General features: G+C 66.1%; 108 protein-coding genes, 1 tRNA gene, 1 pseudogene and 2 riboswitches (1 of these 112 only partly in view). Of the genes and pseudogenes, 42 read left to right on the top strand and 68 right to left on the bottom strand.

Annotated features, from left to right (window positions below):
* Positions 1–159 precede the first annotated feature (159 nt).
* Positions 160–324, top strand: coding sequence for a hypothetical protein (locus tag QX010_RS22380; RefSeq protein ID WP_315801523.1), 165 nt, complete (start codon positions 160–162; stop codon positions 322–324).
* A 76-nt stretch (positions 325–400) separates the two neighbouring features.
* Here QX010_RS22380 and QX010_RS22385 read toward each other — a convergent pair whose 3' ends face one another.
* The gene (locus QX010_RS22385; RefSeq protein ID WP_316181924.1) at positions 401–1,075 is read right to left on the bottom strand and encodes a response regulator transcription factor; all 675 of its coding nucleotides are present in this window, start codon (positions 1,073–1,075) and stop codon (positions 401–403) included.
* Between the two features lie 353 nt (positions 1,076–1,428).
* Between QX010_RS22385 and QX010_RS22390 the strand changes: the two genes are divergently transcribed.
* On the top strand, positions 1,429–3,099 hold the full coding sequence (locus QX010_RS22390; RefSeq protein ID WP_316181926.1) for an MFS transporter: 1,671 nt from the start codon (positions 1,429–1,431) through the stop codon (positions 3,097–3,099).
* 106 nt (positions 3,100–3,205) lie between these two features.
* Here QX010_RS22390 and QX010_RS22395 read toward each other — a convergent pair whose 3' ends face one another.
* The 3 genes from QX010_RS22395 to QX010_RS22405 all read right to left on the bottom strand — a co-directional run bounded on the left by QX010_RS22395 (position 3,206) and on the right by QX010_RS22405 (position 4,978).
* Positions 3,206–3,673: a secondary thiamine-phosphate synthase enzyme YjbQ gene (locus QX010_RS22395; protein WP_316181928.1), complete on the bottom strand. Its 468-nt coding sequence runs from the start codon at positions 3,671–3,673 to the stop codon at positions 3,206–3,208.
* A 24-nt stretch (positions 3,674–3,697) separates the two neighbouring features.
* Positions 3,698–4,252, bottom strand: coding sequence for a hypothetical protein (locus tag QX010_RS22400; RefSeq protein WP_316181930.1), 555 nt, complete (start codon positions 4,250–4,252; stop codon positions 3,698–3,700).
* 102 nt (positions 4,253–4,354) lie between these two features.
* Positions 4,355–4,978, bottom strand: coding sequence for a 2-hydroxychromene-2-carboxylate isomerase (locus tag QX010_RS22405; RefSeq protein ID WP_316181932.1), 624 nt, complete (start codon positions 4,976–4,978; stop codon positions 4,355–4,357).
* A gap of 287 nt (positions 4,979–5,265) precedes the next feature.
* Between QX010_RS22405 and QX010_RS22410 the strand changes: the two genes are divergently transcribed.
* The 5 genes from QX010_RS22410 (at position 5,266) to QX010_RS22430 (ending at position 7,838) form a co-directional block, all read left to right on the top strand.
* A complete protein-coding gene (locus tag QX010_RS22410; protein WP_316182054.1) occupies positions 5,266–5,643 on the top strand; it encodes an AtpZ/AtpI family protein in 378 nt (125 codons plus the stop codon).
* Between the two features lie 88 nt (positions 5,644–5,731).
* Entirely contained in the window at positions 5,732–6,475 is a 744-nt protein-coding gene (locus tag QX010_RS22415; protein ID WP_316181934.1) for a F0F1 ATP synthase subunit A, read from the top strand.
* Positions 6,476–6,515: 40 nt separating this feature from the next.
* Positions 6,516–6,743, top strand: coding sequence for a F0F1 ATP synthase subunit C (locus tag QX010_RS22420; RefSeq protein ID WP_006615622.1), 228 nt, complete (start codon positions 6,516–6,518; stop codon positions 6,741–6,743).
* Positions 6,744–6,771: 28 nt separating this feature from the next.
* The gene (locus QX010_RS22425) at positions 6,772–7,347 is read left to right on the top strand and encodes a F0F1 ATP synthase subunit B' (protein WP_315801531.1); all 576 of its coding nucleotides are present in this window, start codon (positions 6,772–6,774) and stop codon (positions 7,345–7,347) included.
* Positions 7,347–7,838, top strand: a complete 492-nt coding sequence (locus QX010_RS22430; protein ID WP_315801532.1) for an ATP F0F1 synthase subunit B — start codon at positions 7,347–7,349, stop codon at positions 7,836–7,838. The genes QX010_RS22425 and QX010_RS22430 overlap by 1 nt, the downstream gene beginning before the upstream one ends.
* A 106-nt stretch (positions 7,839–7,944) precedes the next feature.
* Here the strand turns inward: QX010_RS22430 and QX010_RS22435 are convergent, their stop codons facing one another.
* The 14 genes from QX010_RS22435 to coxB all read right to left on the bottom strand — a co-directional run bounded on the left by QX010_RS22435 (position 7,945) and on the right by coxB (position 21,221).
* Positions 7,945–8,562, bottom strand: coding sequence for a hypothetical protein (locus tag QX010_RS22435; protein WP_316182056.1), 618 nt, complete (start codon positions 8,560–8,562; stop codon positions 7,945–7,947).
* A 142-nt stretch (positions 8,563–8,704) separates the two neighbouring features.
* Positions 8,705–9,292, bottom strand: a complete 588-nt coding sequence (locus QX010_RS22440; RefSeq protein ID WP_316181937.1) for a GNAT family protein — start codon at positions 9,290–9,292, stop codon at positions 8,705–8,707.
* A 131-nt stretch (positions 9,293–9,423) separates the two neighbouring features.
* Entirely contained in the window at positions 9,424–10,713 is a 1,290-nt protein-coding gene (locus tag QX010_RS22445) for a pitrilysin family protein (RefSeq protein ID WP_315801761.1), read from the bottom strand.
* Positions 10,713–12,128 carry a threonine synthase gene (gene thrC / locus QX010_RS22450; protein ID WP_316181939.1) on the bottom strand — a complete coding sequence of 472 codons (1,416 nt, stop codon included), beginning with the start codon at positions 12,126–12,128 and terminating at the stop codon, positions 10,713–10,715. Before thrC ends, QX010_RS22445 begins: the two co-directional genes overlap by 1 nt.
* Positions 12,129–13,270: 1,142 nt before the next feature.
* Positions 13,271–13,702 (bottom strand): carboxymuconolactone decarboxylase family protein, encoded by a 432-nt coding sequence (locus QX010_RS22455; RefSeq protein ID WP_316181941.1) that lies wholly within the window; start codon positions 13,700–13,702, stop codon positions 13,271–13,273.
* The gene (locus QX010_RS22460; protein ID WP_316181943.1) at positions 13,629–14,108 is read right to left on the bottom strand and encodes a MerR family transcriptional regulator; all 480 of its coding nucleotides are present in this window, start codon (positions 14,106–14,108) and stop codon (positions 13,629–13,631) included. Before QX010_RS22460 ends, QX010_RS22455 begins: the two co-directional genes overlap by 74 nt.
* A gap of 146 nt (positions 14,109–14,254) precedes the next feature.
* Positions 14,255–15,013: an SURF1 family protein gene (locus tag QX010_RS22465; RefSeq protein ID WP_316181945.1), complete on the bottom strand. Its 759-nt coding sequence runs from the start codon at positions 15,011–15,013 to the stop codon at positions 14,255–14,257.
* Positions 15,014–15,257: 244 nt separating this feature from the next.
* Positions 15,258–15,647, bottom strand: a complete 390-nt coding sequence (locus QX010_RS22470) for a DUF983 domain-containing protein (RefSeq protein WP_315717920.1) — start codon at positions 15,645–15,647, stop codon at positions 15,258–15,260.
* Positions 15,648–15,811: 164 nt separating this feature from the next.
* The gene (locus tag QX010_RS22475) at positions 15,812–16,669 is read right to left on the bottom strand and encodes a cytochrome c oxidase subunit 3 (protein ID WP_315801538.1); all 858 of its coding nucleotides are present in this window, start codon (positions 16,667–16,669) and stop codon (positions 15,812–15,814) included.
* Between the two features lie 87 nt (positions 16,670–16,756).
* Entirely contained in the window at positions 16,757–17,416 is a 660-nt protein-coding gene (locus QX010_RS22480) for a cytochrome c oxidase assembly protein (RefSeq protein WP_410051974.1), read from the bottom strand.
* A gap of 7 nt (positions 17,417–17,423) precedes the next feature.
* The gene (locus QX010_RS22485; RefSeq protein ID WP_315801539.1) at positions 17,424–17,600 is read right to left on the bottom strand and encodes a CoxF protein; all 177 of its coding nucleotides are present in this window, start codon (positions 17,598–17,600) and stop codon (positions 17,424–17,426) included.
* Positions 17,601–17,620: 20 nt separating this feature from the next.
* Positions 17,621–18,559, bottom strand: a complete 939-nt coding sequence (locus QX010_RS22490; RefSeq protein WP_316181947.1) for a heme o synthase — start codon at positions 18,557–18,559, stop codon at positions 17,621–17,623.
* A 143-nt stretch (positions 18,560–18,702) separates the two neighbouring features.
* A complete protein-coding gene (gene ctaD, locus QX010_RS22495) occupies positions 18,703–20,316 on the bottom strand; it encodes a cytochrome c oxidase subunit I (protein ID WP_315801541.1) in 1,614 nt (537 codons plus the stop codon).
* A gap of 68 nt (positions 20,317–20,384) precedes the next feature.
* Positions 20,385–21,221, bottom strand: a complete 837-nt coding sequence (gene coxB / locus QX010_RS22500) for a cytochrome c oxidase subunit II (protein ID WP_316181949.1) — start codon at positions 21,219–21,221, stop codon at positions 20,385–20,387.
* A gap of 480 nt (positions 21,222–21,701) precedes the next feature.
* Here coxB and QX010_RS22505 point away from each other — a divergent pair, with 480 nt between their 5' ends.
* Positions 21,702–22,331 (top strand): invasion associated locus B family protein, encoded by a 630-nt coding sequence (locus tag QX010_RS22505; RefSeq protein WP_315801543.1) that lies wholly within the window; start codon positions 21,702–21,704, stop codon positions 22,329–22,331.
* 66 nt (positions 22,332–22,397) lie between these two features.
* On the opposite strand, the gene QX010_RS22510 is transcribed toward QX010_RS22505, so the two are convergent.
* The gene (locus QX010_RS22510) at positions 22,398–22,898 is read right to left on the bottom strand and encodes a GNAT family N-acetyltransferase (RefSeq protein WP_315801763.1); all 501 of its coding nucleotides are present in this window, start codon (positions 22,896–22,898) and stop codon (positions 22,398–22,400) included.
* A gap of 84 nt (positions 22,899–22,982) precedes the next feature.
* Here QX010_RS22510 and tldD point away from each other — a divergent pair, with 84 nt between their 5' ends.
* From tldD to QX010_RS22530, 4 genes are all read left to right on the top strand, one after another.
* A complete protein-coding gene (tldD, locus tag QX010_RS22515; RefSeq protein WP_315801544.1) occupies positions 22,983–24,407 on the top strand; it encodes a metalloprotease TldD in 1,425 nt (474 codons plus the stop codon).
* Positions 24,404–25,210 carry a signal peptidase I gene (gene lepB / locus QX010_RS22520; RefSeq protein ID WP_410051975.1) on the top strand — a complete coding sequence of 269 codons (807 nt, stop codon included), beginning with the start codon at positions 24,404–24,406 and terminating at the stop codon, positions 25,208–25,210. The genes tldD and lepB overlap by 4 nt, the downstream gene beginning before the upstream one ends.
* A 10-nt stretch (positions 25,211–25,220) precedes the next feature.
* On the top strand, positions 25,221–25,559 hold the full coding sequence (locus tag QX010_RS22525) for an MmcQ/YjbR family DNA-binding protein (protein WP_316181951.1): 339 nt from the start codon (positions 25,221–25,223) through the stop codon (positions 25,557–25,559).
* A gap of 83 nt (positions 25,560–25,642) precedes the next feature.
* Positions 25,643–26,212 carry a nucleotidyltransferase family protein gene (locus QX010_RS22530; protein WP_316182062.1) on the top strand — a complete coding sequence of 190 codons (570 nt, stop codon included), beginning with the start codon at positions 25,643–25,645 and terminating at the stop codon, positions 26,210–26,212.
* Between the two features lie 91 nt (positions 26,213–26,303).
* Here QX010_RS22530 and QX010_RS22535 read toward each other — a convergent pair whose 3' ends face one another.
* From QX010_RS22535 to QX010_RS22555, 5 genes are all read right to left on the bottom strand, one after another.
* Entirely contained in the window at positions 26,304–27,020 is a 717-nt protein-coding gene (locus QX010_RS22535; protein ID WP_316181952.1) for a cytochrome c biogenesis CcdA family protein, read from the bottom strand.
* Between the two features lie 6 nt (positions 27,021–27,026).
* Complete coding sequence (locus tag QX010_RS22540; protein ID WP_315801547.1) at positions 27,027–27,425, bottom strand: thioredoxin family protein; 399 nt, start codon at positions 27,423–27,425, stop codon at positions 27,027–27,029.
* A gap of 132 nt (positions 27,426–27,557) precedes the next feature.
* Positions 27,558–28,220 carry a PAN domain-containing protein gene (locus QX010_RS22545; RefSeq protein ID WP_316182063.1) on the bottom strand — a complete coding sequence of 221 codons (663 nt, stop codon included), beginning with the start codon at positions 28,218–28,220 and terminating at the stop codon, positions 27,558–27,560.
* Between the two features lie 249 nt (positions 28,221–28,469).
* A complete protein-coding gene (locus tag QX010_RS22550; RefSeq protein ID WP_316181954.1) occupies positions 28,470–29,840 on the bottom strand; it encodes a glutamate--cysteine ligase in 1,371 nt (456 codons plus the stop codon).
* 96 nt (positions 29,841–29,936) lie between these two features.
* On the bottom strand, positions 29,937–30,425 hold the full coding sequence (locus tag QX010_RS22555) for a helix-turn-helix domain-containing protein (protein ID WP_315801549.1): 489 nt from the start codon (positions 30,423–30,425) through the stop codon (positions 29,937–29,939).
* 145 nt (positions 30,426–30,570) lie between these two features.
* Here QX010_RS22555 and gstA point away from each other — a divergent pair, with 145 nt between their 5' ends.
* Positions 30,571–31,185, top strand: a complete 615-nt coding sequence (gene gstA, locus QX010_RS22560) for a glutathione transferase GstA (RefSeq protein WP_315801550.1) — start codon at positions 30,571–30,573, stop codon at positions 31,183–31,185.
* Between the two features lie 191 nt (positions 31,186–31,376).
* Here the strand turns inward: gstA and QX010_RS22565 are convergent, their stop codons facing one another.
* The 4 genes from QX010_RS22565 to QX010_RS22580 form a co-directional block, all read right to left on the bottom strand.
* Positions 31,377–33,590, bottom strand: a complete 2,214-nt coding sequence (locus tag QX010_RS22565; protein ID WP_316181956.1) for a 3-hydroxyacyl-CoA dehydrogenase NAD-binding domain-containing protein — start codon at positions 33,588–33,590, stop codon at positions 31,377–31,379.
* 140 nt (positions 33,591–33,730) lie between these two features.
* Positions 33,731–34,939: an acetyl-CoA C-acetyltransferase gene (locus QX010_RS22570; RefSeq protein ID WP_315801552.1), complete on the bottom strand. Its 1,209-nt coding sequence runs from the start codon at positions 34,937–34,939 to the stop codon at positions 33,731–33,733.
* An 85-nt stretch (positions 34,940–35,024) separates the two neighbouring features.
* A complete protein-coding gene (locus QX010_RS22575; protein ID WP_316181958.1) occupies positions 35,025–36,815 on the bottom strand; it encodes an acyl-CoA dehydrogenase C-terminal domain-containing protein in 1,791 nt (596 codons plus the stop codon).
* 128 nt (positions 36,816–36,943) lie between these two features.
* Entirely contained in the window at positions 36,944–37,342 is a 399-nt protein-coding gene (locus QX010_RS22580; protein WP_315717936.1) for a nuclear transport factor 2 family protein, read from the bottom strand.
* Positions 37,343–37,479: 137 nt separating this feature from the next.
* Between QX010_RS22580 and QX010_RS22585 the strand changes: the two genes are divergently transcribed.
* The 5 genes from QX010_RS22585 to QX010_RS22605 all read left to right on the top strand — a co-directional run bounded on the left by QX010_RS22585 (position 37,480) and on the right by QX010_RS22605 (position 44,622).
* The gene (locus QX010_RS22585) at positions 37,480–38,067 is read left to right on the top strand and encodes a PadR family transcriptional regulator (RefSeq protein WP_315801554.1); all 588 of its coding nucleotides are present in this window, start codon (positions 37,480–37,482) and stop codon (positions 38,065–38,067) included.
* Between the two features lie 188 nt (positions 38,068–38,255).
* Positions 38,256–41,777: a hypothetical protein gene (locus QX010_RS22590; protein WP_316181960.1), complete on the top strand. Its 3,522-nt coding sequence runs from the start codon at positions 38,256–38,258 to the stop codon at positions 41,775–41,777.
* A gap of 155 nt (positions 41,778–41,932) precedes the next feature.
* The gene (locus QX010_RS22595) at positions 41,933–42,766 is read left to right on the top strand and encodes a hypothetical protein (protein ID WP_316181962.1); all 834 of its coding nucleotides are present in this window, start codon (positions 41,933–41,935) and stop codon (positions 42,764–42,766) included.
* A 153-nt stretch (positions 42,767–42,919) separates the two neighbouring features.
* Entirely contained in the window at positions 42,920–43,846 is a 927-nt protein-coding gene (locus tag QX010_RS22600; protein ID WP_316181963.1) for a sulfite exporter TauE/SafE family protein, read from the top strand.
* A complete protein-coding gene (locus QX010_RS22605) occupies positions 43,843–44,622 on the top strand; it encodes a TIGR02186 family protein (protein WP_315801558.1) in 780 nt (259 codons plus the stop codon). The genes QX010_RS22600 and QX010_RS22605 overlap by 4 nt, the downstream gene beginning before the upstream one ends.
* A gap of 13 nt (positions 44,623–44,635) precedes the next feature.
* Here the strand turns inward: QX010_RS22605 and QX010_RS22610 are convergent, their stop codons facing one another.
* Entirely contained in the window at positions 44,636–45,397 is a 762-nt protein-coding gene (locus QX010_RS22610) for an MBL fold metallo-hydrolase (RefSeq protein ID WP_315801559.1), read from the bottom strand.
* Positions 45,394–46,314 (bottom strand): DMT family transporter, encoded by a 921-nt coding sequence (locus QX010_RS22615; protein ID WP_316181965.1) that lies wholly within the window; start codon positions 46,312–46,314, stop codon positions 45,394–45,396. The genes QX010_RS22610 and QX010_RS22615 overlap by 4 nt, the downstream gene beginning before the upstream one ends.
* Positions 46,315–46,411: 97 nt before the next feature.
* Here QX010_RS22615 and QX010_RS22620 point away from each other — a divergent pair, with 97 nt between their 5' ends.
* Complete coding sequence (locus QX010_RS22620; RefSeq protein WP_316181966.1) at positions 46,412–47,278, top strand: LysR family transcriptional regulator; 867 nt, start codon at positions 46,412–46,414, stop codon at positions 47,276–47,278.
* A 219-nt stretch (positions 47,279–47,497) separates the two neighbouring features.
* Here QX010_RS22620 and pdeM read toward each other — a convergent pair whose 3' ends face one another.
* The 4 genes from pdeM to QX010_RS22640 form a co-directional block, all read right to left on the bottom strand.
* Entirely contained in the window at positions 47,498–48,145 is a 648-nt protein-coding gene (pdeM, locus tag QX010_RS22625) for a ligase-associated DNA damage response endonuclease PdeM (RefSeq protein ID WP_316182065.1), read from the bottom strand.
* Between the two features lie 181 nt (positions 48,146–48,326).
* A complete protein-coding gene (locus QX010_RS22630; RefSeq protein ID WP_316182067.1) occupies positions 48,327–51,089 on the bottom strand; it encodes a ligase-associated DNA damage response DEXH box helicase in 2,763 nt (920 codons plus the stop codon).
* A gap of 293 nt (positions 51,090–51,382) precedes the next feature.
* Positions 51,383–52,612: an ABC transporter substrate-binding protein gene (locus QX010_RS22635; RefSeq protein ID WP_316181968.1), complete on the bottom strand. Its 1,230-nt coding sequence runs from the start codon at positions 52,610–52,612 to the stop codon at positions 51,383–51,385.
* Between the two features lie 108 nt (positions 52,613–52,720).
* Positions 52,721–53,647, bottom strand: a complete 927-nt coding sequence (locus QX010_RS22640) for a class I SAM-dependent DNA methyltransferase (RefSeq protein ID WP_315801563.1) — start codon at positions 53,645–53,647, stop codon at positions 52,721–52,723.
* Positions 53,648–53,768: 121 nt separating this feature from the next.
* Here QX010_RS22640 and QX010_RS22645 point away from each other — a divergent pair, with 121 nt between their 5' ends.
* The 5 genes from QX010_RS22645 to QX010_RS22665 all read left to right on the top strand — a co-directional run bounded on the left by QX010_RS22645 (position 53,769) and on the right by QX010_RS22665 (position 59,458).
* Entirely contained in the window at positions 53,769–54,806 is a 1,038-nt protein-coding gene (locus QX010_RS22645; RefSeq protein ID WP_410051977.1) for a ligase-associated DNA damage response exonuclease, read from the top strand.
* Positions 54,803–56,689, top strand: a complete 1,887-nt coding sequence (locus QX010_RS22650) for an ATP-dependent DNA ligase (RefSeq protein ID WP_316181972.1) — start codon at positions 54,803–54,805, stop codon at positions 56,687–56,689. The genes QX010_RS22645 and QX010_RS22650 overlap by 4 nt, the downstream gene beginning before the upstream one ends.
* A 318-nt stretch (positions 56,690–57,007) precedes the next feature.
* Positions 57,008–57,316 (top strand): DUF6460 domain-containing protein, encoded by a 309-nt coding sequence (locus tag QX010_RS22655; protein ID WP_315801566.1) that lies wholly within the window; start codon positions 57,008–57,010, stop codon positions 57,314–57,316.
* 13 nt (positions 57,317–57,329) lie between these two features.
* Positions 57,330–58,064 carry an MBL fold metallo-hydrolase gene (locus tag QX010_RS22660; protein WP_315801567.1) on the top strand — a complete coding sequence of 245 codons (735 nt, stop codon included), beginning with the start codon at positions 57,330–57,332 and terminating at the stop codon, positions 58,062–58,064.
* Positions 58,065–58,171: 107 nt separating this feature from the next.
* A complete protein-coding gene (locus QX010_RS22665; RefSeq protein WP_316182068.1) occupies positions 58,172–59,458 on the top strand; it encodes an MATE family efflux transporter in 1,287 nt (428 codons plus the stop codon).
* A 110-nt stretch (positions 59,459–59,568) separates the two neighbouring features.
* Here the strand turns inward: QX010_RS22665 and QX010_RS22670 are convergent, their stop codons facing one another.
* Positions 59,569–60,663 carry a quinone-dependent dihydroorotate dehydrogenase gene (locus tag QX010_RS22670; protein ID WP_316181974.1) on the bottom strand — a complete coding sequence of 365 codons (1,095 nt, stop codon included), beginning with the start codon at positions 60,661–60,663 and terminating at the stop codon, positions 59,569–59,571.
* Entirely contained in the window at positions 60,660–61,004 is a 345-nt protein-coding gene (locus tag QX010_RS22675) for a DUF952 domain-containing protein (protein ID WP_315801569.1), read from the bottom strand. Before QX010_RS22675 ends, QX010_RS22670 begins: the two co-directional genes overlap by 4 nt.
* Positions 61,005–61,258: 254 nt before the next feature.
* Here QX010_RS22675 and QX010_RS22680 point away from each other — a divergent pair, with 254 nt between their 5' ends.
* The gene (locus QX010_RS22680; RefSeq protein ID WP_315801570.1) at positions 61,259–62,020 is read left to right on the top strand and encodes a carbonic anhydrase family protein; all 762 of its coding nucleotides are present in this window, start codon (positions 61,259–61,261) and stop codon (positions 62,018–62,020) included.
* A 191-nt stretch (positions 62,021–62,211) separates the two neighbouring features.
* Here QX010_RS22680 and QX010_RS22685 read toward each other — a convergent pair whose 3' ends face one another.
* The 6 genes from QX010_RS22685 to QX010_RS22710 form a co-directional block, all read right to left on the bottom strand.
* Complete coding sequence (locus tag QX010_RS22685) at positions 62,212–63,858, bottom strand: lysine--tRNA ligase (protein ID WP_316181976.1); 1,647 nt, start codon at positions 63,856–63,858, stop codon at positions 62,212–62,214.
* Between the two features lie 184 nt (positions 63,859–64,042).
* The gene (locus QX010_RS22690; protein WP_316181978.1) at positions 64,043–64,948 is read right to left on the bottom strand and encodes a transporter substrate-binding domain-containing protein; all 906 of its coding nucleotides are present in this window, start codon (positions 64,946–64,948) and stop codon (positions 64,043–64,045) included.
* A gap of 98 nt (positions 64,949–65,046) precedes the next feature.
* The gene (locus QX010_RS22695; RefSeq protein ID WP_315801573.1) at positions 65,047–65,640 is read right to left on the bottom strand and encodes an SCO family protein; all 594 of its coding nucleotides are present in this window, start codon (positions 65,638–65,640) and stop codon (positions 65,047–65,049) included.
* Positions 65,641–65,661: 21 nt separating this feature from the next.
* Positions 65,662–65,814, bottom strand: coding sequence for a hypothetical protein (locus QX010_RS22700; protein ID WP_315801574.1), 153 nt, complete (start codon positions 65,812–65,814; stop codon positions 65,662–65,664).
* Positions 65,815–65,973: 159 nt separating this feature from the next.
* Complete coding sequence (locus QX010_RS22705; RefSeq protein ID WP_316181980.1) at positions 65,974–66,498, bottom strand: hypothetical protein; 525 nt, start codon at positions 66,496–66,498, stop codon at positions 65,974–65,976.
* A 706-nt stretch (positions 66,499–67,204) separates the two neighbouring features.
* Positions 67,205–67,564, bottom strand: coding sequence for a hypothetical protein (locus QX010_RS22710; RefSeq protein WP_315801576.1), 360 nt, complete (start codon positions 67,562–67,564; stop codon positions 67,205–67,207).
* Between the two features lie 165 nt (positions 67,565–67,729).
* Between QX010_RS22710 and QX010_RS22715 the strand changes: the two genes are divergently transcribed.
* Positions 67,730–68,095 (top strand): nuclear transport factor 2 family protein, encoded by a 366-nt coding sequence (locus QX010_RS22715; RefSeq protein ID WP_316181981.1) that lies wholly within the window; start codon positions 67,730–67,732, stop codon positions 68,093–68,095.
* 174 nt (positions 68,096–68,269) lie between these two features.
* Positions 68,270–70,138 (top strand): AMP-dependent synthetase/ligase, encoded by a 1,869-nt coding sequence (locus QX010_RS22720; RefSeq protein ID WP_316181983.1) that lies wholly within the window; start codon positions 68,270–68,272, stop codon positions 70,136–70,138.
* 111 nt (positions 70,139–70,249) lie between these two features.
* On the opposite strand, the gene QX010_RS22725 is transcribed toward QX010_RS22720, so the two are convergent.
* Both QX010_RS22725 and QX010_RS22730 read right to left on the bottom strand, forming a co-directional pair.
* Entirely contained in the window at positions 70,250–73,630 is a 3,381-nt protein-coding gene (locus QX010_RS22725) for a hypothetical protein (RefSeq protein WP_316181984.1), read from the bottom strand.
* A 617-nt stretch (positions 73,631–74,247) separates the two neighbouring features.
* Positions 74,248–74,321 (bottom strand) — tRNA-Gly (locus QX010_RS22730).
* A gap of 215 nt (positions 74,322–74,536) precedes the next feature.
* Here QX010_RS22730 and QX010_RS22735 point away from each other — a divergent pair.
* The 5 genes from QX010_RS22735 to QX010_RS22755 all read left to right on the top strand — a co-directional run bounded on the left by QX010_RS22735 (position 74,537) and on the right by QX010_RS22755 (position 77,448).
* Positions 74,537–74,965 (top strand): SPW repeat protein, encoded by a 429-nt coding sequence (locus QX010_RS22735; protein WP_316182070.1) that lies wholly within the window; start codon positions 74,537–74,539, stop codon positions 74,963–74,965.
* A 170-nt stretch (positions 74,966–75,135) separates the two neighbouring features.
* The gene (locus QX010_RS22740; protein ID WP_316181985.1) at positions 75,136–75,708 is read left to right on the top strand and encodes a methylated-DNA--[protein]-cysteine S-methyltransferase; all 573 of its coding nucleotides are present in this window, start codon (positions 75,136–75,138) and stop codon (positions 75,706–75,708) included.
* A 76-nt stretch (positions 75,709–75,784) separates the two neighbouring features.
* The gene (locus QX010_RS22745) at positions 75,785–76,624 is read left to right on the top strand and encodes an AraC family transcriptional regulator (RefSeq protein WP_315801582.1); all 840 of its coding nucleotides are present in this window, start codon (positions 75,785–75,787) and stop codon (positions 76,622–76,624) included.
* Positions 76,625–76,676: 52 nt separating this feature from the next.
* Positions 76,677–77,036 (top strand): VOC family protein, encoded by a 360-nt coding sequence (locus tag QX010_RS22750; RefSeq protein ID WP_316181987.1) that lies wholly within the window; start codon positions 76,677–76,679, stop codon positions 77,034–77,036.
* Between the two features lie 10 nt (positions 77,037–77,046).
* Positions 77,047–77,448, top strand: coding sequence for an SRPBCC family protein (locus QX010_RS22755; RefSeq protein ID WP_316181989.1), 402 nt, complete (start codon positions 77,047–77,049; stop codon positions 77,446–77,448).
* 4 nt (positions 77,449–77,452) lie between these two features.
* Here the strand turns inward: QX010_RS22755 and QX010_RS22760 are convergent, their stop codons facing one another.
* Both QX010_RS22760 and QX010_RS22765 read right to left on the bottom strand, forming a co-directional pair.
* Positions 77,453–78,931 (bottom strand): MATE family efflux transporter, encoded by a 1,479-nt coding sequence (locus tag QX010_RS22760; protein WP_316181990.1) that lies wholly within the window; start codon positions 78,929–78,931, stop codon positions 77,453–77,455.
* Positions 78,932–79,059: 128 nt separating this feature from the next.
* The gene (locus QX010_RS22765) at positions 79,060–80,166 is read right to left on the bottom strand and encodes a 2'-deoxycytidine 5'-triphosphate deaminase (RefSeq protein ID WP_316181992.1); all 1,107 of its coding nucleotides are present in this window, start codon (positions 80,164–80,166) and stop codon (positions 79,060–79,062) included.
* A 112-nt stretch (positions 80,167–80,278) separates the two neighbouring features.
* A riboswitch (SAM riboswitch) is annotated at positions 80,279–80,358 on the top strand.
* A gap of 78 nt (positions 80,359–80,436) precedes the next feature.
* On the opposite strand from QX010_RS22765, the gene QX010_RS22770 reads away from it, so the two are divergent.
* Positions 80,437–81,645 carry an O-succinylhomoserine sulfhydrylase gene (locus QX010_RS22770; RefSeq protein ID WP_316181993.1) on the top strand — a complete coding sequence of 403 codons (1,209 nt, stop codon included), beginning with the start codon at positions 80,437–80,439 and terminating at the stop codon, positions 81,643–81,645.
* Positions 81,646–81,772: 127 nt separating this feature from the next.
* Here QX010_RS22770 and QX010_RS22775 read toward each other — a convergent pair whose 3' ends face one another.
* The 3 genes from QX010_RS22775 to QX010_RS22785 are packed head-to-tail and all read right to left on the bottom strand — an operon-like array spanning position 81,773 to position 85,045.
* Positions 81,773–82,933 carry a GDSL-type esterase/lipase family protein gene (locus QX010_RS22775; protein ID WP_316181995.1) on the bottom strand — a complete coding sequence of 387 codons (1,161 nt, stop codon included), beginning with the start codon at positions 82,931–82,933 and terminating at the stop codon, positions 81,773–81,775.
* A 13-nt stretch (positions 82,934–82,946) separates the two neighbouring features.
* Complete coding sequence (locus QX010_RS22780) at positions 82,947–83,705, bottom strand: SGNH/GDSL hydrolase family protein (RefSeq protein ID WP_315801590.1); 759 nt, start codon at positions 83,703–83,705, stop codon at positions 82,947–82,949.
* Positions 83,705–85,045, bottom strand: a complete 1,341-nt coding sequence (locus QX010_RS22785) for an OpgC domain-containing protein (RefSeq protein WP_315801591.1) — start codon at positions 85,043–85,045, stop codon at positions 83,705–83,707. The genes QX010_RS22780 and QX010_RS22785 overlap by 1 nt, the downstream gene beginning before the upstream one ends.
* Before the next feature lie 323 nt (positions 85,046–85,368).
* Here QX010_RS22785 and apaG point away from each other — a divergent pair, with 323 nt between their 5' ends.
* Positions 85,369–85,764 (top strand): Co2+/Mg2+ efflux protein ApaG, encoded by a 396-nt coding sequence (apaG, locus tag QX010_RS22790; RefSeq protein WP_315801592.1) that lies wholly within the window; start codon positions 85,369–85,371, stop codon positions 85,762–85,764.
* Positions 85,765–86,813: 1,049 nt separating this feature from the next.
* Here apaG and QX010_RS22795 read toward each other — a convergent pair.
* A complete protein-coding gene (locus tag QX010_RS22795) occupies positions 86,814–87,782 on the bottom strand; it encodes an NAD-dependent epimerase/dehydratase family protein (protein ID WP_316181996.1) in 969 nt (322 codons plus the stop codon).
* A gap of 75 nt (positions 87,783–87,857) precedes the next feature.
* On the opposite strand from QX010_RS22795, the gene QX010_RS22800 reads away from it, so the two are divergent.
* Positions 87,858–88,403 carry a helix-turn-helix domain-containing protein gene (locus tag QX010_RS22800; protein ID WP_316181998.1) on the top strand — a complete coding sequence of 182 codons (546 nt, stop codon included), beginning with the start codon at positions 87,858–87,860 and terminating at the stop codon, positions 88,401–88,403.
* 127 nt (positions 88,404–88,530) lie between these two features.
* Here QX010_RS22800 and QX010_RS22805 read toward each other — a convergent pair whose 3' ends face one another.
* The 3 genes from QX010_RS22805 to QX010_RS22815 all read right to left on the bottom strand — a co-directional run bounded on the left by QX010_RS22805 (position 88,531) and on the right by QX010_RS22815 (position 91,937).
* Positions 88,531–89,526, bottom strand: a complete 996-nt coding sequence (locus QX010_RS22805) for an Hsp33 family molecular chaperone (protein WP_316181999.1) — start codon at positions 89,524–89,526, stop codon at positions 88,531–88,533.
* 264 nt (positions 89,527–89,790) lie between these two features.
* Positions 89,791–90,717, bottom strand: coding sequence for an ornithine carbamoyltransferase (gene argF, locus QX010_RS22810; protein ID WP_315801770.1), 927 nt, complete (start codon positions 90,715–90,717; stop codon positions 89,791–89,793).
* An 8-nt stretch (positions 90,718–90,725) separates the two neighbouring features.
* A complete protein-coding gene (locus QX010_RS22815) occupies positions 90,726–91,937 on the bottom strand; it encodes an aspartate aminotransferase family protein (protein ID WP_316182001.1) in 1,212 nt (403 codons plus the stop codon).
* 478 nt (positions 91,938–92,415) lie between these two features.
* Between QX010_RS22815 and QX010_RS22820 the strand changes: the two genes are divergently transcribed.
* Positions 92,416–92,931 carry a GcrA family cell cycle regulator gene (locus QX010_RS22820; protein WP_315717142.1) on the top strand — a complete coding sequence of 172 codons (516 nt, stop codon included), beginning with the start codon at positions 92,416–92,418 and terminating at the stop codon, positions 92,929–92,931.
* A gap of 121 nt (positions 92,932–93,052) precedes the next feature.
* Here the strand turns inward: QX010_RS22820 and QX010_RS22825 are convergent, their stop codons facing one another.
* From QX010_RS22825 to QX010_RS22840, 4 genes are all read right to left on the bottom strand, one after another.
* Positions 93,053–94,360, bottom strand: coding sequence for an ATP-binding protein (locus tag QX010_RS22825; protein ID WP_316182003.1), 1,308 nt, complete (start codon positions 94,358–94,360; stop codon positions 93,053–93,055).
* Positions 94,361–94,388: 28 nt separating this feature from the next.
* Entirely contained in the window at positions 94,389–95,444 is a 1,056-nt protein-coding gene (locus tag QX010_RS22830; RefSeq protein WP_315751236.1) for a lysylphosphatidylglycerol synthase domain-containing protein, read from the bottom strand.
* A gap of 503 nt (positions 95,445–95,947) precedes the next feature.
* A complete protein-coding gene (locus QX010_RS22835) occupies positions 95,948–96,253 on the bottom strand; it encodes a hypothetical protein (RefSeq protein ID WP_315801599.1) in 306 nt (101 codons plus the stop codon).
* A gap of 4 nt (positions 96,254–96,257) precedes the next feature.
* Positions 96,258–97,652 (bottom strand): OmpA family protein, encoded by a 1,395-nt coding sequence (locus QX010_RS22840; protein ID WP_316182005.1) that lies wholly within the window; start codon positions 97,650–97,652, stop codon positions 96,258–96,260.
* Positions 97,653–97,816: 164 nt separating this feature from the next.
* On the opposite strand from QX010_RS22840, the gene QX010_RS22845 reads away from it, so the two are divergent.
* A complete protein-coding gene (locus QX010_RS22845; RefSeq protein WP_316182007.1) occupies positions 97,817–98,875 on the top strand; it encodes a polysaccharide deacetylase family protein in 1,059 nt (352 codons plus the stop codon).
* A gap of 115 nt (positions 98,876–98,990) precedes the next feature.
* Complete coding sequence (locus QX010_RS22850) at positions 98,991–99,800, top strand: SDR family oxidoreductase (RefSeq protein WP_316182009.1); 810 nt, start codon at positions 98,991–98,993, stop codon at positions 99,798–99,800.
* 145 nt (positions 99,801–99,945) lie between these two features.
* Here QX010_RS22850 and boxB read toward each other — a convergent pair whose 3' ends face one another.
* The 4 genes from boxB to QX010_RS22870 form a co-directional block, all read right to left on the bottom strand.
* Positions 99,946–101,397 (bottom strand): benzoyl-CoA 2,3-epoxidase subunit BoxB, encoded by a 1,452-nt coding sequence (gene boxB, locus QX010_RS22855; protein WP_316182011.1) that lies wholly within the window; start codon positions 101,395–101,397, stop codon positions 99,946–99,948.
* Between the two features lie 118 nt (positions 101,398–101,515).
* Positions 101,516–103,204, bottom strand: coding sequence for a 2,3-epoxybenzoyl-CoA dihydrolase (boxC, locus tag QX010_RS22860; protein WP_315801604.1), 1,689 nt, complete (start codon positions 103,202–103,204; stop codon positions 101,516–101,518).
* 95 nt (positions 103,205–103,299) lie between these two features.
* Complete coding sequence (locus QX010_RS22865; RefSeq protein WP_316182013.1) at positions 103,300–104,103, bottom strand: alpha/beta hydrolase; 804 nt, start codon at positions 104,101–104,103, stop codon at positions 103,300–103,302.
* A gap of 178 nt (positions 104,104–104,281) precedes the next feature.
* Positions 104,282–105,820: a benzoate-CoA ligase family protein gene (locus QX010_RS22870; protein ID WP_316182014.1), complete on the bottom strand. Its 1,539-nt coding sequence runs from the start codon at positions 105,818–105,820 to the stop codon at positions 104,282–104,284.
* A 109-nt stretch (positions 105,821–105,929) separates the two neighbouring features.
* Here QX010_RS22870 and QX010_RS22875 point away from each other — a divergent pair, with 109 nt between their 5' ends.
* From QX010_RS22875 to QX010_RS22885, 3 genes are all read left to right on the top strand, one after another.
* A complete protein-coding gene (locus QX010_RS22875; protein WP_316182016.1) occupies positions 105,930–106,850 on the top strand; it encodes a helix-turn-helix transcriptional regulator in 921 nt (306 codons plus the stop codon).
* A 127-nt stretch (positions 106,851–106,977) separates the two neighbouring features.
* Complete coding sequence (locus QX010_RS22880) at positions 106,978–107,328, top strand: PilZ domain-containing protein (RefSeq protein WP_316182018.1); 351 nt, start codon at positions 106,978–106,980, stop codon at positions 107,326–107,328.
* Between the two features lie 4 nt (positions 107,329–107,332).
* Positions 107,333–107,590 (top strand): hypothetical protein, encoded by a 258-nt coding sequence (locus tag QX010_RS22885; RefSeq protein WP_316182020.1) that lies wholly within the window; start codon positions 107,333–107,335, stop codon positions 107,588–107,590.
* A 2-nt stretch (positions 107,591–107,592) separates the two neighbouring features.
* On the opposite strand, the pseudogene QX010_RS22890 reads toward QX010_RS22885, so the two are convergent.
* From QX010_RS22890 to QX010_RS22910, 5 genes and pseudogenes are all read right to left on the bottom strand, one after another.
* Positions 107,593–107,961 (bottom strand): annotated as a pseudogene (locus QX010_RS22890) (hypothetical protein); the annotation flags it as partial.
* 143 nt (positions 107,962–108,104) lie between these two features.
* Complete coding sequence (locus QX010_RS22895; RefSeq protein ID WP_316182021.1) at positions 108,105–109,310, bottom strand: arginase family protein; 1,206 nt, start codon at positions 109,308–109,310, stop codon at positions 108,105–108,107.
* A 40-nt stretch (positions 109,311–109,350) separates the two neighbouring features.
* Positions 109,351–110,124: an ABC transporter ATP-binding protein gene (locus tag QX010_RS22900; RefSeq protein ID WP_315801611.1), complete on the bottom strand. Its 774-nt coding sequence runs from the start codon at positions 110,122–110,124 to the stop codon at positions 109,351–109,353.
* Positions 110,124–110,945, bottom strand: a complete 822-nt coding sequence (locus QX010_RS22905; protein WP_315801612.1) for an ABC transporter permease — start codon at positions 110,943–110,945, stop codon at positions 110,124–110,126. The genes QX010_RS22900 and QX010_RS22905 overlap by 1 nt, the downstream gene beginning before the upstream one ends.
* A gap of 146 nt (positions 110,946–111,091) precedes the next feature.
* On the bottom strand, positions 111,092–112,162 hold the full coding sequence (locus tag QX010_RS22910; RefSeq protein ID WP_316182023.1) for a putative urea ABC transporter substrate-binding protein: 1,071 nt from the start codon (positions 112,160–112,162) through the stop codon (positions 111,092–111,094).
* Positions 112,163–112,236: 74 nt separating this feature from the next.
* A riboswitch (guanidine-I (ykkC/yxkD leader) is annotated at positions 112,237–112,338 on the bottom strand.
* A 218-nt stretch (positions 112,339–112,556) separates the two neighbouring features.
* Between QX010_RS22910 and QX010_RS22915 the strand changes: the two genes are divergently transcribed.
* The gene (locus QX010_RS22915; RefSeq protein ID WP_316182025.1) at positions 112,557–112,919 is read left to right on the top strand and encodes a hypothetical protein; all 363 of its coding nucleotides are present in this window, start codon (positions 112,557–112,559) and stop codon (positions 112,917–112,919) included.
* 33 nt (positions 112,920–112,952) lie between these two features.
* Here the strand turns inward: QX010_RS22915 and QX010_RS22920 are convergent, their stop codons facing one another.
* The gene (locus QX010_RS22920; protein WP_315801615.1) at positions 112,953–113,252 is read right to left on the bottom strand and encodes a hypothetical protein; all 300 of its coding nucleotides are present in this window, start codon (positions 113,250–113,252) and stop codon (positions 112,953–112,955) included.
* A gap of 38 nt (positions 113,253–113,290) precedes the next feature.
* On the bottom strand, positions 113,291–113,412 hold the 3' portion of the coding sequence (locus tag QX010_RS22925) for an ABC transporter ATP-binding protein (RefSeq protein ID WP_316182027.1). Its footprint extends 583 nt past the window's final position; the window shows 122 of its 705 coding nt (coding positions 584–705); its start codon lies off the right edge, out of view; its stop codon occupies positions 113,291–113,293.

Consider the following 113,412-nt stretch of genomic DNA (forward strand, 5'->3'; position numbering starts at 1 on the left):
GCCACGGGCGCGGCCAGCGCCCGGCCTTCCCTGCGCCCTCTGCTTTCGAGAGGGCGAAAGATCAGCAAAGCTCGGACGCCGATGGCGCCGCGAGGCTGAGAAGGTGTGTCGCGAAAGGAGATCCGAAGTTGAACGCAGTCGTTCAATGCGTGACCACGGATGGTCCGACACGATCGGCCGACGCTGCGCACCGAGCCGGAGCGCAATCGTACAATCCTCATTGTCGTCATGGCCGGGCTTGTCCCGGCCATCCACGCATTTCGGCGCACGATGCGCGACGTGGATGCGCGGGACAAGCCCGCGCATGACGAGCAAACCAATTGAAAGCTCGTTTGGCAATCACACGTGGCCGCCGCACAGCAGCCTGCCCGGGGTGACGCTACCTAGCGCGATGCGACCGTCACTTCCCCGTCGGCGTATCCTGCCGCCAGGCGCTGCCCGCGATCTTCGCGGCCGCGATCACCGCCTGGGTCCGGCTCTCGACGCCGAGCTTCTGCAGAATGGCCGAGACGTGCGCCTTGATGGTCGCCTCGGAGACGCCGAGCTCGTAGGCGATCTGCTTGTTGAGCAGGCCCTGCGACAGCATCATCAGCACGCGCACCTGCTGCGGGGTCAAGGTGACCAGGCGGTCGCGCAGCCTGGTCATTTCAGGATCGGCGCCGGCGGCCAGGTCGGTGTCGGGCGGCACCCAGACCTCGCCGTCCATCACCTTCTTGATGGCATCGCGCAAGGTGTCGACGCCGAACCGCTTCGGGATGAAGCCGGAGGCGCCGAAATCGAGCGAGCGGCGGATCGTCGCGCCGTCGTCGCTCGCCGACACGATGACGACCGGGATCGCCGGATATTGCGCGCGCAGATAGATCAGGCCCGAGAAGCCGGAGATGCCGGGCATGGTGAGGTCGAGCAGCACCAGATCGACCTCGGAATCCTTTTCCAGCAAAGCGGTGAGGTCCTCGAACGAGCCGGCCTCGTCGACCACGGCCTCCGCGAGCACGCTCGCGACCGCCTGCCGCAAGGCGTTGCGGAACAACGGGTGATCATCGGCAATGACGAGATGAGTGCTGGCAGCCGCCATGAATCCAGACTTGACCTTGCGAGACCGACGACATGCTGCAACTGCACGCGCCCGGTTTTCCGTAAAATACTCGCCCGGCCACCGGTTGCATGCAAGCGTGCAATTCCACTTGCAGGGAAGGCGGTTAATCCGAACCTTGTGCAACGCAACATCGATAGCGCGACGGCCGCTCACCGAACTTGATCCGCCGCAATGTCCCCATCTTTCCCGCGCGCCGCAGAGGGCAGAGCCGAAAGTCGTATTGGGGCGGGTTTCACTGCAATGTTACTGAAGAGCAAGGTCTCCGCGACCTGCGCCGTCCAAGTCCGGCATGCGGAGGCGAAAGCCATCATCACAACAATCATGGGGAGCGAATGCCGATGTCAACAATGGTAGCCACACAAGCGAGATCGGGAGGCATGACGAAGGACGAACGCTTCGTCATTCTGGCCTCCTCTCTCGGCACCGTCTTCGAGTGGTACGACTTCTATCTCTACGGGTCGCTGGCCTCGATCATCGGCGCGCAGTTCTTCAGCGACTATCCGCCGGCCACCCGCGACATTTTCGCACTGCTCGCCTTCGCCGCCGGCTTCCTGGTGCGTCCGTTCGGCGCCATCGTGTTCGGCCGCATCGGCGACATCGTCGGCCGCAAATACACCTTCCTGGTCACGATCCTGATCATGGGCCTGTCGACCTTCATCGTCGGCCTGCTGCCGAACGCCGCGACCATCGGCTTCGCGGCGCCGGTGATCCTGATCGGCCTGCGCCTGCTGCAGGGCCTCGCGCTCGGCGGCGAGTATGGCGGTGCCGCGACCTATGTCGCCGAGCACGCCCCGATGGGCAAGCGCGGCTACTACACCTCCTTCATCCAGACGACGGCGACGATGGGCCTGTTCCTGTCGCTGCTGGTCATCCTGTTCACCCGCACCATCATCGGCGAGGCCGACTTCGCCAAATGGGGCTGGCGCATTCCGTTCCTGGTCTCGGTGCTGCTGCTTGGCGTCTCCGTCTGGATCCGTCTGCGCCTGAACGAATCGCCCGTGTTCCAGAAGATGAAGGACGAAGGCAAGAGCTCGAAGGCGCCGCTGACGGAAGCGTTCGCGAACTGGGGCAACGCCAAGATCGTGTTGCTGGCGCTGATCGGCGCCACGATGGGCCAGGGCGTGGTCTGGTACACCGGCCAGTTCTACGCGCTGTTCTTCCTGCAATCGATCCTGAAGGTCGACGGGTACACCGCCAACCTGCTGATCGCCTGGTCGCTGCTGCTCGGCACCGGCTTCTTCATCGTGTTCGGCATGCTGTCCGACAAGATCGGCCGCAAGCCGATCATCATGGGCGGCTGTCTGATCGCGGCGCTGACCTTCTTCCCGATCTTCAAGATGATCACCACCAACGCCAACCCGGCGCTGGAGAAGGCGATCGAGGCGACGAAGGTGGAAGTGGTGGCTGATCCCGCCGGCTGCGGCGATCTGTTCAACCCGGTCGGCACCCGCGTCTTCACCGCGCCTTGCGACACCGCCCGCGCCTTCCTGGCCCAGTCCTCGGTCAAGTACTCGACCGTTTATGGTCCGGCCGGCTCCGGCGTGAAGGTCACCTTCAACGGCAAGGAAGTGCCCTACACCGATGCGAAGACCAGCAACCCGGCGCTGACGGCCGCGATCGGCCAGGCCGGCTATCCGAAGGCGGGTGATCCGTCGATCGTGAAGATGGCGCATCCGTTCGACGTCTTCCGTCCGCAGGTCGCCGCGATCATCGGCCTGCTGTTCATCCTGGTGATCTTCGTCACCATGGTGTACGGCCCGATCGCCGCGATGCTGGTCGAGCTGTTCCCGACCAAGATCCGCTACACCTCGATGTCGCTGCCCTACCACATCGGCAACGGCTGGTTCGGCGGCCTGCTGCCGGCAACCGCCTTCGCGATCGTGGCCTCGACCGGCGACATCTATGCCGGCCTGTGGTACCCGATCTTCTTCGCGGTGATCACGGCGGTCGTCGGCTTCCTGTTCCTGCCGGAGACCAAGGACGTCGACATCCAGCAGCACTGATCAGGACGCGGGCAGCACCTCCGCCCGCATCTCCTCCGAGCGAACGGCCGCGGATCACTCCGCGGCCGTTCCGCATTTCAGACCCACGGATTTTCTCTTTATGGCCTCAGGCCGCGCCGATGAACTGCAACACCAGCTCGCGCCGATGCGGACGCGCGCGATGCTCGATCAGATAGAGCGCCTGCCAGGTGCCGAGTATCATGCGGCCGTCCTGCACCGGCACCTGCAGCGAGACCGAGCTCAGCATGGTCTTGATGTGCGCCGGCATGTCGTCGGGCCCCTCGGTGTCGTGCACCCAGCCGGCATCCTCCGGCGCCAGCCGCGCCAGCGCCGTGGTGAGATCGTGCAGCACGGTGGGATCGGCATTCTCCTGGATCGTCAGCGACGCCGAGGTGTGGCGAACGAACAGGGTCACCGCGCCTTCCCTGGCGGAGACTTCACGCAGGAATGCCTCGACCTCGCGCGTGAGATCGGTGAAGCCGCGGCCCGAAGTCTGCACCGTCAGAATCGACGTCACCACCGTATCGATCGCAACAACCGAAGGTGCCGTGCGCGAGGCCGATCGTGCCGACATGGATGCAGCCTCCTCGAAGCGGTCTCAGATCCTGCCCGAGACGTCCTTCTGCACCCGCGTCGCCATGTCGAGCAGCCGCCGCCACGCCTGCTCGAGGAACCCCATCATGCGGTCCATGTCCTGGTCGCTGGGCAGCGGGATCTCGAGCTTTCGCGTTCCGTCAGCAGACTTCGACTCTCCGGCTCGAGGCTCCGCCTTCTTCAATTGATCGGACTTGGGCAGCGCCTGGTCCTTCGGCAGCGGCTCGTCGATCTTGCCGGAGATGCTCTGGTCGCGCGACGCGAGCTGGCCCTTGAGCTTTTCATTCTCCGCCTGCAGACGGCCGATCTCGGCGTCCAGCGCGGCGCGCTCATCAGGCACCGCGTAACAGGCAAAGCCCGATCCACTGCTGTTGTTGCACATCGAGACCGCACCGGTCTTGGTATCGAGCCGAATCACGCCGTCCGATGTCGTCGACATCGTGTAGCGTCCCTTGTCGCCGTCAGGCGTTGTGTCCTCGACCGCAAACGCCTCTCCGCCCAGGCAGCTCAACGCCAGCAGCGCGAGGAGGGGCGGCCGGTAGGGCTTCGTGAGACTCATGGCTGGCTCTCCCAGGCGCATTCGCAACCGCCGCCATGCACGCCGACATTGTGTCGCGGCCATGACGTTGCCTCAGGTGCGATCCGCTGCCACAGGCCGCACCTATGTTTCGGACGTATAGGCGGAGCGACCGGATTTCAACGCGTCCGCCAGCAGCTCGAGGCGGTCCTGCCCCCAGAAGATCTCGCCGTCCAGCACATAGGCCGGCGAGCCGAACACGTCGGCCGCGATCGCGTCCTGCCGGTTCTGCTCGTAGGCCGCCCCGACCACGTCCGTCGCCGCCTGCGTCACGAGATCGCGGCCCGGCAGTCCGGCTGCATCGGCCAGGCCGGCGATCACCTCGGCATCCGCAAGATTGAGCTGCTGCTCCCAGATGGCCGGGAAGGCGCGCTGCAGATAGGGCTCCGGATCGAGGCCGGCCTGCTGCGCCGCAATGACGACGCCGTCGGCGAGCCGGGCATTGAACGGCCAGTTGCTCGGCTGGATGTGGAAATCGAGACCGCGCTTGTCGCGCCACCGCTTCAGCTCGACGATGCGATAGCGCTGCCGCGCCGGATGGCGCTTGGCCAGCGGAAGCCCGCCGGTCTCGGCGAACAGATCCACCAGCATGACCGGCTTGAGGTTGACGCTCGCGCCGTGGCTCGCGGCGATGTCGCGGAACAGCCGGTGGCCGATATAGGCCCATGGCGACTGCAGCGAGAAATAGTAATCGATCTGGCGCGACATGCGGGTTCCCGTGCTGGTTGGAGTTCAGCGACATCGGATCAGAGGGCCCTGACAGGGGCAAGATCGCAGTTGCACAGAACACTGTTGATGCGGCGCGGTGACACGCGCGACCGATCTGACGAAAAAGCCGAGAAGACGAGCAGAATCAGGCATCTAACAGTTCAACACGCAATCTTGACTTGGGGGGATGCGGTCAGTATGGTCCGCGCGGCTTCAAAGGGCGATGGGGCGCTATTTCCTGACACTCGCGGCAACGGATCGGGTCTCCACACATGGCGGATAAGCACATGGCGGATGGCACGAACGAGAGCGGCGGACACGGGGATCGCGACAAGTCGCCCGATGAGGCTGCGCTTTCCGCAAGGCTCGGAAGTCTCGACCATCGGTTGTCCGAATTTCGCGACGGCCGAAAGATCGGGGCTGATCAACCTGGAAACGGCGGCGGTGACACTGCAGCCCGGGCTTCGGCCATGGCGCGTGGCCTGCGACTGTCCTCCGAGTTGATCGCCGGTGTCCTCGTCGGTGCGGTGCTTGGCTGGGGCTTCGACCGCTTGCTGTCGACATCGCCCTTTGGATTCATCCTGTTTTTCCTGCTCGGCTTCGCGGCCGGCGTGTTGAACGTGGTGAGATCCGCAGGCATAGCTCCCGACAGGCCCCGCCAGTGAGACATGCGCGGAAGACCTCGGCGCGGAAGACCAACGAGTGAATTGCAAAGCGCCGGCGTGGCCGGTGAACAACTGAGACGCCACGCGGATGATCGATCCGATCCATCAATTCCACCTCAACAAGATCTTCACGATCGGCCACATCGGCAATCAGGAGATCGCCTTCACCAATTCGTCCGCGTACATGCTGCTCGCGGTCGTGCTGATCGCCGTCATGATGATGGCCGCAGGGCGCGCGCTCGTGCCGGGCCGGTTCCAGTCGGTGGTCGAGCTGTCCTACGAATTCGTCGCCAACACCATCAGAACCAGCGCCGGCTCGCACGGCATGACGTTCTTCCCGCTGGTGTTCTCGCTGTTCATGTTCATCTTCGTCTCGAACATCGTCGGCATCATCCCCTACACCTTCACCGTCTCCAGCCACATCATCGTCACCTTCGCGCTGGCGCTGCTGGTGTTCCTGACGGTCATCATCTACGGCTTCTACAAGAACGGCCTGAAGTTCTTTAAGCTGTTCGTCCCCTCCGGCATCCCCGCGGTGATCCTGCCGCTGGTGGTCGTGATCGAAATCATCTCCTTCTTCTCCCGTCCGATCTCGCACAGCGTCCGTCTGTTCGCCAACATGCTGGCCGGCCACGTCACCCTGAAGGTGTTCGCGAGCTTCGTGACCATGCTCGGTGCGCTCGGCTTCGTCGGCAAGGTCGGTGCGCTGTTGCCGCTCGGCCTCACGGTCGCGCTGACCGGCCTCGAGCTGATGGTCGCGTTCCTCCAGGCCTACGTCTTCACGATCCTCACCTGCATCTATCTCAACGATGCTATCCATCCGGGCCACTGATCCGGCCCTCTCTACCAAACCCCTCAAAGGAGTTCGTTTCATGGATCCGGTTGCAGCGAAGTACATTGGCGCGGGCATTGCCTGCATCGGCATGGGTGGCGCGGGTGCCGGCATCGGCATCATCTTCGGCAACTACCTGTCGGCCGCTCTGCGCAATCCGTCGGCCGCCCAGGGCCAGTTCGGCAACCTGATTTTCGGCTTCGCGGTGACCGAAGCGCTCGGCATCTTCTCGCTGCTGATCGCGCTGCTCCTGCTGTACGCCGTCTAAGACGGCCTGAGCCGGACAGGAGAAGCCCGTGGCTGAAAGTCATGGCGAAGCCAAGGGCGGCGAGGCCAAGGGCACCGCAAGCGCCCATACGGAGGCCGATGGCGGGCATGGTTTCCCTCCGTTCTCGAAGGAAACCTTTCCGTCCCAGATCGTCTCCCTGGTGATCGCCTTCGTGGCGCTGTACGTGATCGTCTCGCGTGTGGCGCTGCCGAAGGTCGGGGCCGTCATCGACGCCCGCCAGAAGTCAATCGACGGCGATCTGGCTGAAGCGCAGCGGCTGAAGGATGAATCCGAAGCCGCGATGAAGGCATATGAGAGCGAGCTGGCGACGGCTCGTGCCCGTGCCCAGGCGATCGGAGCCGAGACTCGCGAGAAGCTCGCGGCCTCTTCGGACGCCGAGCGCAAGGCGCTGGAAGACAGCCTCGCAGCCAAGCTCGCGGCGGCTGAGGCATCCATCGCCACCACGCGCACGACCGCAATGAGCAATGTCCGCGGCATCGCCGCAGATGCAGCCAGCGCGATCGTGAAGCAGCTCACCGGCAAGGCCCCCGCAGCCAAGACGGTCGAGGCTGCGGTGGATGCATCGTTGAAGGGAACAGCCTGATGCATTTGCTTGCTGATCCAGAAACCTGGGTTGCGATCGCCTTCGTGATCCTGATGGGCCTGTTCGCCTATCTCGGTGTCCACCGCATGGTCCTGACGGCGCTCGACCACCGCGCCGAGCGCATCAGGAACGAGCTCGCGGAGGCCAAGCGGCTCAAGGAAGAGGCGGCCAAGGTGCTCGCCGATTACAAGACCCGCCGCGCCAGCGCCGAGCGTGAGGCCGAGGAGATCGTCACCAGCGCAAAGGCGGAAGCCGAGCGCATCGCGGCGGAGGCCAAGGCCAAGATGGAAGACTTCGTCGCCCGTCGCACCAAGGCCGCCGAGGGCAAGATCGCCCTCGCCGAAGCCCAGGCTCTCGCCGACGTCAGGTCCGCTGCGGCAGAGGCCGCCGTCCAGGCGGCAGCGACCGTGCTGTCGCAGTCGGTCAAGGGCGCTCTTGGCGAAGACCTCGTCGCCAAGGGCATCGCCGAAGTCGGCCGCAAGCTGAACTGAGCGGCAGCCCATCTCATCCATCATCTTCAAAAGGCCGGTGCGATCCCATCGCACCGGCCTTTTGCTATTCACACTCTCCGGCGACCGCTTCGCGCGACGGCAATCGTCACCTCCGCTTCTTGCCGTGCGGCCGCTCCGGGGTCAGGGCCTGCGGGTCGAAGCCGATGTAGAAGACGTAATTGTCGGCATTGGCGCCGGGCGGCGGCACCGGATAGACCATGTCCTCGGCGACGATCGTGAACGGCACGCTGCCGTCCTCGGTCATCTGCACCGTGGTGCGATACGACTTGGTCGCGATCACCTTCTCGCCGATGCCGCCCTGGACCACCGCAATGCGCATCGGAATGTCGACGCTCGCCGGCGCGCCCGCGGGGCCGGCGACGATGCGCCCCTGAATGCCGATCTTGGCGGTGATCTCGGCCCCGTTGAGATTGCATTCCCGCGCGGTCTTGGTGATCGACGCCTGGAACCGGACGTCGTTGCCGACCGCCTGCTTGCCGGGCGCGGCCACGGCGTAGGTCGAGGCGCCGGCGCGAATATTGACCGGCGGACAGGTCAGGCCATCGGTCGGATCGACCGGCGGTCCGCCGCTGGCGGGCAGGTTCTCCTGCCCCTTGTCGTCGGAGCCGCCGCCGAACAGGCTCTTGAAGCGGTCGGTCAGCGATTGGGCGGCGGCCGGCGGCGCCGCGCTCGCGGCTCCCAAGGCCAGCAGCACGGCTGCCAACGTCCCAGCCCTGATCACGCTCGTCTCTCGCATCGTCTGATATCCCCGGCAACTCGGTCGCCCAGCCAAGGCGTCTATACCCATTTCAGAGCCCGGAACCAGCCCCGATTGGCCTCTCCCGCGGCGATCACGATCACGATTGCTACCCCCGGAAATCCTCGTGCAGCAGGCCGTAGAGATAATGGTCCTGCCAGACCCCGTTGATGCAGAGGTAGCGACGCGCCAGGCCCTCGCGGGTGAAGCCGCATTTCTCCAGCACGCGAATCGACGGCATATTGGTCGGGATGCAGGCCGCCTCGACCCGGTGCAGATTGAGCTCGCCGAAAAGGGTCGGCAGCAGCAGCCGCAGCGCCGCCGTCATGTAGCCATGATGCGCGAACGGCTGCCCCATCCAGTAGCCGATGGTGCCGGCCTGAACGATGCCGCGGCGGACATTGGCGAGCGTGATGCCGCCGAGCATGGCGCCATCCTGCTCGCGGAAGACGATGAACGGATAGGACCGGTCGGCCGAGATGTCCTCGGCATAGCGGCGCAGCCGGCGGCGGAAGCCGGAGCGCGTCAGGTCGTCGGACGGCCAGATCGGCTCCCAGGGCGTGAGATAGTCGCGGCTGATCTCGCGCAGCCGCGCCCATTGCGCGTAATCGGCCATCTGCGGCGCACGCAGCAGCAGGCCCTGGCCGCGCGGAGCCAACGCAGCCGGTCCGTTGGATGGCAAGCGAAACAGGGCCATCTGTGATGCTCCCCCTGCTCTTTCCGGGTCGAAGCCTGCTCCGACCCACCCCAGATCTCCAATGCCGAGATCTCCAAGGCCAAGATCTGGCGAGATTCAATGCGCGCGGACCGCACCGAGCCGAACCACGCTCAGTGCAGTTGGGCCTTCGATCGCGAACCGGTCAGACCTTCGGCGAAAGTGACCGCCGTGTCCAGACCCCTGCCGGTGCCGAGCGCGACCACCGCCGGCTTGCTGCGTGCGAGCAGCGCCCGCGCCGCATCGCGCGTGCTCTCGACGCTGACCGCCTCGATCTTGGCGACCATCTCCTGCAAGGTCTGCGGCCGGCCATAGGCCAGGATATGCCGCGCCAATTGCTCGGCACGGGCGCTGCAGCTCTCAAGCGCCATCAAGAGCCCGGCCTTCATCTGCGCCTTGGCGCGGGCGACCTCGGCCTCGCTCAGGGTCTCCACCGCATTGCCGATGATGTCGACCACGACCTCCATCATCTCGGGGGCGTCGGCCGGATCGGTCCCGGTGTAGAGGCCGAAGAACCCCGTGTCGCTGTAGGGCGCGTGGAACGTGTAGACGGAGTAGCAGAGCCCCCGGTTCTCGCGCACCTCCTGGAACAGCCGGGACGACATGCCGCCGCCGAGGATGTTGGTGAACACCTGCAGCGAGAACAGCGACGGGTCGGCCTGCGGCACGCCCTCGAGCGCAAGCGTCAGATGCGCCTGCTCGAGATCGCGATGCACGACCCGCGAGCCGCCCTTGCCGAACGCCGCCGGCAGCGGCTTCGGCCCCTCGCCGCCATTGAAGCTCGCAAAGCGCTTCGTCACGTCCTCGACCACCCGCTGATGGTCGACGGCACCGGCGGCGGCGACCACCATGTCGGGGCCGCGGTAATGCGTCGACAGATAGCCGTGCAGCTTGTCGCGATCGAACGCCTCCAGCGTCTTGGCGGTGCCGAGCAGCGAGCGGCCCATCGGCTGGTCCGGAAAGCACAGCTCGTTGAGATGCTCGAACACGACGTCGTCAGGCGTATCCTGTGCCGCGCCGATCTCCTGCACGATCACGTTCTTCTCGCGCTCCAGCTCCTCCGGCACGAACGACGGATTGGCGAGAATGTCGGAGAGCACGTCGAGCGCCATCGGCACGTCGGCCTTCAGCACGCGGGCGTAATAGGCCGTGGTCTCGGTCGAGGTCCCAGCATTCAGATCGCCGCCGACGGCCTCAACCGTCTCGACGATCTCGCGGGCGCTGCGCGTCGTCGTGCCCTTGAATGCCATGTGCTCGAGCAGATGCGAGATGCCGTGCTCATCCGGCTTTTCGTCGCGGCCGCCGACGCCGGCCCAGACCCCGAGCGCGGCCGTCTCCAGATGCGGCATCGTGTCGGTGACGACCGTCAGCCCCGTCGGCAGCTTGGTGACTTCCACACCCATCATGCAATTCCCTGCTTGGCGGCCCGGCTGACCGAGCGGATGAACTTCTCCACCTCGGCCTGGTCGTTCCGCATGATCCTGATGTCCTCGCGCCTGCTCATCAGCCCTTCGAGCCACGCCGGCAGATGCGGCCGCATCCCGCAGGCGGCCTCGACCGCGTCGGGGAATTTGGCGGGATGCGCGGTCGACAGCACGATGTTCGGCACCGACAGATCCGTTCCGTCGCGATCGGCCACCGCCAGCGCCACCGCCGTGTGCGGATCGACGAGATCGCCGGCCTCGCGGAAGGCGGCGCGGATCGCAGCGGCGGTCTCGGTCTCGTCGGCGCGTCCGGCGTCGAAATCCGCGCGGATCGCGGCCAGCATAGCATCCGGCAGCACGAAGCGGCCGGACTGCTTGAGGCCGTCCATCAGCCGCCGCACGGTGCCGGCGTCGCGGCCGCCGGCTTCGAACAGCAGCCGCTCGAAATTCGACGACACCTGGATGTCCATCGAGGGCGAAGCCGTCGCATGCACTTCGCGCACCTCGTAGATGCCGGTCGTCAGCGTCCGGGCGAGGATGTCGTTGACGTTGGTCGCGACGCGCAAGGTGCGCACCGGCAGACCCATGCGCTTGGCGACATAGCCGGCGAAGATGTCGCCGAAATTGCCGGTGGGCACGGTGAAGTCGACGGCGCGGTGGGGCGCCCCGATCGCGACCGCCGAAGTGAAGTAGTAGACCACCTGGGCGACGACGCGGGCCCAGTTGATCGAGTTGACGCCCGACAGCCTGACCGAATCGCGGAAGCCGTGATGGTTGAACAGGCCCTTCACGATCGCCTGGCAGTCATCGAAATGACCTTCGATCGCCAGCGCATGGACGTTGGCCGCGCCCGACGTCGTCATCATCCGCCGCTGCACCTCGGAGATGCGGCCATGCGGGAACAGCACGATGAGGTCGGCATTGTCGCGGCCGGCGAAGGCCTCGACCGCCGCGCCACCCGTATCGCCTGATGTCGCCACGACGATGGTGGTGCGCTCGCCGCGCTTGGCCAGCACGTGGTCCATCAGCCGCGAGATCAGCTGCATCGCCACATCCTTGAACGCCAAGGTCGGGCCGTGGAACAGCTCCAGCACGAACTGATGCGGTGCGATCTGGTCGAGCGGCACCACGGCGGGGTGACGGAACGTCGCATAGGCCTCGTTGGCCATGCGGCCGAGCTCTTCGTCGGAAATCTCGCCGGCGACGAACGGCTTGATGACCTCGACGGCGACCTCCCAATAGGGCCGGCCGAAGAACGAGGCGATCGTCTCGGGTGTCAGCTGCGGCCAGGTCTCGGGCACGTACAGGCCGCCGTCGCGGGCGAGCCCGGTCAGCATCACATCGCAGAAGGTGAGCGCGGGGGCTTCCCCGCGGGTCGAAACATAGCGCGTCAAACCGCTCTCCTGACCTGCGTCACCAGGCCATAACCCGTTGATTGAATTCGAAATCGGAACCGCCTGGCGGCAACATGGTCCGGCACCATAATGGTTTTGGTCCGCGCGCGAAACCGGTTGTTGCCGCAGCGATGGTCACAGCGAGGGGTTACGGCGGCGTTACGGGGCGGGTCCTGGACAGGTGGCAGCAGGTAGCGACCGATGCCCTTCCCCACCCCGCTGTCATCGCCCGATTCAACCGGGCGATCCAGGACGCACGACGGCCGTGGTCGACCGCGCCGCCGCGGCGGACTGGATCCCCGGCTGCGCGGGGACGACGGCGGTGGAAGCGTACGCGCATCGCCGCCTTTGAAGCTGCTCCGCCAAAAGCACAGGTCTCCCCTCCGTCATTGCGAGCGCCAGCCAAGCAATCCAGGGCCGTGGACGGGATTCTGGATTGCTTCGTCGCTGACGCTCCTCGCAATGACGCGCGGTGACATTCGAACGCACATGGCAAGGCTCTCCAGTCAGAAGGCGCAGCTTCGCGTTCTCGCGGCGCGATCGGCGCCCGAGCTGTAACGGAAATTCCTCCCTCCTCAGACGGAGGGCGCAGGGAAGACCGGATGCCGGCTGGCACCCGCGGCCCCCGTGCGAACAAGAATGCACGGGGCAGGAACCACAGGTTCAGCCAGAGCGACCCGGCCTTCCCTGCGCGATGGCTTACGACTTATACGCGATCTCCTCGGTGCACCGGGCCTTTTGGCCACCGTCATCGACGCGATGCATCGGCACCAGCGCCAACTTGATACCAGCGTCGGGGTATCAGGACCACGCGACTTCGCCGTCCGCGCCGGCCGCACTCGTCAGTTGCAGCCGACCCGTCCATCGCATCCCACCTCACGTCCGTGACGACGCGTACGCCCCTCGCAACGAGGCGGGATGGCCATAGACAACCACGATTTCGGAAAAAATGAAAGCGAAAAAGTGCCGCCGGTCGATGCTGAACTCATCAGCGCGTTGAACATGCTTACATAATCAGTTTTCTGGCGCGGCCGAATTCTTGATATCGGATGCCAGCCCATGCCGTTGCAAATAGCCCGTCGGGCGACTCGGGGCAGAATCGCAGCGATCGCGGCGGCGAGGCGCGGTGCGTCGCCCGCCGCTCAAACCGAGGCGGCCTCACCGGCCTTCGCGTCGGCCTCGGCAAACACCGCCTTGGCTGCGAACAATCCATTGAGCGCGGCGGGAAAGCCGGCATAGACCGCCATCTGCATGATCACCTCGATGATCTCGTCGCGGTTGAGGCCGACATTGAGGCCGGCCTGAATGTGGACTTTCAGCTGCGGGCCGGCATTGCCGAGCGCGGTCAGCGCTGCGATGGTCGCGATCTCGCGGCTGCGCAGATCGAGGCCGGGGCGTGAATAGATGTCGCCGAACGGAAACTCGATCACGTAGGTGGCGAAGTCCGGCGCGATGTCGGCGAGCGCCGCGATCACATTGTGGCCGGCCTCGCCGTCGATGCTATCGAGCGCGCGCCGGCCGCGCGCCAGCCGATCCTGATCGGTGTTGGCGCCGGATGGCGTGCCGCCCGGCATCGGGCTCGTCGTCGTGGCTTGGCTGGGCGTTGATCGCGTCATCGTCGTTCGTCCTCTCGCTGCTGCCGGCATAGCCGGCGATCTTGCCGTCGAGAACGAGAAGGCAATCCTGCAGGCTGGCGACGCGCGCCCGGACCGCGTCGCGATGCCGCTCCAGCAGCCGGCGTCGTTCCGGCTCCGTGGCAGCGCCGCCCGCGCGCAGCTCGGCGTAGCGCAGCATGTCCCGGATCGGCATTCCCGTGGCCTTGAGGCGGCCGAGGAATTCGATCCAGGTCAGGATCGATGCGTCGTAGTCCCGCTGGCGGGCATGATCGCGATCGGCCCTGGGCAGCAGCCCGATCCGCTCGTAGTAGCGGATCGTATGGGGCGTCAGCCCCGACTGCCTCGCCAGCTCGCCGATCTTCATGCGCGCTTTATCTCCATTCACGACGCCAGGCAGGCTACGGGTTCGAGCGCGCTCTAAGTCAAGCGCCGTTTTGCCAGCAACGTGGCCAAGGTACATGCGGGTCGGCACCGGTCCCGCATGTCGCTTGCGCTCATGCGGGCTACGGGTCATCGGTTCGCCGCGCGTCGTCCCCTCGCCCATACCGCGAAGGCGGCGATCAGCGCCGCGGCCAGTGAGAACCACGTGACCGCGTATTGCATGTGCTCGTCGCGCAGATGCGGCGACAGCGGACCGGGTTTTGGGATGCCGTTGTCCGGCACCGGCGTTTCAAGGTCGATGTAGAATGGCGCGACCTCGCCCCAGCCGAGCGTCCTGGCCATCGCGCGATGGTCGCGCGTGAACCACAGCCGCTTGTCGCGGCTCTCGGCCGCGGTGAGCAGGCCGGCGGCCTCGGGGAAGCGCAGATAGCCGGTGAGAATCACGGGCTCGCCGGTGACGAGCTTGCCGACCTGGCGATCCTGGATGCTGCGCTCCTGCATGGTGTTGGCGACGAAGCCGGCGTCGATCACGATGGTCTCGCCAGACGGCAGGCGCGCGGGGAGGAACGCCCAGGTGCCCGGCCCAGAGACGTCCTCGCGCACGGCCGAGCCGGCGCTGTAGACCATCGCATCCGGCAGCTTTGCATAGGTCGCGGTGAAGCTGACGCGGCGGAATTCGTCGCGCTCCGGCGTCAGCGTGCGCCAGTCGCTTGGCGGAGGCAGCGGCGCGGGTGCTGCGGCGACACGATCGGTGAGCGCGGCGATCAGCGCATGCTTCTCGGCACGGCGCTGCAATTGCCAGACGCCGAGGCCGATGAACAGTGCGACCATGACGAAGGTGAAGGCGGCGAAGGCGCGGGAGGAGGTGGTGGGACGGGCGGAGGTCATGCGGCGACTCCGACGCTGCGCGCCGGCTTGAGTTCGATGGTGTCCACACGCGTGAGATAGCCTCCCGCTTTCACCGCGCGGACAGTGCGCTCCCCTCCCCCTTGCGGGGAGGGGTTGGGGGTGGGGGTGCCCCAGCAAAGACTGCCGCTGGGGCTACCCCCCTCCCCGGCCCTCCCCCACAAGGGGGGAGGGAGCACACCTTCGGCGCCGCTCAGATGTGCGACTCGCACGCGCAGGCGCCAGCTCATCGCGGCGTCTTGTCCACCAAACGGCCGGGGGCGGCCTTGTGGTGGAATTGCAGGGCGATCAGCAGCGATTTCATCGCGCGCAGCGGCAGCAGCGTCGTCACCAGGATCAGCGGCCCCCAGAGCGCGGCATGGACCCAGAACGGCGGCTGATACTTCACCTCGACGATCAGGGCGGCGCCGACCACGATGGCGCCGGCGAGCATCATGATGAAGATCGCCGGACCGTCGCCGGTGTCGATGAAGGCATAGTCGAGATCGCAGGCTTCGCAACGCTTGCGCAGGTTGAGGAAGCCGTCGAACAGCTTGCCCTGGCCGCAGCGCGGGCAGCGGCAGGCGAGCCCGCGCAGGACGGTCTGGGCCAAAGTGACGGGCGGATGCGTGGTCATGGTGTCTTGCCCCCTGGGCGACCGGGCGACGCCCCCTGATACAACCGGAGGCGACGAGAGCGGATCACATTTCGATCAACCGCCGGGCGCCGCCGCAAACGAGAAAGGGCGGCCCGACGGCCGCCCCTTCTTAGCACGTTCGACGGAACCGGTGCGCGCCGGCTTCAGTGCGCGCCGTGGGCCATCGCCTCGGCGCCGTGGCCCCAGACGTAGATGCAGATGAACAGGAACAGCCAGACCACGTCGACGAAGTGCCAGTACCAGGCGGCGAACTCGAAGCCGAGATGCTGCTTGGGCGTGAAGTGGCCGGCATAGGCGCGCGCCAGGCAGACGATCAGGAAGATCGTGCCGACCAGGACGTGGAAGCCGTGGAAGCCCGTCGCCATGAAGAAGGTCGAGCCGTAGACGTGGCCGGCGAACGAGAACGTCGCGTGGCTGTACTCGTAGGCCTGCACGCAGGTGAAGGTCGCACCGAGGAGGATGGTGAGGATCAGGCCGTATTTCAGGCCCTTGCGGTCGCCCTCGAGCAGCGCGTGGTGCGCCCAGGTCACCGTGGTGCCCGAGGTCAGCAGGATCAGCGTGTTGAGCAGAGGCAGATGCCAGGGATCGAAGGTCTCGATGCCCTTCGGCGGCCAGACGCCGCCGAACAGGGCGTCGCGGGTCGCCTGCACCTCGTAGTTCGGATACAGCGCGGCATTGAAATAGGCCCAGAACCAGGCGACGAAGAACATCACCTCGGAGGCGATGAACAGGATCATGCCGTAGCGGTGATGCAGCTGCACCACGCGGGTGTGGTCGCCCTTGTACTGCGCTTCCTTGATGACGTCGCCCCACCAGCTCGCCATGGTGTAGAGCACGCCGATGGTGCCGATGCCGAACACGATCGGCGCGGCGCCGTACATCTTGTGCATCCAGCCGATCGCGCCGAACGCCATGATGAAGGCCGAGACCGAGCCGACGAACGGCCAAGGGCTCGGATCGACGAGATGGTAGTCGTGATGCTTGGCGTGCGCCTCAGCCATGGCAAGTCTCTCCCCAGATCGATGCCGGTCGCGCCGGCACGGTGTCGTTCAACAGCGATGGTCCCCGGATATCGGACGTCCGCGCAGTCATAGGCTGCCCCGCGGTTTGTCCGGCTCGCCCGCAGCGACCGGCTTCGGTGTGTCGCGGACGGGATAGAAGGTGTAGGACAGCGTGATCGTCTTCAAGCTGTCGTTCTCGTGGTCGGCCGTGATCGCCGGATCGACGTAGAACACCACCGGCATCTCGCGGGTCTCGCCCGGCGCCATGGTCTGCTCGGTAAAGCAGAAGCAGTTGATCTTCTGGAAGTAGGCGCCCGATGTCAGCGGCGACACGTTGTAGGCCGCCTGCGCCATGGTGGTGCGCGCCGCCTCGTTGGTGACCTTGTAGTAGACCGTGACCACCTCGCCGATCGCGACATCGATCTCGGTCTTCTCCGGCTCGAACTTCCAGGGCAGACCGCCGGCAACATTGGAGTCGAAGCGCACGGAGATCCGGCGCGCCAGCGGCGCCGCGGATGGCGCTGATGTCGCCACCTGCGTGGTGCCGTTGAAGCCGGTGGCGCGGCAGAACCAGTTGTAGAACGGCACGGCGGCATAGGCCGCGCCCACCATCAGCACCGCGACGGCGCCGCAGATGCCGCCGACCAGCGCATCGCGGCTGAGGCCGCGGCGCGGCGCGGCCGGCGCGGTCGCCGGAACGTTCTGGTCGGTTGTCTCCATCGCGGTCTGCTTCGTCCCGTCCTGCATCGCGTCTCTACATCGGCCGATTCAGCACCGCGGGACCCTTCACCATGGTCACCGCGAAGAACAGCACCACCAGCACGCCGAGCGCGAGCGCGATCGCGATCGAGCGGCGGCGCCGGCTGCGCAGCTGCGCCTCGGTGAGGACGATGCCCTCTGACTCGTTTCGATCCGCCATCGTGGTCGCCATGTTTTCCAGTCTCGCGCCCCTTACCAGATCAGCGGCGCGATCATGCGCGCGACCGCTTCGAGTCCGAGCGTCGCGAACAGCACGAACAGATAAAGGATCGAGAAGGCGAACAGCTTGCGGTTGGCGCGAAGCGAGGCGCTGCGCTCGCGCTTGCGGAACACCTCGACCGCGAGCCACAGCATGCCAGCCCCAAGAGCCAGCGAGACGACGCCGTAGACGGCATCGAAATAGCCGAGCGGCCACGGCGCAGCCGCGATCGCCACCAGGACGATGGTGTAGAGCAGGATCTGCAGCCGGGTCGCGTCCGGGCCGGCGACCACCGGCAGCATCGGCACGCCGGCGCGGGCGTAGTCATCGCTGCGGAACAGCGCCAGCGCCCAGAAATGCGGCGGGGTCCAGAAGAAGATGATCAGGAACAGCCAGAGCGGCTCCGGCGCGATCGATCCGGTGGACGACACCCAGGCGACCACCGGCGGCAGGGCGCCGGCGGCGCCGCCGATGACGATGTTCTGCGCGGTCCAGCGCTTCAGCCACAGCGTGTAGATGACGACGTAGAAAAAGATTGTGAAGGCGAGCAGCGCGCCGGCGAACCAGTTGACGAGGATGCCGAGCGTCAGCACCGAGAAGAACGACAGCGTGATGCCGAAGGCCAGCGCCTCCGGGCGGGTGATGCGGCCGCGCGGGATCGGACGGTTGGCGGTGCGCGACATCAGCGAGTCGATGTCGCCTTCCAGCGCCATGTTCAGCGCCCCGGAAGCACCGGCGCCGACGGCGATGCACAGCAAGGAGGTGATGGCGAGCACGGGGTGGAAATGGCCCGGAGCGATCAGCAGGCCGATCAGCGCCGTGAAGATCACGAGCGACATCACCCGCGGCTTGAGGAGCGCGAGATAATCGCCGACATCGGCCTCGGAAATCCGCGGGCCGACGGCAATGGCGTTCTGATCAATGACCGACACGACGAATCCAGACTTCAATTCAAACGGCCCCGACGCATGTCGCGTCAGCACCTCGCCTCAAGGATTCCGACGGCGCGCCCTCAAGCGCGCTGCCGGCGGATATCGATGCGGCGCCGGATCGGCGCCGCATCGCGAGAGCAGGGTTACTGCACTTTCGGCAGCACCTCGAACTGGTGGAACGGCGGCGGCGAGGACAGGGTCCACTCCAGGGTCGTGGCGCCCGGTCCCCACGGATTGTTCGCCGCCTGCTGCTTGCGCATGAAGGCGTCGACGATCCCGTAGATGAAGATCAGCACGCCGAATCCGGAGATATAGGAGCCGATCGACGAGACCAGGTTCCAGCCGGCATAGGCGTCGGGATAGTCGATGTAGCGGCGCGGCATGCCCGACAGGCCGAGGAAGTGCTGCGGGAAGAACACGAGGTTGACGCCGATGAAGGTCACCCAGAAGTGCGCCTTGGCGATGGTCTCGTTGTACATGTAGCCGAACATCTTCGGGAACCAGTAGTACCAGCCCGCGAAGATCGCGAACACGGCGCCGAGCGACAACACGTAGTGGAAGTGCGCGACGACGTAGTAGGTGTCCTGCAGCACGCGGTCGACGCCGGCGTTCGCCAGCACGACGCCGGTGACGCCACCGACCGTGAACAGGAAGATGAAGCCCACCGCCCACAGCATCGGCGCGCGGAACTCGATCGAGCCGCCCCACATCGTGGCGATCCAGGAGAAGATCTTCACGCCGGTGGGCACCGCGATCACCATGGTGGCGGCGACGAAATAGGCCTGCGTCGCCGAGGACATGCCGACCGTGTACATGTGGTGCGCCCACACCACGAAGCCGATGCCGCCGATCGCGACCATGGCGTAGGCCATGCCGAGATAGCCGAACACGGGCTTGCGCGAGAAGGTCGACACGATCTGGCTGATCATGCCGAAGCCGGGCAGGATCAGAATGTACACTTCCGGATGGCCGAAGAACCAGAACAGGTGCTGGAACAGCACCGGATCACCGCCGCCGGCCGGATCGAAGAAGGTGGTGCCGAAATTGCGATCGGTCAGCATCATGGTGATGGCGCCGGCGAGCACCGGCAGCGACAGCAGCAGCAGGAACACCGTCACCAGGATCGACCACACGAACAGCGGCATCTTGTGCAGGGTCATGCCCGGCGCGCGCATGTTGAAGATAGTGGTGATGAAGTTGATCGAGCCGAGGATCGACGACGCACCGGCAAGGTGCAGCGACAGGATCGCGAAATCCACCGCCGGTCCGGGATGGCCCGAGGTCGACAGCGGCACATACATGGTCCAGCCGGCGCCGACGCCGTTGGCGCCGGGCTCGCCCTCGACGAAGGTCGAAGTCAGGAGCAGCGCGAACGAGGCGGGCAGCAGCCAGAATGAGATGTTGTTCATGCGCGGGAACGCCATGTCCGGCGCGCCGATCATGAGCGGCACCATCCAGTTGCCGAAACCGCCGATCATCGCCGGCATGACCATGAAGAAGATCATGATCAGGCCGTGCGAGGTCACGAACACGTTGTAGGTGTGGTTCTCGTGGAAGAGCTGCACGCCCGGATACATCAGCTCGATGCGGATCGCGATCGACATGGCGGCGCCGATGATGCCGGCGCAGACCGCGAAGATCAGATACATCGTGCCGATGTCTTTGTGGTTGGTCGAATAGATCCAGCGCCGCCATCCGGTCGGATGGTCGTGCGCGTGATCGTCATGGCCTGCATGGGTCGCTACGTTCGTCGCCATTGTCCAATCCTCAGTGTCCCCGTGGACCGCCAAGGCGGCCCTCAATCTTAGCGTTCATCCGCGCTCGGCTACTGCGACACGCCCGCAGCCGAGGCATAGGTGCTCGTGGGCGCGCTGGCGTACTTCTTCTTGGCGTCCTCGACCCAGGCGGTGAAGTCCTGGTCGCTCACGACGCGCACCGCGATCGGCATGTAGGCGTGATCCTTGCCGCACAACTCGGAGCACTGGCCGTAATACATGCCGACCTTGGTCGCCTTGAACCAGGTCTCGTTGAGGCGGCCGGGAATGGCGTCGATCTTGACGCCGAACGACGGGATCGCCCAGGAGTGGATCACGTCGGCGCCCGTGGTCTGGACGCGAATCACCTTGTTGACCGGCACGACCATCTCGTTGTCGACGGCGAGCAGGCGCGGCTGCTTGTCCTGCGCCAGCAGCGAGTCGAACTCGAACTTGCCGTTGTCGGGATAGGCGTAGCTCCAGTACCACTGCTTGCCCGTGGCCTTGATGGTCATATCGGCCTTCGGCACGTCCAGCTCGAGGAACAGCAGCCGGAACGACGGCACCGCGATCATGACCAGGATCAGCACCGGGATCAGCGTCCAGGCCACCTCGATCAGCGTGTTGTGGGTCGTCCGCGACGGCACCGGGTTGGCGCGCGCGTTGAACTTGACCACCACGGCGATCAGCAGCGCCAGCACGAACAGCGTGATGATGGTGATGATCGTCAGCAGCAGCCCGTGGAACCAGGTGATGTTCTCCATCACCGGCGTCGCGGCCTCCTGCAGCTTGACTTCCCATGGCGCCGGCTGGCCCGTTTCAGCAAACGCCGCTCCACCCGACACGAGCGTCATGCCCGTTACGGCCAACCCCAGCAAGGCGCCCAATTGGCCTTTCGACATCTTCATGCCGTCGCGCTCCCTTCAGAACTTTCCCCCTCGGCGCACCGCCCGCTTCACGCAGCGGCGCGCCGTTCGATCCGCTCTCCTGACAAATGGCCTTCGGGCGGATGCATAGAAAAGCACCTGGGCCAGTTCACTGGAATGACGAAATCTTTCTTCTCAAACCATAATTCTTGATCTATCGCAATGCAGTCTTGCGACTGATATCGCGCGCCGCGCCGTTCGTCGCGACATGCGTATTTTCCGGGAGATTGCCGCATGCCGTGATTTCGCGGACAACGGGCGCTTGACAGGCGTGCGGCGCGATGTAGGCAAACGGGACACGGCCGTTTGCGAGGCTGATTCGGCGGGGCGCAGCGGCAGCGCCCACCAGGGTGCGGCCATATTTGGTATCGTTTCGTGCCGTACGCCGATGACGCTGTCCTCAAGACGCCATCATTGCCGTATCATGGCGTCGGACGCGCGGATCACCCACAGGAAATTGTCATGGCACCGACCCGGATCAGGGTTTCAACGGACAGGACAGCTGACATGTCGACCCCAGCTGCGAATGACTCGCGCCGTTTGTACCGATTCAGCGCGGTGCGTGCGCGACTCACGCGTGTTGCCGCGATGACCTCCGCCGCAGCGACCGCGGTCGCGATGATCGCTGCGACGGTCGTCGGCGTGCCGCATGCGGCGTGGGCGCAGGGCGCGGTGCGCTCGGTGCATGGCGACTGGCAGATCCGCTGCGACACGCCGCCCGGCGCGCAGGCCGAGCAGTGCGCGCTGATCCAGAGCGTCGTGGCCGAGGACCGCTCCAATGCCGGCCTCACCGTGATCATGCTGAAGACCGCCGACCAGAAGAGCCGGCTGATGCGTGTGGTGGCGCCGCTCGGCGTGCTGCTGCCGTCCGGCCTCGGCCTGAAGCTCGACAACCAGGACGTCGGCCGCGCCGGCTTCGTGCGCTGTCTGCCCAATGGCTGCGTCGCCGAGGTGGTGCTGGAGGACAAGCTGCTCGGCCAGCTCAAGACGGCGAAGACCGCGACCTTCATCATCTTCGAGACGCCGGAGGAAGGCATCGGCTTCCCGCTGAGCCTCAACGGCCTCGCCGAGGGCTTCGACAAGCTGCCCTGACGTTGGCTGCGATTGACGGGATTCGCACGATGCCGTGATCGGGCCGTGAGACGGTGTGACGCGATCTCAGCGTGGTGCGTCGAGCGCCAGCGCCATCACCAGCAGGGTCTTGTCGAACCCGTCATCGCCGGGCTCCCGCGGCTGCACCGCCTTGAGCAGGAATCCGGCCTGCTGGTACAGCCTGATGGCGTTGGTGTTGCTGCGGTAGACCGTGAGCTCGACGCGCGAGAAGCCGGCCACCCGCGCCGCCTCGAGCGCCGCCGCCATCAGTCGTCGGCCCAGGCCCTGGTGCCGGAACTGCGGCATTAGGCCCATGCCGAGCACCCCGATCCGGGCATCGATTGGCCCTGATTTGGGCGTCACATCGCACCAGCCCACCACCTCCCCGGCCGAGAGAGCGACGAATTGCGGATATCCCTCGTGGATGTTGTTCAGAATGAAGGCGCGCGTGGACTCGAGCGGCGGCGCCTGCACGAACGACAGATAGCGCCGTTCGCGCGCGACGTAATCGAGCGTGCGGTGGAAGCTCTCGATGTGAGCGGACGTGATGGGAACGATCTCAACCATGTCAGTTCGGTAATCATCCAGCCCCTCGCGCCCCGGCGTCAAAACAACTATCTTGGAATGAACGCTCCGACAACGGATTGACACATGACTGCTCCCACCACCTCCCTGCTCGAGCGCGCCAACCTGGACCGTGATGCGGTCCGGAGCGAGGTCGGGCGTGGCCTGGCCGGCGCCGATGACGGCGAATTGTTCTTCGAATACAGCCAGACCGAGGCGCTGACCTTCGACAATGGCCGGCTGAAGCAGGCGACCTACGACACCAGCCAGGGTTTTGGCCTGCGCGCGGTGAAGGACGATGCAGTCGGCTATGCCCATTCCTCCGACGTCTCGCTGCCGGCCCTGATGCGCGCGGCCGATGCCGTCAGCGCCGTGCGCGGCGGCTATTCCGGCACGTTCGCGAGCGCGCCGCCGCACACCAACGTCCGGCTCTATGGCGACGACAATCCGCTGGACGCCCCGGGGTTCGAAAGCAAGGTCAAGCTGCTCGGTGAGATCGATGCCTACTTGCGCGACAAGGATCCGCGCGTGCGCCAGGTGACCGTGAGCCTCGGCGCGACTTGGCAGGTGGTCGAGATCCTCAGGCCCGACGGCGAGAGCTATCGCGACATCCGCCCGCTGGTGCGCGTCAATGTTTCCGTCGTCGCCGGCCAGGGCGACCGCCAGGAGAGCGGCAGCAAGGGCTATGGCGGCCGCGAGGCCTATGCCCGCTTCATCGAGACCAAGGCCTGGCGCGAGGCCGCCGACGGCGCGCTGCGCGAGGCGCTGGTCAACCTCGAATCCGTGCCCGCCCCCGCCGGCGAGATGGACGTCGTGCTCGGCGCCGGCTGGCCCGGCGTGATGCTGCACGAGGCGGTCGGCCACGGCCTCGAGGGCGACTTCAACCGCAAGAAGACCTCCGCCTTCGCCGGGCTGCTGGGCAAGCCGGTCGCCGCCAAGGGCGTCACCGTGGTCGATGACGGCACCATGGCCTCGCGCCGCGGCTCGCTGTCGATCGACGACGAGGGCACGCCGACCAGCCGCACCGTGCTGATCGAGGACGGCATCCTGGTCGGCTACATGCAGGACCGCCAGAACGCCCGGCTGATGAACATGGCGCCGACCGGCAACGGCCGCCGCCAGGGCTATGCACACGTGCCGATGCCGCGCATGACCAACACCTACATGCTGGCCGGCGAGCGCGATCCGGCCGAGATCATCGCCTCCGTCAAGAACGGCATTTACGCCGTCAATTTCGGCGGCGGCCAGGTCGACATCACCTCGGGCAAATATGTCTTCCAGTGCACCGAGGCCTACAGGATCGAGAACGGCAAGGTCGGCGCGCCGGTGAAGGGCGCGATGCTGATCGGCAACGGTCCGACCGACCTCAACCGCATCAGCATGATCGGCAACGATCTGTCGCTGGACACCGGCATCGGCACCTGCGGCAAGAACGGCCAGGGCGTGCCGGTCGGCGTCGGCCAGCCGACGCTTCGCATGGATCGCATTACGGTCGGAGGCACGGGCCGATGAGCCTTGAGAAGATGTCCACGGACAAGACCAGCACCAAGGCCCCGCGCACGGGCGCCGTCCGCAAGGAAAGCACCTGGGGCGGCCAGCTCGCGCAGCTCGTCGCGGTCGTCATGGTGGTGTTCGTCGCCAAGGGCGCGATCGCCGAGCCGTTCTACGTGCCGTCGGGCTCGATGGAGCCGACCCTGATGATCGGCGACGCCCTGCTCGCCTCCAAATTCCCCTACGGCTACGGCACCTCGTCGCTGCCGATGCAGATCACGCTGCCGGAGACCGGCCGCCTGTTCGGCGAGACGCCGAAGCGCGGCGACGTCGTCGTGTTCCGCTGGCCGGGCGACACCTCGCAGGCCTGGGTCAAGCGCGTCGTCGGCCTGCCCGGCGACCGCATCCAGATGCGCCAGGGTCAGCTCTACATCAACGACCAGGCGGCCGCGCTGAAGCCGGACGGCATCGGCGATGCCGAGGACGACACCGGCCGCAACGATCCGGCCTATCGCTACGTCGAGACGCTGCCGAACGGCGTCTCGCACCTGATCTTCAAGATGCGCGACAACGGGCGTCTCGACAACACGCCGGAGGTGACGGTGCCGCCCGGCAAGCTGTTCGTGCTCGGCGATAACCGCGACAACTCCGCCGACAGCCGCGTGGCCTTGCGCGATGGCGGCGTCGGCCTGCTGCCGATCGACAATCTCGTCGGCCGCGCCGATGCCGTGGTCGGCTCCTGGGACCTTGGCTACAAGAACCAGCCGGTCTGGGCCTGGCTGTCCGGCTTCCGGCTGGATCGCTTCTTCACCGCGGTGCGTTGAACGAACGCCGATGACCTTCGACGATGTCAGGGCGCTCGCGCTGGCATGGCCGGAGGTCGAGGACGGCACGTCCTATGGGACGTCAGCGCTGAAGGTGCGCAACAAGATGCTGGCGCGCCTGAAGGAGGACGGGGACAGTCTCGTCCTTCCGGGCGTGCCGCCGGACGAACGCGCGATGCTGGTGGAAAGCCGGCCGAAGCCGTTCTATTTCACTGATCACTACCGCGATTATTCAATCGTGCTGCTGCGGCTGTCCGAGGCGAGAGCCGCTGACGTCGCGCCGCTGCTGCGGCGGCAGTGGCGGGCACTGGCGTCCCGGAAAGCCGTCGCCGCGTTCGATTGCGGTTGAGCGCTCGGCTTTTTCCCGCATCCGGTGCGGCGGGTGCAGCAATGTCCGCATGATCGGATGCCATTTGCATGCTATCCACGGGCATGACCGAAGAGGACTTCGTCGCGTCAGCGCTCCGCAATCCCGTCAACACGGCGATCCTGGATATGCTGCGCGTGACGACGCTGCCTGATGCGTGGATCGTCGCCGGCTGCCTGACCCAGACGGTCTGGAACGTGCGCACCGGCCGCCCGGTCGATCACGGCATCAACGACTACGATATCTTCTACTTCGATCCCGACACGTCGTGGGATGCCGAGGATGCCGTGATCCGGCGCATGGCATCCTGTCTCGATCGGGTCGATGCCAAAGTCGAAGTCCGCAATCAGGCGCGCGTGCATCTCTGGTATCCGACCAAGCACGGCCGGCCCTACCCTGCCGTGACACGGTCCACCGACGGCATCGATCGCTTCCTCACCGTGAACACGCAGGTCGGCATCCGACCGGCTTCTGGCGGCTACGAGCTCTATGCCCCCAAGGGCCTCGACGACATCGCCCAGATGATCGTGCGTCCGAACTATACGGCCAATTTCTCGGTGACGAACTACACGGCCAAGGCGGCGCGCTGGAAGGCACTGTGGCCGGAGATCACGTTGATCGCTCCTGAGGAATGATCCACGCGGATAGCAACAGCTCATTCCGGGGCGCGCGGAGCCTCGCCCCGGAATGACACTGAGTTGTGGGTCCGCCTATGCAGCTCGGGCGTTAGATCGACGTCGTCAGCTCCGTCAGCCACGCCGGCGAGACGGCGACCAGCCACGCCTCGAGCTGCTTGTCGACGCCGCTGAGGATCGCGACCGCGACGACGACGAAGGCCGCCCCCATCAGCATCTTGCCGAGCTTGCCGGCCGACAGCAACCGCGCGCGCAGGCGTACCATGGTCGTTCGCGACAGCACCCCGAGCACGACCAGCGGCAGGCCGGCGCCGAGGCCGAAGGCCAGCATGGTCAGGCTCACCATCACGAGGTCGCGTCCCTGCGAGGCCAGCAGCGACGCCGCGCCCAAGGTCGGACCGACACAGGGCGACCACACCGCGCCGAGCAGCAGCCCGATCATGAACTGGCCGCCGGCGCCCGACGTTGCGAAGCCCTGGGAATGCCAGTCGGCCCAGCGCTGCACCGGTCCACCTGCGACGGCGAGTTGCGCCTGCCAGGACGGCACCAGCAGCACGACGCCGATCGCCAGCATGATGATCGCTGCGACAAGACGGAACGCGCCGGCATCGAGGCCGATGGAGTTGCCCGCGAGGGCGATGAACAGGCCGATACCGGTGAAGGACAGCGCAAGGCCGGCCGCGAGCGCCAGCGCACCGCGCGGATGCGCGGAGGCCGCCGCGCCGAGCACGATCGGCACCAGCGGCAGCACGCAGGGCGACAGGATCGAGAGCAGGCCGGCCACGAAGGCCAGCAGCAGCGCGAGCATGATGCGCTACAGGCTCTTGTCGAGCAGGGCCGCGATCGAGGCTTCCTTGGTATCGCCGACCGAACGTCCGGTCTCGGTCGTTCCCTTGAAGGTGATCAGGGTCGACTGCATCTGCGCGCCGAACGCTTTCACCACCGGCTTCATGTCGTCGAAGTCGACGCGGAAAATCTTGAGGTCCTTGAATTTGGGTTCTGCCGCGAGCTTGTCGATGATCGGCTTCTGCGCCTTGCAGGTCGGGCACCATCCGGCATGGATCTCGATCAGGATCGGCTGCCCAGCCGCTTGAGCAGCCTTGAAGGCGGCGTCCGAATAGGCGGTCTCGATGGCGGAGGCCGCCTTCAGCCCCGCGAAAGCAAACGTGGCAGCGACTGCTGCGGTGACGAAGAACCTGCGCGAAAACGTCATGACACACCCGATCTCTGCGTTGCGACAGGCAGCCGGCGGCGAAAGCCGTCCGGTGCCGTCGTTCAATACGCAGGAGACGGATGCAATGTTACCCGACGATGCAGAAAATCTGCGGGCCGGACGTTTGCCAGGTCAGCGAACGACGCCCGACGTGAAGCCCGCCTTGCGCCGCGGCGGCTTGATTTCCTTCTTCAGGAAGCAATGCGCCTCCTTGCCGGCATAGCCGGGTCGGGCGAAGGTCCAGGCGCGGCACTTGTTGTCGCCGGTGCAGGCGGCCTTGCAGATCTCCTCGGCGTCGGCGGCCTTTTCTTCCTTCTTGTCCGCCGCCTTGTCGCCGCTGCTCTTGTCGCCCTTGTCGGCGGCCTTCTCGGCCTTGTCGCCGCCCTTCAGATCAGTGGTCTTGATGTCGAAGCTGCGGTAGTCGCCGCCGGGACGGTCGATCGACGTCTCGACCGCATCGTTGCGGATCTCGACGACACCAGCGCCGCGCACGCCGGAAACGCAGCAATTGTCCGGCACCCGCGACGGCACGCTGTTCTTCAGCCAGCACACCGCACCCGCTTCCATCACGGTCGGATAACTGAAGCTCCAGGCGCGGCAGCGCCGGTCGTGCTCGCACAGCAGCGCGCAATCGGCCGGGTCGCCGGAGGCGATCGGCGCGCTCATGTAGTCGCCGCCGGGGCGATCGGAATAGGTCTGGGCTGAAGCCGGCGTCAGGCAGGCAGCCACGAACAGGCACGCCAGTGCCCTCAGCCATGCCCCGATGAAGCGCCCCACGCGCCGCCGCTGAACCATCCGACCCATTGTTAATGTTCGAGTTTTCTTGCGAGTTTTTAGGCAGTCATTTGATCGCCACGAACCTGTATGGCGGATGAACGGCCCGGACCGGGGGAGCTGCGGAAGGCAAAGCAGCGGCGCCCAGGCGCTGAATCGATCCTGAGACACAAATCGCAACAGAGAACAGGGGACCCGAGCCGCCAACCGCCTCAACGTGGAACAGGCGACGCAGCGAACCTGCGACGGCTGCAGGGACGGCCGTTCCGATCAGAACGCATATTCGTCGTAGGCCGGCTCGACCGAGCCGCCCCACGGGCCGTCGAACTTCTCCAGCATCTCCTCCGCCGGCGAGCGGCCGCAATCGATGATCTGATCGAGCGGCTCGAGATAGCGGCTCTCGTCGCGGCCATTCTGATCGACGCGGTTGCGGCGGCGCAGGCCGTGATGGGCGAGCGTCAGGCACTCCTTCGCCACCTCGAACACGTAGCGATTGCGGATGCGCGTCTTGAAGCCGAGGCGCGGCACGTCGTCGCGCAGGTTCTGGCGCTCGAACGCGGTCCAGTCCTTGACGAGGTCCCAGGCCGCATCGAGGCTGACATCGTCGTAGAGCAGGCCGACCCAGAACGCCGGCAGCGCCGGCAGCCGGCCCCATGGCACACCGTCGGCACCGCGCATTTCCAGGTAGCGCTTCAGACGCACCTCGGGGAAGATCGTCGAGAGGTGATTGGCCCAATCCGACAGCGTCGGCCGCTCGCCCGGCATCGCTGGGTTCTTGCCTGCGAAGAAGTCGCGGAACGAGGTGCCGGAGACGTCGATATAGGTCTCCTCGCGTTTCACGAAATACATCGGAACATCGAGCGCGTAGTCGACCCAGCGCTCGAAGCCCATACCGTCCTCGAACGCCCACGGGATCATGCCCGAGCGCTGATTGTCGGTGTCGCGCCAGATCTCGGAACGGAACGACAGGAAGCCGTTCGGCTTGCCCTCGGTGAACGGCGAATTGGCGAACAGCGCGGTTGCGATCGGCTGCAACGCCACCGAGACCCTGAGCTTCTTGACCATGTCGGCTTCGGAGGAGAAGTCGAGATTGGTCTGTACGGTGCAGGTCCGGTACATCATGTCCAACCCGTAGCTGCCGACCTTCGGCATGTAGCTGGTCATGATCTTGTAGCGGCCCTTGGGCATCATCGGAATTTCGGCGCGCGACCAGGACGGCGTCATGCCCAGGCCGAGAAAGCCGATGCCGAGCGGGGTCGCGATCTCGCGCACCTGCGCCAGATGCGCCATCAGCTCCGCATGCGTCTGGTGCACGGTCTCGACCGGCGCGCCGGACAGCTCGAACTGGCCGCCGGGCTCCAGCGAGATGGCGCCGCCGCCGGTGACGTCATAGAGCCCGATGATGTTGCCGCGCTCCATGATCGGCTCCCAGCCGAGCAAGAGCTTCATGCCTTCGAGCAGCGCGCCGATGCCGCGCGCACCCTCGTAGGGGACCGGGCGGTGACCGTCGAGCGTGAACGGCGTCTTCTCGTGCTCGGTGCCGATGCGGAAGGCGGACGGCGGCTTCACGCCGGCGGCCAGCCAGGCCACGAGCTCGTCGCGCGACTGCAGCGGGGTCATATCGATCTGGTCACGCGCCATGGGAGTCTCGGTTCAGAAGCGCTTCGAGGGTCGCGCGTGGTGACAGGAAGGGCCGCGGACCCCAGGGGGCCGCGGATGTGAATGGGAACGGATGCTTCATCGGATCGCTGCGCCCTCTCCGGCCGCCAACGGAGCGGCCTGACCACAGGAGCAGCCGAGGCGATCCAGCAGCATGCAGAGCTTTGCGGCGTCGGTATCCGACAGCTTGGAGCCGACATGCTTCTCGATCGCGGCCGAATAGGCCGACCACATCCGCTTCTGCAGCTCGCGCCCGGCCTCGGTGATCTCGACGAACTGGCCGCGCTTGTCCATCTTGCATTCGCGCCGGACGACCAGACCTTCGTCGACCAGACGGTCGATCAGCCGGGAGGTGGAATATTGCGGGATCAGCATCTGCCGCTCCAGCTCGACCGGACGCAGCTCGCCGGAGGGCGCGCGCGACAGTTCGAGAAGCGCATCATACCATGCGAGCGGCGGGAACCCGGCCTTCTTCAGCTCCTGCTCGACGCAGTCCAGCACCCGGCTCTGGACCCGCATCAGGCGAATCCAGGCGGCGGTCGCCTCGGTCGATGGTTTGCGTTTCATGGGCCGGCTCGTATCCTCAGATGCGCAGTCTAGCGCATTCGATGCAGCTGCATCAATCTTGACTATTCCATGCATCTGCATGTAAAGGCGGATGTGGCGCCCCGACCGGTTCCACGAAGAAAAGGTCTCACGGAGGGAATACAAGATGAAGCTTTATTATTCACCCGGCGCCTGCTCGCTCTCGCCCCATATCGCCCTGCTCGAGGCCGGCCTGCCCTATGATCTGGTCAAGGTCGATCTGCGCGCCAAGACCCTGGAAAATGGCGACGATTATCTCAAGGTCAATCCGAAGGGCCAGGTGCCGGCCCTGGGGCTGCCGAGCGGCGAAATCGTGACCGAGGGACCGGTCATCGTCCAGATGATCGCCGACCAGGCCAAGGACAAGGGATTGGCGCCGGCGCGCGACAGCGGCGAGCGCTACAAGCTGCTGGAGTGGCTGAACTTCATCACCTCCGAGCTGCACAAGAACTTCGGCCCGATGTTCTCTCCCGTGCTCGCCGACGAGGCCAAGGCGTTCTTCAAGGACCGGGTGATGGGCAAGTTCAAGTACATCGACGGCCAGCTCGCCGGCCGCGACTACCTGATGGGCAGCCAGTTCACGGTGGCCGACGGCTATCTGTTCACCATCCTGACCTGGGCCGACCGGATGAAGTTCGACCTGTCGGCGATGCCGAATCTCGTGGCCTACAAGAACCGCGTCGCGGCGCGTCCCAAGGTGCAGGAAGCGCTGACCAAGGAAGGGCTGATGAAGGCGGGGTGAGTTCTACGTTGAAAGAACTCACGACTGCACCTCGGGCGGTCTGTTCTCTCCCCCCTTGTGGGGGAGAGATAGAGAGGGGGGTAGCCACACGGACCGGCGCCTGTGGCTACCCCCCTCCCTAACCCTCCCCCACAAGGGGGGAGGGAACGTATAGCGAGCGCGGCTCGCTTCCGTGTTAGCTAACCCGAGTGCTAAGCCGCCGCCTTCTTCGGCGGGAAGCGGCCGTAGAAGGTTTCGCCCTTGGCGGCCATCTCCTCCAGGAGCTTCGGCGGCGCGAAGCGCGAGCCGTACTTCGCCGTGAAGGTGTGGCACAGCTCGACGAACTTCTGGGTGCCCATGAAGTCGATGTAGGACAGCGTGCCGCCGGTGAACGGCGCGAAGCCGAAGCCGAGGATCGAGCCGACATCGGCCTCGCGCACGTCGGTGATGACGTGATCCTCGACCGTGCGCGCGGCTTCGACCGCCTGCACCACCAGGAAGCGCTGCTTCAGCTCCTCGACATCCAGCGTATCCGGATCGAGATGCTTCGGCTGCAACTTGGCCAGATCCGGCCACAGGCTCTTCTGACCCTTGCCCTTCTCGGGATAGTCATAGAAGCCCTTGGCGTTCTTGCGGCCGAAGCGGCCCTGCTTCTCGACCAGCTCGACCATCAGCTTCTTGTGGTCCTGGTTGATCGCGTTGGGGCCGAGATCGTGCTCGGTCGCCTTCATGATCTTCAGGCCGAGATCGAGCGCGACCTCGTCCGACAGCGACAGCGGGCCGACCGGCATGCCGGCCATCTTGGCCGCGTTCTCGATCATCGCCGGCGGCACGCCTTCGAGGAACATCTCGTTGCCCTCGGCGATGTAGCGCATCACGCAGCGGTTGGCGAAGAAGCCGCGGGAGTCGTTGACGACGATCGGGGTCTTGCCGATGGTGCGGACATAGTCCAGCGCGGTCGCCAGCGCTACGTCGCCGGTGGCCTTGCCCATGATGATCTCGACCAGCATCATCTTCTCGACCGGCGAGAAGAAGTGGATGCCGATGAAGCGGCCCTGGTCCTTGAACTCCTCGGCCAGCGAGGTGATCGGCAAAGTCGAGGTGTTCGACGCGAAGATCGCGCCGTCCTTCAGGTGCTGTTGCGCCTTGGCATAGGTCTCGGCCTTGACCTTGCGGTCCTCGAATACGGCCTCGATGACGAGATCGCAATCCTTCAGCGCGGCGTAGTCGGCGGTGGCGGTGATGCGGCCCATGATCGCCTCGGCCTCGCCCGGCTTGGCGCGGCCCTTCTTGACGAGGCCATCGATCACGCTCTGCGCGTGGGCCTTGCCCTTGTCGGCACTCTCCTGGTCGCGATCGATCAGCACCACCTCGAGGCCGCCGCGCGCCGAGACATAGCCGACGGACGCGCCCATGAAGCCGGCGCCGATGACGGCGATCTTCTTCAGCTTGGTCGCGGGCACGTCGGCCGGACGACGCGCGCCCTTGTTCAATTCCTGCATCGACAGGAACAGGCTGCGGATCATCGCCGCCGCTTCCTTGGAGCGCAGGATCTTGGTGAAGTAGCGCGACTCGACCCGCAACGCGGCGTCGATCGGCAACTGCAGGCCCTCATACACGCAGCTCATGATGGCGCGCGCGGCCGGATAGTTGTCGTAGGTCTCGCGGCGATAGATGGCGTTGCCGGCCGGGAACATCATCATGCCGTTCTTCGAGAACACCGGGCCGCCGGGCAGCTTGAAGCCCTTCTCGTCCCACGGCTGAACCGCCTTGCCGCCACCCTTGATCCAGTCCTTGGCCGCCTTGATGAGATCCGCGGCCGGCACGATCGCATCGACCAGCTTGAGCGCCTTGGCTTTGTCCAGCGTCAGCGCTTCGCCCTTCAGCAGCAGGTTCATGGCGTCCTGCGGCTGCACGATGCGCGGCACGCGCTGGGTGCCGCCGGCGCCGGGGAACAGGCCGACCTTGATCTCGGGCAGGCCGAGGCGGGTCTTCGGGTTCTCGGCCGCGACGCGGTAGTGGCACGACAGGGTGATCTCGAAGCCGCCGCCGAGCGCGAGGCCGTTGATCGCGGCGACCCACGGCTTGCCCGAGGTCTCCATCGAGCGGTTGATCTGCGAGAAGCGCCGGCTGGTGTCGAACAGCATCTGGTTGGCGGCTTCCTCACCCTTGCTCTTCAGCACATCCGCATAGATGCGGTTCATGCCTTCGAGCATGGACAGATCGGCGCCGGCGCAGAACGCCTCCTTGGCCGAGGTGATGACGACGCCCTTGATGGCGGCGTCGGCGGTGGTCTGCTTGACGATGGCCTCGAGCTCGTTGGTCGAGGTCTCGTCCAGCACGTTCATCGAACGGCCCGGGATGTCCCAGGTGATCAGCGCAATGCCGTCGGCATCGGTTTCGAGCTTGAAGTTCTTGAAGGCCATATGGATCTCCCTCGGTGCCAGCAGCCGGTCGGCGCGGCGTTGTCCTGTATTCGTCGATCGTAGGGTGGGTTAGCGCAGCGTAACCCACCGCCTCTCGCAACACGGCGGGTTACGCCTCCGGCTAACCCGCCCTACGGTTGTCACACCCGCTCGATGATGGTCGCGGTGCCCATGCCGCCGCCGATGCACAGCGTCACCAGCGCGGTCGCCTTGCCGGTGCGCTCGAGCTCGTCGAGCACGGTGCCGAGGATCATCGCGCCGGTGGCGCCCAGGGGATGGCCGAGCGCAATCGCGCCGCCATTGACGTTGATCTTGTCCTTGTCGATCTCGAACGCCTGCATGTAGCGCAGCACAACCGAGGCGAACGCCTCGTTGAGCTCGAACAGGTCGATGTCCGACTTCTTCATGCCGGAGCGCTCGAACAGCTTCTCGGTGACATCGACCGGGCCCGTCAGCATCATCGCGGGCTCCGAGCCGATATTGGCGAAGGCGCGGATTTTCGCGCGCGGCTTCATGCCATACTTCGCGCCTGCCTCCTTGCTGCCGAGCAGCACCGCACCGGCGCCGTCGACGATGCCCGACGAATTGCCGGCGTGATGCACGTAGTTGACGCGCTCGATCTCCGGATGCGACTGGATCGCCACTGCGTCGAAGCCGCCCATCTGCGCCATCTGCACGAACGACGGCTGCAACTGCGCCAGCGACTGCATCGTCGTCGACGGACGCATGTGCTCGTCCTTGGCGAGGATGGTCAGGCCGTTGATGTCCTTGACCGGCACAACCGACTTGTCGAAGCGGCCTTCCTCCCAGGACTTCGCGGCGCGCTGCTGGCTCTGGACCGCATAGGCGTCGACGTCGTCGCGCGAGAAGCCGTATTTGGTCGCGATCAGGTCCGCCGAGACGCCCTGCGGCATGAAGTAGGCGGGCACCGCCATCGACGGATCCATCGGCCAGGCACCGCCGGAAGCACCGATGCCGACGCGGCTCATCGATTCCGCACCGCCGCCGATGACCAGCTCATGCTGGCCGCTCATGATCTGCGCCGCGGCGAAGTTCACGGCGTCAAGGCCGGAGGCGCAGAAGCGGCTGATCTGAATGCCCGGAACGGCATCGCCGAGACCCGCATTCAGCGCGGCGAAGCGCGCGATGTCGGAGCCGGCCTCGCCGACCGGATCGACCACGCCGAGCACGACGTCGTCGACCGCGTCCTCAGGGATGTTGTTGCGGTCCTTCAGCGCCTTCAGCGGCACGGTGGCGAGCGCGAGCGCGGTCACCTCATGCAGGCTGCCGTCGGCCTTGCCGCGGCCGCGGGGAGTCCGTACGTGGTCGTAGATAAAGGCCTCAGGCATCACGCCCTCCTCATCTGGTCCAATTTGTCGTTGTCAGCATGGAACGATAGCCGGCACGCGGTGCGCACCGGCCTTTGCTCCGAAATCAGAAGGCTTCCGCCGGCAGTTCCATCACGGTCGCGCAGCCGGCCTGCAGGCGGGCGAGATGCGCCGCCGTCTCTGGCAGCACGCGCTCCATGAAGAAGCGCCCCGTCACCAGCTTGGTGGTGAGATAGGTCGAGCTGTCACCGGCCGCAATCTTGTCCTGCGCGACCTTCGCCATCTTCGCCCACATGTAGCCGAAGGTGACCAGCGCAAAGAGATGCATGTAGTCGGTCGCGGCGGCGCCGGCATTGTCCGGCTTGGTCATCGCGTTCTGCATCAGCCAGGTCGTGGCCTGCTGCAGATGGCCGAGCGCGGTCGACAAGGGAGCTACGAACGGCTTCATCGCGTCATTGCCGCCCTGCTCCTTGGCGAAGGTCCCGACCTCGTTGAAGAACGCCATCACCGCACGGCCGCCGTCGCGCGGCAGCTTGCGGCCGACGAGGTCCAGCGCCTGGATGCCGTTGGCGCCCTCGTAGATCATGGCGATACGCGCATCGCGCACGAACTGCTCCATGCCGTGCTCGGCGATGTAGCCGTGGCCGCCATACATCTGCTGCGCCTGGACGGCGTTGGCGAAGCCCATGTCGGTCATGTAGCCCTTCATGACCGGCGTCATCAGGCCCATGTGGTCGTCGGCCGCCTGGCGGTCCTTCGGGTCAGCCGAGCGGTGCGCGACGTCGCTCTTCAGCGAGGTCCACACCACCATCGCGCGCGCGGCCTCGTTGAAGGCGCGGATCGACAGCAGGGTGCGGCGCACGTCGGGATGCACGATGATCGGATCGGCGGCCTTGTCCGGCGCCTTGGCGCCGGTCAGCGAGCGGCCCTGGATGCGCTCGCGCGCATAGGCCACCGCGTTCTGATAGGCGACCTCGGATTGCGCGAGACCCTGCACGGCGACGCCGAGCCGGGCCTCGTTCATCATCACGAACATGCCCTGCATGCCCTTGTTCTCTTCGCCAATCAGCCAGCCGGTGGCGTTGTCGTAGTTCATCACACAGGTCGAGTTGCCGTGGATGCCCATCTTGTGCTCGATCGAGCCGCAGCTGACGCCATTGCGCGCACCGACCGAGCCGTCGGCGTTGACCATGAACTTCGGCACCACGAACAGCGACACGCCCTTGATGCCGGCCGGCGCACCCTCGATGCGGGCGAGCACGAGGTGGATGATGTTGTCCGCGAGGTCATGCTCGCCCGCGGAGATGAAAATCTTGGTGCCGGAGATCTTGAAGCTGCCGTCGGCCTGGCGCACCGCCTTGGTGCGCAAGAGACCGAGATCGGTGCCGCAATGCGGCTCGGTCAGGTTCATGGTGCCGGTCCATTCGCCGGCGACCATCTTCGGCACGTAGGTCTTCTTCTGCTCCTCATTGCCGTGCACGATGAGCGCCGCGGTGGCGCCCATGGTGAGGCCGCCATACATGGAGAACGCCATATTGGCCGAGCACTGGAATTCGTTGACGGTCTGGCTGAGCGTCACCGGCAGGCCCTGGCCGCCATATTCGGTCGGCGCCGACAGGCCGAGCCAGCCGCCTTCCTTGATCTGCTTGTAGGCTTCCTTGAAGCCCTTTGGCGTGGTCACGCTGCCGTCGTCGTGGCGCTTGCAGCCTTCGAGGTCGCCCACGCGATTCAGCGGGTGCAGCACCTCCTCGGCGAGCTTGGCGGCTTCGCCGAGGATCGCCTCGCGGACATCGGCCGAGGCATCGGAGAAGCCCGGCAGATTGTCGTAGCGGTCGATCTGGAACACGTCGTTGAGCAGGAAGGTGACATCTTCCACGGGGGCTTTGTAGATCGGCATCGGCGTCTCCGGCAGGAAGGCTGAAGTTTCAGACGGGAATTCCACGGACGCGGCAGGCAATGCAGGCCGCGGACTTTAGCGGGTTTGAGGCACTTGCGGCAGCCGTCACGTTGCGGCCGTCGGTCACGTCACGACGGCTTGCTCATCGCGGCGAGCTGTTCGCCCATCAGGCGGTGCAGCAGGTTGATCGCCTTGAGCGGGCGCACCATGACCTTGAAATGGGTGATCAGACCGGCGTCGTCGAAGCTGATGATGTCGACGCCGTTGAGCTTGATGCCTTCGATCTCGTTCTCGAATTCGAGCACGGCGCCCGTGGCGTTACGCCACTCCCCGACATACTTGAATCCGGGACCGCCCAGGACTTTCTCAGCACTTGCGAGGTATTTGAAGGTGATGTCGCGGCCGCGCTGCGGCGTATGCACGACGGGACTTTCGAATACGGCGTCCGGGTGCAGCAGCTCCCGCAAAGCGCCGAGATCGTGAGACCTCATATAGCCGTACCATCCATCGAGGCCGGTCATTGTCATTGGGCGTCTCCTCGGGGCGGAACAGGCCAGCACCACAACCACCCCATATGCACATTGACGCATATGCGCCAGTGTGCATAATGTCAAGCGTGGAGCGGGGCAGAACACGATCAGAAAAACGGGAGCAGTTTCCGGCCATGGCCCTCGGCGACGCCATCCTCGCCTGCCTCACCGAACATCCGATGACGGGCTACGAGCTCGCCAAGACGTTCGACTCCTCGATCGGCTTCTTCTGGAAGACGGACCACCAGCAGATCTATCGCGAGCTGTCGCGGCTGCGCGACCGCGGCTACATCCAAGGTCGCGAGGTGGTGCAGACCGGCAAGCCCAACAAGCTGGTCTACACGTTGACCCCCGAGGGCCGCGCGGCGTTCCGCAGCTGGGCGGCGCGGCCGAGCACACCGGCCTCGACGAAGGACGATCTTCTCGTCCGGCTCTATGCACTGGGCGCCGCCGACATCGGGCCGATCCGGGCCGACCTGATGGCGCGGCTGGAACATCATCGCGACCGCGCCGAGCGCTACGACCGCATCCTCAAGAAGCATTACGCTGATGGCAGCGTCGCCCCGGCCGATATGGGCAAGCTCCTCAACCTGCGTCTCGGCCTGCGCCACGAGCGCATGGTGGCGGAATGGTGCGAAGAGGCGATCACCGCGCTGTCGACGATATCCGGCGCGAGCAGCGTGCGGCCGCTCGATCCATCATCACGCGAAAATGCCGGCTGATACGCGCCGTTTGACAGCGCAAAACTTCTGACCGCGCCGGCGGTAAACTTAACGCGTTATTTACCGTAAAAGTCAAAAGTCGGGACCTGGAGCAGACGATCTGCGCGGACCCGTTCATGTTCATGTCCGGGACGCGTGGGGAGGCTGGAGGCGCTTGGTGGAGCGCTGGAAGCGGAACCGGACGAGACATGAATTCGCGCGTACCGTGGAGTAATGAAGGCATCGACCCGTCCGTCCGTGAAAGGGCCGAGGCCGCGGCGCAACGCGCCGGCATGACGCTGAACGACTGGATCAACTCCACGCTCGGCGCATCGGCCCCGCCCGATTTCCGCGGCAGCCCCGCGCCACGCAGCACGCCGACCGTCAGCCGCGATGCCCGCGAGGTGACCGACATCCATCAGCGGCTCGACTCCATCGCACGGCAGATCGAGCAGATGTCGCGCCCCGTCGCGCGCAAGGATGCGCCGCGCGACGAGCAGGGCGTCGCGCGCCAGCTCAACGACGCGATCTCGCGGCTCGACGCCCGCCTGTCACAGATCTCGACGCCGCTGCGCAAGCCGGACACCGAGGACCGCTATCGTGGTCCTGACGGCGTCGAGCGCGCCGCCGCACAGCTCTACCGGCCGGCCCAGGCGCTCAGCGCGGGCTCGTTCGACGTGGCCGTCGCCGAAATCAGCGCCCGCCAGAGCGAGCTCGACAATGCGCGCCCGCTGCCGCCGCACCAGGCGCCGCCGACCGCGCCTGCCATGGCATCCGCAGCAGCGCCGCTGATGACCCCGATCAGCGCGCCGCTGACGCCGCCGCAACCGGCGGCACCCACTCCCGATTTCTCGCTGCTCGAACGCCATCTGCTGAAGATCACGAGCCAGATCGAGGCGCTGCATCGCCCCGAGGACGGCATCGAGCAGTCGATCGCCGGCTTCCGCAACGAGCTCTCCGAGATCCGTCACGCCATTACCGAGGCGATGCCGCGCCGCGCGATCGAGTCGATCGAGAACGAGATCCGCTCGCTGTCGCGCCGCATCGACGAGAACCGCAACACCGGCGTCGACGGCCAGGCTCTGGCCGGCATCGAGCGCGCGCTGACCGACATCCGCGAGGTCGTCGGCTCGCTGAAACCTGCCGAGCAGCTCGCCGTCTATGACGAGGCGATCCGCAATCTCGGCGCCAAGCTCGACCTGATCCTGCGCGCCAATGACGACCCCGGCACCGTGCAGCAGCTCGAAAGCGCCATCGCGGCGCTGCGTGCGATCGTCGCCAATGTCGCCTCCAACGACGCGCTGGAACGGCTGTCGGACGATCTCCGCCAGCTGTCGTCGAAGGTCGACCAGGTCACGCAGGCGCGCGACAATCACGACTCGTTCCACGAGTCGTTTGCGGCGCTCGAACAGCGCATCGCCGCGCTGACCTCGACCCTGGAGAGCCGCGAGCCGCCGGCGGCCGCGCCCGACAACACCGCCCAGATCGAGGACGCGCTGCGCGGCCTGTCCGACCGGATCGACCGCCTGCAGGTCGGCAGCGACGGCTCATCGGCGATCACGCATCTCGAACAGCGGATCAGCTACCTGCTGGAACGGCTCGAAGCCGCCAACGACCCGCGCGGCGGCAACATGACCCGGGTCGAGGATGGCCTGCAGGACATCCTGCGCTATCTCGAACGGCAGCAGGCGACCTTCGCAGCGCTGGCGGAGAGCCGGTCGCAGCGCGAAACGTCGCATGACGGCGGCCTGATCGACATGGTCAAGCGCGAGCTGTCCGACATCCGCTTCAGCCAGACCGAGACCGACCGCAACACCCAGGACTCGCTCGAGGCCGTCCACAACACGCTGGGGCACGTCGTCGACCGCCTCGCCATGATCGAAGGCGACCTGCGCAATGTGCGCGCCACCGCGAGCCCGCCGGCCGCGCTGCCGCCGCTGGCGCCGCCAATCGAGTCGCCGATGCCGGCCGCACGCGCGACGGCGCCCCAGGCCTATGCCGAGCCGGCCAGGCCAGAGCCTGCCTACCGCCCGGAGCTGCCCAATCCGGCGGCCGAGGAGCCAGCGGGACAGATTGTCGCTCCGGCCGCGGGTCAACAGGCGTTCGCAGCGGCCTCGCGCGACTTCCACGCCGCGCAGGCGCCATCGGCTGCCATGCCGCCGCCGATTCCGCCGAAGGCGATCGCCGACATCCTGGAGCCGCACGCAGCGCAGGCGCCCCGCCCGACCGTCATCGTCCCCGAGCTGCCACCGGATCATCCGCTCGAACCCGGCACCCGTCCGCCTGGCCGGACCGCATCGCCCGCCGAGCGGATCGCCGCGTCCGAGGATGCCCTGAGCGAGCTTCCCGCCGGCAAGCGGGAGCCGGTGTCGACATCGAGCTTCATCGCGGCTGCGCGCCGCGCGGCGCAGGCCGCGGCGGCCGCACAGCCTGTAGACGCCAAGAAGGCGAAGAAGGACAAGCCGAAGGACAAGGCCAAGGAGCCGCCGAAAGACCTCCCCAAGGACGTCGCCAGCGACGCTGTCAAGCCCAAGGCCAAACCCAAGGACAAGCCGACGTTCGCTCTCACCGCCGAGGGCGACGAAGAGGTCTCGACCATCGGGTCGAAGATCCGTTCGCTCCTGGTCGGTGCAAGCGTCGTGGTGATCGTGCTCGGCACCTTCAAATTCGCGATGTCGCTGCTCGACAGCGGCAGCACGCCGCCGCCGATCTCTCCGATGGAGACTCAGGGCGAGGCGCCGCGCGCGCAGATGCCGTCGGCCTCGCCGAGCCTGTCGCCGCGGCCGACGACGCCCGACCAGAGCGCGCCGTCGTTGACCTCGCCGACGCCGCTCGACCGTCAGTCCTACAATCGGGCCATGCCGAGCGAAGCGGAGACGATCGCGATGCTCGCGATCCCGCAGGACGTCGAAAAGCCAGCCACCTTACCCGCTGCCGTCCCTACTGACGTCACCGGCACGATCCCCACCGCTGCCAACGGCCAGAAGCTCGGTTTGGTGCAGGTGCCCGCCTCCGAGAAGCTGCCCGATGCCATCGGCGGACTGGCGCTGCGCAATGCCGCACTGAAGGGTGATCCGACCGCCGCCTACGAAGTCGGCGTGCGCTTTGCCGAGGGCAAGGGTGTCGCGGCGAACTATGAGGAAGCCGCGAAGTGGTATGACCGCGCGGCGCAGGCCGGGCTGATCCCGGCGGTCTTCCGTCTCGGCACCTTCTACGAGAAGGGCCTCGGCGTGAAGAAGGACGCCGACATCGCCCGCCGCTACTACGTGGTCGCCGCCGAGCGCGGCAATGCCAAGGCGATGCACAATCTCGCCGTGCTGGACGCCGACGGCGGCGGCAAGGGCGCGAACTACAAGAGCGCCTCGCAATGGTTCCGCAAGGCCGCCGAGCGCGGTGTCGCCGATAGCCAGTTCAACCTCGGCATTCTCTATGCCCGTGGCATCGGCGTCGAACAGAACCTCGCCGAATCCTACAAATGGTTCACCCTGGCCGCAGCGCAGGGTGACGTCGACGCAGGGCGCAAGCGCGACGATGTCGCCAAGCGGCTCGATGTCCAGTCGCTCGCCGCGGCCAAGCTCGCGATCCAGACCTTCACGGTCGAACCGCAGCCCGACGACGCCGTGAACGTGCCGGCGCCCGCCGGCGGCTGGGATGGCACGCAGGCGATCGCGAAGGCTGCCGCCGCCAAGGCGGCCCTGGCGAAGCGCGCGGCGGCGACGGCGCCGCGCTGACACGGGTATAGCGCCCCCTCTCGACATGGACGAGCGCTCGCGCGCAGCCCAAAAAAATCCTCCCGGCTTGCGATCGCGCCGCCATAGTGTCGCGCGGTCGATCGATATAGGTTGTCGCGGCGGATCATCACGAGCGCCGCGAGGAGCATCGACAGGTGTCAGCGGGGAACGAACAACAGGACGGCGCGCACTTCCTGCAGTCGCCGACGGGGCCCCGCGTGCCGCCGCGGACCACGGCGAACGTCGTCGCTGCTCCGCCTCCTCGCCAACGAATGCAGCAAGTGACCGACGGCTATCCTGCGGCGTTCCGATGGCGCCGGCTGGCTTCCGTCATCTTCTTCGTTGCAATCGTGCTCGGCGGGGGCATTCGCGCCTACCGCGACCTGTCGCGGCCTGACGCCTGGTCGTTCTGGAAGGATCAGTACATTTCGCCAAGTCTGTCGGCGGCGCTGGTCGCCGACCCCGTCCTTGCCGGGCTGGGCGACAGGCGCGCCGTGCTCGCCGTCAGCGGCCCCATCGGACCAGCGGCGGCCGGCTGGCTGCGTGAGCGGATCAGCGAGGCCCGTCTCAAGCCGGGTGACGTGATCCTGCTGTCCTCGCCCGGCGGCAACCTCGACCAGGGGGTGCTGATGGGCGAGATCATCCGCGCCCACGGACTCGCGACCGCCGTCGGCGTGGCCGACAATGGCGGCCGCATCCGTCCGGGATTCTGCGCCAGCGCCTGCGTGTTCGCCTTTGCCGGCGGGCAGACCCGCTACGGCCTCGATGGTTCGGCGCTCGGCGTGCACCGCTTCACGTCGGAGGCCCGCGGCGCCGACGCGGTCGCCGACACCCAGCGCGTCACCGGTGCCATCCTCGGCTACATGACGCGCATGGGCGTATCGTCGCAGGTCATCGAGGCGATGTCGCAGACCCGCGACATCCGCTGGCTCGATCCGAGCGATGCCGAGGCCATGAGGCTGGTGACCGCGCAGCTCAAGGCCCTTTGACCGAGCCCTCAGAACCCCACGCTCGGCGTCGGCGGATGTGACTTCGGGCGGGAATGACTGATCCCTTCGCTGCGATTTTCGGTTATGCAGGAGCTTGGCGTCCTGCATGGCATGCGCGGGATGCTCGCTCGAAGGATGGCAGAGGCCGCGCGGATGCAGATTTATCTTCCGATCGCCGACATCCCGGTCAACATCTTCCTGTTGCTGGCGATGGGCGCGGCCGTCGGCTTCGTCTCCGGCATGTTCGGCATCGGCGGCGGGTTCCTGATGACGCCGCTCCTGATCTTCGTCGGCATCACCCCAGCAGTTGCGGTCGCCTCGGTCTCCAGCCACATCGCCGCCTCGTCGTTCTCCGGCGCGCTGTCCTATTGGCGGCGGCGCGCCATCGATCCCTCGCTGGCCTCGGTGTTGATGATCGGCGGCGCGCTCGGCACGGGGCTCGGCGTCGCCACCTTCACCCTGCTGCGGTCGCTCGGCCAGCTCGATCTGATGATCGCGCTGTCCTATGTCGCGCTGCTGACGAGCGTCGGCGGCACGATGTTCTGGGAAGGCCTGCGCGCGATGATGCGCGCGCGCCAGGGCGCGGTCGCGACCGTGCGGCGTCCGGGCAGCCATGTCTGGATTCATGGCCTGCCGCTGAAGATGCGCTTCAAGCGCTCGAAGATCTACGTCTCCGTCATTCCGGTGATCGCCATCGGTCTGATCATCGGCTTCCTCGGCGCCGTGATGGGCATCGGCGGCGGCTTCATTCTGGTGCCCCTGCTGATCTACCTGCTGCGTGTGCCGACCTCGACCGTCATCGGCACCTCGATGGTCCTGACGCTCGCGACCATGATGATCGCGACCATGCTGCACGCGATGAGCAATCATCTGGTCGACGCCGTGCTGGCGCTGATCCTGATGGTCGGCGGCGTCACGGGCGCGCAGTTCGGGGCTCGCGCCGGCCAGATGATCCGCGGCGAGCAGTTGCGGCTGCTGCTCGGCCTGCTGATTCTCGCCGTCGGCATCCGGTTCGCGATCGAGCTCGTGATCAAGCCCGACGACCTGTTCACGATCCGCGAGACCGAGATCAGCCAATGACGCCGCTCCGCCTCGCCAGCCTTATCGTCATGCTGCTGCTGGCCGGCGCCGCATCCGCACGCGCCGAGCGCCTGATCGTCTCGGTCTCCAACCATCGCGTGACGGTGACGCCGAACTATTCCGGCGAGGAGCTGGTGCTGTTCGGCTCGGTCGAGAAGGACATCCAGACGCCGCCGGGCCGCACCGCCTATGACCTCGTCGTCACCGTCCGCGGACCGCGGGCCGACATGGTGACGCGACGCAAGGAACGAAAGTTCGGCATCTGGATCAACACCGACTCCCGCCAGTTCCTGAAAGTGCCCGGCTATCTGGCGCTGTTCGCCAACCGCCCCTTCGATGCGATGGCCGCGCCCGAGGTGCTGCGCCGGCAGCAGCTCGGACTCAACAACGTGCTGCTCACGCAGCGCGTCGGTCCCGACTATGCCGATGTCGTCCCGAACGACGCGTTCCGCAGCGCCTTCGTGCGGCTGCAGTCGCAGCACGGCCTGTACCGCGAGGATACGTCCGCGGTGACCTTCCTCACGCCGACGCTGTTCCGCACCGGAATCCCGTTGCCCGCCGCGGTCCCGATCGGCACCTACGAGGTCGAGATCAAGCTGCTCGCCGACGGCGCACTGGTCACCAAGACCGAGACTGCGTTCGAGATCGTCAAGGTCGGCTTCGAGCAGTTCGTCGCGGCCTCCGCCAAGCAGAACGGCTTCGTCTATGGCCTAGTCACCGCCGCGATGGCGCTGATGACGGGATGGATGGCGTCGATCGTGTTCCGAAGGGACTAGTCGCTGTGCGAGGTCAGCGTTCGATCACCGTCCGCACACCTGGCTCCAGCAGCTTCAGCCGCGCCCCGAAGCCGAGTACGTCGAACGTGTTGCGCAGGTCCTGCGCGCTCTGCCGGAAATGTGCCCAGCCATCGGTGTGGACGGGAACGATCAGCGCGTCAGAAAACACCCGGGCCGTCTCGATCGTGTCGTTGGTGTCCATGGTCAGGTGGAACGGCCCGCGCGTCTGCGCCGCGCCAGCAAACGGCAGCACGATTCCCGCACGAAAGCGCCGCGCCACCTCGGCGACGCCGTCGTAGAACACGGTGTCGCCGCTGACATAGATCGGCGCAGACCCTTTCGACTGCAGCACGAATCCGATGACATCGCCCGCGACCGGCTCGATGCCGGCCGGACCGTGGCGCGCCGGGGTTGCCACAACCTTCAACGACCTGCCATTCTTCGTCAGCTCGGTTTCGCTCCAGGGCGCGAGCCCTTCGGCTGACGCACCGAGCCGTATTGCACCGATCTCGGTGGTCAGCACGCGCCGCGCACGGGACAGGAAGGCCCGTCCGCCATGATCGAGATTGTCGGAATGCTGATCATGGCTGAGCAGCACCGCGTCGACGTCGCCGACCGCATCTGCCGTCAGCGCCGGTCGCGAGAGCTTCTCCAGGGTGACGTGCGGCAGCTGATATGTGCCGGGATCGTCGAAGGTCGGATCGGTCAGCAGGCGGAAGCCGTCGATTTCGATCAGGGCGGTCGGGCCGCCGATCAGCGTAATCGCAACGCTCATGCTTGTGCTCCCACCGTGCGGGCCGGAGCCCGCGTGACCAGATAGATCCCGAGCGCGACGGGTATGACGCCGAGCAGATCCTGCAGCGCCACGTGCTCGCCGAGCACCACGAAGGCGAAGATCATCGCCAGCGGCGGCATCACGAAGTGATAGGCGCTGGCGGCGGTCGCACCGCAGACCTTCAGGAGGTGAAACCAGAGCACGTAGGCGAGGATCGAGCCGCCGAGCACCAGGAAGGCGAACGCACCGATCAGTTGCGCATTCAGCACGATCTCGCCCACGTGCGACACGCCCAGCGCCACCGGCCAGAGCACCAGCCCGGCGGAGAGATTCTGGATTCCGTTGCCGACCCACAGGCTGCCCTTCGGCGCGAGCTGCTTGAAGAGGATGGTGCCGGTGACGATCGAGGCCAGCGCCGCCAGCGTATAGAGGATGCCTTCGAGGTGGTCGGTGCCGACGGACATGCGGTGCCAGACGATCATGGCGACGCCGATGGTGCCGAGCGCGAGGCCCGCGACCTTGCGCAGGGTCAGCGGCTCGCCAAGCAGCAGGGCGGCGAACACCGCGGTGAACACCGGATTGGCCGAGACGATCAGGCCGCCGAGCCCCGCCGACACCGTCTGCAAGCCGGTGTAGCCGAGGCCGAGATAGAGCGCGTTGTTTGCGATGCCGATGATCGCGAACACGGCCGCATCGCGCCAGCTCATGCGCAATTCGCCCCGGACCGCGGGCATCGCGAGAATGAGCACGCCGGCGAGCGAGAACCGCGCGGCGAGCAGCAGCAGCGGCGGACAATAGGTGACGCCGATCTTGCCGGCGACGAAGGCGAAGCTCCACAGCAGGCAGAACAGGCCGATCTCGAGCGGCAGCAGGTTCGATTTCACGGGGCTCACCGCAACGGAGGATACGGACGACATCGGGGATCTCCTTCGTCGTCGGTGTAGGGCCGTTCTTTCCCATCTGGAAATTAAATGATAGACTGAAACTCAGTGGTTTTCCAAATGGAGGCCAGGAATGCTCGATCTGGACCTGTTGCGCAGCTTCGTCTCGGTGGTCGAGGCGGGCGGCTTCACCCGCGCGGGCGAGCGTGTCCATCGCACGCAGTCGACGATCAGCCAGCAGATCCGGCGGCTCGAGGACGATCTCGGCCAGACGCTACTCAACCGCGACGGCCGCGAGGTCACGCCGACCGAGGCCGGCGAACGGCTGTTGTCCTATGCCCGCCGCCTGCTCGCGCTTGCGGAGGAGGCCCGCGACGTCGTGGCACGTCCGGGTCCGGCCGGCGCGGTGAAGCTCGGCATTCCCGAGGACTTCGCCGCCTATCGGCTCGCCAAGCTGCTGGCTGCATTCTCGCGCGCCCACCCCGATCTGCGGCTCGACGTGCGCGCCGACCAGAGCCTCAACCTCAAGCGCGACATTGAGCGCGGCGACCTCGACCTGGCGCTACTCAAGCGCGGCGTCGACGACAGCACGGCGGCGATCGCAGCATGGCCGGAGCAGGTCTATTGGGTGACCAGCAAGAGCCATCCGGTCAGCCTCGAGGCCCGCTCGCTGCCGCTGATCGGCTTCCCGCTCGGCTGCATCTATCGCACCCGCGCGATCCATGCGCTGGAGAGCGAGGGACGCGCCTGGCACATGGCCTACACATCGTCGAGCCTCGCCGGCATCCAGGCCGCGGTCGCCGCCGGCATGGGACTGAGCATCCTGTCCGAGATGTCGGTGCAGGCGGAGCACCGCGTGCTGACGGCCCGCGAAGGCTTTGCGCCGATCGACCGCACCGAGGTCGCGCTGGTCGCCTCGCCCGACGCCAGCCCGGCGACGCTGCGGCTCGCGGACCGGCTGGCCGAGTTCTGCGAGAAGGTGCAGACGAAGGCGGCGTGACGAGTATCTTGTCTACGGCTCCTGCCACCCTGCCGCCACGATGGCGGTGCGTCCCCTCTCCCGCTTGCGGGGGAGGGCTAGGGAGGGGGCCGCTCCAACGGTGGTGCGCTTGGCGCCCCTCTCCAACTCTCCCCCGCACGCGGGGGAGAGAGCGCGGCGGAGTTCGTCGCCGGCATGGTCAGTCCAACTCCGAATTTCGACTCCCGACCATCCACTGAACTAATAGCACCTCGCCGCGGCGATGCTGTGCAGCCGGGTATCTCCCAGCACATGGGCGATGAAGGCACGCTTCGGGAACAGCCTGGCGAAGGCTGCGTCGCGCACGCTCAGGCCGCCGGCATAGGCGCCGAACGCCGGCATCACCGCGCGCTCGCCGTCGGAGACGAAGCAGCGGCGCTCCAAAGTGCGCGCCCGCGTCGCCACCCGCGCCTTGGGATGCAGATGGCCGGCGATCTCGCCGCGCGCGCCGGTCGGCTCGTGGCGGAACGTCACCGCGCCCAACGTGATCTCGTCCGCAACCTCGCCGCCGATACCGCGCGGCGCCGGATCGTGGTTGCCCGTGATCCAGACCCAGTCGCGGCCGACCTGGAGATTTGCGATCGCAGCGCGGTCGTCGCCGGTCAGGCGCGTATGCGCATCGCGATCATGAAAGCTGTCGCCGAGCGCGATCACGGTGCGCGGATTGTAGTGTGCGATCACCGAGGCAAGGCGCTGGAGCGTCGCGATTGTGTCGAACGGCGGCAGCAGCGTGCCGCGCGAGGCGTAGCTCGAGCCCTTCTCCAGATGCAGGTCGGAGACAACGAGCAACTGCTGCGCGTCCCATACCAGCGCGCCGGAGAGATCGACGCGCAGCGACAGGCCGGCGATATCGAGCGCGGCGGAGCGGCCGCGCTGCGCACCACCGTGCTGATCGGGATGAGCCGAGGCGATGGCGATCGGAAGACTCACGACGGCCGCTCCTCGGGGCTGCCCCCCCTCCCCGGCCCTCCTCCACAAGGGGGGAGGGAGTAGACCTGCTGCGCCGCGCATTGCGTGCCCCAACTATCAACTACCCCATCGCTTCCTTCACGAGCTCCTCGGCAGCCTCGGCCAGGAGCTCGTCGGCGGCCTCGCCATAGACGGATTCGCGGCCGATTTCCAGCATCACTGGCACCGCCAGCGGCGAGACGCGATCGAGTTCCCGATGGGTGATTCGTCCCTCGATGCGCTGGAGCATATCACCGAGCCGCTTCAGATCGAGCAGGCCGGTGGCGGCATCGGCGCGCGCCGCGCGTAACAGCATGTGATCGGGCTGATGCCGACGCAGCACGTCGTAGACCAGATCGGTCGAGAACAGCACCTGGCGGCGCGTCTTCTCCTCGGTCGTCGACCGCCGCGCGATCAGGCCGGAGATGATGGCGCAGGAGCGGAACGTGCGCTTCATCAGCGCGGATTCGGCGAGCCATGCCTCGAGATCGTCGCCGAGCATATCTGGGTCGAACAAAGCTGCGAGGTCGAGCCGCCCCTGCTTGACCATCAGCGACATGTCGCCGAGCCCCCACACCGCAAGCGCATATTCATTGGCGACGAAGCCGAGCGGCCGGGCGCGCGCCCGCTCGAGCCGGCGCGTCAGCAGCATGCCGAGCGTCTGATGCGCGAGCCGGCCTTCGAACGGATAGCAGACGATGTAGTGCTTGTTGGAGCGCGGAAAGCTCTCGACGAGCAGCTCGCGCCGGGCCGGGATGCGCGACACGTCCTTCTGCAACGACAGCCAGTCGCGCACCTGCTCCGGCAACGCGCTCCAGGCCGTGCGGTCGTCGAGCAGGCCGCGCACGCGCTCGGCGAGATAGGTCGACAGCGGAAACTTGCCGCCCATATAGGACGGCACCTTCGGATCGGAGTCGTTGGCCCTGCTGACATAGACCTGGTCCTCGGCCAGCGCCTCGTAGCGCACGATCTCGCCGCTGAACACGAAAGTGTCGCCGAGCGTGAGGCCTTCGATGAACGCCTCCTCGATCTCGCCGAGCAGCCGGCCGCCGCGCGCGATCGCGCCGGTCGCTCCCGTGCCGCCGCCGCGCGCGCGCACCAGCCGCACCTTCAGCATCGCTTCTTCCACGATGGTGCCGACGTTCAAGCGATAGCTCTGCCGCACCTTGGGATTGGCGACGCGCCAGCGGCCCTTCGCATCCTGCTTGATGCGCGCGAACCGCTCATAGGTCTTCAGCGCGTAGCCGCCGGTGGCGACGAAGTCGACGACGTCGTCGAAATCGGCCCGCGACAGCGACGCATAGGGCGCGGTGGTGATCACCTCCGCATAGAGTTCGTCGCTGAGAAACGGCTCGGCGCAGGCGCAGCCGAGCACGTGCTGAGCCAGCACGTCGAGCGCGCCGATGCGCAGCGGCGGCGTGTCCTGAGCATTGTCGGCGATGGCGTCGATCGCCACCGAGCATTCCAGCACCTCGAAGCGGTTGGCCGGCACCAGCACCGCGCGCGAGGCCTCGTCGAGCCGGTGATTGGCGCGGCCGATCCGCTGCATCAGCCGCGAGCAGCCCTTGGGCGCGCCGACATTGATGACGAGGTCGACGTCGCCCCAGTCCACACCGAGATCGAGCGAGGAGGTGCAGACGACGCCGCGCAGCCGGCCGGCCGACATCGCGTCCTCGACCTTGCGGCGCTGCGCGACGTCGAGCGAGCCGTGATGCAGGGCGATGGCGAGGTTGTCGTCGTTGATGCGCCAGAATTCCTGGAACAGCATCTCGGCCTGACTGCGGGTGTTGACGAACACGAGCGTGGTCTTGTTCTTCTTGATCAGCTCGTACATCTCGGCCAGCGCGTGGCGCGCGCTGTGGCCGGCCCAGGGCAACCGCTCCTGGGTGTCGAGCATCTCGACGACCGGCGGTGCGGCGCCGCCGGCGACCACGACATCGGCCGCAGCGATGCCGCCGCGCGGCTGCGGCACCAGGAAGCGCGCGAGCTGCTCGGGCTCGGCGACCGTCGCCGACAGGCCGATCATGCGCATGTCCGGCGCGAGCCGCCACAGCCGTGCCAGCGCGAGCGACAAGAGATCGCCGCGCTTGGAGGTGACCAGCGCGTGCAGCTCGTCGAGCACGACGCGCTTCAGCGAGGAAAACAGGAACGGCGCATCGTCCGACGACAGCAGCAGCGCCATCTGCTCGGGTGTGGTCAGCAAAATGTCCGGCGGATAGCGGCGCTGCCGCTGCCGGCGCGACACCGGCGTGTCGCCGGTGCGGGTCTCGACCTTGATCGGCAGGCCCATCTCGGAGATCGGCGCCTCGAGATTGCGCGCGATGTCGACCGCGAGCGCCTTGAGCGGCGAGATGTAGAGCGTGTGCAGGCCGGTGGAGCGAACGACGGATCGCCCCGTTGAAATCACCTTTGCAGCTGCCGGGTTGGTTCCTGCTACTCGCGAAGACGAAGGATCGGGATCCGCGGCAGTGGACTCGCCGGATTCGTGCGAGGCGTACCGGCGTGAAGGCGCGGGACTCATCGATACTTCCGCCGGAGGCCCCCCTCCCCGCCCCTCCCCCACAAGGGGGGAGGGAGAGGAGAGAGCGGATTGTTTGGCGCGAGCAGATCGGTCATTCGACGCAGAGGCCGAGCCCAATTCCACCAAGGTTGGCAGGAACCCGGCGAGCGTCTTGCCGGCACCGGTCGGGGCGATCAGCAGTGCCGACCGGTTGGCCCGCGCCTTGTCGAGCAGCGCGAGCTGATGCGCGCGCGGCGCCCAGCCGCGCGCCGCGAACCATTTTGCGAAATGGTCAGGCAGCGCGGCGCTGTCGTCGGACGGGACTGGTGAGACGCGGGGCGGCACCGGGGGAAGGTAGGCAGTCACGCGCGGTTCGTCGAGGGTCGGGGCGATAACACGCGATTGCCTCGACCACCTCCGCCGTCGGCCCAGCCCATGCTGAAGCGCACCAGCGCCTCAGCAAACTCCTTTGTCGTTCCTGCGAACGCAGGGACCCATAGCCACCGGCCCCGACGAGACGATGACTGGCAGTTATGCCTGACCGATTGACCCCGCGGTATGGGTCCCTGCGCTCGCCGGCACGACACCGGAGAGTGCGGCCACAGCTCCGGTGTCATCATCCGATGGAGAGAAAATCCCTACTCTGTCATCGGCTTCTCGGAGATGCTCCAATCCTTGCCGTCGAAGATCGAGATGTAGAGCGTCTTCATCGGCGTGTAGTCGTCCGGCGTGTAGGCGTAGTTGACGCCATCGAGGAAGAACGGCGAGTGGAAGCCCGCGAGCGTCGTGGCGTGCTTGAGCACGTTCTCGCGGGTCAGCGTGTCGCCGCAGCGGCGCAGGATCTCGCCCATCGACACCGCCTGGCCGTAGCCGGCATAGGCGATGGTGTTGTCGGGATCGATGTTGGGCAGGTACTTGGCGCGCAGCGCCTCGAAACCCTTGACGTCCGGGTCGTCCTTCCATTGCGGCACGCCGGCATCCTTGGAATATCGGATGGCGACGATGTCCTTGGCATTCTCGAGTCCGGCGGCCGAGAGAATCGAGCGGCCGGTCGAGCCGGCCGACAACAGCTGCAGCGGCTTCCAGCCGAGCTCGGCCACCTTGCGGATCGACTGCGACGTCGCCTTGCCGGTGGTGATGTTGTAGAACACGTCGGCGCCGGACTTCGACAGGTTGATGAGCTGGGAGTCCACCGTCGGCTCGGTGAGATCATAGGTCTGCTCCATGATCACCTGCGCCTTGCCGCCGGCATCGGCCAGCACCTTCTTGAACGGTCCCAGGAAATCGCGGCCGAAATCGTCGTTCTGATAGAGGATGCCGATCTTGGCTTCCGGCTTCACGCTCAGCACATGCTTGGCGAGGATGCGCGCCTCCGTCGGATAAAGCGGCAGGCCGGCCATGGTCCATTTGTAGTTCTTGGGGTCGTTCCACTTCGAGGCGCCGGTGTTGAGCAGGAGCTGCGGCACCCCCTTGGAGTTGAGATATTTGTGCACGGCGGTCTGCGGCGCGGTGCCGAGCGAGCCGTACAGCGCCAGCACCTCGTCCTGCTCGACCAGCCGCCGGGTCGCCTCGACGCATTTAGGCGCGCTATAGGCATCGTCCATCGTCAGGAACTTGACCTTGCGCCCGTTGATGCCGCCCTGCTCGTTCAGCATCTGGAAATAGGCCTCGCCGACACGGCCGAGCACGCCATACAGCGAACCCGGGCCGGAATGCGGAATGGTCTGGCCGATCCTGATCTCGGTATCGCTGGCGCCGGCGTCATACTTCTTCTCGGCGGCCCAGACATAGGGCGACGCGATCGTCGAGGCGCCGATGGTCGCAAGCGCGGTGGCGCAGAAATCGCGCCGCGTCAGATGTTTTTTCATTTTTGTCTCTCCCTGGACTGCCGGCATTTTTTGGCATCGGGAGAGCTGCGGCAAGAGCGAAGTTGCCGCATTGGACGCCGCGTGCAGCGCATTCAATAGCGTGTAGACTCAAGTCCTGGTGGCGACCACGGCCAGGCCGCGCACCGGCAATTGCTCCTCGGTCCGCGGCGACGCCGGCGCGAGATGGGCCAGCTTCAATCCCGCGGCCGCAATCACGCCACGGACATATTCCGCGCCATGGGCATAGCGCAGCCCCTTGCCCATGATGACACCGTCGCCGTCATGGGTCTCGACGGTGAAGGTCAGCAGCCCCCCCGGCATCAGCACACGTTGCGCCTCGCGCAACACCGGGCCGAGGTCGCCGACATAGACCATCGCATCGGCAGCAAGAATGAGATCCGCAGACGCATCGTCCTGGCGCGCCAGCCCTGCGGTCATATCGTCGACCTCGAGCCCGGCATAGAGCCCGGTGGCGCGCGCTTCCGCGATCATGCCGGCCGACAGGTCGATCCCGATGATGCTGTCGACATTCTTGGCGAACGCCGCCGCGCCCAGCCCGGTGCCGCAGCCGAGATCGATCGCGCGCTTGAAGTAGGCCGGCTTGCGCTCGGCCGCGCGCACCGCGAGCACGGCCTTGAACAGGATGTTCGGCGCCCGGTAGTTGAGCCGCTCGATCAGCTCGGACTCGAAGCGCGGCGCGTATTGGTCGAACAGCGACTGCACATAGGCCTTCGGCATATCCGACAGCGGCGCGGCACCGAGCTGCATCAGCCGCACGCCGGCGCCATGGCGGTCATCCGGATCGGCGCCCCGGGCGTTCTGGAACGCGGCGACCGCCTTGTCGGTTTCGCCGAGCGCAATCCTGATCTGGCCGAGCTCGAACCACGCCGAGGCGAAGTTCGGCGCGACCTCGATGGCCTGCTCCATCACCTCCGCGGCCGCGGCCAGATCGCCCTTCAATTGCAGGTCGCGGGCGAACTCGTAGCGGCGGTCGGCGATCAGGTCGCCGGAGGAGAGGAAGAAACGGTGGGGCATGCTGGAACCGTGGTCTGGGCGGGCTGTCATTCCAGGAGATGGATGCGCGGGTCAAGCCCGCGCATCCCGGCCGGGAATGGGACAGACTGAAAATCCGGCTGACGAGCCCTATATGAACTTGATGCGCCCGCAAGACATTCTGTTGCCCGTTCCGTCCGGCCTGTGCTGCAAGTCCGGCGGCTTTCATATCGATCCCGTGCGCCCGGTCGAGCGGGCGCTGATCACCCACGGCCATTCCGATCATGCCCGTGCCGGCCACGGCGCCGTGCTGGCGACGCAGGAGACGCTGGACATCATGCGGCTGCGCTATGGCGAGAATTTTGCCGGCAACACGCAGCCGATCGGCTATGGCGAGGAGATCAGGCTCGGCGACGTCACCGTGAGCTTCCACCCGGCGGGCCATGTGCTGGGCTCGGCGCAGATCAAAGTGTCCCGCGGCGGGACCTGCATCGTCGCCTCCGGCGACTACAAGGATGCGCGCGATCCGACCTGTACGCCGTTCGAGCTCGTGCAATGCGACGTCTTCATCACCGAGGCCACGTTCGGCTTGCCCGTCTTCCGTCACGGCGACGCGGCGCTGGAGGTCAACAAGCTGCTGGCCTCGGTGGCGCTGTTTCCCGAGCGCGCGCATCTGGTCGGCGCGTATTCGCTCGGCAAGGCGCAGCGCGTGATCGCGCTGATCCGCGAGGCCGGCTATGATCGGCCGATCTACCTGCATGGCGCGATGGAGAAGATCACGCGCTACTATCAGGAAAAGGGCATCGCACTGGGCGAGCTGCGGCCTGTGAAGGGCGTCAAGAAGGCCGAGCTTGCCGGCACCATCACGCTTGCGCCACCGAGCGCGACCTCCAACCTGTGGACCCGGCGCTTTCCCGATCCCGTCACCGCCTTCGCCTCGGGCTGGATGCGGGTGCGCGCCAGGGCCCGGCAGCGCGGCATCGAGCTGCCGCTGGTGATTTCTGACCATGCCGACTGGGCCGGGCTGACCGCGACGATCGCGGCGACCGGCGCAAGCGAAGTGTGGGTCACCCATGGCCAGGAGGACGCGCTGGTGCATTGGTGCCAGTCGCGCGGGCTTGCCGCGCGGCCGCTCGACCTGGTCGGCTACGGCGACGAGGAGGAGAGCGAAGTGGCGGCGACGGAGGACGCCGAGGCATGAACCGCTTCGCCGAGCTGCTCGACCGCCTCGCCTACGAGCCCGGCCGCAACAACAAGCTGCGGCTGCTGACGGCGTATTTCCGCGAGGTCGGGGACCCCGATCGCGGCTACGCGCTATCAGCGCTGACCGGCGCGCTGTCGTTCAAGCACGCCAAGCCGGCGTTGATCCGCGACCTGATCGCCGCGCGCACCGACCCGGTGCTGTTCGCGCTGTCGTATGACTATGTCGGCGATCTCTCGGAGACCGTTGCGCTGATGTGGCCGAAGGACGCTCCTAATGAGCAGCTCGTTTCCGGGTACCCCCCTCCCCAGCCCTCCCCCACAAGGGGGGAGGGAGCCGAGTGGCACTCGGAGCTTGCATCTCGTTCGATAGCGAACAGTAGCTCGAAAAGTGCTCTTGCCCCTCCGAGCACCACTCTCTCCGTTCCCTCCCCCCTTGTGGGGGAGGGTCAGGGAGGGGGGTCCCACACGGGCGGTTTCGCTGAAGCGCCCGCACCCGGATCTCACGCAGCGGGCCACAACAACCCGCCCCCGCCAACGCTCACCGAGGTCGTGACCACCCTGCGCACCCTCGGCAAGACCGAGATGCCACGGCAGCTCGAGCGTTGGCTGGACGAGCTCGACGAGACCGGGCGCTGGGCACTGCTGAAGCTCGTCACCGGCGCGTTGCGCATCGGCATCTCCGCGCGCCTCGCCAAGACCGCGGCCGCCGCCCTCGGCGACAAGGACCCGCACGAGGTCGAGCTGATCTGGCCGGGCCTCGCGCCGCCCTATCTCGACCTGTTCGCCTGGCTGGAAGGCCGCGGCGACAAGCCGGTCAATCGCGATCCCGCGCCGTTCCGGCCGGTGATGCTGGCGCATGCCGTCGACGACGACGACTTCGCCAACATGAAGGCAGCCGACTACATCGCGGAATGGAAATGGGACGGCATCCGCGTGCAGGCAGTGAGCGGCCGCGAGGCCGATGGCCGCGTCGTCACGCGGCTGTATTCGCGCAGCGGCGAGGACATCACGGCAAGCTTCCCGGACCTGCTGCCCTCGCTGCATCTGCCCGGCGCGCTCGACGGGGAGCTGCTGGTGGTGCGCGACCGTCGCGTGCAGAGCTTCAACGTGCTGCAGCAGCGGCTGAACCGCAAGACGGTGTCGCCGAAGCTGATGAAGGAGTATCCGATCCACCTGCGCGCCTACGACCTGCTCGGCGATGAGGAGCACGATCTGCGCGAGCTGCCGTTCGAACAGCGGCGCAAGCGGCTCGAAGCGTTCATCCGGCGTCTGGATGACCCGCGCGTCGACCTGTCGCCGACGATTGCGTTCGCGACCTGGGACGAGCTGAAGGCTGCGCGTGCCAATCCCGCCTCGGCCGGTGCCGGCGACGATGCCGAGGCGGTCGAAGGCATGATGCTGAAGCGGCGGGACGCGCTGTATCTGCCCGGCCGTCCCAAGGGGCAATGGTGGAAGTGGAAGCACGATCCGCACATCATCGATGCCGTGCTGATGTATGCGCAGCGCGGCCATGGCAAGCGCTCGTCCTATTACTCCGACTACACGTTCGGCGTCTGGACGGCAGGAGACGGCGGCGATCAGCTCGTCCCCGTCGGCAAGGCCTATTTCGGCTTCACCGACGAGGAGCTCCTGCAGATCGACCGCTTCGTCCGCCGCAACACCACCGAGAAGTTCGGTCCCGTGCGGCATGTCGTGCACGAGCCCGAGCAGGGCCTTGTGCTCGAAGTGGCGTTCGAGGGCCTGCAGCGCTCGCCGCGGCACAAATCCGGCATCGCGATGCGCTTTCCGCGCATCAGCCGGCTGCGCTGGGACAAGCCGCCGCGCGACGCCGACCGGCTGGAGACGCTGGAGCGCCTGCTGAAGAGCGAGGCGCTGGCGTGACAGCGTCTCGCGTGTCTAGACCCCAAAATGGCCTGACAATAGGGGACTCGTCATGCCCGGGCTTGACCCGCCTGCGCGGCCGTAGCCGCTTCGGCACGGCGAAGGCCCGGGCATCCATCCTCACTCGAAAGATGGATGGCCGGGTCAAGCCCGGCCATGACAGCATTGAAATGCGCGGCGATCCGCAAATGTCCGGCAGCGCGGAGGAACATTAAATGCCGGCAACCGGCTTGCGGCGCTGAGCCGGGTTCCCCACCTGCCCTGCCGTGCTTTATAATCGGGCTCGCGAATCCGACGAACCCGCCTGGAGACGATGCCATGTCGAACGACGTCAGGGACTATCCGGCCCGCGCCCGCAGCTCGGATGGCCTGTACCGTTTTCTCGGCGGCTCGCCGCTGTCGGTCGCGTTCCGGCTGGTGCTGCTGTCGATCCTGGTCGGCGTGGTGCTGTCGGCCATCGGCTTCGATCCGCTGAACATCCTGCACAGCATCCGGCTGCTGTTCATCCGGCTGTACGAGCTCGGTTTCGACGCCTTCAACTGGCTCTGGCGCTACTTCCTGCTCGGCGCCGTGATCGTGATCCCGATCTGGTTCCTGTCGCGGCTGTTCGCCCCGCGCGGCCGATAGAGAGCCGCAGCCGATGCAGCTCCGCTTCGTCGGCTGCGGCGACGCGTTCGGATCGGGCGGCAGGTCCAACACCTGCTTCCATCTGACCGGCCAGCGCACCAACCTGCTGATCGACTGCGGCGCCTCGTCGCTGCCGGCGCTGAAGCGGCTCGGCATCGCCTGCAACGCGATCGAACTGATCCTGATCACGCATTTCCATGGCGATCATTTCGCCGGCCTGCCGTTCCTGCTGCTCGATGCGCAGTTCTCACGGCGAACGACGCCGCTGGTGATCGCCGGCCCCGCCGGCATCGCGGCGCGGCTGACGCAGGTGATGGAAGCGCTGTTCGAGCATTCGTCGACGACGCCGCGCAATTTCGAGCTGTCGGTGATCGAGCTGGTGCCCGAGGAGACGATGCGCTTCGGTGACATCAGCGTGACGCCGTTTGCGGTGGTGCACGGCAACTCCGGAGGGCCGTTTCTCGGCTACCGCATCGAGGCGGAAGGCAAGGTCGTCGCCTATACCGCCGACACCGAATGGACCGACAGCCTGATCCCGCTCGGCCGCGACGCCGACCTGCTGATCGCCGAGGCCTATACCTACGACAAGGCGGTGAAGAACCATCTCAGCCTCGCGACGCTGGAGGCGCATCTCGATGCTATCAGGCCGAAGCGGCTGGTGCTCACCCATATGAGCGACGACATGCTGGGCCGGCTGGACCGCATCGACCACGTGGCCGCGCATGACGGCATGAGCATCGACCTCTAGCCGGGAGACGCGAAAGGCCGCTAAGAACGGCAGAGACGCGCGTGTCGCGCGTTTCGCCAATCAAAGAGCCGTTCTTGACCGCTTCAGCCAAAGTCACGACTGCGCAGGTGTTCGACATCGCGGGCCCCGCGATGATCGCCAATCTGACCACGCCGCTGATCGGCATCGTCTCGACCACGGCGATCGGCAGGCTCGGTGAAGCGGCCATGCTCGGCGGCGTCGCCATGGCCTCGGTGATCTTCGACTGCCTGTTCTGGCTGTTCGCGTTCCTCCGCGCCAGCACGCTCGCCTTCACTGCGCAATCGCTCGGCGCCGGCGAGACCGACGAGATCCTGATGGTCCTGGTCCGCGGCCTCGTGCTGGCCGCGCTGATCGGCGTCAGCCTGATCGCGCTGCAACTGCCGCTGGGCGCGATCATCTTCGACATCATGGGCGGCAGCGACGCCGTGCTGAGCGCGGCCCGCAGCTATTTCATCGTCCGGATCTGGTCGGCGCCGCTGGCGCTCGCCAACTACGTGCTGCTCGGCTGGCTGGTCGGACTGGCGCGTGCGCGGCTGGCCTTGGGCGTTCAGGTCGCGATCAACCTGATCAACATGGCCGCGACCATCCTGTTCGTCCAAGTGCTGCAGGCCGGCATCGCCGGCGCGGCGATCGCCGCCGTGATCGCGGAAACGGTCGGTGTCGCGATCGGCCTCGTGCTGGCGCGCCGATTGGTCAAGGCCGACGCCCGGATGTCGCGTGCGGCGCTGCTCGACCGCGCCAAGCTGATGCACATGATGGCCGTCAACCGCGACATCATGATCCGCACCGCGGCGATGATCGTGGCCTTCCTGTTCTTCACCTCGCAAGGCGCGCGCGCCGGCGACACGACGCTCGCCGCAAACGCGGTGCTGAACAATTTCCTGCTGGTGGCCGCCTTCTTCCTCGACGGGCTCGCCAATGCCGCCGAGCAGCTCTGCGGCTACGCGTTCGGCGCGCGCAACAAGGACGCCTTCGCCGGCGCCACGAGGCTGGTGCTGACCTGGGGCTTCGGCTTCGCGCTCGCGGTGGCCGCGATCTTCGCGCTGTTCGGGCCGGTGCTGATCGACGTGATGACGGCAAGCGATGCCGTGCGCCGTGCGGCGCGCGACTACCTGCCGTTCGTGGTGGCGTCGCCGCTGCTGTCGGTGTTCGCCTTTGCATTCGACGGCGTCTATATCGGCGCCACCTGGGCGCGGGACATGCGCAACCTCATGGTGGCGGCGCTGGTCGTCTTCCTCGGCACCTGGCTGGCGCTGCGCGGCTTCGGCAATACGGGCCTGTGGATCGCGATGCTGAGCTTCTACGCGGCGCGCGGCGGCTTCCAGGCCGCGCGCTATCCGGCGCTGTTGCGGGCGTCGTTCGGGAAATCATGAGGGTCGTAGGGCGGCGAAGCGCAGCGTGCCCGCCGCCTTCCTTGACGTGCAAAGGGTGGGCACGCTGTGCTTTGCCCACCCTACATTCTTTGTCGACGATAGACCGCGCGCTAGACCGGCCAATCCTCGGCGGTGATCGTGGCGGCATCGGCGCCCACGATCTCCGACAGCGAATCGCGTCCCGTGCGCAGCAGGGTCGAGGTCAGGTCGGCCTTGATGCTCTCGACCAGGCCGAGGCCCTTGTAGACCAGCGAGGAATACAGCTGGATCAGGCTGGCGCCGGCGCGGATCTTGGTCAGCGCGGCGCCGCCGGTGTCGATGCCGCCGACGCCGATCAGCGGGAACGCGCCTTCGACGCGCACGAAGGTCTCGGCCACCATGCGGGTCGACAGCCGGAACAGCGGCCGCCCGGACAGGCCGCCCTGCTCCCTGGCGCGCAACTGCTCGCGCAGCGAGCTCGGCCGGGCGAGCGTCGTGTTCGACACGATCATGCCGTCGACGCCGCGCGATCGGGCGACGTGGACGACGTCGTCGAGCTCGGCCAGGCTGAGATCGGGGGCGATCTTGAGCAGAACCGGGGTGTCACCGGATTTCCGCCTGATACGGTCGCGCGCCTCGAGCACCTTGGACAGCAGATCGTCGAGCTGCGAGGCCTGCTGGAGATTGCGCAGGCCCGGCGTGTTGGGCGAGGAGATGTTGACGGTGAAATAGCTCGCCACTGGCGCGAAGGTCTCGATCAGCCGGACATAGTCGGCGACGCGGTCGGCCGAATCCTTGTTGGCCCCGACATTGACGCCGACGATGCCGCCCTGATGAGCGCGGCCGGCCAGCCGGCGCAGCACGATCTCGGCGCCGTCATTGTTGAAGCCCATGCGGTTGATGACCGCCTCGTCGCGCTCCAGCCGGAACAGCCGCGGGCGCGGATTGCCGCTCTGCGGCCGAGGGGTCACCGAGCCAATCTCGACGAAGCCGAAGCCGAGCCGCAGCAGCGCGTCCGGCACCTCGGCGTTCTTGTCGAAGCCGGCGGCCATGCCGACCGGGTTAGGGAAGTTCAGCCCGAAGGCGCGCACCGCGAGCTTGGCATCATCCGGTCGCGGCTTGATCGCCGGCAGCAGCTTCAGGCCCTGGATGGCGAGCCGGTGCGCATCCTCGGCGTCGAGCCATCGGAGCAGCGGCAGCGAGAGCTGGTCGAAAGCGCGGATCACGGCTTCAATTCCGGAAGGTCGTGGCCGCCATCGGCACGGCTGTGCATCTGGTGAACGGCGGTCACGGCGCCGAGATCGAGCTCGCCATACAAATGCGGGAACAGCTCGTCGTTGCGCGAGCGCTCCCAGCGTAAGCCTGCCCCCAGCGCATCCGCCTCGACCTCGACCAGGAACAGCGCGCTCTGCCCCGAGAAGTGCTTCCGCGCCGTCTCCGGCACCTGGGAGGCGGTCGAAAAATGGATGAACCCGTCGCGCAGATCGTCCGCGCTGCCGCGGTACACGCCCAGCCGCTCCGCCTCGCGCCAGGCCGAAGCTGAGCAGATTTTGTAGATTTTGGGCACCTTCGCGCGGTCCTGGCTTGAGCTTGAGTTTGCTGATGTTTTCGGGAGCGGCCGACCGTATCGGCAGGGGGCGGCGAACTCAAGCATCGTTTGCCCGGGACAGTTCGGCGGCCGACCCGCTCAGGCTGTATCTGAGCGACCGCGAATTCGCGAGGGTGCAACCGGTTCCTCAGCAAGAGTTAACCTGATTCGGCTTTCCTGTTGCGCGCGATTTGCAGCCGATCATGCCCACGCTTGAACCTTTGGAGATTGTCATGGACCGCCGCCACGTCTTGAAGGCCCTGGCGGGGCTCGCCCTGTGCCCCGTCTGCGCCACCCCGGGCTTCGCCGCCGAGGGCGCCCCGCACTGGAGCTATGAGGGCGCGACCGGACCGGCCAAATGGGGTGATCTCGACGCGGCCAACAAGGTCTGCGGCGTCGGCACCCAGCAATCGCCCATCGACATCGAGCACTCGACTCGGGCCCAGCTGCCCGACTTCAGGCTGAACTGGGCCAGGACCGCCGACACCATCGTCAACAACGGCCACACCATCCAGCTCAACTTCGCCGATGGCAGCAGCACCATGAAGCTCGAGGGCACCACCTACAAGCTGCTGCAGGTGCATTTCCATCGTCCGAGCGAGCACCAGATCGGCGGCAAGAACTATCCGATGGAGGCGCATTTCGTGCATCGCGCCGCCTCCGGCGGCCTCGCCGTCCTCGGCGTGCTCATGACCACCGGCCGCCCCAACGCCGCCTTCGCGCAGATCGTCGCGACGATGCCGGACAAGGAGGGTCCCGCGGTCAAGGCTGATCCGCGCATCAATCCCCACATGATGCTGCCAGCGCGCCGCTCCTATTATCGCTATGCCGGCTCGCTGACGACGCCGCCCTGCTCGGAGGTGGTCGAATGGCTGCTGCTGAGCGAGCCGGTCTCGGTCGCGGAAGCCGACGTGGCGAAATTCGCCAAACTGTATCCGATGAACGCCCGCCCGGTGCAGAAGCTCGACCGCCGCTTCGTGCTGCAAGGGGTGTAGTTCGCTCGCCGCGCGGCGGTGGAAAGCGCCGCCGCGCATTCCGCCGTCGTCCCGGCGAAAGCGGAACCCATACCGCGGAATCCTGATTGGTTGAGAAGATGGCGGAGACCCTCCGCCACATGTTGGCCGGTGGCTATAGGTCCCGGCTCAAGGCCGGGACGACACCTTTTGTGTCATGACCAGCGTTGGCCTTACGCGCTGCGTGCCAATGCCCCGTCGATCATCGCCACCGCATTGTTCAGGCCGTAGACCGCGACGAAGGAGCCGAAGCGCGGGCCCTTCTCCTGGCCGAGCAGCACCTGGTAGAGCATGTTGAACCAGTCGAGCGACACGCCCGGGCGGCCGTCCTTGCCCTTCTTGGCGTGGTCGAGGAACGGCTCGCGGCGGCCGATCTCGTAGACCACGTTCTGGATGTCCTCGGCCGTCGCCTCCGCCGGCAGGTTCGACAACGCGTCGCGCAGATCCTGCAGCGCCACGCGCTCGCCCTCGGTCGGCTCGCGGAACGTCTTGGTGGGCGCGACGAAGTCGCGATAGTAGTTGATCGCGTAGCCGACCATCGCATCGAGCTTGGGATGGGTTTGCGGCGTCACGCCTGGCCGGTAGCGGCCGATGAAGCCCCATAGGGTCTCGGCATTCTCGGCGTTCGACGACGACACCAAGGTCAGCAGCAGTTGGAAGGTGACGGGCATGTCGGCCTTCGGCGGCTTGCCGGAATGGATGTGCCAGACCGGATTGCCGAGCTGCTGCTTGGCGTCCTGCCTGGAGAAGCCCTCGAGGAACTGCTGGTAATCATCGACGTTGCGCGGGATGACGTCGAAATACAGCCGCTTCGCTGCCTTGGGCTCGCGATACATGAACAGCGACAGCGATTCCGGCGAGGCATAGCGCAGCCACTCATCGATGGTCAGGCCGTTGCCCTTCGACTTCGAGATCTTCTGGCCCTTCTCGTCGAGGAACAGCTCGTAGTTGAAGCCCTCCGGCGGCGTGCCGCCGAGCGCCGCGCAGATCTTGCCCGACAGCTTCACCGAATCGATCAGGTCCTTGCCGGCCATTTCATAGTCGACGCCGAGCGCGTGCCAGCGCATCGCCCAGTCCGGCTTCCATTGCAGCTTGCAATGGCCGCCGGTGACCGGAACGGTCATCCGCTCCTTGGTCTCGGGATCGTCATAGGAGATCGTACCAGCCTTGGCGTCGTGCTCGACGATCGGCACGTACAGCACCAGCCCGGTGCGCGGGCAAATGGGGAGGAACGGCGAGTAGCTCGCCGCGCGCTCCTCGCGCAGGGACGGCAGCATGATCGCCATCACCTTCTCCAGCCGCTCCAGCATGCGCAACAGCGCCGCATCGAACTTGCCGGAGGTGTAGTACTCGGTCGAGGAGGCGAATTCGTAGTCGAAGCCGAACCGGTCGAGGAAGGCGCGCAGCCGGGCATTGTTGTGCGCGGCGAACGAGGGATACTCGTTGGAGAACGGATCGGGGATGCGCGACAGCGGCTTGCCGAGATGCATGGCCAGCATCTCCTTGTTCGGCACGTTGTCCGGCACCTTGCGCAGGCCGTCCATGTCGTCGGAGAACGCGATCAGGCGGGTCTTGATCTTGTCCTCGGTCAGCACGCGGAAGGCGTGGCGCACCATGGTGGTGCGCGCGACCTCGCCGAAGGTGCCGATGTGCGGCAGGCCGGACGGGCCGTAGCCGGTCTCGAACAGCACCTCGTCCTTCGGGGTCTTCTTCAGCCGGTTGACGATCGCCTTCGCCTGCTCGAACGGCCAGGCGTTGGAGTTTTCGGCAAGCGCGCGCAGGTCGCTCGGGCTGGTCGGGACGAGATCGATCGTGGACATCTTGAAGTACCGGTTTCGAAGGAGCAGAAAACTAACACAGGGCGTCATCGCGAGCGAAGCGAAGCGATCCAGCCGTCACAAGGCTTCTGGATTGCTTCGTCGCTCCGCTCCTCGCAATGACGGTGGATGCGCAGCGACGGCGGGCCGGGCGCATGACGCCTTCGCCCACCCGGCAGGTGAAACTCTAGAACGGGCTGATCGAGAAGTAGCGCAGCCACAGATCGGTGTAGCGGCCTTTTTCCCAGACCCGGAACAGCGCCCAGTTCAGCGCCTGGCGCAGGAGGTCGTTGCCCTTGCGCACGGCGATGCCGACGCCCTCGCCGAAATAACGGCTTTCGACGAAAGGTCCACCGGAAAAGGCGCAGCAATCGCCGGAATCGGTGCCATTGACCCAGAACGCCAGCGAGATGCCGTCACCGAAGATCAGGTCGACCTCAGAGCGGCGCAGCGCCTGCCGCAGCGCCTCGTCGTTCGGATAGGTCTTGATCTCGGCGTCGGTGAACATCGCCTTGAGGTAGGCCTCGTGCGCGGTGCCGGCGACGGCACCGATCTTCTTGCCCTCGAGAAATTCGGGGCGGATCTCGGTCATGACGGCGTCGCGGCGGGACACGAAACGCGCGGGCGCGCGGTAATACGGATCGGAGAAGTCGGCCCGCGCCCGCATCTGCGGCGTCACCGCGATCGAGGCGATGATCGCATCGCCCCGGTTGGACGACAGCGCGTCGAGCAGGGTTTCGAACCGGCGCATCTGGACGGTGCAGGTGACCTTGATCTCGTCGCAGATCGCCCTGGCAAGATCGACGTTGAAGCCGGCCGGATTGCCGTCCGGGCCGGTGAAGTTGAACGGCGGATAGTCGGTCTCGGTCAGGAACCGAATCACGGTGAGGCGCGACAGATCGGGCCGCTCCGGCCGGCGGCGCGGATCCCAGAAACCAGGGACGGCCTGCGGCGCCGCCTCGACGACCGGCCTCACCGGCGCTTGCGCGCGCACCTCGGAACCGGCCGCGGCGAGGCCGAAGCACAGCAACGCGCCAGCGGCGGCGCGGGCGAGACGGGTCGATTTCACGGGCTTTGACAAGACGGTCGGCATCAGCGGTCCCGATGGTCACCGCCTTATAAAGCATCCCAGCGCAAATTCGAGGCTGGATTCGGCCGGGAGGCAGCCGCCCGGCTGGAGCGTTAACGCGCTCAGAGGTATTTCTTGAGATCCGCCGCAGCTTCCTCGGGCGTCCGCTTCAGGTTGAACGGCGCGACGAACCGGCCATTGCGGTCCATCAGATACACCAAAGCAGTGTGGTCCATGGTGTAGTCGCCGTCCTTCAGCGGAACCTTCTTGGCATAGACGCGGTATTCGGTGAGAACCTTCGCCAGCACCTCGGGATCGCCCGTCAGGCCCTTGAGATGCGGGTCGAAGCTCGAGAGGTAATCCTTCATCGCGGCCGGATTGTCGCGCTCCGGGTCGACCGAGACGAAATAGGCGTTGACGCTGTCGGCATCCTTGCCCATCGCGCGCAGCACCTCGGAGATCTCGAACAGCGAGGTCGGGCAGACGTCAGGGCAATGGGTGAAGCCGAAGAAGATCAGGGTCGGCCGCCCCTCCAGGCTCTTCTCGGTGACGACCGCACCGCTCTGGTCGGTCAACTGGAACGGGCCGCCGATCGCCGCCGGCGCCGCGATGTTGCGTCCGCCGCCCATGACGAGGAACATCAGCGACAGCCCGATCACCAGGCTGGCGGCGAAGGCTCCGACGATCACCAGCGGACGGGTGATATTGGACGGCATTGCGCGCTCCTTCACTGTCTCTCAGAAGCAGGCCTGCAAGCCGGCCGCGAGGGTCTCGAAGAACACCGCGGTCCCGTACTGCGCCCACATCGTCACGGCCCCGAGGACGAGCCCGATCGCCGCGAGCCCCGCCGCGATGGCCGGCACAGCGGCGGGACGCCGGGCTTGCGACACGGACGGTATCTCTTGCGGCGCTGAAAGAGGCTGCATGATGGCGTACTCATCGGCCGGAGCCGACCACGCGGCCCGCCCCTCAGACTCCAGATAAGCCCCGCAACCGGTCCAGGCAAGCGCCGCAGTCGGGAGGCCGATCAGCCCAAATGCCAGCCGTTATCAATGGGAGGCGGAGGCCTTGGCCGCGGCCGGAGAGATGGCCGGCGCATTGGGAGCGACATGCGAGGACGAGGGCGAGGATGCCTGGGCATCCATGTAGCAGGGCTTGTACATCGCCTGCAGCTCCTTGCCCTTCAGGAAGATCATCCGGGGCGTCAGGCCGCCGCGCTGGGTGATCCAGCGGCGGATCGGCGACGGGTACATCGAGTAAAGCATCTGGGTCGCCTCGGGATTGGTGACGGCCCGGCCGTTGGCGCCGAAATCCCAGGCGGCGTGGAAACCGAGATTGGCATGCGAGGTGACGCAGATCTTCTCGTGCGGGATGGCGCCGAGCACGATGGTGCAGGCCGATGCGCAGAGCCCGTCGATGATCACGTACTCCCCGGAAGATCGCAGGCCCTGGTACCTGTCGACATAGGTTCCGATCCGGCCGCCGCGGTCATCGGCGATCCGGACCACGGCCTGGCTGGCGCCGACCCCCGACAGCAACAGAACGACCGCAAGCAATCCCGTCCAGAATTTCATGTCGAGCCCCAGTGCAACCCGGCGAAACCGATCTGACCGACTTTGGCACGCTTCGTGTGATGCGCTTCTTGTGATGCTTGGACTGCGGTGGACCTTGCAATCACGACCCCATCCGCAGAACCGGAACGCGAAGGCCAAATCCAAATCGCACATGCAGCGTGTTTCGAGATCGTGTTTTTGTCCAGGAGAGCGCAGCGACCAAAGCCAAATTCACCGCGAGTGTTGCAAGCCCGCTGCACCAATGAGTCGCTACCACCGAAAATGGCCGAACGCTGGTTCCGGACATGGCGGTCGCGCCACGAGCAAGGCGGAGGCCCGGCATGATTCGCCCATCGGCGCGGCAGCGGCGTCACGGCGGCACGACCGGCACTCCGGAGAAACCCGGGGGCCGCGCTTTCGCACGACACACCCCAATCAGGGCGGGAGGCGAATCCCGCGGATCGCCGGCCCAGCGGCGCTGGTGCGGTCCCGATGGCGGGTGAGGGCTCGCGCGGGCATGGCGTCATGCGACGACGTCAGGAGAGGCCGTCGACGCAATCACAAGTTTGTGCCGTCCGCTCCTGGCCCTGCGCCGCAATGACTGCGGTTGGGGTCAGGCGGCACCGCGCCGTCTGATCGGGAGGAGATGAAGCGAGGTCGCGCCGACACCGCGCCAGCAGCCGGGAGACGATCGGCCTCCCGACGCTCACGGCCCCGGCGGATCGAACTAATTATCGGGCAGCCGAATCCGCGCACCGAAGGTGACGAGCGGCGCATCGGCGGCGCCGAGCTCGATCTGCCGCTCCGGCACCTCCTGATAGCTGCCGTCTTCAATCTTTTTTAATTCATATTGCCAGACCGTTAACGTCTCGCCACGCGCCAGCGCATCGCGGATGCGGCTGGCGCCGCGTCCCGGCAGCTTGACGAGGTCGTCGCGCATCATGCCGATCATCGTCGGGCTCTCACCGCGATGCAGCTCGAAGAAGACCATGCGATTGGGCTTGTCCTGCGGCTTGAGCACGGTATCCGCCGTGAACAGCACCAGGCAGATCGCGACGGCAATCCACTTCCAAGTGTCGGACATCATGAGACGCATTCCCCGCACCGCTGCCGCGCGAGACGTAGGCCTCGCGCAAACAGGCGGCAACTTACAGTTCTGTCATTCCGGATGAGATGACGTTCGACGTAATCGATTCGCTGCGCGCCGGGCGCGATGATGGGCTCCTCATCGTTCACAACATGGAGAGCACCGATGACCAACCCGACCGAGATCGCCGAGAGCTACATCGCGCTGTGGAACGAACGCGACGCCGCGCAGCGCGGCACCTTGCTCGCGCGCAACTGGACCAAGGATGCGCTCTACGTCGACCCGATGATGCGCGGCGAAGGACGCGACGCGGTGGATGGCCTGGTCGCGGGCGTGCAGCAGCGCTTTCCCGACTTCCGCTTTCGCCTGGTCGGCGCTGCGGACGGCCACGGTCCTCATCTGCGATTTTCCTGGGAGCTCGGCCCCGAGAATGCGGAAGCCCCGATCCAGGGCACGGATTTCGTCGAGCTGGCCGACGGCCGCATCCAGCGCGTCACCGGATTTCTCGACAAGGTCCCGCAGGGCGCCTGATGGACGCTCCGACCGGTCCGGCGTCCGTTGCGGTGCCGGCCTGCCGCGATGGCCGGGCTCCCATGCGCGGATGCGCGACCTGCCTTGCGATGATTGCGCTACGTCAACGTCGGACGCGATCCGCCGCTGCAGAGCTTCTGCTCGCAACGGAGTCCAGGATCGCCGGAGACGGGCGTGCAGCAATCAAATCCCATCGATGATCACGCCATGGCGGCCGGCACGCTGGCCGCCATCACCACCCTGCCCGAGCTTTGGCGCTGGCGCGTCGCACAGAGCCCGGACAAGCCGGCCTACCGCCATTTCGACGCGCGAGGCGGCCGATGGGCGAGCTTCAGCTGGCGCGAGATCGATCTCGTCGTCGCCCGCTGGCGGCGGGCGCTTGCGGCCGAGGGCTTCGACCGGGGCGAGCGTATCGCCATCCTGATGCCGAACGGGATCGCGCATCTCGCGATGGACCAGGCGGCGCTGTCGCTCGGCCTGGTGCCGGTGCCGATGCACGCCGTCGATAACGCCGACAGCATCGCCTACATCCTCGCCGATTCCGGCGCCCGGCTGCTGCTGGTCGATTCGGACGCCCGCTGGGAGGAGATCGCGGCGGTCCGCGAGGCCCTGCCAGAGCTGCGGCGCATCATCTGCGCCGACCGACAACCGGCTGGCCCGACCGGCGATCCGCGCCTCGTCGATCTGGACGCGTGGTTGAACGCAGCCGGCAACGCCGCGCCTTCCGGCGCCCAGGCCGCCATCGCGCCGCACGACCTCGCCGCCATCGTCTACACCTCCGGCACGACGGGCCGGCCCAAGGGCGTGATGCTGTCGCACGACAACGTCGTCTCCAACCTCAAGGCGATTCATCAACGGCTCGCGGCCGACACCGACGACGTGTTCCTGTCGTTCCTGCCGCTGTCGCACACGTTCGAGCGCACCGCGGGCTATTATTACCCGATCGCCATCGGCGCCTGCGTCGCCTATGCGCGGTCGGTGAAACAATTGTCCGAAGATCTGGTGGAGGTCCGTCCGACCATCCTGATCTCGGTGCCGCGCATCTATGAGCGCATCTACTCGCTGGTCATGCATCATCGCGGGACCGCAAACCCGCTCAAACGGGCGCTGCTCGACCTGACGATCGCGATCGGCGGCCGTCGCTTCGATGCGCAGCATGGGCGCGAAACGAGCCTGTCAGCGTTCGACCGTATCGCGTGGCCGCTGCTGCAGCGCCTGGTCGCCGCCAAGGTGCTGGCCCGGTTCGGCGGACGGCTGCGGGTCGCCGTCAGCGGCGGCGCGCCGATCGCCGAGCCGGTGGTGCGGCTGTTCCTGGCGCTCGGGCTCGAGGTGCTGCAGGGCTACGGCATGACCGAGACCTCGCCCGTCGTCAGCGTCAACACGCCCGACGACAACGACCCGCGCACCGTCGGTCGCGCCCTGCCCGGCATCGAGGTGCGCATCGGCGACAATGACGAACTGATGGTGCGCGGCCCGAACGTGATGCTCGGCTACTGGCGCCGGCCGGAGGAAACCGCGCGGATCAAGGAAGCGGACGGCTGGCTGCACACCGGCGACCAGGCCCGCATCGATGCGGGACGCATCACCATCACCGGTCGGATCAAGGACATCCTCGTCACCTCGACCGGCGAGAAGATCGCGCCTGCCGATCTCGAGACCGCGATCCTGACCGATCCGCTGTTCGAGCAGGCAATCGTGATCGGCGAGAACCGGCCGTTCCTGGCCGCGATCGTCGTGCTCAATGCCAAGGGCTGGGCCGAGCAGCAGGCGCGGCTCGCGGCGCACGGCCAGCGCGGCACCGAGGCCGAGGCGGCATCGCTGCTGCGGCACATCGCCCGCGCCGTGAAGGCCTATCCCTCCTACGCGACGCCGAAAGCCGTGCATTGGACCTTGGAGCCGTGGACCATACAGGAAGGCCTGATCACGCCGACCTTGAAGAACAAGCGCCCGGCGATCGAGCGTGCTTTCGCGACGGAGATCGAGGCGATCTATGCGAAGCGGGTGGCGCCACAGACTGCCGTTTCAGGCTCAGCCCGCGGCTGACCCGCTCGCATCCCTGGTTTCGCGCCGAGGGCATGCTGGCGAGGGCACGCCGGCGAGGTCCGTGCGCCGGCCTCGGCGAGCCTTGCCTGGCCGAAACCGCCAGCGATCCGATTACCCGGAAGGCGCTGCGACGGCGATGCGGAACGGGTTGCTCGGATCGATGGTCAGGGCCCCTTTCGGATCTGATTTGATCGCCCACGACACCGCCCCCTCCGCACTGGTCGAAGCAATGATCTCGGCGGTGTAGTACGGCTGGACCGTCGCTTGGGGGAAGTAGCTGGCCGAACTGGTCCAGACGCCTACGAAGAGCTCGATGCTCGTATTCGCCGGCGGCGCGTAGAACGCGGTGGGCGTGCCGACCGAGCTGGTTGCGGCGTAGTATTGTCTCGCACGCGCCACGGTCGTGCCCGCCGGCACTCCTGTCCCGGTGACCGCTTGGCCCGCAACGACGCACGAGGGGTCAGCGAGGGTGACGGCGGCCTCGTCTTGGATCAGCGTCGCGGTCGTCGTGCTGACGAAGGTCACCGCGACCGCCGTGCCGGAAGACGTCGGAGGCCAATTGATGGTGACGGCCGATGCATTGACGTCGGTTACCACGGTGCCGGTCGCGATTCCCTGTCCGGATACGGACTGACCGATCTGGACGAGCGACGGGTCTGCGACGTTGAAGATCGCCGTTATTCCTTCGAACAGATCGCCTGTGGTCGTGCTGGTGAAGGTCAGCAACGCGTCGCCATTTTGGGTCGCGTTGGCGCTCAAAGTGATCCCGGTCGACTGAACCACGGCGCGCACGAGAGGATTGCCGGGGCCCAACACGCCCGGACTTTCCTGGCTCGGGAGCAGGACGAAGAAATTGCGTGCCGGATCGGCCACCGACGATGCACAGGCGAGTTGCATGGCGCCAGTGCCGTTGGGCCCCCCCACCCACGATACGGCGAGAGGGCTCTTCGAATCGCGCAGCGGAGCCGAGCCGGCGCCGCCCGCGCTGGTGAAGTCCTGCGCGTAGAGGATGCCGAAATATTTCAAGAAGTCGGTCGCGAAATCGCTCGCAGTCCACGTTCCGTCGGAGAAATCGAGCCACAGGGCATCGTCGCTCTGCAGGTCGAAATCCGACGTGTCCTTGCCGGACTTGAAAGGGATGAGCGGGTACCAGCCGATCGTCTGCACGAAGGCCGCCACGTTGGTGAAGTCAGAACCGGGAGGGGGACCCGACCACCCGACGCCGGACTGCATCGTGGCAAACGTCAGCGCGACACCCGTCCCGCTCGCGGCGGCGGCCTGGGTCAGCGTGACCATGGTGTCGTTGACGCTGACCACGCTCGTCCCATTCTGTATCCCTTGACCGGAGACGGACTGGCCCGGGAGGGCAATCGAGGGATTGGCGACATTGGTGATGATCGTCGAACCTTGGGTCAGATCGCCGGTCGTCGTCGCGTCGAACAATGTGGTGAAGGTCAGCGGCGCTCCCGAACTGCTCGCGCTGGCGTTGGCGCTCATGATCACATCGGGCGGCGCGACGCCTGTCACCGTCGTCCCCTCCGGGACTCCTGCCCCCGAGACCTGCTGGCCGACGAAGATTCCCTGCGCCGCAGCGATGTTGGAGATCGTCGGCGATCCGGTCGCGAGGTCGCCTGTCGTCGTGACCGTGGCGGTCGGCACGAATTGCAGCGGGACCCCCGTGCCGCTCGTCGTGGCGGCGAGGCTCATCGTCACAATACTTCCGTTGACGCCCGTCACCGTCGCTCCCGCCGGCACTCCCGCCCCGGAGACGACTTGGCTGGCGAAAATCCCCGATGGATCGGAAACGGTGACGGCCGTCGAATTTGCGGTGAGGCTGCCTGTCGTCTCGACCGGAGGGTTTGGTCCCGCACCGGCAGCCATGAAGGCGACGTAGTTGGCGAGATTTATCGTGACGTTCCCCACCGGCATGTTCATTTCGCTGGTGATCCACGGGATCTCCGCGCCCGGCGCCTGTGGTCCGGACTTGGCGACAGACGGGAAATCAGTGCGGTCGAACACCGCGACCGGGGTGGCATTGGAGATGTCGCGGCCGCCGTTCGGCGCGTCGATGTACTGCGCCACACGCGTCGGCGTCCACGCGATGGTGTACGTATGAAACTCGCTGTAAGGCGCGAAGTTTCCAGACGTGTCGAACAGATACGCCTCGTTGTTGAGCACCGCCGAGGTGAAGGAGTTCGGATCGCTCGTGCCGGGTATGGGGCTCACCCGGAGTATTCCGGTGTGCGTGACGTCGGGCCATCCGGTGAAATCGACGGTATTCGAGGCTTGGCCGGCAGGGCTCCGCCAGTAGTTGAGCGCCACGGCATTGGTCATGTCGAGGTCGGATGGAGCCGCGAGCGACGTCAGCGGATATTTCCAGGTCGTCGCGTCAGGCCAGATCAAATTGGGCCCGGTCTGGTCGACGAGCAACTCCCACCAGGTCGACCCGCGCGCCGGCGCGTGCAGGGGTTGGAAGACGGAGACATTGAATGCGGTCTCCTCGTTGCCACCGGGACCGCTGAGGCCGGCGATCACGCTTCCGAGCGTGCCCTTCGGCGTCAGATCACTTGTATCGATGATCAGCACGTCTTTGACTGACTGGCTACCGGCGAGGCCAACCGACCAAACGTTCATGGGGGTGAACTGGAAGGTCTGGCCTGATACGGGCGCGCTGGCGGCCTGGCTCAGCGTGACGATCGACGTCGATTGGTCGACCTCGGTGATGAAGGTCCCTTCGGGAAGGAGACCGGGATTACCCACGGCGGAGACCGCCTCGCCGCCCGAAAGCTGTCCGATCAGGCCAACCGTGGTGATATCGATCTGATTGAGCTGGCCGCTGTTGATGTTTCCCGAACCGCCCGACGCCGCGACGGTGACCGTGACCGGCCCTGCGCCGAACAAGCCGGTGCCGCTGTTGAGTTTGTTGAGCGCTGTCTGCAGGTCGCCGGAACTGATATTGTAAGCAAGATCACCGGTCTTGGCGCCAGTCGTGCCGTCCTCCAGGACGAACGTTCCGCCGCTGGGCGGAGCGCCCGGCGCGCCCATCCACGTATTGTAGTAGGCCCACATCTGCTGCGCGATGGCCTCATCGGTCCGCGTGAAGCCGAGTGTCCAAGAGGTCGCGGCCGGATCGAGTGTCTGCGAACGCGGATCTCCCAGAGCGACGGTTGCGCCGAAGGTTTGCAGGTCATTCGGTTTTGGCAGCCCGCCCGCGAAGGTGGCGTAGGCCGCCTGGGTCGCCTGGGTGAAGGGGACGAACTCGAAATCGACCTCGTTCCAATTCCAGTTCTGCGCTACGTCGGGCGATTGCGCCGCCGAGGGCGCGTTGGAGTAGAGCCAGAATGCCGAGCAGACGGGACCTGGTGCCGCCTGCATCCTGCAAATGAACAGACCGTAACCGAAGCTGCGGTTGGACTGCATCTGCGCGGAAAGATAGTCGCCGTATCGGGAATAGTTATCGACTCCCGTCGATGAGACAGGCTGCTCTGCCACTGGACGTTCCCCTTGCCGAAACGAAGATGTCGGGGCCGATCCGGCCCCTTAACAATCCATGATTGGGCTTGATCTATGATTGTAATGAAAATACATACACGTGAAACTTGTGCCATCAGGAATTTCTAGTCAATTGAAATACACCTTAAAGGTGTATTCGATGGCAGTTTTTCGAGGATGAGAGGCGTGATCATGTCCCAGCTGCATCTTGGCAACCGGACGATCTTCAGAACCGCTCCTCCGGCCGGCCGCCGTGTCGTCAGCCGCGCAGGTTGAGGAAGCCAGGGCCGCAACGACGCTCCGGCGCGCGCACGGTCCCTGCCCGTCAGTCGATCGCGACAGCCAAAAGATCTGCACCTGCCGCGACGCCCATCTTCACGATCTCCCGCGAACGTCGGGTTGGTGTCAGGTTCGAGACCGCGCGGTCCTGATCGATTTGCAGCGAAAGTGCGGAGCGGCAGGGGAGGTCCGCCCTCCACCGGGCGCGCGCAACGCATACCGTCCTGACGCCGCAGCTGCACCTCATCGCGCAGCATAGACCGCGTACTCGTCTTATCCGGCGCTATCGGAAGCGGTGGACAATTCACCTTCGCATTGTCGGCATCCAATGCGGAGCTTGGAGCGGGCGAAGGGAATCGAACCCTCGTATGCAGCTTGGGAAGCTGCCGTTCTACCATTGAACTACGCCCGCGCTCGCCAATGCTTAGCCGACACGATGCGTTTCGCCAAGCGGCTTGTTGCCGCGCGATCCGCGGGCCCAGACGGCGAACGCGAAAGGTCTGCGATGGCCGGATCGCCCGATCGTGATCGGTCGCAACCGCAAGTCTCGGGAACAGATTGGGCGATCTCGCCTTGCCATTGGAGCCGGCGCTCGCGTCGCCGCGCCGTGTGCTGGGAGTTCACATCATGCAGAGCCATGGCCACAAGTCTCCGACCGCCCCCTCGAAAACCCTCGCCTTCATGTCGGGCCCGTCGGCGCTCGACCTCTACACGCTCGGTTGCGGCCTGTTCCTGGCCTTCGCGCCCGCGCTGTTCGGCTTCGCGCGCAGCGCCGGCCGGATCGATGCTGAGCTGGCGGGAGCTGCCGTCGTCGCGCTCTCGTTCGGCGGCCTCGTGGCGTACGCCGATTGGGAGGAGTGGCTGAAGGTTGCGCTTGGCGTATGGCTGATTGCAGCGCCGTGGCTGCTCGGGTTCGCGTATACATCGGCGATGCATGTCAGCATCACGGTCGGGATCGCCGTGACCTTCCTAAGCCTCCTCGAGCTGTGGCTCGCGCATGATCCTGATTTTGCTGGCGATCGCACCGGAATGGTGAGCCGCTCGTCTGAGCTCTGATCGATCGCGTCTCGCCTGCGACAACAGAGATCGCAACGCAACGCTTGACAACCATCACCCAAATCAGGGCAAACCCGCCCCCGTCACGCCGCGCTGTTAACACTTTGTAAACAAAGTTGATGCGGGCGATCGTGACGATGATATGATGTGCGTGGGGTTGGGGTGGCGTCATGGGGCGTGGGTATACGATCTTTGATACGGCCCTCGGCCGTTGCGGCATTGCATGGAGCGATGCCGGAATCACCGGCGTACAATTGCCGGAAGCGCGGGAAATCGAGACGCGGCGGCGCCTGTTTCGCCAGTTTCCCGACGCACGGGAGCAGCGCCCGTGTTCGAATACTGAACTCGCCATCGAAGGCATCGCGGCCATGCTGCGCGGGCAGGAGGTCGACTTCTCCGACGTTGCGCTCGACCTCGACGGCGTCACGCCCTTCAACCAGCGCGTCTACGATTACATTCGCGCGATTCCGCGCGGCGAGACGCGCACCGCCGACGCGATCGCAGACGAACTGCACGTGCCCAAGGCGCTGAACTCGATCGCGCAGGCACTGACCAAGAATACGTTCGTCCTGATCGTCCCTTGCCATCGCGTCCGCGACATCGGCAACGGCCTCGACAAGCCGTCGCCCAACAGCGGCATCGTCTCCAAGCGTCGGCTGCTGTCGCTCGAAGGCGCACGGCCTCATGCCGGCCTGACGCTGTTCGACGCGTTTCTCGCCGTCGACCGGCCGCGCGCGTCGTAAGCGGACGCCTCGCGTCGCGCGATATTATCTCGCGCATCGCCCTCCACTTTCCTCCGCAATGCGCTAGATTTGCAGGATGACCGCCACCATCCTGTTCGAAAGCCGTGACGTCACCGTGTCCGAGTTCCGCTGTGCAGCGATGCCGGGCGAGCGTCCCTATGTCGAGCAGTATGCCGGCTACTCGCTGTCCTATGTGCGCAAGGGCAGCTTCGGCTGTCGGCACCGCGGCCGCGTCTTCGAGCTGGTCACCGGCGCGCTGCTGGTCGGGCATCCCGGCGATGAGTTCATGTGTACGCACGACCACGTCTGCGGCGACGAATGCCTGTCGTTCTTCTTCGACGATGCGCTGATCGACGAGATCGGCGGCGACAGGCAGGCCTGGCGGGCCGGCGCGATGCCGCCGCTGCCGGAGCTCATGGTCCTCGCTGAGCTCGCGGAGGCCGTCGCCGCGCGCGAGCAGACCCTGGGCCTCGACGAGATTGGCCATATCATCGCCAGCCGCTTCGTCGCGACCGCCACGGGCCAGCAGGCGCGCGCCGCGACACCAGGCCCTCGCGACCGACGGCGCGCGGTCGAGAGCGCGTTGTGGATCGACGACAATGCGCATGATGACATCGACCTGGCGGCTGCGGCAGGCGAGGCCGGCGTCAGCCCGTTTCATTTCCTCCGGATGTTCGCCGCTACGATCGGCGTGACGCCGCATCAATATCTGATCCGCTCCCGCCTGCGGCACGCCGCGCGGCGCCTCAGCGAGGAGGATACGCCGGTCACCGCCATCGCCTACGATTCGGGCTTTGCCGATCTGTCGAATTTCACCCGCACCTTCTCGCGCGCTGCCGGCGTGTCGCCGGCGAAGTTTCGCAAGGCCTCGCGCGGCGAGCGCAAGATTCTCCAAGACCGTCTGAGCCGCCATTGATTGGATGATCCCGGCGCGTGCGGCAGCCGCATGCGAAGCATGGAGATCATCGATGTACGATCATATCGGCCTCAGGGTCGGCAATCTCGACGCCAGCGTCCGCTTCTACACCGCCGCGCTGGCGCCGCTCGGCCACATCCTCTGCTCCAAGGACGAGGCGTCGGCGGGCATCGGCCCGAAGGGGCAGCCGGCGCTGTGGCTGTATCTCGACAAGGGCGCCAGCAAAGGCACCGCGCATATCGCGTTCCGCGCCCAGGACCACGCGGCGGTCGCCAGATTCCACAGCGAGGGTTTGAAGGCAGGAGGCGGCGACAATGGCGGCGCCGGGCCGCGCACGGACTACAGCCCGACCTATTACGCCGCCTTCCTGATCGATCCCGACGGCAACAACGTCGAAGCCGTATGTCCGTGAGGTCAGCGTCATGGCATCCATCCAGAAGGACATTCCGATCGCGGCCCCGGCCGGTGCAGTGTGGGACGCAGTGCGCGATTTCGGCGCCGTTCATACCAGGGTGGCGCGCGGCTTCGTGACCGGCACCAGGCTCGACGGAGACGTCCGCATTGTCAGCTTCGCCAACGGCAGCGTGGTGCGCGAGCAGCTGGTCGACTGCAACGATCGGCGCCGGCGCCTCGTCTACGCCATCAGGAACGAACGCATCAGCCAGCACAGTGCGTCGTTTCAGATCATCGCGGAAGGCGAGGAGCGCTGCCGGGTGATCTGGACCACCGACGTGCTGCCGCACGAGATCGCGCCCTATATCGAGCAGCAGATGGAGCTCGGCGCGCGCGCGATGCAGGACACGTTGGGCAGGCTGCGCGGATAGCGGCTCAGCCGACACGCGCCGGGGGCGGCGCGTGCGCGTCAGGACCGCGTCCGGCCGCCAGCACGGCCGGGCGCAGCTCCAGCGCCGCGGCCGGCTTCGGCCCCCACCGCGTGAGCATGACGCTCGCGAGCGTCAGCACGCCGAGCAGCACCATCGAGGACGCCGCCAGCATGAAGAAGTCGCCCTCGGTCGCGGCATGGCTCAACAGATAAGAGCCACCTGCGGCGATGAACACGAGCCGCACCGTTTGCGCCAGCACCGGACCGATCACCCTGGCTGCGCCCTGCGAAGAGAAGTACATCGAGATCGCCAGGCCGATGAAGGCATACATCGGCGCGGCGACCTGCAGATAGTGCCGGCCGGCGCCGCGCGCGCTCTCGTCCTGGGTGAAGATGTCGACCCACAATTGTGGGACGATCGCGATCAGCGTCGACAGCGCGCCAACCGACGCGAACGACACCAGCCCCGCCGTCCAGGCGATGCGGCGGGCGCGCGCGATTCGCTGCGCGCCGATCGCCATGCCGACCATCGGCACCGAGGCCATGCCGACGGAGAAGGCGACCGTGGTCATCATAAATTCGAGCCGCGCGCCGATGCCGTAGCCGGCGAGCACCGCGGTGCCGAACGACGCCAGCATATGCGTGAAGATCGCGATCGACAGCACGGATTGCAGCGGCGAGAAGCAGGCGACGGCGCCGACCTTGAGAATGTCGGCGAACATCGCGCCGCTGATCCTGAGGCCGCGCAGCTTCGGCCGGACGCGCGCGCGCCCCGAAATTAGGTACCAGCCCATCACCGAGATGCTGACGCAGAACGCCAGCAGCGCGCCGGCGGCGACGCCGCGCATACCGAGCCCGAGGACCAGGCTGAGCGTGCCGCCCAGCACGATCTGCAGCATCGCCGAGCTCAGGATCATGAACGACGGCAGCTTCATGTTGCCGGTGCCGCGCAGGATGCCGGCCATCGAGTTCATCAGCCAGGGCAGGATCGCGCCGCCGAAGAAGATCTGCAGATAGGCCGTGGCATGGCTCAGCACCGCGCCGCGGCCGCCGAGCAACTCCAGCAAGGCCGGGCCGAACACCAGCATGCCGATCATGAAGGTCGCGCCGAACAGCAGCGCGATCAGCAGCGCATGCGAGGCGAGCGTCGAGGCGCGATCGGTGTCGCCGGCGCCGAGCGCGCGTGCGATCGCCGAGGCCACACCGCCGCCCATCGCGCCGCCGGACATCGTCATGGTCAGGATCACCAGCGGAAACACCAGCGCCATCGCCGCCAGCGCCTCGATGCCGAGCCGGCCGATATAGGAGGTCTCGGCAATGACGACGCAGGTGCCGGCCGTGTTGGCGATGATGTTCGGCCAGGCCAGCGACAGCAGGGTGCGCAGGATGGGTCCGTCGACGAGCTTATTCCGCATCGGCTTCTCGGGGGGCGGCAATGCACGCCCCTCGCCGACCGGATTGTCGGCCAGGCCGATCTCGGACATCTCAGCTCCCCGCTCGGCCGCGCAGGTCGCGGCCATCTTATCGTTCGATTGCTTTCGCTTTCCTAGCACGGCGCTGGCGCGCGCCCTGTGCGGCAGGCGCATTGGGGGTGCGCGGCAGACGCAGCCGGCTAGAAGCGGAAGTGCTTGGAAAGCTTCAGGCCCTGGGCCTGGTAGTTGGAGCCGATGCGGCTGCCATACATCGCGTTGGGACGCGCCAGCATCTTCTCGTAGACCAGGCGGCCGACGATCTGGCCGTGCTCGAGGATGAACGGCACCTCGCGCGAGCGCACCTCGAGCACCGCGCGCGAGCCCTGCCCGCCGGCGCCGGCATAGCCGAAACCGGGATCGAAGAAGCCGGCATAGTGGACGCGGAATTCGCCGACCAGCGGATCGAACGGCACCATCTCCGCGGCGTAGTCCGGCGGCACCTGCACGGCTTCCTTCGAGGCCAGGATGTAGAACTCGCCGGGATCGAGGATGAGGCTGCCGTCGGGCCGTGCCTTGATCGGCTCCCAGAACTCCTCGACCGGATAGCCGGCGCGGCGGTCGACGTCGACGACGCCGGTATGGCGCTTGGCGCGGTAGCCGACATAGCCGTTCGCATTGCTGCCTGAGAGGTCGACGGACAGAGCGACACCGCCGGCGAGATCCGCATCATCGCGATCCACCAGCCGCTCGGCCTGGTGCAGCGCGATCAATTCGTCCTCCGACAGGACCGCGTCGCGATAGCGGAAGCGAACCTGGGACAGGCGCGAGCCTTCGCGCAAAAGGACCGGAAACGTCTTCGGGCTGATCTCGGCATAGAGCGGACCGTGATAGCCGGCGCCGATCATGTCGAAGCGTCGCGTGCCGTCGGCGATCACGCGGGTGAAAACGTCGAGCCGGCCGGTCGAGCTCTTCGGATTGGCGGCCGCGACGATGTCCTTCGGCAGCGCCAGGCTCTCCAGCAGCGGCACGATGTAGACGCAGTTGGTCTCCAGAACCGCGCCGTCGGCGAGCGCGAACTCGTGCAGCTTCAATTCGTCGATGCGCTCGGCGACGGTCGATCCCGGCCCCGGCAGAAAGCTCGCGCGCACCCTGTAGGCGACGTCGCCGAGCCGCAGGTCCAAGCTCGCCGGCTGGATCTGGCTCTCGACGAAATCATATTCGGGAATGATCAAGCCGGCCTCCGCCATCGCTACGATCATGCGATCGGGGAGGATGCCGTGGGCGTCGGCGGGAAGCGAAAACGGCAAGGCCTGATCCTTTGCAGGCGCCGGAACGGCGGCTTGTGGAGCCAATATAGGGTCTTTTGACCGGTTATCCGATGGCCGGCTTGACGGAAAGGCCGGTTGCGACTATGAGCACCACTTATCCCGTGGTGATTTGAGCCGGCCGGCTTGCAGCCACGTTAAATAAGTCGCTAAACAGGCCGGGGACGAATGTGATCCCGGCCTTGAGGAGTTTTCCCAGGCCGGTTTTTTTGTGCCCATCGCGCCGAGCGCGGTGGTCACGATGGAGGTCACATGTCGAAGTCCCCCGCGAAGGCGCCGGTGTCGTTCGCCCAGTATCGTCCCGAAACCCGGCTGGTGCATTCCGGCACCTTGCGCTCCGAATTCGGCGAGACCGCCGAAGCGCTCTATCTGACGCAAGGTTTCGTCTACGCCACGGCCGAGGAGTGCGAGGCGCGCTTCAAGGGCGAGGATCCCGGCTTCATCTATTCGCGCTTCTCCAATCCGACCACGGCGATGTTCGAGCGCCGCATGATCGAGCTCGAGGGCGCCGAGGCCTGCCGCTCGGCCGCAACCGGCATGGCTGCGGTCACCACGGCGATCCTGGCCCCCCTGCGGGCCGGCGATCACGTCGTCGCGGCCAAGGCGCTGTTCGGCTCGTGCCGCTACGTGGTCGAGGATCTGCTGCCGCGCTACGGTATCGAGTCGACGCTGGTCGATGGGCTCGATCTCGACCAGTGGCAGAAGGCGGTCAGGCCGAATACCAAGAGCTTCTTCCTCGAGAGCCCGACCAATCCGACGCTCGACGTGATGGACATTCCCGCGATCGCCGAGATCGCGCACGCCCATGGCGCGCGGCTGATCGTCGACAACGTGTTCGCCACGCCGATCTGGCAGAGCCCGCTCGCGCTCGGCGCGGACGTCGTCGTCTACTCCGCGACCAAGCACATCGACGGCCAGGGCCGCTGCCTCGGCGGCGTGATCCTGTCGTCGGAAGCCTTCATCGCCGAGCACATCCACAACTTCATGCGCCAGACCGGCCCGTCGATCTCGCCGTTCAACGCCTGGGTCCTGCTCAAGGGCCTGGAGACGCTCGCGGTGCGCGTGCGCGCGCAGACTGAGACCGCCGGCAAGGTCGCCGATTTTCTCGCCGCGCATCCGAAGATCTCGCGGCTGATCTATCCCGGACGCGAGGACCATCCGCAGGCGGCGACGGTCAAGAAGCAGATGCGCGCCGGCTCGACCCTGGTCGGCTTCGAGGTGAAGGGCGGCAAGGCGGCGGCGTTCCGTACGCTCAACGGATTGAGGCTCGCACGCATCTCCAACAATCTCGGCGACGCCAAGACGCTGGTCACGCATCCCGCGACGACCACGCATCAGCGGCTGACGCCGGACGCGCGCGCCGAGCTCGGCATTAGCGAGGGCTTCATCCGCTTCTCCGCCGGGCTCGAGCATGCCGATGATCTGATCGAGGATCTCGATGCCGCCCTCAGGGCGGCGTAGCGAATGGCGAAGTGAGCGTCGCGAGTAGACCGATCTCATCCCTGCGCGCTACTCGTCATTCCTCATCCGCACATCACCATCCCGGGTTCGCTCGCGCGGCGAGCGCCCCGGGATGACGCCTGCGGCGTCACATCGGCCGATAGGTCGGCACCTCGGCCGGCGCGTTGATGCCGAGCTTGACCTGGCCAACCGAGCGGATGATGTCGTCGCCGAGCAGTTGCGCGAAGCAGGCATAACCCCAATCGCTCATGTGCAAGCCGTCCGAGATCACGAACTCGTTCATCGGGATCGCCTGCCGCTCGTGCCAGTCGCGCATCACCTCGAAGCGCGGGAAGATGCCGGCGTGATGCAGCTCGGCGATGCGGCCGAGCAGCTTGTTCATGCGACCCGCGCTCTCCTGCCGCTCGTTCACGCGCGGCGAATATTGCAGATCGACCAGCACGACATCGGAGGCTGCGGCCTGGATCTTGGCGACGCCGTCCTCGACCAGCCTGGCGGTCTCGGCCGGATCGAGATCGCGCAGCACGGCATTGGTGCCGACCTGCCAGATCACGAGATCCGGGTGACGGTCGATCACCGACGTCTCGATCCGCTTCATCATCTCCGGCGCATCCTCGCCGCCGACGCCGGCATTGATGACGCTGATGTCGACCATCGGATATTGCCGGCGCAGCTGCGCGGCGAGCCGATTCGGATAGGTGTAGTCCGGCGCGCTCGCGCCATAGCCCTGCGTCGACGACGAGCCGAAGGCGACGATCACGATCGGCAGGCCGGAGGCGAGCTTGTTGGCGACGTGCGGCAGCGAAATGAAATTCTTCTTCGCGACGCCCTTCGGCGCCAGGCACGGCACGCGGTTGAAGATGTCGGTGGCCGATTTGGCGACCTGCTTGACCTTGTCGATCGCCCGCTCGGTGATGCTGCGCGATTGCGGCGGCGTGGCCGCGACGCCCTGCCCGGCTGCAGCCGGCGGCTGTGCATCGGTCATGGCCGGCGCGGTCGTCGCCGCAGGCGGCGCGGTCGTGGCCGCCGGGCGCACCGCGGCGATCGGCCCGCGCACCTGATCGTTCGCCTGCGCCAATGTGACGTGTCCGATGCTAGGTCGCAGCTCGCTGATCAGCGGAGTCTTCGGACCGGAGCTCTCCACATCGGACAGCGCGGCGGGTGCAGCTTGCGCTGCGCTCTGCGCCCGTACCGTCTGCGGGCTCAGCGCGAGGGCGATGGCAATGACCGCAACGGCCGAAAGCTTCTCCCATGTCCCGGATACGCGGTGACACTCATTCGACGTCATGAACGACATAATCCTAGTTCTGCTGCGCCGGCCCGATATGCGCCGCGTCGATGATGAACTTCGACAGCGCCCGGCCGATGCAGTCATGAACCTGCCTGGCCAGCTCGACCCCGTGCGTCGGATTGAACAGGTCGAAATCGCCCTGCTCGTTCCACTGCCGCATGATGGCAAACCGATCGAACAGCGGAATGTCGCGGTGCTGCGCCACCACACGCATGTTGTCGACATAGGGCGGCACGGAGATCAATGTTTCCGTCCGCGGACTGTATTGCAGATTCATCAAGACGACGTCAGCTCCTGCTTTCTGCAGCGTCGCCACACCGTCGTCGACCGCCTGCCGGAACTCATCAGGATCGATCGACCGCATGGCGTCGACCGTGCCGGTCTGCCAGATGACCAAATTAGGCCTTTTTCCTTCCACCAGTTTAACGAGATTGCCCGCGACTTCCTCGGCCGTCTTCTTGGGCTGCAGCTCGATGCTGAGATTGACGGCGACCGCCGGCAGCTTGTCCTTCAGCGCAGCCTGCAGACGGGCGGGGTACGCATTGGCGTCGGAGGTGTTGACGATCGAGGACGAGCGGCTTCCGACGACGAGAATATCGAGTGTGCGGCCGTTCTTGACGGCGTCTGCAACCTTCGGGAGCGGGCTCTCGGTGGTCAGCAGGTAGGCCGGCACCTCACAGTTCTGCGGCGCGTCTTCCGCGCGCGCGGAGGCCGCCAGCGAAACAGCCAGCGCCGCGATACCAAACCTTAACCACGAGACGGACTTCATCAGCCCCCTCCCGCCAGATCGGCGTTGCTGCGCGCACCTTTTCGCGCGGCGCCCTTATCGGCCTCACGCTTGTACCACGAAATCAACGACGCCACCCCCCACATGATGAGGATGCCGCAAAGGCTGATCACCGCGTGCATCATGGCGCCGCCGGACACTTCGGCAAGGACGAAGTGGCCCGCAAACGCCAGAAATACGCCAAGACAGAAGATCTCGAGCGAGTGTTGCCCACAAACAATCAGCGGGCGCAGCCACGGCGACTTCAACAGCGGCCAATCCTTGCGCAGATAGTGCACGGTGAGTGCTGCGAGTGCGAGGAAATGCGCGAAGCGCAACACGTCAAGGTCGGTCTTGTCGATCGGATACATCCACTGCTCGATTCGGCGCGGCATCAGATGGCCGAGCTGCGGGATGTACCAGGTCAAGGTCACGCAGAACGCCGCGACCAGATAGGCGACGCAGAGCCCGAGCGTGATCGGCGAGTTGATGATGCGCGACATGCGATGAGCACCGCCGAGCGCGCACCACGCACCGAACACGAACAGGAGCTGCCAGGCGAACGGGTTGAACGCCCAGAAGCCGTTCGGATAGGCCGTCAGATAGAGATCGAGCTCCCAGGTGAGTGCGTAGAGAACGACCGAGAGCCCGAGCGTGACATCCGGACGCCAGCGCATCAGCCACAGGATCAGCGGCAGGAACAGCATCAGCACGATGTAGAGCGGCAGCACGTCCATGTTGACGGGGCGGAAGCGCAGGATCAGCGCCTGCACGATGGTCACGTCCGGCTGCTTGAGAAAATCCATGATCCCCATCTCTTCGGTGTAGAGCGGGTTCTCGAAGCTGGTCGCGACGTAGGAGATCTCGGCGAGGAAGATCGTGAACAGGAAGACATGGGCGACGTAGATCTGCCAGACGCGGCGCAGGATGCGCGCGGTGGCGACGATGAAGCCGGCATCCTGCATCGCCCGGCCATAGACGAATGCCGCCGTGTAGCCGGAGATGAAGATGAAGATCTCGGTGGCGTCGGAGAAGCCGTAGTTGCGGATCGTGAACCAGGTCAGCAGGTTCGGCGGCAGGTGGTCGATGAAGATCAGCCATAGCGCCAGCCCGCGAAACAGGTCGAGCCGCAGCTCGCGCTCGCCGACCGCCGGGAAGGTGATCGCCGGAGCAGCGGTGGTGGCGGGTGCAGCAGTGGCGGCCGGCGCGGCCGCGACGGCTGATGCTGATGCGACCACAGGTGCAGCCGCGCTCGCCGCGGCGGCGGTCTCCGCAGCCGGCGCGGGTGCGGCGCTGGCTGCGGGGGCGGACGGTCCGGCAAGGCGATCGGCAATCGACGTCATCAGGCACCGCGTCAAGGCTGCCAGCCTTCGAGGCCCGGCAGGGGAAATGTAGGGCTGCGCAGTTTTTGCGCAAGCGATGAAGGACTTATCAGCTGGGCCGTGCCCAGTTTTTCGACCTTGGCGGCCAGCTGGTGGGCGATCGCACGACGCAGGACAGGTCGATCGCCGCCAGGGTCTGCCGGCCGCGCCCGATCCGAGTCCAAGGAACGGACCGCGCGTACGGCCGACAGAGTGCGCGATTCTGGTGCCATAATGCGGAACTGTGTTGAAAGCACGATGGCGTCGCGATTGGTTCCGGCGCGGGTTTCCGCTACAATGCCACCATGTATCGCGCCGTGACTCGCCACATCGAAGTGACCGTCGAACCGAACTTCCTGCCTGAGAAGTCTTCGGTGGCCGATGGCCGCTGGTTCTGGTCCTATACCGTCGTCATCACCAACAGCGGGGAGGAGACGGTGCGGCTGCGCAGCCGCCACTGGATCATCACCGACGGGATCGGCCGGCAGCAGGAGGTGCGCGGCGAGGGCGTGGTCGGCGAGCAGCCGGTGCTCGCGCCAGGAGAGCGCTTCGAATACACCTCCGGCGTGCCGCTCACCACCGCGTCCGGCTTCATGGCCGGCTCCTACCAGATGGAGAGCGAGAGCGGCGAGCACTTCGACATCGCCGTGCCGGCGTTTTCGCTCGACAGCCCGGACGGCGGCAAGCGGGTGTTGAACTAGCCGAGCGTGCACTTGGTTCGGCTGATGACCGATCGTGCACCCGCATTTTTGTACTTGGCTTTCAACGTTCATCGCGTATCGGCCCGGCACACCCGCTGACTTCTGCTCAGCTGTCGTCCCGGGCAAGCGTCCGACAACGCGCCAGCGTTGGCGGATGCGCCGACCCGGGACCCATAACCACAGTGTGCAGTTTGGCGACGGCTGGAGCGACGATGCCGTTTCACCACAAGACCCTGTGGTTATGGTTCCCCGCGCGACGTGCGCAATTGCGCACTAGGCGGGGACGAAACCATTTCTGTCGCAGCGAGATTGCGTCACACCGCCCCTCTCTGACTGACGTCACAGCACTTCGCGTTCTCGCGACGCATCCCGCGCCCGAGCTTTGTCGATTCGTTCGCCCTCTCAAAGCAGAGGGCGCAGGGAAGGCCGGGCCTCGGCTGAGGCCCGTGGCCCGCCTGCGAAAAGAATGCAGGCGGCAGGTACCACAGGTTCAGCCGGAACGACCCGGCCCTCCCTGCGCGATCGGTTTTAACGGCTGCTTCGCGTTCTCCCTGGTGCGCCGTGCTTTCTGGCCACCATCCCCACGCGAAGCGAAAGCTCCGGCGTGAGTTGATATCAGCGTCGGGATATCAGGACCGCGCGACTTGACCGTGCGTGCATCGCCGTTCGTCCGCGCGGACTGATCCACGCTGCGGCAATACACGCCCATCGCATCCCACTGCCAACGGTTCGTGACGGTCGCGAAACGCCCCTCATGCGGCAGCAGAGACGCGCGGAAATGTGCCAGTGATTTGCCCGACGACACAAGTTGTTTGTTGCTGCGACAAAGGAGCGCGACGGGCAGTGCGGTCGGCACGATCCAGGATGAACTAATAGCGACGAAGCACCGGACCATAGGGCGGGCAAAAGGCACTTGGAGGCCCGACGATAGAGGCACAAGTGCACGGCGCCGTGCCCACCGCCCGCGACCACCGCTCGCGATCGTGGGAACGCGATCACGCTCGGAGGCGCCGTCGGGGCCACCGTGCCGCCAGCGCGACGCCCTTCGATCATCCCCGCATGCGCGCGATGCCTTCGGCCCAGGTCACGACCGGGGTGTAGCCGAGGTCGCTTCGCGCCTTGCTGATGTCGAGCGTGAAATCCTGGCCGATCATGCGCAGTGTCTGGCGCGTGATCGGCGGCTTGGAGCGCAGATGAAACATGCGCCAGACGGTCTCCATGACGGCCGCCATGCGCCAGGCGATGCCGAACGGTGCGGATCGTTGGATGGGGGGAACGTCCCGGGTGCCGAGCAGATCGGTGATCACCTGCTTGAGCGTGCCGGCCTGCCCGTCGGTGACATGGTAGGCCTGCCCGCCCCGGCCTTTTTCGGCCGCCAATAGCAGGCATGCGACGACATTGTCGACGTGGCTCGTGGACATGAGCTGTCCACCGCCGTCGGGCAGCGCGAAATGACCTGCCCTCGCGGTTTCGACCATGGCATCGAGCATCGGCATCCCCTCGCCCCAGATCAGCGGCGGCCGGACCACGATCGTGCGAAACGCAGCCGTGTTGGCCTGCCGCACCATCTGGTCGGCGTCCGCCTTGGTCGCGATGTAGGGCGCCCAGGACGGCCTTTGCAGCGTCGCATCCTCGCTGACGTCCCTCATCGGCTTCGGACGTCCCATCACCACCGCGGCGGCTCCGGCGGCGACAAATGTCGATGCGCCAGCCGCCTTGGCGGCGGCCAGCATCTTGCGCGTGCCGTCAACATTGGCCTCGCGAAACAGCGCATGAGGGTCCCACTCGCTCAAGTGCCCGGCCACGTGAAAGACCGTGTCGCACCCTTGCATACCCTCGGTCAGCGCCATCTCATCCTGAAGGTCGCCCCGACGGGTCACGACACCCGGGCCCTCGACGGCCGCCGCCGCCTCGTCGCTGCGAACCAGCGCGACCACTCGCACAATCATCTCCCGCAACCGCGCGATGAGGCGCTTGCCGACGAAGCCGGAGCCGCCTGTGACAAAGACGTTTTTCATGCTACCTCTATAGCGTTGCTATAGCACTCATATAGCACCGCTATAGGCCAATGCAAGATCCGTCAGGGACTGTCGATGTCGACCGAAGATCAGATTCTATCCGCCGCCGCTGAAATCCTGGAACGGCAGGGCCCCGAAGCCGTGACGACGCGGGCGGTGTGCCAAGCGGCGGGCGTCACCGCGCCAACGCTCTATCACCACTTCGGTGACAAGAGCGGATTGCTGCGTGCCCTGGTCTTGCGGGGGGTCGAGACGTTCATGACACAGAAGCGGACCAACCGTCACACCGCTGACGCCCTCGCCGATCTGAAGCGCGGCTGGAACGGCTGGATCGCTTTCGCACTCGAACGACCAAAATTGTTCCGCATGATGATCGATCAAACCCGGTCGGACCCAGGCGCGTCCAGAGAGGCTTTCGGACTCATGCGGGCGGTGGTCGAGCGGCTTGAAGCCCAAGGGCGTTTGACGACCGACGTGGACACCGCGTCACGAACGATCTGGGCGGCTTCGAACGGCGTTCTGACCCTGTTCTTGCAGGACGTGCCGGCCGCCGAGATCAAGCGGTCGAGTGACATATTGCTGGAGGCGCTTGTCGCGAGGTTTGTGCGAACTGATCAGTAATGCGACTCCATCCCATCGCGTCACGATCCGGCGCCCTGTTGCGCATCACGCCTTGCGGCATCGCTCGCTGGCGCATCGCCGGCCGTCCAATCACTCCTGCCGGGCCGTCGCGTCGTGAATCGACGGCCTAGTTCTCCGTCACGCCCGCCTCGTGCGGGGTGAACTGATAGACCGAGGAGCAGAACTCGCAGGTGACGACGACCTTGTCGTCCTTGACCATGTCGGCGCGGTCCTGGGACGAGAAGCTCTTCAGCATGTTGGCGACCGCGTCGCGCGAGCAGGAGCAGCGCGCCTGCAGCGGCACGGTGTCGAACACGCGCACGCCGCGCTCGTGGAACAGGCGATACAGCAGCCGCTCGCCGGACAGCGCCGGGTCGATCAGCTCGATATCCTCGACTGTCGCGACCAGCGATTGACCCTCGATCCAGGCCTCGTCTTCCTCGACCGCGTGCAGCTCGGTACCCTCCGGCGCATCGCCGGGATGCAGATCGGCCTGGCGCAGGCGCTCGGGCGCCTGCGGCAGGAATTGCGTCAGCAGGCCGCCGGCGCGCCAGCGGTGCTTGCCGCCGCTCCACTCCTCGCCGACGGCGAGGCGCACCCGCGTGGGGATCTGCTCGGAGCGGAGGAAGTATTCGTGCGCGGCCTCCTCCAGGCTGCCGCCGGAGAGCGCGACGAGGCCCTGGTAGCGGCTCATGTCGGCGCCCTGGTCGATGGTCATCGCCAGATGGCCCTTGCCGAGCAGGCCGCCGGAGTCCTTCGCTTCCGAGAGCCGCGCTTCGTCATAGCGTGCGTAAGCGCGCAACCGGTCGGGCGCCTGGAAGTCGACAACCAGAAACGAGACCGGACCATCGGTCTGGGTCTGCAGGATGAAGCGACCGTCGAACTTCAGCGAGGAGCCGAGCAGGGTCGTCAGCACGATGGCTTCGCCGAGCAGCTTGCCCACGGGCGCGGGATAAGCGTGCTTGGTGAGGATGTCGTCGAGCGCCGGGCCCATGCGGGTCAGCCGCCCGCGCAGATCGAGCGCCGCGACTTCGAACGGCAGCACGGCGTCGTCGACCGGCACCGCCGAGGGCGCGCGGCTGGTGTCGAGGTTGATGTTGGTAGCGGGGGGATTGGCTGTCATGGGGCGTATTTGGGGTTTTTTGGCACGAATGGAAGGGCACCCCCCGGCTGTCGTCCCGGCTTGAGCCGGGACCCATACCGCGGATGCTATCGAGGGACGTCGGTAGTAGTCACTCGTCTTGCAGCCCACACCAGGCCTTGAAGAACGAACCACGATCCCGACAACTAAGCAGAGCAACGGCCACCGCTGCAAACCAGTTCGATCACGCGGTATGGGTCCCGGCTCAAGGCCGGGACGACAATTGTGGTGTAGCGCCGTCGAACCCTACGCCCGCTCGCCGAAGCACCACGCCAGGATGCCCTTCTGGGCGTGCAGGCGGTTTTCGGCTTCGTCGAAGACGACGGACTGCGGGCCGTCGATCACCTCGTCGGTAACCTCCTCGCCGCGGTGGGCGGGCAGGCAGTGCATGAACAGCGCCTCGGGCTTGGCCAAGGACATCAACTTCGAATTGACCTGATACGGCTTGAGCAGGTTGTGGCGATGCTCGCCGTCCTTGTCGCCCATCGACACCCAGGTGTCGGTGACGACGCAGTCGGCATTCGCCACGGCCACTTCCGGGTCGTGGCCGAGATGGATGTCGGCGCGGGTGGCGCGGATGAAATCCTTCATCGGCTTGCCCGGCGACAGCTGCGGGGGGGTGGCGACGTTGAGCCGGAACTTGAAGCGCTCGGCGGCATGCGCCCAGGACGCCAGCACGTTGTTGTCGTCGCCAGTCCAGGCCACGGTGCGGCCCTCGATCGAACCGCGATGCTCCTCGAAGGTCATCACGTCGGCCATCACCTGGCAGGGATGCGAGCGCCGGGTCAGGCCGTTGATCACCGGCACGGTGGCGTGCGCGGCGAGCTCGAGCAGCGCCTCGTGGCTGAGGATGCGGATCATGATGGCGTCGACATAGCGCGACAGCACGCGCGCGGTGTCGGCGATGGTCTCGCCGCGGCCGAGCTGCATCTCGGTGCCGGTCAGCATGATCGCCTCGCCGCCGAGCTGGCGCATGCCGACATCGAACGACACGCGGGTGCGGGTCGACGGCTTGTCGAAGATCATCGCCAGCACCTTGCCCTCGAGCGGCTTCTTCGCCGGCTCGCGCGCCTTCAAGGTCTTCTTCATCGCGCTGGACAGCGCCAGCACGTTGCGCAGCTCCTCGACCGGCATCTCGGTGAGATCGAGGAAATGACGCGGCGTATTGCCCATGGTCTTGCTCATGATGCGGCCGCCTGCCTGGCAGGCTTGCCCGACAGCGCCGCACAGGCGCGATCGAGCATCTCGACCGATTGTTCGATTTCGGATTCGTTGACGATCAGCGGCGGCAGAAAGCGCACGACGTTGTCGCCGGCGCCCACCGTGAGCAGCTTCTGATCGCGCAGCGCCGCGACCAGATCGCCCGACGGCACCACCGCCTTGACGCCGATCAGAAGGCCCTCGCCGCGGATCTCGGAGATGATGTCGGGATGACGATCGAGGACGGCACCAAGCTTCTGCTTCAACAGCAGCGACATCCTGCGGACGTGATCGAAGAAGCCGGGCGCCAGCATCACGTCGAGCACGGCGTTGGCCGCGGCGACCGCCAGCGGATTGCCGCCGAAGGTCGAGCCGTGCGAGCCCGGCGTCATGCCCGACGCGGCCTCGGCCGTGGCGAGCACGGCGCCGATGGGAAAGCCGCCGCCGAGCGCCTTGGCCAGCGACATCACGTCCGGCGTGACGCCGAGCCAGCGATGCGCAAACAGATCGCCGGTGCGGCCCATGCCGGTCTGGACCTCGTCGATGACGAGCAACAGACCGTTGTCGTCGCAGAGCTGGCGCAGCGCCTTGTAGAACGGCAGCGGCGCGGTGCGCACGCCGCCCTCGCCCTGCACCGGCTCGACCAGGATGCCGGCGGTGTGCGGACCGATTGCCTTCTTCACCGCTTCGATGTCGCCGAACGGAACCTGATCGAAGCCGTCCATCGGCGGACCGAAGCCGTCGAGATATTTCGCGGAACCTGTCGCGGCGAGCGTCGCCAGCGTGCGGCCGTGGAACGCGCCTTCGAAGGTGATGATACGGTAGCGTTCGGGATGGCCCTTGGCGGCGTGATATTTGCGCGTGATCTTGATCGCGCCTTCCATCGCCTCGGCGCCGGAATTGGCGAAGAACACGTAGTCGGCAAAGCTCTGCTCGCACAGCCGCGCGGCGAGGCGCTCGCCATCCGGGCTCTTGAACAGGTTCGACATGTGCCAGAGCTTGGCCGCCTGTTCCTGCAGCGCCTTGACCAGATGCGGGTGCGCATGGCCGAGCGAATTGACGGCGACGCCCGAGGTGAAATCGAGATAGCGATCGCCATTGGTCGCGATCAGCCACGCGCCTTCGCCGCGCTCGAACGAAAGATCGACCCGGGCGAATACGGGGAGGAGATGCGTAGCGGCAACACTGGTCATGGCGGATCACATGAGCTGACGGGCCGGCCGAGACACGCGCCACGCGGCGCCATCGCGCATCAGGGACCCCACCCTGGAAAACAAAATGTGCCGCCTTTTCAAGGCGGCACGTACATCTATTGTATGCGGGCAGCGGTGGGAGTCAACTACGCGTCAGCCGATGCATGGCGGGGCCGGCCCGTGAGATTGCGGACGCACGACACGGCTCGAGACGTGCCACAGGGAACCACGGAATGTGTGGACTGCGGCCACCGACTCTTGCGCGAGAGTCACGCCATATTGTAGCGTTTTCGACGTCGAGTACGACATCTCGTGCGGCAGTTCTGATCCCTCTCGAAGTTCTCTGAGTTTGCGTAACGTCCGGGTGCCTCGTGCGCGCCCGGCGAGGGATAAGGGATTCTGCCGCCAGGGATTTTCTTGAGACAGCATCGCAGCGCCGTCCCGGAATTGGCCGGCGCAACGCGAAGGGAAAGGTTCGATGACCGTATTGACCTGGTCCGACGATCGCGTCGAGCAACTGAAAAAACTCTGGGAAGCCGGACTATCGGCCAGCCAGATCGCCGCGGAACTCGGAAACGTGACGCGCAACGCCGTGATCGGCAAGGTGCACCGGCTGGGCCTGTCCGGCCGCGCCAAGAGCCCGGCCACCGCGGCACCGCGCCAGCGCAAGGCGGCCCGCCCGGCCCAGCCGATGATGCGGGTGGCACGCCCGGTTGCGCGCGGCAACACGGCGCTCGCACAGGTTTTCGAGGTCGAGGCGGAGCCCGATCCGGTTGCATTCGACAACGTCGTGCCGATGAACCAGCGGCTGTCGCTGCTGGAGCTCAACGAGGCGACCTGCCACTGGCCGGTCGGCGATCCCTCGAGCGCGGATTTCTTCTTCTGCGGCGGCAAGGCGCTGTCCGGCCTGCCCTATTGCGCACAGCATTCGCGTGTCGCCTATCAGCCCGCGGCCGACCGCCGCCGCCAGCCGGCGAAGTCGACCACGCGCTGAGCGGTTGGCCGCGACAGGCGATGAGGATGCTCCGCATCGCCCCGGGGACTCCGGCGGCCTCAACTCACAACGACCATGGACGTGAGCCCGGCCCGCGCCGGGCCGCAGATGCGACGGGCGATCAGGCGCCCCGCGCGGGCTTCGACTGCGGAAAGCACGCCGTGAAGGCGGCGCCATTGCGCGGCACGCTCTCGATCAGCAGCCGGCCGCGATGGCGGTTGAGGATGTGCTTCACCAGGGAGAGGCCGAGCCCGGTGCCGCCCTGCGCGCGGCTGTCGCCGACATCGACGCGATAGAAGCGCTCGGTCAGGCGCGGCAGATGCTCGGGCGCGATGCCCGGGCCGAAATCGCGCACCTTGACCCGGATCTCCGGCGCGTTCTCGGCGGAGACGGCCTGCTCCAGCGAGACGATCACGCGCCCGCCCGAGGCGCCGTATTTCAGCGCATTCTCGATCAGGTTCTCGAACACGCGCAGCAGCTCCTCGCGGTCGCCGGCGATCGTCACCGGCGCCTCCGGCAGGCTGGTCTCGATCACCACCTGGCGCTCCCTGGCCAGCGACTCCAGCCCGTCGGTGACCTGGCGGATGATGGGGACGACGTCGACCATGGCGTGGGGCTGGACATGCGCCGACAGCTCCACCCGCGACAGCGACAGGAGATCGTCGATCAGCCGCGCCATGCGCGTCGCCTGGATGTGCATGATGCCGAGGAAGCGCTCGCGCGCCTTCGGATCGTCCTTCGCCGGCCCCTGCAGCGTGTCGATGAAGCCCGAGAGCGCCGCCAGCGGCGTGCGCAGCTCGTGGCTCGCATTGGCGACGAAGTCGGCGCGCATTTCCTCGACCCGGCGCAGCGGGGTTAGATCGTGGAACGTCATCAGCATGCATTTGTCGGTGCCGCCGAACGCCGTCGGCACCGGCACCGGCGTGATGATCAGCTCCATCCAGCGATCGACCGGAACGTGATCGTGATAGGTGGCGCGACGGATCTCGGTGGTGGCGATCGCCTCGCGCAGCGCGGTGATGATCTCCGGCGTGCGCAGCGCGAACTGGGCGAGCTCGCCCTTGCGCAGGGCCGGCGCGAGCTGCGCGGCGGCGCCATTGAGGTGGATGACGCGGCCGGCGCGGTCGAGCAGCACGGCGGGATCGGGGATGCCCTCGACCACCGCGCTCACGGCCGGCGCCTCGACCGGGTTGGCGTGGCGCTCCTCCTCGCGCTTGGCGACCGCGCCATGCAGCCGCCACGGCACCAGGGCGGCGGCGGAAATACACAGGAATACCGCCAGGGCCCGCAGCGGCAGCAGCTCGTCCAGCAGCACGAGCCCGGCCAGCGCGAGCGCCGCAGCGAGCAGGATGATCGCGGAATGGCGCAGCCGGTCCGGCCAGGGGGTGAAGATCGAGAGCGAGGTGTCGGAGGGAGCGTCGAGGGCCATCTGGTCCGATTGTTCCCTTGAACTGGCGTCAGGCACCGGAATCGCTGCGTTTCCTCACAAAAGCGGCTTCGGGCGGGGGGCCCGGATCGAGGCTGAGCGCGGCCTGCCGCAGCCGCTTCGACCGCGTGCTGATGATAACCTCGCGAAACGTCAGCAAGATTACAGAAATGAGGAACGGCGCCAAATAATACAGCATCCGGAACAGCAGCATTCCGGCCAGCAGCTCCTCGCGGTCCATCTGCCACAGCCCGACCAGCATCGCGGCGTCGAACACGCCGAGCCCGCCCGGGGAATGGCTGGCGAAGCCGAGCAGGGTTGCCGAGACGAAGATCACGGCCACCACGACGAAGCCGAGATTGGGCTCGTCCGGCACCAGTACGTACATCGCCAGCGCGCAGAAACCGAGGTCGATGATGCCGATCGCGATCTGCAACAGGGTCAGCGGGCCGCTCGGCAGCACCACGGTCCACGGCCCGCGGCCGACCACGCGCGGCTTGGTCCATACCCAGGCGACATACCCCAACAGGCCGACCAGGATCGCGATCGCCACCATGCGGTTGACCCAGGGCGGCAGCTGGTCGATCGAGGCCGCGGCCTCCGGATGATAGCTGATGCCGAGCCCGAGCACGGCGGCATTGCCGAGCCAGAACGTCAGGCCGGCAAGGAAGCAGATCTTGGCGACGTCGATGGCGTTCAGCCCATGGGCCGAATAGACGCGGTAGCGCACGGCGCCGCCGGTGAAGACGCTGGCGCCGACATTGTGGCCGATCGAATAGCTGGTGAAGGCAGCCAGCGCGTTGACGCGGTAGGGCACGTGGTCGTGGCCAATGGCGCGCACCGCGAACAGATCGTAGAAGGTCAGCGTGAAATAGCCGGCGGCGACGAACAGCGCGGCGAGCGCGATCTGATGCGGCTCCGTGCTCTTGATCGCCTCGAGCACCTCGTAGGTGTCGATGCCGCGCAGCATGTGGTAGAGGACGTAGCAGGCGACCGCGATCACCGCGATGCTGATCAGCACGCCGAGCTTGTGCAGGACTTGCTTCTCGCGCAGGAACGTGGCCGCTCTGCGTATGGCTTCAAGCATCTACACCTCTCACCGTGATCCGATCACGACGGCCGGGGATGCCGCGCCCCGGAGGCCGCAGCATCATGTGCGCATACAACGCCCTCGTAGCGCGTTTCGACGCATTGGGGAACACGGAGCGTGCGAACAAAAGCGTACACATGGATATACTTAGCAGGCTTTACGGAAATGCGATGCACCGTTTTGCCGCACATGAGGCAAGACATCAGGCAAAGACGTCAGGCAAGGCATCATGCAGGACGGCGGGTCAGCGCACGCTCCCGCCAGCCTGCAAACCCCAGGTTAAACTTTGGTGAGGAACGCGGATCTCCGGGCTTTCCGGGGCGCCCCATGGCTCGGCGGGTCGGCATGGCTCAACGATAAGCGCGAGCTGCGCGTTTGACAGGTTCGCGCCTCGTCAAACCTTCGTGTCTCGCAGTTGCGATGACCTGGGCACGCGGACGGTGGGCGCGCCCGCCGCAGTCTCGGCAGGTGGCGTCGGGTGCAGTCCGGTGTGGGCGGTTTCAGGCCGCCGATTTCGTCCGCATGCTGCGGATCACCACCAGCGCCCGCAGCCAGGTGCCGATGGCGCAGCCGACGAGGTAGGGCACGAACATGATCAGCAACAGCTCGAGCCAGTAGCCGGCCCGGCCGGGGATCAGGGAGACCACGGCCGCCGCGACCAGGCCGGCGGCCAGCGCCGCCAGCAGCCAGGTCAGCCAGCCCGACACGCGCGGGGCGCGATGCACCACGGCGACCCAGCCCATCGCCAGCCCGATGGCGAATGCGCCCGCCAGCCAGCCCCAGTGAAAGGCAACGAGATAGGCCATGACGTTACCTCACCACGAATTCGATGCGCCGGTTCTGCGCCCGGCCGTCGGCGGTGTCGTTGGCGGCGATCGGCTGGGTGCTGCCATAGCCGATCGCGCTGAAACGATCGGCCGGCAGCCCGGCCTTGACCAGATAATCGACGACCGCCTGGGCGCGCTTCTGCGACAGCACCTGATTGGCCGCAGAGTCGCCTTCAGCATCGGTGTGCCCGATGATCTCGACATTGGCGGAGGGGCAGCGGAACGCGATCTCGACGAGGCGGTCGAGCAGACCGGTGGAATCGCGGTCGAGGTCGCTGCGGCCGGTCTCGAAGCGGATCTTGGCCTTGCCGAGCAGGTCGGAGAACAGCTGCTGGCACACCGTGGGATCGACCGGGGCGGCTGCCGGCTTAACCGTGATCTCGGCCTTCACCTGCCAGCCCTGCGGCACGTCCTTGGCGAGCCCGGTCCGGATCTGGGCCGCGGCGGCGTCGTAGAGCGCATCACCCGAAATCTTGATGTCGCGGTCGGACACCACCAGCGTGCCGGTCGACAGCCGCGACAAGGCGCCCAGCGCCGGCACCACCGCATTCACGAAATTGGCCGGCGCGCCGAGGCTGTTCTTGAGATTGTCCACGACCTTCTCGCTGAAGAATTTGCGCGATGAGGAGCCGATGACGACGGCGTGGATGTTCTCGTCTGGAACGTTGCCGGCGAGCGTCACGGTCACCGCGACCGGGTCCTTGTAGGCCTGGAAGACATAGGGCGGCGCCTTGACCTCGTTGCTGGCGACCTTGAAGCCGTCAGGCAGCTTTCCGAGCGCGGCCGCGATCGCCTCGCGGCCGCCGAGTTCGCGCGCCATGCCGGACAATGTGACGTCGCCGTCGGAGATCGTGAACTTGCCGTCCTTCAGCTTGGCGATCTGGCCGATCAGCAGCAGCGCCGCATCCTCGAAGCGCGCCGGCGCGCCGCGCGCCAGGCCCATCTGGTCAGCGACCTCCACGCCCGGTAGCGCCGCCCGGGTCGCGTCCATCAGCTTGCCCTTCAAGGCGGGCAACGGCGCGCTGCCCCCCAGCGTCACCCGGACGACGTCACGCTCGGCCGACCAGACGAACGGCTTGGCCTCGGGGACCAGCCGAGTCTCGTCGTTGACGAGCCGCACGCCGGCCACGGCGTCGACCGCGGCGACGGCATCGCGGCGTCCGGCCTCGGAAAATGCATTGGCCCGCAGCGAGACGTCGCGGCCGTCCACCGTGATGCTCGTCTTGTCGAGGACCGCCCCCTTCAGGGCTGCCGAACTGCGACCGGCGAGATCATTCTCCAGGGGAACGGTGCTGGTCCAGGCCGCGAAGCCCCAAAGCACGATCAGCGGGATGACACCAGGCCACCATTTCCCGCTCCACCTGAAAAGTCCGCGCATTCGTCATCCGTCGCATCGAGGAAGCAGAGAGAAAACAAACCCTTGCATGCCTGTCAAACCGGAAATGAGGAGCGCCGCACGGTACGTTGCGACCGCAGGCTAAGGTTTTCTTCAATCATTCGTCGGTAACCTTGTCCCGACACTCACCGGGCCGCATATTTCAGATGAGGCGATTTCGCAAAACCTTTATCCGTGCCGGCCTGGAAGCGCTGTATCTGAGCGGCGCGCATGTCTGGCTGCGCCCGATCTTCTCGGGCGTGGGTGCGATCTATACGCTGCATCATGTGCGGCCGCACCGCGACGCCGATTTCCAGCCCAATTGTCATCTCGAGGTCACGCCGGATTTCCTGCGCGAGATGTTGTCGCACCTGCGCGACCACGACATCGAGATCATCACCCTCGACGAGTTGCACAGCCGGCTGGTGGCGAAGGACTTCTCGCGCCGCTTCGCCTGTTTCACCTTCGACGATGGCTATCGTGACAATCGCGACTTTGCGCTGCCTGTCATGCGCGAGTTCGATGCGCCGTTCACCATCTATGTGGCGAGCGATTTCGCCTCCGGAAACGGCCGACTCTGGTGGGTGACGCTGGAGCGGCTGGTCGCGAAGGCTGACGCGATCGACATCGAGATCGGCGGGCTGTCGCTGCAGCTCGATGCATCGACGCCGGCAGCCAAATGCGTGACGTTCCAGCGCCTGCACGACTGGCTGCGCGCACTGCCGGGCGAACACGACGTCCGGCGCGAGATCAGCGCGCTGTGCGCGCGCTACGACGTCGACGAGGCGTCGATCTGCCGTGAGCTCTGCCTGTCCTGGGACGAGCTTCGGGCGCTGTCGGTGGAGCCATTGATCTCGATCGGCGCGCATTCGATCAGTCACTGCAATCTCGCCAAGCAGACCGAGGAGACGGCGCGCATCGAGATCGCCGACAGCCGTGCCCGGATCGAGAACGAGTTGCAGCGGCCTGTGCTGCACATGGCCTACCCCTACGGCGACCGCGCCGCCGCCTCGCAGCGCGAATTCGTGCTGGCGGCCGCGAGCGGCTACAAGACCGCCGTCACCACCCGGCCCGGCATGATCTTCGCCGAAAGCGCCGATCATCTCACGGCTCTGTCGCGCGTCTCGCTGAACGGCCATTACCAGGACGCCCGCGTGCTGCCGGTGCTGACCTCGGGCGCCGCGACCGCGATGTGGAACGGCTTCCGCCGCATCGACGCGGCATAGGCCGCGTCTTCACACCCCCGATGAATTGCGGCAAATGCTTGCGACTGCGTCTCACTTGACAGTGCTAGCGCGTCCCGCACACAAGCGCGCACGACATAAGCAAAAGGGAGGCACCATGCTCAAGAACCTGTTCTCGCTCGAAGGCCGCATCGCGCTCGTCACCGGCGGCTCGCGCGGCATCGGCAAGATGATCGCGTCCGGGCTGCTCGCGCAGGGCGCAGCGCGGGTCTACATCACGGCGCGAAAGGCCGGTCCGTGCGAGGAGACTGCCAAGGCACTGACGGCGGAATATGGCGGCGAGTGCATCGCGCTGCCGATCGACATCTCGACGATGGCGGGTATCGACATGCTCGCGGCCGAGATCAAGACGCGCGAGCCCAGGCTCGACATCCTCGTCAACAATGCCGGCGCCGCCTGGGGCGCCGACTTCGATGAGTTTCCCGAGAGCGGCTGGGACAAGGTGATGAACCTCAACCTCAAGACGCCATTCTTCCTGACCAAGGCGCTGGCGGCGCCGTTGCGCGCGGCGGCCAGCGCCGAGCGGCCGGCGAAGGTCATCAACATCGCCTCGATCGACGGCATCTTCGTCAACCCGCTCGAGACCTATTCCTATGCGGCGAGCAAATCCGGCCTGATCCATCTGACGCGGCGCATGGCCGCCAAGCTGATCAAGGACCACATCGTGGTCACCGCGATCGCGCCGGGCCCGTTCAAGTCCGACATGAACAAGGCCGCGCGCGACAACGCCGACGAGGTCGCCGCGCGCGTGCCCGCGGGCCGCATCGGCACCGACGAGGACATGGCGGGGACGGCGATCTTCCTGGCGTCGCGGGCGGGCGACTATGTGGTGGGAAACACGATCGCCGTCGATGGCGGCATCGTCTACGCGAATCCCGGCATTCCAGGCGCGGGCTGGGATAGTTGAGGCCGAATTAGTAACCCAAGGAAAGGTCGGCTCCCTCCCCCCTTGTGGGGGAGGGGTGGAGAGGGGGGTAAGCCACGAACGACCGTCTCCGCGGCTTCCCTAGCCCTCCCCCACAAGGGGGGAGGGAACAGACCGGGTCCAGGTCTCAGGTCTCGATCTTCACGTACTCGAAATCACCCGGCTTGTTGTCGATGCCGACTTTCGGGGGCGCGATCCACGACGCGTATTCGCCGATCTCGGTGACGGGCTTCATCAGCGAGGCGATGTAGGCGCCGTCGTCGGCCGAGGGCAGCCAGTCGCCCTTGCGCTTCGCCCACGTGCCCTCGTCGATCAGGATGCCCTCGGGCGTCGCATGGACGTCCTTGAACTCGCCGATGGCGCGGTGGAAGGCGGTATGCGGCAGCTTGAGCTGGAAGTCGTAGCCGGCGGTGGTGATGATCTTGTTCCAGCGCAACAGGCCCTTGATGCAGTCCTGCGAGTAGTCGTCGCGCAGGCGCATGTTGAGCGCGGTCAGCGCCGGCTCGTCGACCCGCTTGATCTCGCCGTCGACCAGCTTGAGCACCGGATAGGTCGAGTTCTTGAGCTGGTGATCGTCCTGGATCTGGGTCTCGTGATAGCGGCCCTTGATGCCGGCGTTGAAGGCGTTCGCCGCGTTGGTCGAGACCTCCGAGCCAAACAGGTCGAGCGACAGCGTGTAGTGCAGGTTCAGCTTCTTCTGGATGGTCGGCAGGTCGATGACGCCGAGCGCGCGGACATTGGCGATATCGGTGGGATCGTCGATGCCGGCGGCCCGCATCGCCTCGACGGTGCGCTGGATGACGCGGCCGACGCCGGTCTCGCCGACGAACATGTGATGCGCCTCTTCAGTCAACATAAAGCGGCAGGTGCGCGACAGCGGATCGAAGCCGGACTGCGCGAGGCTGTGCAGCTGCATCTTGCCGTCGCGGTCGGTGAAGTAGGTGAACATGAAGAACGACAGCCAGTCCGGCGTCTTCTCGTTGAAAGCGCCGAGCATGCGCGGAGAGTCCGCATCGCCAGAGCGGCGGCGCAGCAGCTCGTCGGCCTCCTCGCGGCCATCGCGGCCAAAATATTTCTGCAGCAGGTAGACCATCGCCCAGAGGTGACGGCCCTCCTCGACGTTGACCTGGAACAGGTTGCGCATGTCGTAGAGCGACGGCGCGGTCTTGCCGAGATGGCGCTGCTGCTCGACCGAGGCCGGCTCGGTGTCGCCCTGGATCACGATCAGGCGGCGCATCAGCGCGCGATATTCGCCGGGGACCTCCTGCCACGCCGGCTCGCCATAATGCTCGCCGAACGGAATCTTCCGATCCTCTTCCTGCGGCGCCAGCAGGATGCCCCAGCGGTAGTCCGGCATCTTGACGTAGTCGAACTTCGCCCAGCCGCGCGGATCGACCGAATAAGCGGTGCGCAGATACACGAGCGACTGCTGGAAGCCTTCCGGGCCCATGTCGTTCCACCAGTCGACATAGCCGGGATGCCAGCCTTCCAGCGCCTTCAGGACCTGACGGTCCTCGGCGAGATTCACGTTGTTCGGAATCTTGGTCGAGTAGTCGACGTTCATGATGTTCATGTTCATGGCGTGCCTCCCTGAAATCTTCCCGGTGGTCATGCCGGGCCTTGTGCCGGGCATCCACGTCGTTCGTGTCGATGAGCTCATGGATGGCCGGGCCAAGCCCGGCCATGACGGATGATAACTACACGCGCGTCATGTCGTATTGCGGCCGCTCGCCGGTGCCGTAGCGCCGGAGCGCGCCCTCCTCGCCGACCGCGTTGGGGCGCTGGAAGATCCAGTTCTGCCAGGCGGTCAGGCGAGCGAAGATCTTCGATTCCATCGTCTCGGGACCGGCGAAGCGCAGATTAGCCTCGAGGCCGGTGAGACTGTCGGGGGAGAAGCTGGCGCGCTCCTCGAGGAAGACCCGGATCTCGTCCTCCCAGTCGATATCGTCGAGCGCGAAGGTGACGAGGCCGAGCTCCTCGGCCTCATCTGCCTCCAGCGGCTTGCCGACCTGCTCGTGCACGCGCTCGAGCCCGTTGGGATCATCAAGGAAGCGCGACTGCAGCCGGGTCAGACCGTGGCTCATCGGATAGGGACCGAAATTCATCGCCGACAATTCGATGGAAGGCGCCGGGCGGTTGTCGCCCTGGATGGTGCCGATCAGCATGTAGGAGCGGTCGGAGGCGAACACGAGCTCGGCCAAGGTGCCGGCGAAGCACGAGCCGGGCTCGACCAGCGTCACCAGCGTGCGCGACGTGACGTCGATGCGCTTGAGCACGCGCTTCCAATAGTGCCTGATCTCGTTGACCAGCCAATGCGCCTTGTTGGCTTCGAGGAAGGCGTCGTAGGCCAGGACCTGGGAGTTCTCGCCCTGCGACTTGAACACCAGCATTGCGATGCCGAGTTCGTTGATGCGCAGATGCAGGATGGCGTCATCGAGCTCGCGCGCGACCTGCAGCGGCCAGAACGAGGCGCCCTGCCCGATCATGCCGTCGATGTCGGCCGGCGGCGCGGCCTCGGGAGCAGAGACCGTGATGGTGGCGATGCGGGCGGCGCGGTCGATGTCGACATTGACGAAGCCGTAGCGCACGCTGCTGGCGTCAATGATGCGCTTCAGCGGCGTGAGCGCGACACCCTTGCCGCTGCCGTTGCGCTTGGAGGCGGCTGCGAACTCCCTGGCGCGCTCGGCGACCTTGGCGTCGACCTTGGAGTTCGGCGCGATCTCGTCGACGAGACGCCATTGCACGGCGCGCTTGCCCTTGACGCCCTCCTCCGTCGTGCAGAACGCGTCCGCACGGTCGCGGCGCACCTTGCGCTTGTCGACGACGCGCGTCAGGCCGCCGGTGCCGGGCAGCACCGCGAGCAGCGGCACCTCCGGCAGCGACACTGAAGACGAGCCGTCATCGGCGAGGATGATGTGATCGGTGGCGAGCGCGAGCTCATAGCCGCCGCCGGCCGCGGTGCCGTTCACCACGGTGATGAAGCGCTGGCCGGAATTCTCGGATGAATCCTCGAAGCCATTGCGGGTCTCGTTGGTGAACTTGCAAAAGTTCACCTTGTGGGCGTGGGTCGCGCCCGCGAGCATGCGGATGTTGGCGCCGGCGCAGAACACGCGCGGCTTGGCCGAGCGCAGCACCACGACCTTCACTTGCGGGTGCTCGAAGCGCAGCCGCTGCACGGCATCTGCAAGCTCGATGTCGACGCCGAGATCATAGGAATTGAGCTTGAGCTGGTAGCCCTCGAACAGGCCGCCATTCTCGTCGACATCCATGGCGAGCGTCGCCACCTCGCCGTCGATCGAGAGCTTCCAATGTTTGTAGCGGGAGGGATCGGTCTGAAAATCGATGAACGTCTTGCCTCCCGCGAGCACGCGGTCTTCCCCGGCCATGAGTCACCCTTCGTTGGAGTGCTTATCGTTGAGATGCACAATAATTCATGTTATGACTGGCGTCTACCGTTAAATGCCAGAACATGCACTTTGTTTCATGTTTGTGATGCCGGTGACGGCAAGGTGGCTGCGGCGAACTCGGCGATAACGCGCAGGGTCGCCTCGGGCGCCTCGCGATGCGGGGAATGGCCGGTCTTGGGCAGCATCGTCACCTCGACCGGGCAGTAGCACTCCTCCTGGAGGATCTCGACCTGGCGGAGGGTGCCGTACTGGTCATCGACGCCCTGGATCACGGCCACGGGGACGCGGATGTAGGCGAGGTCAGCCGTGATGTCCCAGGTCCGGAACGTCGGATCGAGCCAGGCGCCGTTCCAGCCATGGAACGCATTGTCGACGTCCTTGTGCCAGCGGCCGAGCTTGGTGCGCAGCTCCGTGGTTTCGTAAGTGGTCTTGATCGCGGCGATCGACGACACCGAAACGTCCTCGACGATGACATGCGGCGCGATCAGCACGATACCCTGGAGGCGATGGTCGGCGTGGCTGCCGGCATAGATCGCCGCGATCGAGGCGCCGTCGGAATGGCCGACGAGAAGACCGCGCCGGAAGCCGATCGCGTCGAGCAGCTTCGGCAGCACATCGCGCGCCTCGCGCTGCATGTAGTCGAGCGGCCGCGGCAGCGACACCGGGCTGGAGGCGCCGTAGCCGGCGCGGGAATACGCGAAGACGGAGACGCCCGTGGCCTGTTGGAGCTTGTCCGGGAATTCTCCCCACAGGCCGACCGAGCCCAGCCCTTCATGCAACAGCACGATGCACGGCGCATCTGAGGGCTGCGGCCCGATCAGGCGATATTCGAGCTGGGCAGAGTCGATGGTGAGGAAGCCGTTTGCTTCGAGCGTCATGCGCTGTTCTCTCCTTCGTCATGCCCGGGCTTGACCCGCCTGCGCGGCCGAAGCCGCTTCGACGCGGCGAAGGCCCGGGCATCCACGTCTTTCTTCGTCGCAGGAAGATGGATGGCCGGGTCAAGCCCGGCCATGACGACAACTAAAAGCAGGGCCTACTTACGGGCAGGAAGACCAACTATTGGTTCGCCCCCTCGCGCAGCTTGAAGCGCTGGATCTTGCCGGTTGCGGTTTTCGGCAAGGATTCCACCACCTCGATCCAGCGCGGATATTTCCACGGGCCGATCTTCTGCTTGACGTGTTCCTTCAGTGCCTCGTGCAGGGTCGAGCGATCGACGGTCGGGCGCAGCACGACATAGGCCTTCGGCTTCAGCAGGCCCTCCGGATCGGCTTCCGGCACCACGGCAGCCTCCAGCACGGAGGGATGCGTGATCAGCGCGCTCTCGACCTCGAACGGCGACACCCAGATGCCGGAGACCTTGAACATGTCGTCGGAGCGGCCGCAGAAGGTGTAGCGGCCATCGGCATCGCGAACATATTTGTCGCCGGTGCGCGTCCAATAGCCCTCGAAGGTCGAGCGGGTCTTGTGGCGCTGATTCCAGTAGCCTTCGCCAGCCGAGGGCGCGTGCACCAGCATCTCACCGACCTCGCCGTCCGGAACGCCCTCACCGGCCTCGTTGACAAGACGAACCTGATAGCCCGGCACGGGGCGCCCCGATGAGCCGTATTTGATGTCCCCGGGCACGTTGGACAGGAAGATGTGCAGCAGCTCGGTCGAGCCGACGCCATCGAGAATGTCGACGCCGAACCGCGCCTTCCAGGCATTGCCGACCGATTCCGGCAGCGCCTCGCCGGCCGAAGTGCAGATGCGCAGAGCGCTGCCGGCCTTCTCATGGCGCAGCGACTCATCGTGCAGCATCGCGGCGAACAAGGTCGGCACGCCGTAGAAGATGGTCGGATTGTAGCGGTTGAGGAGCTTGAACATCAGCGCCGGCGTCGGACGCTCGGAATTGAGGATCGTGGTTGCACCGACAGAGAGCGGGAAAGTCAGCGCATTGCCGAGGCCATAGGCGAAGAACAGCTTTGCGGCTGACAGACAGACATCGCTCTCGCGGATGCCGAGCACCTGGCTGGCATAGGTCTCCGCCGTCGCGGCGAGATTGCCGTGCAGATGGCGCACGCCCTTGGGCATGCCGGTCGAGCCCGACGAATACAGCCAGAACGCCGGCTCGTCCTCGTGGGTGGCGACCGTGTCGAACTGATCGCTCTCGCGCGCGAGCTCCTCGGTGAGCAGCTTGTGGCCGAAGGCATTGGCGCCGGAGACCACGACGCAATCGAGATCGGGCATCCGGCCGACAATGTCCTTCACCACCGGATACAGCGCCTCGGACACGAACAGCACGCGGGCGCGGCAGTCGGCCAGCACATAGGCGTATTGCTCCGAGGTCAGCAGCGTGTTGAGCGGCACCGGGACGATGCCCGCGCGCATGGCGCCAAGAAACACCGCGGGGAAATCCACCGTATCGAGCATGATCATCGCCACGCGCTCCTCGCGGCGGACGCCAAGGCGACGCAGCATGTTGGCGACGCGGCAGGTCTGCTGCTGCAAACCGCGATAGGTCAGCTCGGAGACCGTGTCCGTGTAGGCGAGCTTGTCGCCGCGCCCCGCCTCGACATTGCGGTCAAGCAACCACGATACCGCATTGTACGACTTCACGGCATTCTCCCCGGATTTTTGAATTATAATTCATACAAGGCCACCAACATCGCTTGCTGTCAATCCTCCCCGGCATTATGTTTCCTGCTCAAAAGAGTACCTCAGGGATATGACGCCACACAGCGATGCCCCGCGCGACGACGGCCAGTCCGCGGCCGAGACCGATTTCCTCGACCAGCTGGGCCAGCGGGTGCGGCGGATGCGCGGCCTCGCCGGCATGTCTCGCAAGGTGCTGGCCGAGGTCTCCGGGATTTCCGAGCGCTACATCGCCCAGCTCGAGAGCGGCAAGGGCAATGTCTCGATCGTGCTGCTGCGCCGCATCGCCAACGCGATCAACGCGCCGCTCGACGACATCATCCCCGGCGGCGAGCCATCGCCGGACTGGCCGGTCATTCGCGATCTCCTGAAGAAGGCGAGCCCGAGCCAGATCGCCGAGGTCAAGGAGCTGCTTGCCGGCGGCGCATCGGCGCCCCTGCGGCGTTCGTTCTCGGGCATTGCGCTGATCGGCCTGCGCGGTGCCGGCAAGTCGACGCTCGGCAAGATGCTGGCGGAGCGGATCGGCTGGAGCTTCGTCGAGCTGAACAAGGAGATCGAGCGGCAGAACGGGCTTTCGGTTGCCGAGATCATCGCGCTCTACGGCCAGGAAGGCTTTCGCCGCATGGAGCAGGCCGCCCTGGTGCAGCTGCTGGCGCGCAAGGAGGCGATGGTGCTGGCGACCGGCGGCGGCATCGTCTCCGAACCGGTGACCTTCGACCTGATCCTGACCTCGTTCTACACGATCTGGCTGAAGGCCGAGCCGGAGGAGCACATGGGGCGCGTGCGCAAGCAGGGCGACCTCCGCCCGATGGCCGACGACCGCTCGGCGATGGCCGAGCTGCGCAACATCCTCGCCAGCCGCGAGCCGCTGTACGCAAGGGCCAACGCCGTCGTGGATACAGCGGGCCTGTCGGTCGACGCGGCCGCCGCGCGGCTGGGGGAAGCTGTGAAGCCGGTCATCGCCAAAGAGGCCAGGATGTTTGCGCGAGGGTGAACGCGCGCAACGTCAATGCCGGCACATCCCGGCATGCGTTAACCACCGCCGTCATTTTCATACCGCCGATGGTGGCCACACACCCTCCGATTGCTTAATAGATCGTTAAGTGACTGGAGGACGTGTCATGGACAACCGTCGCAACGAGGCCCGCCAACGCGTCTACTATGGCGGCGTTCTGACATTCAACGCCGGCAGCTCGACGCTCGCCTGCATCGTCCGCAATTTCAATAACCGCGGCATCAAGATCGAGCTGGAAGGGAGCGTGCTGCTGCCCGACCGCGTCGACGTCACGATCGAACGGCGCGGATGGTCGCGGCCGGCCCGCATGATCTGGCGCGACGGTGCCGGCGCCGGCCTCGCCTTCGACAAGGAGAGCGAGGTCGTCTCGCTGGAATCGGCTCGCACGCTGCGCGACCGCGAACGCACCAACAAGCGGCTCAAATCCCGCCTCGAACAGATTCTGTCGGGGTACTGACCTGATGTCCGAGGTCTCGCGAGACCGAGACGACCTGCTGCTTGCAGCTCCCGATGCGCCGCAGAGCCCCGCTCGCGCTGCCGAGCGCCGGCCGCGGCTGGCATGGCTGCGGCGCGTCGCCCTCCTGCTCGCCGCTCAATATGTCATCGTGCTGCTGATCGGCGTCGCAGCGGCGTCCACCGTGCGATCCTATGTGCTGCCGGAGGTCGTCGACCGCTTCGAGGCCCTCGCAGCGGCGCTCAAGCGAACGCCGCTGCGGTAAGCTCATTCCATTTCCCGCAGCTCCGCGTAGGTGAGCGGCTTGAGGCTGGCGCCATCGAAATAGACGAAGCGCAACCGGCGGCGGCGGGAGACGAAGTTCGACGGCAGCGGATCGTAGCGGAAGGTGCCGCCGCCGAGATGCGGCGTCAGGCTGCCGACATCGGTCAGCGCGTCGATCTCGACGCGCAGCAGCTTGAGGCTCGTGCCGTCGCGCAGGATCTCGAACGGAACCCGCGCCAGCCGCAGGAAGCTGGTCGGATCCGGCGCGGCGATGAAGCCGTCGACAAAGGCAGCCTCGACCTTGTCGAGATCCGGTTCGGCCGCCGCGGCGGGCTTGGCGCCGTCCGGTTGATGCGGCGTCTGCCACTGTACCGGCGAGCGGCCGCCGTGGGGATGGTTGTGACCGGGACCGTGCGGGGGGTGATCGTGGTCATGGTGGTGATCATGATCATGCGCATGGCCATGATCGTGATGATGATGGCCATGATGGTGGTGATGATGACGCATCGCGAGCCTCAGAAGCTGACCGGCTTGTTGATGATGGACTTGTGGCTGCCGAGCTTGCCGTGGGCGACCATCGAGCCGAGCGCCTCGACGACGACGCGCACGCCGATCAGCGCGGTGATGTCCGAGGTGTCGTAGGGCGGCGAGACCTCGACCACTTCGAGCCCGCACAGGCCCTCGGCGGCGACGAGGCCGAGCAGCTTCAGCGCCTCGCGCGGCAGGAAGCCGCCGGGCTCCGGCCAGCCGGTGCCCGGCACGAAGCCGCAATCGATGGAATCGACGTCGAACGAGATGTAGACCGCGTCGGCATCCTTCCAGGCCAATTCCAGCGCGATCTCGGCGGTCTTCTCCAGGCCGATCTTCTCGATGTCGGCGATGGTCAGCACGTTGGTGTTGCGCTTGCGCGCGACCTCGACGCCCTCGCGCGGCACCTGCCAGCCGCCGATGCCGAGCTGCACCAGATTGGTCGGCGACACGTTCGACAGGTTGGTCGCCCAGTACCAGGGCGTGGTGTGCATGCGCTCGTCGAGATCCTTCTCCTGGATGTCGATGTGGCGGTCGAAATGGATGATGCCGATGCGCTTGTCGGTGCACTGCGCGATGCCGCGAACGCAGGGGAAGCCGATCGAATGGTCGCCGCCGAGCATGATCGGCAGCGCCCCGGACGAGAACACATGCGCGACGCCGCGGCTGATCTGGTCAAAGCTCTTTTCCAGATTGGCGGGGATGGTGAAGACGTCGCCGGCATCGCACAGGGTCATCTGCTCGCGCAGGTCGACGCCGAGCTCGTAATTGTAGGGCGTGTACAGCGCCGAGATGCGGCGAATGCCCTGCGGCCCGAAGCGGGTGCCGGGCCGATAGGTGGTGCCGGAATCGAAGGGGATGCCGATCACCGCGGCGTCGTATTTGCCGACGTCGCGGACGTTCTCGACATACGGCGCCTTCATGAAGGTGTTGATCCCGGCGAAATGCGGCAGCTCGCCGCGCGCAAAGGTCGGGATCTCGCGATCCGTCAGCGTGTCGGCGCCGGGCAAACCCATGTCGAGCGCCCATTGCTTCTCCCTGCGCCAGCCGTTGCTCGGCAGCCTGCCCTCGGCCTCCAGCGCCTGCCAGCCTTGCGTCGCCATCTTGTCGAAGTCCGGATGGTGACGCCGCATGAGCCGGCGCTGCGCGTGCAATCCGGCGCGGTGCGACCGGCGCATGAGTGGAAATGACATGGAGACTCTCCTTCGTTTCTTTCGACGTTTCTTGAACTGACTATTGCGCCGCCTGCAGGCTGGCGCGGATGAATCCGAGCACCGGCACGGCGCTGTCGCGGGTGAGATCGAGGTCGTAGGTGATGCGCGCGCCGAAGCGCTCGGGCGCCTGCGGATCCTTGCGCGGGCGGTCGAGCGCGATCAGCCGGGTGGCGAGGCCGAACGCCTCCTTGATATCGTGGGTGACCATCACGATGGTCATGTTGTGCTCGCGCCACAACGGCTTGATCAGCCCATGCATCTGCGCACGGGTGCCGGGATCGAGCGCGCCAAAGGGCTCGTCGAGCAGCAGCACGCGCGGCTGCTTCGCCAGTGCCTGCGCGATCGCCAGCCGCTGCTGCATGCCGCCGGACAGCGCGCTCGGATATTTGTCGCGATGCTCGGCCAGGCCGACGGCCTCGATCAGCGCGCGGCTCTTCTCCATCGCCTCCTTGCGCGCCGACCCGAACAGCCGCGCCGTGAACGGGCTGCCGGCAAGCTCATAGCCGAGCAGCACGTTGCCGAGCACGGTCAGATGCGGGAACACCGAATAGCGCTGGAACACGATGCCGCGGTCCGGCCCCGGCTCGGCCGGAAACGGCTGTCCATCGAGCAGCACCGCGCCCTGGGTCGGCCTCTCCTGGCCGAGGATCAGGCGCAGGAAGGTGCTCTTGCCTGCACCTGAAGGGCCGACGATCGACAGGAAGGTGCCGGAGGCGATTTCGAGATTGATGCGCTCGAGCACGACCTGGTTGCCATATTCGACCCAGACGTTGCGGAAGGACAGCGTGCTCATCAGCGGCTCCCTCGCGCATAGGCCCAGGGAAAGGCGCGCCGTCCGAACCAGACCAGCGCATAGTCGAAGATGTAGGCGAGCAGCGTGATCCAGACGACGTAAGGCAGGATCACGTCCATCGACAGATAGCGCCGGACCAGGAAGATGCGGTAGCCGAGCCCGACATCGGAGGCGATCGCCTCGGCCGAGATCAGGAACAGGAAAGCGGGCCCGATCATGAGCCGCAGCCCCTGGATCAGGCGTGGCATGATCTGCGGCAGCACGACGCGGATCGCGACCTGCCAGGTCGAGGCGCCCAGGGTCTGCGCCTTGATCAGCTGCTCGCGCGGCATGTTCTGCACCTCGAGCGAGAGGTCGCGCACCAGGGTCGGCGTAACGCCGATGATGATCAGCACCACCTTGGACAGCTCGCCGAGGCCGAACACGATGAACAGAACCGGCAGCACCGCCATCGGCGGGATCATCGACAGTACCGCAATCAGCGTGCCGAAGCCGGCGCCGGCGATCGGAAGCAAGCCGATGGCGAGTCCGAGCACGAGGCCGATGACGGCGGCAATGCCGAGCCCGAGCGCGAGCCGCTGCAGGCTCGCGGCCGTGTCCGACCACAGCACGTAGTCGCCGGAGCGACGATCCGGCTCGGTCGCGAGCCGCTTGGAGGTCGCGACCATCTCCGAGACCGGCGGCAGTAGCTTGTCGTCCGGATTGTCCGCACGCCGCTGCGCCGACCCCACCACGTAGATCAGCGCGATCAGCAGGAACGGCAGCAGCGCCAGCAACAGCCGGCTGCCCCGGTTCGGGACGACGTTCATCGCACGCGTCATGGATGGCTCCCTAACTCCTCATGGTGAGGAGGCGCGCAGCGCCGTCTCGAACCATGAGGCCCACCTCGGCCTCACCCTTCGAGACGCTTGCTGACGCAAGCTCCTCAGGGTGAGGGGTGACACGAGTTGCGCAGCGGACAGACGGCTCAGAGCTTCCCGTCGGCGGCCATCTTCATGAAGGTCGGATCGAAGCGCAGCTTGACATTGCCGGCCGCGCCCAGCGTCTTCGTTGGCGTGGAGATGCCGACCGCGTCCTTCGACTTCACGTTCTCGCCAAGCAGATTGTGGTCGAAGCAGAAGGTGCGCACGAGATCCATGATCTTCGGCAATTCCGGTCCGGTCACGAAGGCGAGCGCATCCTTCGGCTCATAATACATGAACGTGGTCTTGAGCTGGGTCTCGAAACCGGCGAGATCGGTGCCCGACAGCTTGGCCATGGCCTCGCGCGCGGCCTTGCCCTTCTCGCTCTGGTCCTTCATCAGCGCGATGGTCTCGTACCAGATGCCGACCAGCGCCTTGCCGAGCTCGGGATTGTCCTTGAGCGTCGCACTGTTGACGACCATGAGATCCTCGATCTCGCCGGGGATCTTGCTGGAGTCGAACACCAGCGTCGCGCCAGGCTCGGCCTTCACCTCCAGCAGCTGCGGATTCCAGGTGACCACGGCCGTCGTGTCCGGCGACTTCGCGGCGGCGACGATGTCGGCGTCCGAGGTGTTGACCGTCTTGATGTTCTTCTCGGACAGCTTCGCGGTCTCGAGGCCGCGCGCCAGCAGATAATGCGACACCGAGAGCTCGACGAGGTTGACCTTCTGGCCCTTGATGTCGGCCATGGTCTTGCCCTTCTTGAGCACGACGCCGTCATTGCCGTTGGAGTAGTCGCCCATGATGATGGCCGACGTGTCGACGCCGCCGGCAGCGGGGATGGTCAGCGCATCCATGTTGGTGACGGTGACGCCGTCGAACTTGCCGGCGGTATATTGGTTGATCGATTCGACGTAGTCGTTGATCTGCGTGACCTTGATCGTGATGCCGTATTTGTCGGCCCACTTCTTGACGATCCCGGACTCGGCCGCATAGGGCCACGGCATCCAGCCGACATAGATCGTCCAGGCGATGTTGAATTCCTTCTTCTTCTCGGCTGACGCTGATGACAGCGACGCGGTCGCCAGCGTCGATGCCGCGAGCAGGGCAACAAACAGATTTCGCGCTTTGAACATGTCCAGTCCCTCATCGGTTTTCTGACCGCGGACTGGCATGAAGAACCTCGTGCCTGCCAAGCGCGGCCACTGAGGTCTCCCGGGTTTTTATCCCGCCGTGCACCAGGGCTCTCCCCTGGCGGCTGCTCTCGGACCAGCGTTCTCGACCGAGAACCGGAACCCTAGCTGCCAACTCTGAGCAACTGGAAGAGCAATCCGCGTGCCACGGAAAATGCTTGCGATTCAACGGAACAAATCACAGCATATGCTCAAAAAGACGGCATCACGAATTCATCTTAGGCGATGAGGATCGTCGGCGCTCGGCGGCCATTCATCAGTGGCATGAACCGGTGGCCGAGCGCGAACGACCTCATCAGGTCGGCACGTCCGGTGCTGTGTTGGGAGTCTCGTTGTCATGATCAAGTTGTCAGGGATCGCAATGGCAAGCATGCTGGTCGTGAGTCTTGCGTCCGGAGCGGCCATGGCGCAGAGCGCACCGGCAGCGGATGCGCCGGCCCAGCCTGCTCCCGCCGCAACTCCCTCTCCGACGCCAAGTCCCTCCCCTGCCGCGGCGGCACCTGCTCCGGCGCCGGCAGCCACGACCGAAAAGCCGGCCGAGACAAAGCCGGCCGCCGATGCGGCCGCCACGAAAAAGAAGAAGCGTACCAAGACCACCCGGCAGGAAGTCGAAGACTCCCTGCGCAGCGGCAAGGTGCCCTCGCGCTATCGCAGCCGGGTGCCGAAGGAATACCAGAAGTACATCCCGTTCGACCGCTGAGCGCGGAGGCGGCGATGCGCAGATCGGCGGCGCCTAGGTTGGCGGCGTCATCTTGACGATGATTCCGACGATCAGCATGAAGGCGAGACAAAGCGCCGTCTCGAGGTCGGAATGAGCAGACCAGAAGCTGCGCAGACTGGCCGCGGCCTTTTTCGGTGCTTCGATTCGGAGATGAGGCGCACGCATTTGCTCAACCTTTGGTAAAGGGTGAAACAAAGTACTACCCTGAAGAATGATCCCGTCCACGCCGCGCCTCAATGCGAAAAATCGGCGCACGCCAGCACGACTATGAAATCTACGCCCCTCGCGCGACGCGATCTTGATTTGAGTCAATCCGCTTCCACGTCGTCATAGCCGGCAGCGCTCCGCCCTCAGATACCGAGATAACGGTGCTGCAGCTCCGGCTCGGCCATCAGTTGGTCCGATGTGCCGTGCCACACCGTGCGGCCACGCTCGATGATATAGTGGCGGTCGCAGATGCGGGTCAGATGCT

Origin of the sequence: Bradyrhizobium sp. SZCCHNRI1009 (assembly GCF_032487575.1) — a bacterium.
Lineage (GTDB): Bacteria > Pseudomonadota > Alphaproteobacteria > Rhizobiales > Xanthobacteraceae > Bradyrhizobium.

Bases quoted from the DNA above. Each gene is read 5' to 3' on its own strand.
- QX010_RS22585 (WP_315801554.1), top strand. From the start codon at position 37,480: ATGGCCCTCGGCGACGCCATCCTCGCCTGCCTCACCGAACATCCGATG.
- QX010_RS22735 (WP_316182070.1), top strand. From the start codon at position 74,537: ATGCAGAGCCATGGCCACAAGTCTCCGACCGCCCCCTCGAAAACCCTC.
- ctaD (WP_315801541.1), bottom strand. From the start codon at position 20,316: ATGGCGACGAACGTAGCGACCCATGCAGGCCATGACGATCACGCGCAC.
- QX010_RS22605 (WP_315801558.1), top strand. From the start codon at position 43,843: ATGACGCCGCTCCGCCTCGCCAGCCTTATCGTCATGCTGCTGCTGGCC.
- QX010_RS22805 (WP_316181999.1), bottom strand. From the start codon at position 89,526: ATGACAGCCAATCCCCCCGCTACCAACATCAACCTCGACACCAGCCGC.
- QX010_RS22555 (WP_315801549.1), bottom strand. From the start codon at position 30,425: ATGAAACGCAAACCATCGACCGAGGCGACCGCCGCCTGGATTCGCCTG.
- QX010_RS22600 (WP_316181963.1), top strand. From the start codon at position 42,920: ATGCAGATTTATCTTCCGATCGCCGACATCCCGGTCAACATCTTCCTG.
- QX010_RS22835 (WP_315801599.1), bottom strand. From the start codon at position 96,253: ATGGCCTATCTCGTTGCCTTTCACTGGGGCTGGCTGGCGGGCGCATTC.
- QX010_RS22525 (WP_316181951.1), top strand. From the start codon at position 25,221: ATGACCTTCGACGATGTCAGGGCGCTCGCGCTGGCATGGCCGGAGGTC.
- QX010_RS22680 (WP_315801570.1), top strand. From the start codon at position 61,259: ATGGACCGCCGCCACGTCTTGAAGGCCCTGGCGGGGCTCGCCCTGTGC.
- QX010_RS22635 (WP_316181968.1), bottom strand. From the start codon at position 52,612: ATGAAAAAACATCTGACGCGGCGCGATTTCTGCGCCACCGCGCTTGCG.
- QX010_RS22715 (WP_316181981.1), top strand. From the start codon at position 67,730: ATGACCAACCCGACCGAGATCGCCGAGAGCTACATCGCGCTGTGGAAC.
- QX010_RS22410 (WP_316182054.1), top strand. From the start codon at position 5,266: ATGGCGGATGGCACGAACGAGAGCGGCGGACACGGGGATCGCGACAAG.
- QX010_RS22655 (WP_315801566.1), top strand. From the start codon at position 57,008: ATGTCGAACGACGTCAGGGACTATCCGGCCCGCGCCCGCAGCTCGGAT.
- QX010_RS22840 (WP_316182005.1), bottom strand. From the start codon at position 97,652: ATGCGCGGACTTTTCAGGTGGAGCGGGAAATGGTGGCCTGGTGTCATC.
- QX010_RS22795 (WP_316181996.1), bottom strand. From the start codon at position 87,782: ATGAAAAACGTCTTTGTCACAGGCGGCTCCGGCTTCGTCGGCAAGCGC.
- argF (WP_315801770.1), bottom strand. From the start codon at position 90,717: ATGGGCAATACGCCGCGTCATTTCCTCGATCTCACCGAGATGCCGGTC.
- QX010_RS22755 (WP_316181989.1), top strand. From the start codon at position 77,047: ATGGCATCCATCCAGAAGGACATTCCGATCGCGGCCCCGGCCGGTGCA.
- QX010_RS22470 (WP_315717920.1), bottom strand. From the start codon at position 15,647: ATGACCACGCATCCGCCCGTCACTTTGGCCCAGACCGTCCTGCGCGGG.
- boxB (WP_316182011.1), bottom strand. From the start codon at position 101,397: ATGAACATGAACATCATGAACGTCGACTACTCGACCAAGATTCCGAAC.
- QX010_RS22825 (WP_316182003.1), bottom strand. From the start codon at position 94,360: ATGGCCCTCGACGCTCCCTCCGACACCTCGCTCTCGATCTTCACCCCC.
- QX010_RS22780 (WP_315801590.1), bottom strand. From the start codon at position 83,705: ATGAAGTCCGTCTCGTGGTTAAGGTTTGGTATCGCGGCGCTGGCTGTT.
- QX010_RS22550 (WP_316181954.1), bottom strand. From the start codon at position 29,840: ATGGCGCGTGACCAGATCGATATGACCCCGCTGCAGTCGCGCGACGAG.
- QX010_RS22390 (WP_316181926.1), top strand. From the start codon at position 1,429: ATGCCGATGTCAACAATGGTAGCCACACAAGCGAGATCGGGAGGCATG.
- QX010_RS22815 (WP_316182001.1), bottom strand. From the start codon at position 91,937: ATGACCAGTGTTGCCGCTACGCATCTCCTCCCCGTATTCGCCCGGGTC.
- QX010_RS22880 (WP_316182018.1), top strand. From the start codon at position 106,978: ATGGACAACCGTCGCAACGAGGCCCGCCAACGCGTCTACTATGGCGGC.
- QX010_RS22710 (WP_315801576.1), bottom strand. From the start codon at position 67,564: ATGATGTCCGACACTTGGAAGTGGATTGCCGTCGCGATCTGCCTGGTG.
- QX010_RS22905 (WP_315801612.1), bottom strand. From the start codon at position 110,945: ATGACGCGTGCGATGAACGTCGTCCCGAACCGGGGCAGCCGGCTGTTG.
- QX010_RS22650 (WP_316181972.1), top strand. From the start codon at position 54,803: ATGAACCGCTTCGCCGAGCTGCTCGACCGCCTCGCCTACGAGCCCGGC.
- QX010_RS22475 (WP_315801538.1), bottom strand. From the start codon at position 16,669: ATGGCTGAGGCGCACGCCAAGCATCACGACTACCATCTCGTCGATCCG.
- QX010_RS22915 (WP_316182025.1), top strand. From the start codon at position 112,557: ATGATCAAGTTGTCAGGGATCGCAATGGCAAGCATGCTGGTCGTGAGT.
- QX010_RS22775 (WP_316181995.1), bottom strand. From the start codon at position 82,933: ATGACGTCGAATGAGTGTCACCGCGTATCCGGGACATGGGAGAAGCTT.
- QX010_RS22645 (WP_410051977.1), top strand. From the start codon at position 53,769: ATGCGCCCGCAAGACATTCTGTTGCCCGTTCCGTCCGGCCTGTGCTGC.
- boxC (WP_315801604.1), bottom strand. From the start codon at position 103,204: ATGGCCGGGGAAGACCGCGTGCTCGCGGGAGGCAAGACGTTCATCGAT.
- QX010_RS22380 (WP_315801523.1), top strand. From the start codon at position 160: ATGGTCCGACACGATCGGCCGACGCTGCGCACCGAGCCGGAGCGCAAT.
- QX010_RS22485 (WP_315801539.1), bottom strand. From the start codon at position 17,600: ATGGCGACCACGATGGCGGATCGAAACGAGTCAGAGGGCATCGTCCTC.
- QX010_RS22400 (WP_316181930.1), bottom strand. From the start codon at position 4,252: ATGAGTCTCACGAAGCCCTACCGGCCGCCCCTCCTCGCGCTGCTGGCG.
- QX010_RS22420 (WP_006615622.1), top strand. From the start codon at position 6,516: ATGGATCCGGTTGCAGCGAAGTACATTGGCGCGGGCATTGCCTGCATC.
- QX010_RS22610 (WP_315801559.1), bottom strand. From the start codon at position 45,397: ATGAGCGTTGCGATTACGCTGATCGGCGGCCCGACCGCCCTGATCGAA.
- QX010_RS22690 (WP_316181978.1), bottom strand. From the start codon at position 64,948: ATGCCGACCGTCTTGTCAAAGCCCGTGAAATCGACCCGTCTCGCCCGC.
- QX010_RS22465 (WP_316181945.1), bottom strand. From the start codon at position 15,013: ATGACCTCCGCCCGTCCCACCACCTCCTCCCGCGCCTTCGCCGCCTTC.
- QX010_RS22685 (WP_316181976.1), bottom strand. From the start codon at position 63,858: ATGTCCACGATCGATCTCGTCCCGACCAGCCCGAGCGACCTGCGCGCG.
- QX010_RS22580 (WP_315717936.1), bottom strand. From the start codon at position 37,342: ATGACAATGACCGGCCTCGATGGATGGTACGGCTATATGAGGTCTCAC.
- QX010_RS22590 (WP_316181960.1), top strand. From the start codon at position 38,256: ATGAATTCGCGCGTACCGTGGAGTAATGAAGGCATCGACCCGTCCGTC.
- QX010_RS22545 (WP_316182063.1), bottom strand. From the start codon at position 28,220: ATGGTTCAGCGGCGGCGCGTGGGGCGCTTCATCGGGGCATGGCTGAGG.
- QX010_RS22510 (WP_315801763.1), bottom strand. From the start codon at position 22,898: ATGGTTGAGATCGTTCCCATCACGTCCGCTCACATCGAGAGCTTCCAC.
- QX010_RS22440 (WP_316181937.1), bottom strand. From the start codon at position 9,292: ATGGCCCTGTTTCGCTTGCCATCCAACGGACCGGCTGCGTTGGCTCCG.
- QX010_RS22845 (WP_316182007.1), top strand. From the start codon at position 97,817: ATGAGGCGATTTCGCAAAACCTTTATCCGTGCCGGCCTGGAAGCGCTG.
- QX010_RS22575 (WP_316181958.1), bottom strand. From the start codon at position 36,815: ATGCCGATCTACAAAGCCCCCGTGGAAGATGTCACCTTCCTGCTCAAC.
- QX010_RS22395 (WP_316181928.1), bottom strand. From the start codon at position 3,673: ATGTCGGCACGATCGGCCTCGCGCACGGCACCTTCGGTTGTTGCGATC.
- tldD (WP_315801544.1), top strand. From the start codon at position 22,983: ATGACTGCTCCCACCACCTCCCTGCTCGAGCGCGCCAACCTGGACCGT.
- lepB (WP_410051975.1), top strand. From the start codon at position 24,404: ATGAGCCTTGAGAAGATGTCCACGGACAAGACCAGCACCAAGGCCCCG.
- QX010_RS22620 (WP_316181966.1), top strand. From the start codon at position 46,412: ATGCTCGATCTGGACCTGTTGCGCAGCTTCGTCTCGGTGGTCGAGGCG.
- gstA (WP_315801550.1), top strand. From the start codon at position 30,571: ATGAAGCTTTATTATTCACCCGGCGCCTGCTCGCTCTCGCCCCATATC.
- QX010_RS22750 (WP_316181987.1), top strand. From the start codon at position 76,677: ATGTACGATCATATCGGCCTCAGGGTCGGCAATCTCGACGCCAGCGTC.
- QX010_RS22640 (WP_315801563.1), bottom strand. From the start codon at position 53,647: ATGCCCCACCGTTTCTTCCTCTCCTCCGGCGACCTGATCGCCGACCGC.
- QX010_RS22770 (WP_316181993.1), top strand. From the start codon at position 80,437: ATGTCGAAGTCCCCCGCGAAGGCGCCGGTGTCGTTCGCCCAGTATCGT.
- coxB (WP_316181949.1), bottom strand. From the start codon at position 21,221: ATGAAGATGTCGAAAGGCCAATTGGGCGCCTTGCTGGGGTTGGCCGTA.
- QX010_RS22895 (WP_316182021.1), bottom strand. From the start codon at position 109,310: ATGTCATTTCCACTCATGCGCCGGTCGCACCGCGCCGGATTGCACGCG.
- QX010_RS22460 (WP_316181943.1), bottom strand. From the start codon at position 14,108: ATGAAGATCGGCGAGCTGGCGAGGCAGTCGGGGCTGACGCCCCATACG.
- QX010_RS22850 (WP_316182009.1), top strand. From the start codon at position 98,991: ATGCTCAAGAACCTGTTCTCGCTCGAAGGCCGCATCGCGCTCGTCACC.
- apaG (WP_315801592.1), top strand. From the start codon at position 85,369: ATGTATCGCGCCGTGACTCGCCACATCGAAGTGACCGTCGAACCGAAC.
- QX010_RS22830 (WP_315751236.1), bottom strand. From the start codon at position 95,444: ATGCTTGAAGCCATACGCAGAGCGGCCACGTTCCTGCGCGAGAAGCAA.
- QX010_RS22660 (WP_315801567.1), top strand. From the start codon at position 57,330: ATGCAGCTCCGCTTCGTCGGCTGCGGCGACGCGTTCGGATCGGGCGGC.
- QX010_RS22570 (WP_315801552.1), bottom strand. From the start codon at position 34,939: ATGCCTGAGGCCTTTATCTACGACCACGTACGGACTCCCCGCGGCCGC.
- QX010_RS22695 (WP_315801573.1), bottom strand. From the start codon at position 65,640: ATGCCGTCCAATATCACCCGTCCGCTGGTGATCGTCGGAGCCTTCGCC.
- QX010_RS22405 (WP_316181932.1), bottom strand. From the start codon at position 4,978: ATGTCGCGCCAGATCGATTACTATTTCTCGCTGCAGTCGCCATGGGCC.
- QX010_RS22885 (WP_316182020.1), top strand. From the start codon at position 107,333: ATGTCCGAGGTCTCGCGAGACCGAGACGACCTGCTGCTTGCAGCTCCC.
- QX010_RS22745 (WP_315801582.1), top strand. From the start codon at position 75,785: ATGACCGCCACCATCCTGTTCGAAAGCCGTGACGTCACCGTGTCCGAG.
- QX010_RS22385 (WP_316181924.1), bottom strand. From the start codon at position 1,075: ATGGCGGCTGCCAGCACTCATCTCGTCATTGCCGATGATCACCCGTTG.
- QX010_RS22480 (WP_410051974.1), bottom strand. From the start codon at position 17,416: ATGCAGGACGGGACGAAGCAGACCGCGATGGAGACAACCGACCAGAAC.
- QX010_RS22900 (WP_315801611.1), bottom strand. From the start codon at position 110,124: ATGAGCACGCTGTCCTTCCGCAACGTCTGGGTCGAATATGGCAACCAG.
- QX010_RS22820 (WP_315717142.1), top strand. From the start codon at position 92,416: ATGACCGTATTGACCTGGTCCGACGATCGCGTCGAGCAACTGAAAAAA.
- QX010_RS22615 (WP_316181965.1), bottom strand. From the start codon at position 46,314: ATGTCGTCCGTATCCTCCGTTGCGGTGAGCCCCGTGAAATCGAACCTG.
- QX010_RS22530 (WP_316182062.1), top strand. From the start codon at position 25,643: ATGACCGAAGAGGACTTCGTCGCGTCAGCGCTCCGCAATCCCGTCAAC.
- QX010_RS22535 (WP_316181952.1), bottom strand. From the start codon at position 27,020: ATGCTCGCGCTGCTGCTGGCCTTCGTGGCCGGCCTGCTCTCGATCCTG.
- QX010_RS22445 (WP_315801761.1), bottom strand. From the start codon at position 10,713: ATGGGTGTGGAAGTCACCAAGCTGCCGACGGGGCTGACGGTCGTCACC.
- QX010_RS22875 (WP_316182016.1), top strand. From the start codon at position 105,930: ATGACGCCACACAGCGATGCCCCGCGCGACGACGGCCAGTCCGCGGCC.
- QX010_RS22505 (WP_315801543.1), top strand. From the start codon at position 21,702: ATGGCACCGACCCGGATCAGGGTTTCAACGGACAGGACAGCTGACATG.
- QX010_RS22800 (WP_316181998.1), top strand. From the start codon at position 87,858: ATGTCGACCGAAGATCAGATTCTATCCGCCGCCGCTGAAATCCTGGAA.
- QX010_RS22415 (WP_316181934.1), top strand. From the start codon at position 5,732: ATGATCGATCCGATCCATCAATTCCACCTCAACAAGATCTTCACGATC.
- QX010_RS22430 (WP_315801532.1), top strand. From the start codon at position 7,347: ATGCATTTGCTTGCTGATCCAGAAACCTGGGTTGCGATCGCCTTCGTG.
- QX010_RS22455 (WP_316181941.1), bottom strand. From the start codon at position 13,702: ATGCCGGGCGGCACGCCATCCGGCGCCAACACCGATCAGGATCGGCTG.
- QX010_RS22705 (WP_316181980.1), bottom strand. From the start codon at position 66,498: ATGAAATTCTGGACGGGATTGCTTGCGGTCGTTCTGTTGCTGTCGGGG.
- QX010_RS22540 (WP_315801547.1), bottom strand. From the start codon at position 27,425: ATGACGTTTTCGCGCAGGTTCTTCGTCACCGCAGCAGTCGCTGCCACG.
- QX010_RS22740 (WP_316181985.1), top strand. From the start codon at position 75,136: ATGGGGCGTGGGTATACGATCTTTGATACGGCCCTCGGCCGTTGCGGC.
- QX010_RS22760 (WP_316181990.1), bottom strand. From the start codon at position 78,931: ATGTCCGAGATCGGCCTGGCCGACAATCCGGTCGGCGAGGGGCGTGCA.
- QX010_RS22865 (WP_316182013.1), bottom strand. From the start codon at position 104,103: ATGACGCTCGAAGCAAACGGCTTCCTCACCATCGACTCTGCCCAGCTC.
- QX010_RS22785 (WP_315801591.1), bottom strand. From the start codon at position 85,045: ATGACGTCGATTGCCGATCGCCTTGCCGGACCGTCCGCCCCCGCAGCC.
- QX010_RS22910 (WP_316182023.1), bottom strand. From the start codon at position 112,162: ATGTTCAAAGCGCGAAATCTGTTTGTTGCCCTGCTCGCGGCATCGACG.
- QX010_RS22565 (WP_316181956.1), bottom strand. From the start codon at position 33,590: ATGGCCTTCAAGAACTTCAAGCTCGAAACCGATGCCGACGGCATTGCG.